At 63.6% G+C, this 111,877-nt stretch carries 105 protein-coding genes (2 of these 105 cut by a window edge); 51 read left to right on the top strand and 54 right to left on the bottom strand.

What is annotated here, in order from left to right:
• From LSO07_RS12615 to LSO07_RS12625, 3 genes are all read left to right on the top strand, one after another.
• A protein-coding gene (locus LSO07_RS12615; protein WP_151094568.1) for an AGE family epimerase/isomerase crosses the window boundary here: on the top strand, positions 1-471 show its final stretch. Its footprint begins 744 nt before the window's first position; the window shows 471 of its 1,215 coding nt (coding positions 745-1,215); its start codon lies beyond the left edge, outside the window; the stop codon is at positions 469-471.
• Positions 468-1,400 (top strand): carbohydrate kinase family protein, encoded by a 933-nt coding sequence (locus LSO07_RS12620; protein ID WP_151094571.1) that lies wholly within the window; start codon positions 468-470, stop codon positions 1,398-1,400. The genes LSO07_RS12615 and LSO07_RS12620 overlap by 4 nt, the downstream gene beginning before the upstream one ends.
• A 232-nt stretch (positions 1,401-1,632) precedes the next feature.
• A complete protein-coding gene (locus LSO07_RS12625) occupies positions 1,633-3,273 on the top strand; it encodes a sensor domain-containing diguanylate cyclase (RefSeq protein ID WP_191909660.1) in 1,641 nt (546 codons plus the stop codon).
• A 51-nt stretch (positions 3,274-3,324) separates the two neighbouring features.
• Here LSO07_RS12625 and LSO07_RS12630 read toward each other — a convergent pair whose 3' ends face one another.
• Together LSO07_RS12630 and LSO07_RS12635 are read right to left on the bottom strand one after the other, a co-directional pair.
• Positions 3,325-4,413 (bottom strand): LacI family DNA-binding transcriptional regulator, encoded by a 1,089-nt coding sequence (locus tag LSO07_RS12630; protein ID WP_151094578.1) that lies wholly within the window; start codon positions 4,411-4,413, stop codon positions 3,325-3,327.
• Positions 4,397-6,310 carry a glucokinase gene (locus tag LSO07_RS12635; protein WP_151094581.1) on the bottom strand — a complete coding sequence of 638 codons (1,914 nt, stop codon included), beginning with the start codon at positions 6,308-6,310 and terminating at the stop codon, positions 4,397-4,399. Before LSO07_RS12635 ends, LSO07_RS12630 begins: the two co-directional genes overlap by 17 nt.
• Before the next feature lie 346 nt (positions 6,311-6,656).
• Here LSO07_RS12635 and LSO07_RS12640 point away from each other — a divergent pair, with 346 nt between their 5' ends.
• The 5 genes from LSO07_RS12640 (at position 6,657) to LSO07_RS12660 (ending at position 12,439) form a co-directional block, all read left to right on the top strand.
• Complete coding sequence (locus LSO07_RS12640) at positions 6,657-7,955, top strand: maltoporin (protein WP_081345412.1); 1,299 nt, start codon at positions 6,657-6,659, stop codon at positions 7,953-7,955.
• A gap of 245 nt (positions 7,956-8,200) precedes the next feature.
• Complete coding sequence (locus LSO07_RS12645) at positions 8,201-9,454, top strand: ABC transporter substrate-binding protein (protein ID WP_034777937.1); 1,254 nt, start codon at positions 8,201-8,203, stop codon at positions 9,452-9,454.
• Between the two features lie 115 nt (positions 9,455-9,569).
• Positions 9,570-10,454: a carbohydrate ABC transporter permease gene (locus LSO07_RS12650; RefSeq protein WP_034777935.1), complete on the top strand. Its 885-nt coding sequence runs from the start codon at positions 9,570-9,572 to the stop codon at positions 10,452-10,454.
• The gene (locus LSO07_RS12655; protein WP_034777933.1) at positions 10,451-11,320 is read left to right on the top strand and encodes a carbohydrate ABC transporter permease; all 870 of its coding nucleotides are present in this window, start codon (positions 10,451-10,453) and stop codon (positions 11,318-11,320) included. Before LSO07_RS12650 ends, LSO07_RS12655 begins: the two co-directional genes overlap by 4 nt.
• Positions 11,321-11,329: 9 nt before the next feature.
• Positions 11,330-12,439, top strand: a complete 1,110-nt coding sequence (locus LSO07_RS12660; RefSeq protein WP_070253664.1) for an ABC transporter ATP-binding protein — start codon at positions 11,330-11,332, stop codon at positions 12,437-12,439.
• 70 nt (positions 12,440-12,509) lie between these two features.
• Here LSO07_RS12660 and LSO07_RS12665 read toward each other — a convergent pair whose 3' ends face one another.
• From LSO07_RS12665 to LSO07_RS12695, 7 genes are all read right to left on the bottom strand, one after another.
• Positions 12,510-14,177: a ParB-like protein gene (locus LSO07_RS12665; RefSeq protein WP_151094584.1), complete on the bottom strand. Its 1,668-nt coding sequence runs from the start codon at positions 14,175-14,177 to the stop codon at positions 12,510-12,512.
• A 77-nt stretch (positions 14,178-14,254) separates the two neighbouring features.
• Complete coding sequence (locus tag LSO07_RS12670; RefSeq protein ID WP_151094587.1) at positions 14,255-15,286, bottom strand: ParB/Srx family N-terminal domain-containing protein; 1,032 nt, start codon at positions 15,284-15,286, stop codon at positions 14,255-14,257.
• 112 nt (positions 15,287-15,398) lie between these two features.
• Complete coding sequence (locus LSO07_RS12675; protein ID WP_034777930.1) at positions 15,399-16,634, bottom strand: maltoporin; 1,236 nt, start codon at positions 16,632-16,634, stop codon at positions 15,399-15,401.
• A gap of 90 nt (positions 16,635-16,724) precedes the next feature.
• Positions 16,725-17,858: an ABC transporter ATP-binding protein gene (locus LSO07_RS12680; RefSeq protein ID WP_034777928.1), complete on the bottom strand. Its 1,134-nt coding sequence runs from the start codon at positions 17,856-17,858 to the stop codon at positions 16,725-16,727.
• A 10-nt stretch (positions 17,859-17,868) separates the two neighbouring features.
• On the bottom strand, positions 17,869-18,708 hold the full coding sequence (locus LSO07_RS12685; RefSeq protein ID WP_034777925.1) for a carbohydrate ABC transporter permease: 840 nt from the start codon (positions 18,706-18,708) through the stop codon (positions 17,869-17,871).
• An 8-nt stretch (positions 18,709-18,716) separates the two neighbouring features.
• Positions 18,717-19,631: a carbohydrate ABC transporter permease gene (locus LSO07_RS12690; protein ID WP_034758088.1), complete on the bottom strand. Its 915-nt coding sequence runs from the start codon at positions 19,629-19,631 to the stop codon at positions 18,717-18,719.
• 111 nt (positions 19,632-19,742) lie between these two features.
• On the bottom strand, positions 19,743-21,008 hold the full coding sequence (locus LSO07_RS12695; protein ID WP_034777923.1) for an ABC transporter substrate-binding protein: 1,266 nt from the start codon (positions 21,006-21,008) through the stop codon (positions 19,743-19,745).
• Between the two features lie 355 nt (positions 21,009-21,363).
• Between LSO07_RS12695 and LSO07_RS12700 the strand changes: the two genes are divergently transcribed.
• Genes LSO07_RS12700 through LSO07_RS12710 form a run of 3 tightly spaced genes read left to right on the top strand, consistent with a single transcriptional unit; the run spans position 21,364 to position 24,836 of the window.
• Complete coding sequence (locus tag LSO07_RS12700) at positions 21,364-22,692, top strand: ABC transporter substrate-binding protein (protein ID WP_225317288.1); 1,329 nt, start codon at positions 21,364-21,366, stop codon at positions 22,690-22,692.
• The gene (locus LSO07_RS12705; RefSeq protein WP_034777921.1) at positions 22,667-23,380 is read left to right on the top strand and encodes a response regulator; all 714 of its coding nucleotides are present in this window, start codon (positions 22,667-22,669) and stop codon (positions 23,378-23,380) included. The genes LSO07_RS12700 and LSO07_RS12705 overlap by 26 nt, the downstream gene beginning before the upstream one ends.
• Positions 23,373-24,836 (top strand): ATP-binding protein, encoded by a 1,464-nt coding sequence (locus LSO07_RS12710; RefSeq protein ID WP_034777919.1) that lies wholly within the window; start codon positions 23,373-23,375, stop codon positions 24,834-24,836. The genes LSO07_RS12705 and LSO07_RS12710 overlap by 8 nt, the downstream gene beginning before the upstream one ends.
• Positions 24,837-24,857: 21 nt before the next feature.
• Here the strand turns inward: LSO07_RS12710 and LSO07_RS12715 are convergent, their stop codons facing one another.
• Positions 24,858-25,508: a TetR/AcrR family transcriptional regulator gene (locus tag LSO07_RS12715; RefSeq protein ID WP_225317289.1), complete on the bottom strand. Its 651-nt coding sequence runs from the start codon at positions 25,506-25,508 to the stop codon at positions 24,858-24,860.
• A gap of 122 nt (positions 25,509-25,630) precedes the next feature.
• Here LSO07_RS12715 and LSO07_RS12720 point away from each other — a divergent pair, with 122 nt between their 5' ends.
• The gene (locus LSO07_RS12720) at positions 25,631-27,010 is read left to right on the top strand and encodes an MFS transporter (RefSeq protein WP_151094593.1); all 1,380 of its coding nucleotides are present in this window, start codon (positions 25,631-25,633) and stop codon (positions 27,008-27,010) included.
• 3 nt (positions 27,011-27,013) lie between these two features.
• Here the strand turns inward: LSO07_RS12720 and LSO07_RS12725 are convergent, their stop codons facing one another.
• Positions 27,014-28,231, bottom strand: coding sequence for a hypothetical protein (locus tag LSO07_RS12725; protein ID WP_191909661.1), 1,218 nt, complete (start codon positions 28,229-28,231; stop codon positions 27,014-27,016).
• Between the two features lie 237 nt (positions 28,232-28,468).
• Here LSO07_RS12725 and LSO07_RS12730 point away from each other — a divergent pair, with 237 nt between their 5' ends.
• The gene (locus LSO07_RS12730) at positions 28,469-28,807 is read left to right on the top strand and encodes a type II toxin-antitoxin system RelE/ParE family toxin (RefSeq protein ID WP_442905273.1); all 339 of its coding nucleotides are present in this window, start codon (positions 28,469-28,471) and stop codon (positions 28,805-28,807) included.
• A gap of 20 nt (positions 28,808-28,827) precedes the next feature.
• The gene (locus tag LSO07_RS12735; RefSeq protein WP_092610759.1) at positions 28,828-29,163 is read left to right on the top strand and encodes a helix-turn-helix domain-containing transcriptional regulator; all 336 of its coding nucleotides are present in this window, start codon (positions 28,828-28,830) and stop codon (positions 29,161-29,163) included.
• Positions 29,164-29,178: 15 nt separating this feature from the next.
• Here LSO07_RS12735 and LSO07_RS12740 read toward each other — a convergent pair whose 3' ends face one another.
• The 3 genes from LSO07_RS12740 to LSO07_RS12750 are packed head-to-tail and all read right to left on the bottom strand — an operon-like array spanning position 29,179 to position 32,075.
• Positions 29,179-30,201: a Gfo/Idh/MocA family oxidoreductase gene (locus LSO07_RS12740; RefSeq protein ID WP_151094596.1), complete on the bottom strand. Its 1,023-nt coding sequence runs from the start codon at positions 30,199-30,201 to the stop codon at positions 29,179-29,181.
• Between the two features lie 28 nt (positions 30,202-30,229).
• On the bottom strand, positions 30,230-31,216 hold the full coding sequence (gene iolG, locus LSO07_RS12745) for an inositol 2-dehydrogenase (RefSeq protein ID WP_151097562.1): 987 nt from the start codon (positions 31,214-31,216) through the stop codon (positions 30,230-30,232).
• On the bottom strand, positions 31,209-32,075 hold the full coding sequence (locus LSO07_RS12750) for a MurR/RpiR family transcriptional regulator (RefSeq protein ID WP_034757651.1): 867 nt from the start codon (positions 32,073-32,075) through the stop codon (positions 31,209-31,211). The genes iolG and LSO07_RS12750 overlap by 8 nt, the downstream gene beginning before the upstream one ends.
• Positions 32,076-32,323: 248 nt before the next feature.
• Here LSO07_RS12750 and LSO07_RS12755 point away from each other — a divergent pair, with 248 nt between their 5' ends.
• The 11 genes from LSO07_RS12755 (at position 32,324) to cobA (ending at position 45,321) form a co-directional block, all read left to right on the top strand.
• A complete protein-coding gene (locus tag LSO07_RS12755) occupies positions 32,324-33,373 on the top strand; it encodes a sugar ABC transporter substrate-binding protein (protein ID WP_034757655.1) in 1,050 nt (349 codons plus the stop codon).
• Positions 33,374-33,512: 139 nt separating this feature from the next.
• Positions 33,513-34,682 carry an ABC transporter permease gene (locus LSO07_RS12760; protein WP_034777904.1) on the top strand — a complete coding sequence of 390 codons (1,170 nt, stop codon included), beginning with the start codon at positions 33,513-33,515 and terminating at the stop codon, positions 34,680-34,682.
• A 3-nt stretch (positions 34,683-34,685) separates the two neighbouring features.
• On the top strand, positions 34,686-35,471 hold the full coding sequence (locus LSO07_RS12765) for an ATP-binding cassette domain-containing protein (protein ID WP_034777901.1): 786 nt from the start codon (positions 34,686-34,688) through the stop codon (positions 35,469-35,471).
• Positions 35,472-35,479: 8 nt separating this feature from the next.
• Positions 35,480-37,426 carry a bifunctional 5-dehydro-2-deoxygluconokinase/5-dehydro-2-deoxyphosphogluconate aldolase gene (locus LSO07_RS12770; RefSeq protein WP_151094599.1) on the top strand — a complete coding sequence of 649 codons (1,947 nt, stop codon included), beginning with the start codon at positions 35,480-35,482 and terminating at the stop codon, positions 37,424-37,426.
• Complete coding sequence (gene iolD / locus LSO07_RS12775) at positions 37,423-39,252, top strand: 3D-(3,5/4)-trihydroxycyclohexane-1,2-dione acylhydrolase (decyclizing) (protein ID WP_151094602.1); 1,830 nt, start codon at positions 37,423-37,425, stop codon at positions 39,250-39,252. Before LSO07_RS12770 ends, iolD begins: the two co-directional genes overlap by 4 nt.
• Positions 39,249-40,169 (top strand): myo-inosose-2 dehydratase, encoded by a 921-nt coding sequence (iolE, locus tag LSO07_RS12780; RefSeq protein WP_151094604.1) that lies wholly within the window; start codon positions 39,249-39,251, stop codon positions 40,167-40,169. The genes iolD and iolE overlap by 4 nt, the downstream gene beginning before the upstream one ends.
• Positions 40,166-40,963, top strand: a complete 798-nt coding sequence (gene iolB, locus LSO07_RS12785; protein WP_231773008.1) for a 5-deoxy-glucuronate isomerase — start codon at positions 40,166-40,168, stop codon at positions 40,961-40,963. The genes iolE and iolB overlap by 4 nt, the downstream gene beginning before the upstream one ends.
• Before the next feature lie 13 nt (positions 40,964-40,976).
• Complete coding sequence (locus tag LSO07_RS12790) at positions 40,977-42,476, top strand: CoA-acylating methylmalonate-semialdehyde dehydrogenase (protein ID WP_034777890.1); 1,500 nt, start codon at positions 40,977-40,979, stop codon at positions 42,474-42,476.
• A gap of 73 nt (positions 42,477-42,549) precedes the next feature.
• Positions 42,550-43,188 carry an ANTAR domain-containing response regulator gene (locus LSO07_RS12795; RefSeq protein ID WP_099380218.1) on the top strand — a complete coding sequence of 213 codons (639 nt, stop codon included), beginning with the start codon at positions 42,550-42,552 and terminating at the stop codon, positions 43,186-43,188.
• Positions 43,189-43,345: 157 nt separating this feature from the next.
• On the top strand, positions 43,346-44,536 hold the full coding sequence (locus LSO07_RS12800; protein WP_151094606.1) for a CmpA/NrtA family ABC transporter substrate-binding protein: 1,191 nt from the start codon (positions 43,346-43,348) through the stop codon (positions 44,534-44,536).
• 14 nt (positions 44,537-44,550) lie between these two features.
• Positions 44,551-45,321: a uroporphyrinogen-III C-methyltransferase gene (gene cobA, locus LSO07_RS12805; protein WP_151094608.1), complete on the top strand. Its 771-nt coding sequence runs from the start codon at positions 44,551-44,553 to the stop codon at positions 45,319-45,321.
• Between the two features lie 11 nt (positions 45,322-45,332).
• On the opposite strand, the gene LSO07_RS12810 is transcribed toward cobA, so the two are convergent.
• On the bottom strand, positions 45,333-46,295 hold the full coding sequence (locus LSO07_RS12810) for a cyclase family protein (protein WP_225317452.1): 963 nt from the start codon (positions 46,293-46,295) through the stop codon (positions 45,333-45,335).
• A gap of 138 nt (positions 46,296-46,433) precedes the next feature.
• Here LSO07_RS12810 and LSO07_RS12815 point away from each other — a divergent pair, with 138 nt between their 5' ends.
• The 6 genes from LSO07_RS12815 to LSO07_RS12840 all read left to right on the top strand — a co-directional run bounded on the left by LSO07_RS12815 (position 46,434) and on the right by LSO07_RS12840 (position 61,696).
• Complete coding sequence (locus LSO07_RS12815; protein WP_092610783.1) at positions 46,434-47,324, top strand: LysR family transcriptional regulator; 891 nt, start codon at positions 46,434-46,436, stop codon at positions 47,322-47,324.
• 143 nt (positions 47,325-47,467) lie between these two features.
• Positions 47,468-50,506, top strand: coding sequence for a CHASE domain-containing protein (locus LSO07_RS12820; RefSeq protein WP_151094612.1), 3,039 nt, complete (start codon positions 47,468-47,470; stop codon positions 50,504-50,506).
• A 75-nt stretch (positions 50,507-50,581) separates the two neighbouring features.
• Complete coding sequence (gene recC, locus LSO07_RS12825) at positions 50,582-54,001, top strand: exodeoxyribonuclease V subunit gamma (protein ID WP_151094614.1); 3,420 nt, start codon at positions 50,582-50,584, stop codon at positions 53,999-54,001.
• The gene (recB, locus tag LSO07_RS12830) at positions 53,998-57,657 is read left to right on the top strand and encodes an exodeoxyribonuclease V subunit beta (RefSeq protein WP_151094619.1); all 3,660 of its coding nucleotides are present in this window, start codon (positions 53,998-54,000) and stop codon (positions 57,655-57,657) included. The genes recC and recB overlap by 4 nt, the downstream gene beginning before the upstream one ends.
• Positions 57,647-59,608, top strand: a complete 1,962-nt coding sequence (recD, locus tag LSO07_RS12835) for an exodeoxyribonuclease V subunit alpha (RefSeq protein ID WP_151094621.1) — start codon at positions 57,647-57,649, stop codon at positions 59,606-59,608. Before recB ends, recD begins: the two co-directional genes overlap by 11 nt.
• A 156-nt stretch (positions 59,609-59,764) precedes the next feature.
• The gene (locus LSO07_RS12840) at positions 59,765-61,696 is read left to right on the top strand and encodes a methyl-accepting chemotaxis protein (protein WP_151094623.1); all 1,932 of its coding nucleotides are present in this window, start codon (positions 59,765-59,767) and stop codon (positions 61,694-61,696) included.
• On the opposite strand, the gene LSO07_RS12845 is transcribed toward LSO07_RS12840, so the two are convergent.
• The gene (locus LSO07_RS12845; RefSeq protein ID WP_151094625.1) at positions 61,693-62,592 is read right to left on the bottom strand and encodes a LysR family transcriptional regulator; all 900 of its coding nucleotides are present in this window, start codon (positions 62,590-62,592) and stop codon (positions 61,693-61,695) included. The genes LSO07_RS12840 and LSO07_RS12845 overlap by 4 nt on opposite strands.
• A 109-nt stretch (positions 62,593-62,701) precedes the next feature.
• On the opposite strand from LSO07_RS12845, the gene LSO07_RS12850 reads away from it, so the two are divergent.
• A complete protein-coding gene (locus tag LSO07_RS12850; protein ID WP_151094627.1) occupies positions 62,702-63,634 on the top strand; it encodes a DMT family transporter in 933 nt (310 codons plus the stop codon).
• Here the strand turns inward: LSO07_RS12850 and LSO07_RS12855 are convergent, their stop codons facing one another.
• Complete coding sequence (locus LSO07_RS12855; RefSeq protein WP_034778183.1) at positions 63,635-64,513, bottom strand: serine hydrolase; 879 nt, start codon at positions 64,511-64,513, stop codon at positions 63,635-63,637.
• A gap of 416 nt (positions 64,514-64,929) precedes the next feature.
• Between LSO07_RS12855 and LSO07_RS12860 the strand changes: the two genes are divergently transcribed.
• The 3 genes from LSO07_RS12860 to LSO07_RS12870 are packed head-to-tail and all read left to right on the top strand — an operon-like array spanning position 64,930 to position 67,407.
• Complete coding sequence (locus tag LSO07_RS12860) at positions 64,930-66,189, top strand: sensor histidine kinase (RefSeq protein WP_151094629.1); 1,260 nt, start codon at positions 64,930-64,932, stop codon at positions 66,187-66,189.
• Complete coding sequence (locus tag LSO07_RS12865; protein WP_151094631.1) at positions 66,186-66,935, top strand: LytR/AlgR family response regulator transcription factor; 750 nt, start codon at positions 66,186-66,188, stop codon at positions 66,933-66,935. The genes LSO07_RS12860 and LSO07_RS12865 overlap by 4 nt, the downstream gene beginning before the upstream one ends.
• A 43-nt stretch (positions 66,936-66,978) precedes the next feature.
• Positions 66,979-67,407, top strand: a complete 429-nt coding sequence (locus tag LSO07_RS12870; RefSeq protein WP_151094633.1) for a DsrE family protein — start codon at positions 66,979-66,981, stop codon at positions 67,405-67,407.
• 54 nt (positions 67,408-67,461) lie between these two features.
• Here LSO07_RS12870 and LSO07_RS12875 read toward each other — a convergent pair whose 3' ends face one another.
• Positions 67,462-67,680, bottom strand: coding sequence for a TOBE domain-containing protein (locus tag LSO07_RS12875; protein ID WP_034757699.1), 219 nt, complete (start codon positions 67,678-67,680; stop codon positions 67,462-67,464).
• Positions 67,681-67,850: 170 nt separating this feature from the next.
• On the opposite strand from LSO07_RS12875, the gene LSO07_RS12880 reads away from it, so the two are divergent.
• A complete protein-coding gene (locus LSO07_RS12880; RefSeq protein ID WP_151094635.1) occupies positions 67,851-68,351 on the top strand; it encodes a hypothetical protein in 501 nt (166 codons plus the stop codon).
• Between the two features lie 56 nt (positions 68,352-68,407).
• Here LSO07_RS12880 and LSO07_RS12885 read toward each other — a convergent pair whose 3' ends face one another.
• Positions 68,408-69,364 (bottom strand): sulfate ABC transporter substrate-binding protein, encoded by a 957-nt coding sequence (locus tag LSO07_RS12885; RefSeq protein ID WP_046685513.1) that lies wholly within the window; start codon positions 69,362-69,364, stop codon positions 68,408-68,410.
• 400 nt (positions 69,365-69,764) lie between these two features.
• Here LSO07_RS12885 and LSO07_RS12890 point away from each other — a divergent pair, with 400 nt between their 5' ends.
• On the top strand, positions 69,765-70,295 hold the full coding sequence (locus LSO07_RS12890; RefSeq protein ID WP_070253641.1) for a GNAT family N-acetyltransferase: 531 nt from the start codon (positions 69,765-69,767) through the stop codon (positions 70,293-70,295).
• A gap of 65 nt (positions 70,296-70,360) precedes the next feature.
• On the opposite strand, the gene LSO07_RS12895 is transcribed toward LSO07_RS12890, so the two are convergent.
• Positions 70,361-71,173 (bottom strand): class II glutamine amidotransferase, encoded by an 813-nt coding sequence (locus tag LSO07_RS12895; protein WP_071653305.1) that lies wholly within the window; start codon positions 71,171-71,173, stop codon positions 70,361-70,363.
• A gap of 234 nt (positions 71,174-71,407) precedes the next feature.
• Here LSO07_RS12895 and LSO07_RS12900 point away from each other — a divergent pair, with 234 nt between their 5' ends.
• Together LSO07_RS12900 and LSO07_RS12905 are read left to right on the top strand one after the other, a co-directional pair.
• Complete coding sequence (locus LSO07_RS12900; RefSeq protein ID WP_092610824.1) at positions 71,408-72,244, top strand: EAL domain-containing protein; 837 nt, start codon at positions 71,408-71,410, stop codon at positions 72,242-72,244.
• 99 nt (positions 72,245-72,343) lie between these two features.
• Positions 72,344-73,093 carry a YcbK family protein gene (locus tag LSO07_RS12905; protein ID WP_371933510.1) on the top strand — a complete coding sequence of 250 codons (750 nt, stop codon included), beginning with the start codon at positions 72,344-72,346 and terminating at the stop codon, positions 73,091-73,093.
• A 6-nt stretch (positions 73,094-73,099) separates the two neighbouring features.
• Here the strand turns inward: LSO07_RS12905 and LSO07_RS12910 are convergent, their stop codons facing one another.
• The gene (locus tag LSO07_RS12910) at positions 73,100-73,303 is read right to left on the bottom strand and encodes a DUF3460 family protein (protein WP_034787227.1); all 204 of its coding nucleotides are present in this window, start codon (positions 73,301-73,303) and stop codon (positions 73,100-73,102) included.
• 77 nt (positions 73,304-73,380) lie between these two features.
• Here LSO07_RS12910 and LSO07_RS12915 point away from each other — a divergent pair, with 77 nt between their 5' ends.
• Complete coding sequence (locus tag LSO07_RS12915) at positions 73,381-74,262, top strand: LysR family transcriptional regulator (protein ID WP_092610827.1); 882 nt, start codon at positions 73,381-73,383, stop codon at positions 74,260-74,262.
• On the opposite strand, the gene LSO07_RS12920 is transcribed toward LSO07_RS12915, so the two are convergent.
• A complete protein-coding gene (locus LSO07_RS12920) occupies positions 74,238-74,705 on the bottom strand; it encodes a PACE efflux transporter (protein ID WP_151094637.1) in 468 nt (155 codons plus the stop codon). The genes LSO07_RS12915 and LSO07_RS12920 overlap by 25 nt on opposite strands.
• A 182-nt stretch (positions 74,706-74,887) precedes the next feature.
• Here LSO07_RS12920 and LSO07_RS12925 point away from each other — a divergent pair, with 182 nt between their 5' ends.
• Complete coding sequence (locus LSO07_RS12925; RefSeq protein ID WP_034787797.1) at positions 74,888-75,340, top strand: hypothetical protein; 453 nt, start codon at positions 74,888-74,890, stop codon at positions 75,338-75,340.
• A 117-nt stretch (positions 75,341-75,457) separates the two neighbouring features.
• Positions 75,458-77,623, top strand: coding sequence for a putative bifunctional diguanylate cyclase/phosphodiesterase (locus LSO07_RS12930; protein WP_191909662.1), 2,166 nt, complete (start codon positions 75,458-75,460; stop codon positions 77,621-77,623).
• Here LSO07_RS12930 and LSO07_RS12935 read toward each other — a convergent pair.
• From LSO07_RS12935 to flgB, 13 genes are all read right to left on the bottom strand, one after another.
• Entirely contained in the window at positions 77,608-78,708 is a 1,101-nt protein-coding gene (locus LSO07_RS12935) for a glycosyltransferase family 9 protein (RefSeq protein WP_180276926.1), read from the bottom strand. The two genes, LSO07_RS12930 and LSO07_RS12935, sit on opposite strands and share 16 nt — an antisense overlap.
• 147 nt (positions 78,709-78,855) lie before the next feature.
• Positions 78,856-79,902 carry a hypothetical protein gene (locus tag LSO07_RS12940; protein ID WP_034787803.1) on the bottom strand — a complete coding sequence of 349 codons (1,047 nt, stop codon included), beginning with the start codon at positions 79,900-79,902 and terminating at the stop codon, positions 78,856-78,858.
• A gap of 5 nt (positions 79,903-79,907) precedes the next feature.
• Positions 79,908-80,819, bottom strand: a complete 912-nt coding sequence (gene flgL, locus LSO07_RS12945) for a flagellar hook-associated protein FlgL (RefSeq protein ID WP_034787818.1) — start codon at positions 80,817-80,819, stop codon at positions 79,908-79,910.
• A gap of 10 nt (positions 80,820-80,829) precedes the next feature.
• Complete coding sequence (gene flgK / locus LSO07_RS12950; RefSeq protein WP_151094639.1) at positions 80,830-82,191, bottom strand: flagellar hook-associated protein FlgK; 1,362 nt, start codon at positions 82,189-82,191, stop codon at positions 80,830-80,832.
• Positions 82,192-82,272: 81 nt separating this feature from the next.
• Positions 82,273-82,668 carry a flagellar biosynthesis protein FlgJ gene (locus tag LSO07_RS12955; protein WP_370385382.1) on the bottom strand — a complete coding sequence of 132 codons (396 nt, stop codon included), beginning with the start codon at positions 82,666-82,668 and terminating at the stop codon, positions 82,273-82,275.
• A 108-nt stretch (positions 82,669-82,776) separates the two neighbouring features.
• Positions 82,777-83,889 carry a flagellar basal body P-ring protein FlgI gene (locus LSO07_RS12960; protein ID WP_151094641.1) on the bottom strand — a complete coding sequence of 371 codons (1,113 nt, stop codon included), beginning with the start codon at positions 83,887-83,889 and terminating at the stop codon, positions 82,777-82,779.
• 9 nt (positions 83,890-83,898) lie between these two features.
• Positions 83,899-84,573 (bottom strand): flagellar basal body L-ring protein FlgH, encoded by a 675-nt coding sequence (flgH, locus tag LSO07_RS12965; RefSeq protein ID WP_034787828.1) that lies wholly within the window; start codon positions 84,571-84,573, stop codon positions 83,899-83,901.
• A complete protein-coding gene (gene flgG / locus LSO07_RS12970; protein WP_170846442.1) occupies positions 84,573-85,361 on the bottom strand; it encodes a flagellar basal-body rod protein FlgG in 789 nt (262 codons plus the stop codon). Before flgG ends, flgH begins: the two co-directional genes overlap by 1 nt.
• Before the next feature lie 32 nt (positions 85,362-85,393).
• Complete coding sequence (locus LSO07_RS12975; RefSeq protein ID WP_034787834.1) at positions 85,394-86,122, bottom strand: flagellar basal body rod protein FlgF; 729 nt, start codon at positions 86,120-86,122, stop codon at positions 85,394-85,396.
• A gap of 26 nt (positions 86,123-86,148) precedes the next feature.
• Complete coding sequence (locus LSO07_RS12980; RefSeq protein WP_034787837.1) at positions 86,149-87,327, bottom strand: flagellar hook protein FlgE; 1,179 nt, start codon at positions 87,325-87,327, stop codon at positions 86,149-86,151.
• A 58-nt stretch (positions 87,328-87,385) separates the two neighbouring features.
• The gene (locus LSO07_RS12985; protein WP_034787839.1) at positions 87,386-88,039 is read right to left on the bottom strand and encodes a flagellar hook capping FlgD N-terminal domain-containing protein; all 654 of its coding nucleotides are present in this window, start codon (positions 88,037-88,039) and stop codon (positions 87,386-87,388) included.
• Positions 88,040-88,042: 3 nt separating this feature from the next.
• A complete protein-coding gene (flgC, locus tag LSO07_RS12990; protein ID WP_034757795.1) occupies positions 88,043-88,459 on the bottom strand; it encodes a flagellar basal body rod protein FlgC in 417 nt (138 codons plus the stop codon).
• An 8-nt stretch (positions 88,460-88,467) separates the two neighbouring features.
• Positions 88,468-88,830, bottom strand: a complete 363-nt coding sequence (flgB, locus tag LSO07_RS12995; RefSeq protein ID WP_034758109.1) for a flagellar basal body rod protein FlgB — start codon at positions 88,828-88,830, stop codon at positions 88,468-88,470.
• A gap of 254 nt (positions 88,831-89,084) precedes the next feature.
• Between flgB and flgA the strand changes: the two genes are divergently transcribed.
• On the top strand, positions 89,085-89,732 hold the full coding sequence (gene flgA / locus LSO07_RS13000) for a flagellar basal body P-ring formation chaperone FlgA (protein ID WP_052140608.1): 648 nt from the start codon (positions 89,085-89,087) through the stop codon (positions 89,730-89,732).
• 6 nt (positions 89,733-89,738) lie between these two features.
• On the opposite strand, the gene LSO07_RS13005 is transcribed toward flgA, so the two are convergent.
• The 17 genes from LSO07_RS13005 to LSO07_RS13085 all read right to left on the bottom strand — a co-directional run bounded on the left by LSO07_RS13005 (position 89,739) and on the right by LSO07_RS13085 (position 103,414).
• Positions 89,739-90,491, bottom strand: a complete 753-nt coding sequence (locus LSO07_RS13005; protein WP_070253630.1) for a glycoside hydrolase family 73 protein — start codon at positions 90,489-90,491, stop codon at positions 89,739-89,741.
• Positions 90,478-90,918 (bottom strand): flagellar export chaperone FlgN, encoded by a 441-nt coding sequence (gene flgN, locus LSO07_RS13010; RefSeq protein ID WP_052140609.1) that lies wholly within the window; start codon positions 90,916-90,918, stop codon positions 90,478-90,480. The genes LSO07_RS13005 and flgN overlap by 14 nt, the downstream gene beginning before the upstream one ends.
• Positions 90,915-91,205, bottom strand: coding sequence for a flagellar biosynthesis anti-sigma factor FlgM (gene flgM / locus LSO07_RS13015; RefSeq protein WP_034757812.1), 291 nt, complete (start codon positions 91,203-91,205; stop codon positions 90,915-90,917). Before flgM ends, flgN begins: the two co-directional genes overlap by 4 nt.
• A gap of 16 nt (positions 91,206-91,221) precedes the next feature.
• A complete protein-coding gene (locus tag LSO07_RS13020; RefSeq protein ID WP_034787914.1) occupies positions 91,222-92,226 on the bottom strand; it encodes a flagellar motor protein MotB in 1,005 nt (334 codons plus the stop codon).
• Positions 92,210-93,067, bottom strand: coding sequence for a flagellar motor stator protein MotA (motA, locus tag LSO07_RS13025; RefSeq protein ID WP_269450144.1), 858 nt, complete (start codon positions 93,065-93,067; stop codon positions 92,210-92,212). Before motA ends, LSO07_RS13020 begins: the two co-directional genes overlap by 17 nt.
• A 113-nt stretch (positions 93,068-93,180) precedes the next feature.
• On the bottom strand, positions 93,181-93,924 hold the full coding sequence (locus tag LSO07_RS13030) for a FliA/WhiG family RNA polymerase sigma factor (RefSeq protein WP_151094643.1): 744 nt from the start codon (positions 93,922-93,924) through the stop codon (positions 93,181-93,183).
• 33 nt (positions 93,925-93,957) lie between these two features.
• Positions 93,958-94,434, bottom strand: a complete 477-nt coding sequence (locus tag LSO07_RS13035) for a flagellar basal body-associated FliL family protein (RefSeq protein WP_081345405.1) — start codon at positions 94,432-94,434, stop codon at positions 93,958-93,960.
• Positions 94,434-95,579, bottom strand: a complete 1,146-nt coding sequence (locus tag LSO07_RS13040) for a flagellar hook-length control protein FliK (RefSeq protein WP_151094645.1) — start codon at positions 95,577-95,579, stop codon at positions 94,434-94,436. The genes LSO07_RS13035 and LSO07_RS13040 overlap by 1 nt, the downstream gene beginning before the upstream one ends.
• Entirely contained in the window at positions 95,576-95,818 is a 243-nt protein-coding gene (locus LSO07_RS13045) for a hypothetical protein (protein ID WP_225317290.1), read from the bottom strand. The genes LSO07_RS13040 and LSO07_RS13045 overlap by 4 nt, the downstream gene beginning before the upstream one ends.
• Before the next feature lie 67 nt (positions 95,819-95,885).
• Entirely contained in the window at positions 95,886-96,275 is a 390-nt protein-coding gene (fliS, locus tag LSO07_RS13050; protein ID WP_034757830.1) for a flagellar export chaperone FliS, read from the bottom strand.
• Positions 96,276-96,325: 50 nt separating this feature from the next.
• Positions 96,326-97,738: a flagellar filament capping protein FliD gene (gene fliD, locus LSO07_RS13055; RefSeq protein ID WP_034787851.1), complete on the bottom strand. Its 1,413-nt coding sequence runs from the start codon at positions 97,736-97,738 to the stop codon at positions 96,326-96,328.
• 89 nt (positions 97,739-97,827) lie between these two features.
• Positions 97,828-98,265, bottom strand: coding sequence for a flagellar export protein FliJ (locus LSO07_RS13060; protein WP_046684908.1), 438 nt, complete (start codon positions 98,263-98,265; stop codon positions 97,828-97,830).
• Between the two features lie 8 nt (positions 98,266-98,273).
• Positions 98,274-99,584, bottom strand: coding sequence for a flagellar protein export ATPase FliI (gene fliI / locus LSO07_RS13065; RefSeq protein WP_151094649.1), 1,311 nt, complete (start codon positions 99,582-99,584; stop codon positions 98,274-98,276).
• A complete protein-coding gene (fliH, locus tag LSO07_RS13070) occupies positions 99,581-100,270 on the bottom strand; it encodes a flagellar assembly protein FliH (protein WP_034787861.1) in 690 nt (229 codons plus the stop codon). Before fliH ends, fliI begins: the two co-directional genes overlap by 4 nt.
• On the bottom strand, positions 100,267-101,307 hold the full coding sequence (locus tag LSO07_RS13075) for a flagellar motor switch protein FliG (RefSeq protein ID WP_034787864.1): 1,041 nt from the start codon (positions 101,305-101,307) through the stop codon (positions 100,267-100,269). Before LSO07_RS13075 ends, fliH begins: the two co-directional genes overlap by 4 nt.
• A complete protein-coding gene (gene fliF, locus LSO07_RS13080; protein WP_151094651.1) occupies positions 101,285-103,015 on the bottom strand; it encodes a flagellar basal-body MS-ring/collar protein FliF in 1,731 nt (576 codons plus the stop codon). The genes LSO07_RS13075 and fliF overlap by 23 nt, the downstream gene beginning before the upstream one ends.
• Positions 103,016-103,075: 60 nt before the next feature.
• Positions 103,076-103,414: a flagellar hook-basal body complex protein FliE gene (locus LSO07_RS13085; RefSeq protein WP_034787870.1), complete on the bottom strand. Its 339-nt coding sequence runs from the start codon at positions 103,412-103,414 to the stop codon at positions 103,076-103,078.
• A gap of 24 nt (positions 103,415-103,438) precedes the next feature.
• Here LSO07_RS13085 and LSO07_RS13090 point away from each other — a divergent pair, with 24 nt between their 5' ends.
• From LSO07_RS13090 to LSO07_RS13125, 8 genes are all read left to right on the top strand, one after another.
• Complete coding sequence (locus LSO07_RS13090) at positions 103,439-103,678, top strand: hypothetical protein (RefSeq protein ID WP_139144441.1); 240 nt, start codon at positions 103,439-103,441, stop codon at positions 103,676-103,678.
• Positions 103,679-104,037: 359 nt separating this feature from the next.
• Complete coding sequence (locus tag LSO07_RS13095; protein ID WP_034787875.1) at positions 104,038-104,838, top strand: FliM/FliN family flagellar motor switch protein; 801 nt, start codon at positions 104,038-104,040, stop codon at positions 104,836-104,838.
• A 1-nt stretch (position 104,839) separates the two neighbouring features.
• A complete protein-coding gene (locus LSO07_RS13100; protein ID WP_070253622.1) occupies positions 104,840-105,205 on the top strand; it encodes a FliM/FliN family flagellar motor switch protein in 366 nt (121 codons plus the stop codon).
• Positions 105,202-105,972: a flagellar type III secretion system pore protein FliP gene (gene fliP / locus LSO07_RS13105; protein ID WP_034787879.1), complete on the top strand. Its 771-nt coding sequence runs from the start codon at positions 105,202-105,204 to the stop codon at positions 105,970-105,972. Before LSO07_RS13100 ends, fliP begins: the two co-directional genes overlap by 4 nt.
• A gap of 3 nt (positions 105,973-105,975) precedes the next feature.
• Positions 105,976-106,248, top strand: coding sequence for a flagellar biosynthetic protein FliQ (locus LSO07_RS13110; RefSeq protein ID WP_034757874.1), 273 nt, complete (start codon positions 105,976-105,978; stop codon positions 106,246-106,248).
• 11 nt (positions 106,249-106,259) lie between these two features.
• On the top strand, positions 106,260-107,060 hold the full coding sequence (locus LSO07_RS13115) for a flagellar biosynthetic protein FliR (RefSeq protein ID WP_070253621.1): 801 nt from the start codon (positions 106,260-106,262) through the stop codon (positions 107,058-107,060).
• Entirely contained in the window at positions 107,050-108,189 is a 1,140-nt protein-coding gene (locus LSO07_RS13120; RefSeq protein ID WP_151094653.1) for an EscU/YscU/HrcU family type III secretion system export apparatus switch protein, read from the top strand. The genes LSO07_RS13115 and LSO07_RS13120 overlap by 11 nt, the downstream gene beginning before the upstream one ends.
• Complete coding sequence (locus LSO07_RS13125) at positions 108,186-110,273, top strand: flagellar biosynthesis protein FlhA (protein ID WP_070253620.1); 2,088 nt, start codon at positions 108,186-108,188, stop codon at positions 110,271-110,273. The genes LSO07_RS13120 and LSO07_RS13125 overlap by 4 nt, the downstream gene beginning before the upstream one ends.
• A 65-nt stretch (positions 110,274-110,338) precedes the next feature.
• Here LSO07_RS13125 and LSO07_RS13130 read toward each other — a convergent pair whose 3' ends face one another.
• Together LSO07_RS13130 and LSO07_RS13135 are read right to left on the bottom strand one after the other, a co-directional pair.
• On the bottom strand, positions 110,339-111,445 hold the full coding sequence (locus LSO07_RS13130) for a hypothetical protein (RefSeq protein WP_191909663.1): 1,107 nt from the start codon (positions 111,443-111,445) through the stop codon (positions 110,339-110,341).
• Positions 111,446-111,502: 57 nt separating this feature from the next.
• Positions 111,503-111,877: the end of a flagellin N-terminal helical domain-containing protein gene (locus tag LSO07_RS13135; RefSeq protein WP_034787895.1), read on the bottom strand. It continues 501 nt past the right edge of the window; only the last 375 of its 876 coding nucleotides appear in the window; its start codon lies off the right edge, out of view — the gene reads right to left on this strand; the stop codon is at positions 111,503-111,505.

Here is a 111,877-nt window from a genome sequence, read left to right on the forward strand (position 1 = left end):
GGTTACCAGCCTGGCCACTTCACGGAATGGGCCAAGCTGCTGCTGATCATGGAGCGCCACAGCCGGTTCATGGCCGGTTCGTCCGACTGGCTGCTGCCGCGCGCGCGCGCGCTGTACGACATGGCCCTGGCCAAGGCATGGGATGGCGCGCATGGCGGCATCCACTACGGTTTCGGCCCGCAGGACGAGATCTGCGATGGCGACAAATACTTCTGGGTGCAGGCGGAAAGCTTCGCCGCCGCCGCCGTGCTGGCCGCCCGCACCGGGGACGAGGCCTACTGGCAAAGCTATGACAAGATCTGGGACTACAGCTGGACGCATTTCGTCGACCATGAACACGGCGCCTGGTACCGCATTCTGACGCCGGAAAACGGCAAGATCAGCAACGAGAAAAGCCCGGCCGGCAAGACCGATTACCACACCATGGGCGCCTGCTATGAAGTGCTGAACGTGATCGGCGGTGCCGCATGAGCGCCACCGCTTTTCCCTCTTTCCCCGCTTTTGTGTCGGCCGGCGAAGCGCTGACGGACATGCTGCGCACGGGCGCGGACTCCTGGAACAGCCAGGTGGGCGGCTCGACCTGGAACGTGGCGCGCGTGATGGCGCGCCTGGGCGTGCCCAGCGCCTTTGCGGGCGGCGTCAGCCTCGACGTCTTCGGCGACGCTCTGGCGCAGGCGACCGACGTGGCGGGCCTGGACATGCGGTTTTTGCAGCGCCATGCGAAGTCGCCGCTGCTGGCCATCGTGCATGAACTGCATCCGCCTACCTATTACTTCATCGGCGACGACAGCGCCGACCTGCATTTCGACGCGTCGCTCTTGCCGGCCGGCTGGATGCAGGGGGCGCAATGGGTGCATTTCGGCGGCATCAGCCTGGCGCGCGAACCGCTGGCGGGCAAGCTGGTGGCGCTGGCGCAGGAGCTCAAGGCGGCTGGCGTGAAGATCAGCTACGACCCGAACTTCCGCATCATGATGGATGAACGCTATGACGCCACCCTGCGCCGCATGACGCAGCTGGCCGATGTGATCAAGGTGTCCGATGAAGACCTGGCGGGCCTGTTCCGCCATGACGACATCGATGGCGCGTTTGCCATGCTGCGCAGCTGGAATCCGCAAGCCACGTATTTGTATACGCGCGGCGCGCAGGGTGCGGCGCTGTACCAGGGCGAACAGACATGGCAGGCGGCACCGCCCGTCATCGAGGTGGTCGATTCGGTGGGGGCGGGCGACGCCAGCATCGGCGGCTTGCTGTACAGCCTGATGTACCGGCCCGATGCCAACGGCGGCCAGCATTTGCGCTTTGCCGTCGCGGCGGGTGCGGGCGCCTGCCTGGCCGCCGGCGGCGCACCGCCGTCGGTGCAACTGGTGGAATCGTTGCTGGAGAGCACTATATTGGGATGATGTGGGTATGCAGTGTGTATTAAGGGGCGCCAGGGCGCCCTTTTTGCCAGAATAGGCGTAAGCTTTGCTCTCTTGCCATGCCAAGAGCCTGTCCTGGGAACTGTATTCATCTGCGGGACCAGGCTCCACGGCATTCGCTGAAAAATATGCCGTTCCGCCCGGTGCCATGCATGGCGCTGCCTGGCCGGATCTGTGCGCTTTACAGAGCATGGGCGCTGAGAAGGAAGTCCGCATGCATAAGATCTGGAAATTTTTCAATCCCAGGAGCTTCAAATTCAAGATGGCTGTGCTCGTGGGCGTGCTGGTGCTGTGCGCGACGGGCTCTGTTGCGCTCACATCGCTGTCTGTCGCGCAGGGGCAGATGGCATCCGTCATCGGCAACCAGCAATATGCCTTGCTGGCCAGCGCGGCGGCATATATCGACGACGACTTGAATGCGAAGAAAGCACTGCTCAGGGTGCTGGGGGAAGGGCTACCTGCGGACGTGTATGCACATCCGCAGCGGATGCAGGCATATATTGAAGATCATCCAACCCTGCGCGAGGAATTTTTTAATCTCGTCGCCTTTGATGCTACGGGAACATTGATTGCCAGCATGAATGACCGGCGCGTGGTCGGCACACTCAATTTCGCCACGCGGGAATATTTTATCGATACCGTCAAAGCCAGGGAGGGCGTGATATCGCGTCCATTCAAGAGCCTGCTGTCGGGCAAGCCCATTGTGCTGGTAACCGAACCGATCTATGACGAAGCCGGTACATTGCGGTATATGATCGCTGGCGGTATCAATTTGCAAAGCCCGACATTTTTCGGCCAGTGGGAGCAGCTCAAGCCGGGCAAGAGCGGTTATCTGTTCATGTTGACCCACGACGGCACGATTCTCCACCATCCTGACCCGGAGCGCGTCCTGAAACGGGTGAGCGAAGAAAAGGGTGGGGTTACGCCTTCCACCTTGGCCGCATTGCGTGGATTCGATGGTTGGACGCAGGGTAAAACCAAGCTGGGCGTGCAGGCAATTATCACGTATAAGCATTTGCGCGCTGCCGATTGGATCATCGGCGCCGTTTACCCCGAAAGCGAGGCATTCACACCGATCACCGATATTTATGCCAAAGTCATCATTGCTTCGTCAGGCGTCGCCTTGTTGGCCAGTTGCGCCGGCTGGCTCGCGGTGCTGCTGCTCTTGCGCCCCTTGGGCGATCTGGGCCGGCATGTGGCGAGCATACGCTCAGGCAATGCCGATATTGCGGTTTTCGATATCGCCCGCAAAGACGAGTTCGGAAAGCTGAGCCGTGCATTCTATGCGCTGTCGCTGCAGAGGGAAGCTGCGGAGAGCAACCTCGCTGCTCTGGCGCGCACTGACATGCTGACCGGCCTGCACAACAGGCGCATGTTTGACGAGGCGCTGGCCGCGGCATTGACGCGCGCCTGCCGCGCTGATACGGGTCTGGCGCTGGCCTATCTGGATATCGATTATTTTAAAAAAATAAATGATACATATGGGCATGGTATCGGCGACCTGGTATTGATTGAATTTGCCAAACGGCTCAAAGCTTGCGTGCGGGCCTCGGACACGGTGGCGCGCCTTGCCGGCGACGAGTTCGTCATCATTTTTGAACAACTGACGGATCAGTCCGAGCTTGCGATACTGGGCAAGAAAATCGTGCAGGAGATGGTCGTGCACTTTGATTGCGGCGGCATCGCTCTGCATGTCGCCACCAGTGTCGGCTTGGCGTTCTGCGCCCGGGGCGATACGACGGCAGGGGCAATGTTGACGGCGGCCGATACGGCGCTCTACAAGGCAAAAAGCGCTGGCCGCAACGGTTATGCCGTCACTTCCATCGGCAGCCCCGCCTTGATCGAGGCGGTGTAGGGCCGGGCGCGTCGACAAGGCGCGTGGCGGCCATCGCCTGCTCTGGCAGCGTCAAGGTTTGCGCTGCCCCTTTGCGGCCGTCGGCGCATGCCTGCCCGACGATGCCCGCTCTATCAGGGTAAATTCCATCAAGTGATGCGTGGTTGGCACGGTTTCCCCTGCGCGGCGCTGGCGTATCTCGTCGATGACAAGATTGACGGCGGCGCGCGCCATGTCGGCGATGGGTTGGTGGATGGTGGTCAGCTCGGGCCAGACGGTGCTGGCGACAGGCGTATCGTCGAAGCCGCACACGCTCAATTCCGCTGGCACCTGCAAGCCCATGCCGTGCGCCACGGCCAGGGTGGCGGCGGCCATGTCGTCGTTGCTGGCGAAGATGGCGCTCGGGTGCGGTTTCTGCGCCAGCAGCCGGCGCGCCGCGTCGAGACCCGAACGATACGTAAAGTAACCTTGCGCCACCCTGTGCGGCGCTACCCGCAAACCCGCTTCCCGCATGGCGTCCTCGAAAGCCTGGCGGCGCAGCAGGGCGGGCGTGTGCGCGGGATCGCCTTCGATGAAGCCGATGTCGCGGTGGCCCAGTGCGAGCAGGTGGCGCGTCATGGCCAGGGCGCCTTCGTAGTCGTCGATGCGCACGGCCGAGACGCCGGGCGAGGGGCGCGCCGTGGCCACGGCGATGGCCGGGATACCCATCCGGTTCAGTTGCGCCAGCACTTCCGGCGAATCGCACAGGGGCGGCGGCACGAGGATGCCGTCCACGCCGGCCGCCACCAGACAATCGATGCCGGCGCGCTGGCTGTCCAGGTCTTCGCAGCGTTCCAGCAGCAGCTGGCCGCCGCCCTGGCGGCATTGATCCATGGCGCCAACTAAAAATTCGCTGAGGAAGGCTGCGCTCGGATTGCTGTACAACAGGCCGATGCGCAGGGTGCCCGTGCGGGCCGCCCTGGCCGCCAGGTTGGGCTGATAGCGCAGGCTGGCGATCGCCGCCTCGACCTTGTCGCGCGTGGCCGCGCTGACGCTGCTGCGTCCATTGATCACGCGCGATACCGTCATGGCCGATACGCCGGCCACGCGCGCCACGTCGTGCACGGTGGCGCCGCTGGCGGTATCGGGGGCGGCGTGCGCCGCCTTATTCGAGGTGGCCACCGAACTTCAGCTTGCCGCTGATGCGCATGCCGTGCAATTGGCCTTCTTCCAGTTCGGCGGCGCTGGTGCGCTGCGCCGTGTCGCGCCGCGCCAGTCCCACGGACAGGATATCGAGCATCATCAGCTGCAGCAGGCGCACGATCATGGGCACGAAATTGAGATTGCCTTCCGGGTGGTTCAAGGTCAGCAGCACGTCGGCCAGCTTGGCCAGCGGCGAACCGCTGGCCGTGATCGCCAGCACGCGCGCGCCGCAGCCCTGCGCCACCTTGACGGTGCGCAGCAGGTCGGGCAGGGCGCCCGAACGGGAAATGACCAGCGCCACGTCGCCCGGTTTCAGCATGGCGGCGCTCATTTCCTGCGCCTGCGGATCGGCAAAGAAGCTGCTGACGATGCCCAGGTTGAGCAGCTTGTGCTGCATGTCGTCGGCCACCACGCGGGCGCTGCCCACGGCCAGCAGCTCCACGCGCTGCGCGCCGCGCAGCAGCTCGATGGCCGCCGTCAGCGCCTTCACGTCGAGCATGTCGCGCATGGCCAGCGCGGCCGAGGCGTTATTGCCCAGCACCTTGCGCGCCAGTTCGGCGTCGGAGTCCGAGATCTCCACGTGGCAGTGGGCTACCGTGATGGCGCCGCCCGTCAGGCCGGACGCCAGCTTCAATTTGAAGTCGGCCAGGCCCTGCACGCCGATCGAGCGGCAAAAGCGCATCACGGTCGGCTGGCTCACGCCGACCCTCTGGGCGATTTCCGCGATCGGCAGGGTCAGCATGGCGTTCGGCTCCTTCAGCACCCAGTCGGCCACCTTGCATTCCGAGGGGCTCATGCGCCCGCGCGCCTGGCGCACGGATTCGAGCACGGGCGCGCCGGAATGGGCGCGCTTGAGCTTTTGCGCCAGGATGGCGGCGATACCGAGGAACGTCGGCAGTTCGGCCGTGATCAGAAAGGTGGGGATCTGCGCCAGGTAGTCGTTCAGGCGGCCCTTTTGCTCGAAGCGGGCGCGGAACCGCGACTGTTCGAACAGAGGACCCAGGCGCGGCACAATGCCCCCGCCTATATAGATGCCGCCCAGCGCGCCCAGGGTCATGGCCACGTTGCCGGCGATGGAGCCGAGGATGGCGCAGAAACAGTCCACCGCTTCGAGGCACACTTCGCATTCATTGTTCAGGGCGCGGCTGGTGATTTCGGCTGCCAGGAGCGGCAGCGCGTCGGGCTTGCCGGCGCGTTCGGACAGGGCGCGGTAGATCAGTTCCAGGCCGCGCCCGGAGGCGAGGCGTTCGGCCGAGACGTGCGACAGTTCGCGCCAGGCGAAGGACAGCACGTCCATCTCGCGCTGGTCGCAGGGCGCGAAGCTGACGTGGCCCCCTTCGCTGCCCAGCGCGATCCAGCGGTCTTCCGCGGGGATCATGCCCGACACGCCCAGGCCCGTGCCCGAACCGAGCAGGCCGATGACGCTGTCGGCGCGCGCCATGCCGCCGCCGATCTGCAGGCGCTGGTCGGGCCGCAGATAGGGCAGGGCCATGGCCAGCGCCGTGAAGTCATTCACCACCAGCAGGGTGTCGAGGCCCAGCGTGGCGCGCATGGCCTCGATCGAGAAGAACCAGTGATGGTTCATCATGCGGATAGTGTCGTCGTCGATGGGATTGGCGATGGCGATGGCCGCATGGCGCACGCGGGCCGAACCGGCGGCGCGCGCCTCGCTGCTATCCATATACGCGGTGATGGCGTCGAGCAGCGAAGCGTAGTCGTCGCAGGGCAGCACGGCCACCGCTTCCAGGTGGCCCTGGCGCGTCTCGAGCACGAAACGGGCATTGGTGCCGCCGATGTCGGCCAGCAGGCGTGGCCCTTCACTGAATCGCTCCGCCGGATCGCTGCCTGCTACTTCCATTTTTTCATCAATTTTCATGGCGGTGCCTAGTCTCGTTTGCGTGCGCTGTCATGGCGGCGCACTGTCGTTATGGCAAAAACCAAGGATTTTAATTCGTATACGTGCCGCGTGCCGAAAAATGCGGGGCACCCGCGCAAATGCTTGTCCGCAGCGCCGGAAACGGGTGGCGCCAGATTAAAAATCAGGGCCGTCAACTGGCAAATTCCTGAGTAAATAAAGTGTCGCAGAGTAGTCGTAGGATTACAACATAATATGTTGATATTTGTTCGTAGTATAGTTACTATGTCTCTGCTGGAAAGAATTCTGGCCAGTACATTCGGCCACGAATGACTAGATAAAAAATAAATTACTGAGGAGACTTACCATGCTGCATCGCACCATGTTGAAGGCCGTGTTGAAGACACTGCCAGCTGCCATCGTCTTGGCCATCGCCAGCGGTTCCGCTGCCGCCGACCCAATGTACCCATCCGACTCCGAAGGCTTCCACGGCTACCTGCGCGCTGGCGCCGGCAGCAATACGTCGAGCGACGGCGGTTCGCAAGGCTGCTTCGGCCTGGGTGGCAATACCATGAAATATCGTCTGGGCAATGAGTGCGACGCCTACACGGAATTCGGCTACACCAAGTCTGTTGCCAAGTCCGGCGGCGTGAACTACCTGGCCACCATCTGGGTCAACGCCTACGCGCCAAACTCGGATTTCGGCGACAACAAACTGGGCATCGTCAAGGCCTATGTCGAAGCGCAGGGACTCGATTTCCTGAACGGCGGCACGGCCTGGGTCGGCAAGCGTTTCTACTACCGTCCTGACATCCACATGCTGGATCTGCAATACATCAACATGAACGGCACGGGCGCCGGCCTGGACCGCATTCCTGTTGGCCCGGGTAAATTCTCGTATGCCTTCTTCAAGGACAACGACATCAATGCCCGCGACAAGAACACTGGCGCCATCACCGGCACCCGTTCCGCCGTGCGCCAGAACTTCATCTACGGCGAAATTCCCGTCAATGAAAATGGCACCCTGGACCTGGCCGCGACCATCATCACGGCTGAAGGCAAGGACAACGACATCTACGGCCCGAAACATAACGGCTGGCAACTGTCGGCATTCCACCGTCAAGGCAAAGTCTTCGGCGGCGGCAACACCTTCGGCGTGCAGTACGGCGTCGGCCCTGGTGTTGGCGGTGACGGCAACGGACAGTTCGGCGCCTCGGGCAGCACTTCCTACGGTTCTGACCGCAAGCGCACGCGCGTCTTCAATGACATGGCGATCCAGCCGATGGAAAACTTCGGCATGGAATTCGTCGCCCTGTGGCAAAAAGACGAATCGACGGCCGCCGGTTCCTCGACCTGGACCTCGGTCGGCGTGCGTCCTGTGTACGCATTCACCAACAACTTCAAGCTGGTGGGCGAACTGGGCACGGACCGCGTGACGCAATCGGGCGGCCAGCCAGCCAAGCGCCTGACCAAGCTGACCATCGCACCGACGATCTCGGCCGGTCCTGGCCTGTGGTCGCGTCCTGAACTGCGCGCTTTCGTGACCTACGGCAAATGGAACGATGCGGCCACCGCCTCGGTCAACGCGTCGAACAACGGCGGCCCGATCTACAACAACAATACCAGCGGCACTTCCTACGGTTTCCAAGTGGAAACCTGGTTCTAAGTTAGCAGGCGTTGTAAGTCTAAATCAACCTGGCGCATCCTTCGCGGATGCGTTTTTGGCGCCGTCCCGTGATATAAATGCAATGTAGTCGTTTCATGGATCACGGCGCCGTCTTTTCACTGAAGATGATGCCCGTTTGCAAGCGGGTCTGAGTACAAGAGCGCCGGTACAGGCGCAGATTTCACCTTTTTCGGCCCCCGTATGCCGAAGCCCCCTAAAAGCTTGATCAAAAAAGGAATGTGGAGATGAAACTGAAATTCAAGATTACCCAACTGGCCGCATTGACCACCCTGGCATTCGCTGGCAGCGCCTTTGCGACCGACGTGGAAGTGTTGCACTACTGGACCTCCGGCGGCGAAGCGAAGTCCGTGGGCCAGTTGCAGCAAATCGTGAAAGAAAGCGGCTTTGGCTGGAAAGACTTCGCCGTGGCCGGTGGCGCTGGCGAAAACGCCGCGACCGCGCTGAAAACCCGCGTCATTTCCGGCAACCCGCCGACGGCCGCCCAGCTCAAGGGCCCATCGATCCAGGAATGGGGCGCGGAAGGCGTGCTGGCGAATATCGATGATGCCGCCATTCCAGGCAAATGGGATGCCGTGCTGCCGAAAGTCGTCGCCGACATCATGAAATACAAGGGCCACTACGTCGCCGCTCCCGTCAACGTCCACCGCGTCAACTGGATGTGGGTCAATCCGGAAGTGCTGAAAAAAGCCGGCGTGGCCACCACTCCGACCACTTGGGATGCGTTCTTCGACGCGGCCGAGAAAATCAAGAAATCGGGCGGCATCGCGATCGCCCACGGCGGCCAGCCTTGGCAGGACGCCACCGTGTTTGAATCCGTCGCGCTGGGCGTAGGCGGCACGGAATTCTACAAAAAGGCCATCCTCAAGCTGGACCAGAAGGAATTGACCGGCCCGACCATGCTCAAGGTGTTCGACACCCTGGGCAAGGTGAAGACCTACATCGACAAGGATGCGGCAGGCCGCGACTGGAACCTGGCCACCGCCATGGTCATCAACAACAAGGCCGGCTTCCAGTTCATGGGCGACTGGGCCAAGGGCGAGTTCACGGCCGCAGGCAAGGTGCCGGGCAAGGACTACCTGTGCGTGGCAGCTCCTGGAACGGACAAGGCCTACACCTTCAATATCGATTCGTTTGCCATGTTCACGCAAAAGGATGCGAATGCGAAGAAGGGGCAGATCGCCCTGGCCAACGCCATCATGAATCCGAAGTTCCAGTCGATCTTCAACCTGAACAAGGGTTCCATCCCTGTGCGTTCCGGCGTTTCCAAGGACAAGTTTGACGCTTGCGCCCTGAAATCGATGGAAGACATGGACGCCACCAACAAGACCGGCGGCCTGGTGCCATCGTTCGCCCACGGCATGGCGCTGCCATCGGCCACGCAAGGCGCCGTGACCGACGTCATCGCCAAGTTCATGAACACCAACATGAGCTCGAAAGACGCGGTTGCAGCATTGGCCAAGGCGGCAAAAGTGAAGTAATCACGACGGCGCCGGCACTCCCGCCGGCGCCCGCTGCATCGCATGCATCGCAGGCGTCCGCCCTGGCGCTCGACCAGGCCGGCGCCACACGCAGTTCTACTTCTACGGCTGTCCTATGTCCATACGCAAGCAATTCGACCGATGGATACCGCAGATGGTGTTGGGCCCCACGCTCATCGCCAGCTTGGTATTCGTCTACGGTTTTATCTTTTTGACCGGTTGGCTGTCGCTGACCGAATCGCGGCTGATGCCGAACTACGAGTTCGCCGGCCTGGTGCAATACTACGAGCTGTTCGATAATGAGCGCTGGTGGACCTCGCTCAAGAACCTCGGCATCTTTGGTGTCCTGTTCATCGGTTGCAGCATCGCCATCGGCCTGTTCCTGGCCATCCTGCTGGACCAGAAAATCCGCGCCGAAGGCGCGCTGCGCGCCATCTACCTGTATCCGATGGCGCTGTCCTTCATCGTCACCGGCACGGCCTGGAAATGGATGCTCAATCCCAGCCTGGGCCTGGAAAAGGTCATGCACGACTGGGGCTGGACCTCGTTTACCTTCGACTGGCTGGTGAACTCCGACATGGCCATCTACACGGTGGTGATCGCCGGCGTGTGGCAATCGTCGGGCTTTGTCATGGCCCTGTTCCTGGCCGGCCTGCGCGGCATCGATGATGAAATCATCAAGGCGGCGCAAGTCGATGGCGCGTCCTTGCCGACGATCTACTGGCGCATCGTGATTCCCGCCATGCGACCCGTGTTCTTCAGCGTGCTGCTGATCCTCGCACATATCGCGATCAAGAGCTTCGACCTGGTCATCGCATTGACGGCTGGCGGACCTGGCAATTCGTCGTCCGTACCGGCCATCTTCATGTACCAGTTTTCCTTCACCCGCGGCCAGCTGGGCCTGGGCTCGGCATCGGCAATGATGATGCTGGCCACCATCGTGGCCGTGCTCGTGCCGCTGATGTACCTGGAAACGCGCAGCGCAAAGGCGATGAGATGACACCTACCCGCAATAATCGCCTCACCCTCGGACGGGTGGTGGTATACCTGCTGCTGATTCTGTTTGCGGTGTACTACATCGTGCCCCTGTACGTGACCCTGTCGACGTCGTTCAAGTCGCTCGACGAGATCCGCAGCGGCAACCTGCTGGCCTTGCCGCACGTGTGGCAGTTCGATTCCTGGTCCAAGGCCTGGTCCTCGGCCTGCACGGGCGTCACCTGTGACGGCATGCAGCCGTTCTTCTGGAACTCGATCAAGATGGTGATTCCCGCCGTGCTGATCTCGACCTTCCTGGGCGCCTTCAACGGCTATGTGTTCGCGCACTGGCGCTTCCGCGGTTCGGAAATCCTGTTTGCCGCCTTGCTGGTGGGCTGCTTCATTCCGTTCCAGGTGGTGATCCTGCCGATGGCGCGCCTGCTGGGCGAATTCGGCCTGGCCAATACGACTACCGGCCTGGTCTTCGTCCACGTGGTGTATGGCACGGCATTCACGACCCTGTTCTTCCGTAACTACTATATCGGCGTGCCGGAAGAATTGATCAAGGCGGCGCGCATCGACGGCGCCGGCTTCTTCCTGATCTTCCGCAAGATCGTGCTGCCGATTTCGGGTCCGATTTTCGTCGTCTGCATCATCTGGCAATTCACGCAGATCTGGAACGACTTCCTGTTCGGCATCGTCTTCGCCAGCGGCGATTCGCAGCCGATCACGGTGGGCTTGAACAACCTGGTCAACACGTCCACGGGCGTGAAGGAATACAACGTCAACATGGCGGCCGCGGTGATTGCCGCGCTGCCGACCCTGCTGGTCTATCTGGTCGCAGGCCGTTATTTTGTGCGCGGTCTGACCGCAGGCGCAGTCAAAGGTTAAGGAAAGAATATGTCCAGTTTATCGATACGCAGCATCCGCAAGGTGTACACGAATGGCGTCGAAGTCCTCAAGGGCATCGACATCGAGATCAAGGATGGCCAGTTCCTGATCCTCGTCGGCGGCTCCGGCTCCGGCAAGTCGACCTTGCTCAACATGGTGGCCGGCCTGGAAAGCGTCACGTCGGGCGAAATCCTCATCGACGGCAAGGTCGTCAACGACCTGCCGCCGAAGGACCGCGACATCGCCATGGTGTTCCAGTCCTACGCGCTGTACCCGTCGATGACGGTGCGCGAAAACATCGCGTTTGGCTTGAACGTGAAAAAAGTGCCGAAGGCGGAGCAGGAAGAAATCGTCGCCCGCGTCGCCGAAACCCTGCAGATCACGCATTTGCTCGACCGTCGTCCGGCGCAGCTGTCGGGCGGACAGCGCCAGAGGGTCGCCATGGGCCGCGCCATTTCGCGCAAGCCGTCGCTGTTCCTGTTCGACGAACCGCTGTCGAATCTGGACGCCAAGCTGCGCGTGGAAATGCGCGCCGAGATCAAGCTGCTGCACCAGCGCCTGAAGGCCACCATCGTCTACGTCACGCATGACCAGATCGAAGCGATGACCATGGGCGACCTGATCGCCGTCATGAAGGATGGGGTGGTGCAGCAACTGGGCACGCCGCAGGAAATCTACGACAACCCGGCCAACCTGTTCGTGGCCGGCTTCATCGGTTCGCCATCGATGAACTTCATCACCGTCAAGCCTGTCATCGAAGGCAACGAGGTGTTTGTCGCCATCGAGAACGCGGGCAAGAGCATGCGCCTGGCCTTGCCGTTCGCGGCCGACAAGCTGCGCAGCTATGCGGGCCGCGACGTGATCCTGGGCGTGCGCCCGGAGCAGATCACGGACATGAGCAGCGCGCACGGCGACGTGGGCCAGGAACTCGGTTGCCTGATCGACCTGGTCGAGCCGACCGGCCCGGATACCTTGCTGACGACGCGCCTGAACGGCGCCGCAGTGACTTGCCGCACGCACCCGCGCGAAGCCGTGCTGCCGGGGCAGACCATGCAGCTGTCGTTCAACCTGTCGAAAGCCGCCCTGTTCGATCCGGCCAACGGTGAACGCATCGCGTAAGCGTCGTTACCCATGAAAACGGCCCGCCTGTCAGCTGACAGGCGGGCCGTTGTTGTTTACGCCGGTGTGCTTACTTTGCCAGCGATTTTTTGTAGGCGATGGAGTAGGTCAATTTGCCCGTTGGCGTGACCAGGTCGTCCAGCGCCGCCTGGCTGAAGACGCCCGTCCAGCCCAGGGTTTGCGCCGTCACGCCGCGGCTGACGATATCGTTCGCCTTCAGGCCGGCCATCGCCGTCGATGCGCTCTTGATGGTGGCCATGTAGCTGGCGGCGTCGCGCGTATCCGTCTTTGCCAGGTCGATGCCGGCCTGTGTGCGCAGCCAGTCGGCCCAGTAGAATTCGAGGAATTCCGTGGCTGTCGACGGCACCACGTAGCCGGCGTCGCGCGTGAAGTAGACGAGCGAGCGGTACGGGTCGTTGCCCAGCGACTTCAGGCCGATGGACGCGGGCAGCTGGCTGGTGGCGATGGCCTTGTTGCCGCCATCCTTCAGCCAGACCTTGTTGACCTTTTTCATCTGCGCCCAGAAATCGTATTCATTGAGCTTGCTGAAATTGTCGGTCACCTTGACCCATACCTTCAGCTGATGGTTCTGGCCATTGTCGGCGTCGCGGAAGGCGGAAAACGTGTGGTGGCCGTCCGTCAGGTACAGGGTGCCGTTCGGGCCGATGACGACGGTCTTCATGTCGCCCGGCTTGGTGCCCACGGCGGCCTTGCACTGGAACGTCGACGGTGGATTGGTCAGGGTGGCGCCGGCCACGTTGGCCGTCTTGCTTACCACGTCGTCCTGGCCGTTGGCTTCGCACAGTTCGGCGAATTTCTTCGGCTTGTTGGTCTTGGCCATGACCAGGTCTTCCGCGCCATAGCGGCCCAGCTTGTAGTACACCTGGTCGTAGCCGATGGCCGGTTGCGTGGGGTGCAGTTCGTCGAGCGACACTTGCAGGAAGACGGGCGCCGCATCGGTGCCGGCAGCCGTGGCTGCCAGGACTTGCTGGCGCGCGCTGAGCACGGGCGGCGTTTCCAGCACGCTCTTGCCGGTGGCCAGCGGCGCGCCGCCATCGGTGATCTGCGCGACGATGCTGCCGCTGGCGTTGACGATATCGATATCCGTACCGTTCTGTTTTACCTGCAGGTTGTCGAGCAGGACGTCTGCCGGGTCCTTGCTGTTCGGCGTCAGGGGGCCATTGACGAAATCATAGCTGGCCGCCATGCCCAGGGTTTGCAGGGGCGCCGCCAGGGCCGTGCCCAGCTGCGTCTGCGCCGTTTGCAGGCGTGCCGCATCGATGGCGGCCAGGCTGGCGGGGGATGCGCTCGACGGGATGCTGCCCAGCAGCTGCATGGCGATGACGGAGGTGAGCGGCGTCAGGTTGACGGCGCTTTCCTTCAGCGACAGTGCGTACAGCGTGGTGCCGCCTGCCGGCGTGACGGAGACGAGGAAGGGCGCCTTCGCCGTGGCGGCCAGGGTGATGGCCGCTTTGCCGTTCGCGTCCGTGGTGCCGCTGCCGACGGCATTCTTGCCGGCGTCGAGCACGGTAACGGAGGCATTCGCCACGGCCTTGCCGGTGGCCGCTACCACGTTCAGGATGCGTGCGGGGGCGACGGGCTCCACCGGGGCGACGGGCGCCGTGCTGGTGTCGCGGTAGTCCTTACCGCCGCAGGCGGCCAGGCTGGCGCCCAGTGCGAAGGCGATGGCAATGGATAAGGTGCTGCGGGTGCTGCGACGGATATTGTGCTTGTACATGGTGTCCCGTGATGTCGGCCTGAAAAGTGCCGACATGCTAGCGGGCGCAGATGTCAGGATGATGACACGCCGGGAGGTTACTGGCGCGGCAGCGACTTGCGGTAGCCGATGGCGTAGCCCAGCTTGCCCTTGTCTTCGGTCAGTTCGTCGAATGCTGCGTGGTCGATTTCGCGCAGCGCGCCCAGGTCCGCCGCGCGCTTGCCGCCGCTGACGATCTCCGCCGGTTGCAGCGCCACCATCGCCTGCGCGGCCAGCAGGATGGCGCTGGCATACGCGGCGGGATCAAGCAGATTGGCACGTTCCAGGTTGAGCGCCGGTTTGCGGCGCAGCCAGTCGGCCCAGTAGAATTCGAGGAATTCCGTGGCCTTGTCGGGCGGCTTGTAGCCGATCCCGCGCGTAAAGTAGACGAGCGAGCGGTACGGATCGTCGCCCAGGGCCTTCAGGCCGATGGCGGACGGCAGCTGCTGCGGCGTGATGGCCTGGTTCTGGCCGTTTTTCAGCCACACCTTGTTCTCTTCGCGCATGCGCGTCCAGAAGGCCGCTTCGCCCAGCGCGCTGAAATTGTCGCTGACCTTGACCCAGACCTTCAATCGATGATTGCGCCCGCCATCGGCATCCCGGAAAGTGGAAAACGTGTGGTGGCCATCGGTCAGGTACACGGTGCCGCGCGGGCCGATGACGACAGTCTTCATGTCGTCGGGACGGCTGCCCACGGCCGCCTTGCAGCGGTAGCCGGCCGGTGGCGCGGCCAGGGTGGCGCCTGCCACATTGGCCGTGCCGGGCAAGACGTCTCCCTGGCCATTGGCCTCGCACAGGTCGGCGAATTTCTTTGGCTTGGCGATGTCGGCGATGTGTTTTTCCTCGGCCGCATAGCGTCCCAGCTTGTAGTACACCTGGTCGTAGCCGATGGCCGGCTGGGTCGGATGCAGTTCATCGAGGCTTACCTGCAGGATGCGCGGCTGGGCGGCGCTGCCCACGACGGTGGCCATCAGCGCCTGCTGGCGCGCGCTCAGGACGGGGGCTGGCGCGATGGCGGCATCGCGGGCCCAGGCCATGCTGGCGAAAGACAGGGCCAGCGCGGCGGCGGCCCGGGGAAATGCGGTGTGCATGCGACCTCCGAAGTGAGCGGTATGGCGTGCAGCATAGCGCGGCACGCGATTTCGCGCAGTCCGACAGGCGCATGCACTGCGCCATATCAAGATGGGTAATTAAAACCAGCGCTTAGAACCACGTCTCCACCTGCAGGCCGAACGAGGTGCCGCTGGTGGCGTTGCCGTACACGGGGCCCGATTCATTGGCCTTGTTGACGGCGGCCGTGGCGGCGTCGTTCCATTTGCCGTAGGTGACAAAGGCGCGCAGCTCGGGACGCGACCAGTAACCTTTGCCCGCTGTCAGGGTGGGCGCGAAGGTCAGCTTGGTCAGGCGCTGCGCGGCGCCGCCCGTGGGCGAGGTCACGCGGTCCGTGCCCAGCTCGAATTGCAGCTTGAAGTTGTCGTTGACGGCATACACGGGGCGCACGCCCAGGGTGGTCCAGGTCGAACTGCCGCCCGTGGCGTCGGACTTGTCGCGCTGCACGATGGCGATCATTTCCGCGCTCCATTCCGGCGTCGGCTGTATCCACAGCGAATTGAAGATGCGCAGGCGCGTGACGTCGCTGCCATTGCGGATCGAACCCGTCGTGCCCATGCGGTCGCAGCACTGGCCGCCGGCGCCCGTGCCCGGCCCCACGCCGTACTGGATGCCGAAGGTGTTGGCGCCGCCCCACACTTTATCCTGCTTGTGCAGCACGGTGGCCTGCCAGCCGCTGTGCGAGGTGCTGTCCTTCTTGTCGGGCGTGATGAGGGTGGTCAGCACTTCCAGCGTGCCATCCTGGTTGATGGGGATGCCCTGGTAGACGAGATTTTGCCGGATGGCCGAGTTGCCGGGCTTGTCGTTATCCTTGAAGAAGCCATAGCTGATGCGGCCCGGTCCCAGCTTGTACTGGTCGATGCCGCCGCCCGTGCCGTTCATATTGATGTATTGCAAGTCCAGCATGTGGATGTCGGGACGCATGTAGTAGCGCTTGCCGATCCAGGCCGTGCCGCCGTTGAGCATGGCGATGTTTTTCGCTTCCACGTACATCTTCGACATGCTCAGTTCCGAATCGCTGACGGCGGAGCTGGGCGTGTAGGCGGCCACCATGATATGGCCGACGAAGCTGACGCCATTGGGCGACTTGGCCATTTCCTTCTGGTATTCGAACTCGCCATAGGTGTCGCATTCGTTGCCGAGCCGGTAGCGCATGGTGTTGCCGCCCAGGCCGTAGCAGCTTTGCGGGCCGCGGCTGTCCGAGCTCGAGCCGAGGCCGGCGCGGAAGTAGCCGTGGTATTCGCCTTCGGCATCGCTGGCGTGGGCGGCGCCGCAGGCCAGCAGCATAGTGCAGGCCAGGGCCAGCGAGGTCTTGATCGGGTGTTGCATGGAATCTCCTTGTCGTTATCAAAATGCGTGCTTGGGCACGTCGTACCGGATCGCTGCCGATCCAATCGGGGGACTGCCTGGGCGGAAAGCTCAGGCGGCCAAAATCTGTTTCGATGAAATCAGGTTGCCGGGTTCGCGCCGCGTGCGCGCCACGCCTTGCGCGTCGAACAGATGGAAGGCGCTGCTGGCGGCCGAGACCGTGAATGGCTGGCCCAGCGGCACGCGGTTGTTGCCGTCGCCGCGTATCACCAGTTCCTGGCCGTTGTCCAGTGCCAGGTAGATGAAGTTGGCTTCGCCCAGGTGTTCCACCAGGCTGACGACGCCCTGGAACTGGGCGCTGCCATCGCCGTTTTCCAGGATATGTTCGGCGCGCAGGCCGACCGTGACGGCATCGCCCGGCAGCAAGCCGGCCGGATCGACGAGGGCCGTGATTTCCTGGCCGCTGGCCAGCGCCACGCGCACGCCATCGTCCTGCGCGGCGATGACCTTGCCCTCGAAGAAATTCATCATCGGCGCGCCGATGAAGCCGGCCACGAAGCGGTTGGCCGGCTGCTGGTACAGCTCGAGCGGCGTGCCGGCCTGCTGGATATGGCCGCCATGCATGACGACGATCTTGTCGCCCAGGGTCATGGCCTCGACCTGGTCGTGCGTCACATACACGATGGTGGCGTTCAACTGGCGATGCAGCTTGGCAATTTCCAGCCGCGTCTGCACGCGCAGGGCCGCGTCGAGGTTGGACAGCGGCTCGTCGAACAGGAACAGCTGCGGTTCGCGCACGATGGCGCGGCCGATGGCCACGCGCTGGCGCTGGCCGCCCGACAGTTCGCGCGGCAGCCGTTCCAGCAGGTGGTCGATCTTCAGGATGGCGGCCGCGTGGCGCACGCGCTGCGCGATGGCTTCCTTGCTGGCGCCGGCGATCTTCAGGCCGAACGCCATGTTGCGGTACACGCTCATGTGCGGATACAGGGCATAGCTCTGGAAGACCATGGCGATGCCCCGTTCGGCCGGCGGCAAGTCGTTGACAACCTTGCCGCCGATGGACAAGGTGCCCTGCGAAATGCTTTCCAGGCCGCACAGCATGCGCAGCAAGGTCGACTTTCCGCAGCCGGAAGGGCCCACCAGCACGACGAATTCACCGTCGCGGATGTCGAGGTCGATGCCGGCCAGCACATTGTGGCGGCCGTCGTAGGATTTGGTCAGTTGTTGCAGGCTTACATGGGCCATGGCGCACCTATTATTTGACCGCGCCGGACGTCAGGCCGCGGATCAGTTGACGAGAGAAAATGACGTACATGACGAGCACGGGAATGACGGCCAGCGACAGCGCCGCCAGCACGGAGTTCCAGTCCGTCACGTATTGGCCGATGAATTGCTGCACGCCCAGGGTGACGGTCTTGGTGCGGTCCGATGGCGCCAGGATCAGCGGGAACCACAGGTCGTTCCAGGCGGGAATCATGGTGAACACGGCCACCGTGGCGATGGCGGGGCGGATCAGGGGCAGGATCACCTGGAAGAAGATGGCGAATTCGCCCACCCCGTCGCAGCGCGCCGCATCCTTCAGTTCGCGCGGCACCTGGCGCACGAATTCGGACAGAATCATCACGGCCAGCGGCAAGCCCTGCGCCGTGTACACGAGCACCAGCGCGCTCAGGGTGTTGATCAGATCGAGCCGCACCACCAGTTCCAGGATGGACACCGTGCCGAGGCGGATGGGGATCATGATGCCCAGCGCCAAGTACAGGGTCAGCAGGCGGTTGCCCGTAAACGTGTATTCCGACAAGGCCCAGGCCGCCATGGCGCCGAACAGCACGATCAGCAGCAGCGACAGCAGAGTGACGAACAGGCTGTTGCCGAAGTACAGCAGGAAGTCGGAATTGGCCAGTACCTTGTGAAAGCCCACGAGCGAAAAGGTGGAGGGCGTGGGCAGGGCCAGCGGATTGTCGAAGATCGCGGCCCGCGTCTTGACCGAGTTGATCAGGATCAAGACGATGGGGAACAGGGCGATGATCGTGTAGCCGGCCAGGATCGCATGCACGGCGGCGCGGCCCAGGGGGCGGGTGGAAACGTTGCGCATGGCGGCCCTTACAGTTCGTAGCGTGTCAGCTTGCGCTGCACGAAAAAGAAATACACGCCCACGCCCACGAGGATCACGAGGAACATCATGGTGGCCACGGCGGCGCCCATGGTGGGGCTGCCCAGCTGGGCCTGGTAGCCGAAGAAGGTGCGGTAAAAGAAGGTGCCGAGGATGTCGGTGGCGTAGTTCGGTCCCGCCAGCGCGCCTTTCACGGAATACACGAGGTCGAAGGCGTTGAAATTGGCGACAAAGGTGAGGATGGTCACCAGTCCCAGGGTGGGCCAGATCAGCGGCAGCTTGATTTGCCAGAAGATGCGCATGGCGCTGGCCCCTTCCGCGTGGGCCGCTTCGATGATTTCCTCGGGCACGGCCAGCAGGGCCGCATAGATCAGCATCATGGGGATGCCGATATATTGCCAAACCGAAATGAGGGCGATGGTCAACAGGGCCGTCGATTCCTGGCCCAGCCACGGCGCGAAGTAACTGCCGATGCCGACGCCATCCATCAGCGACTGGCCCACGCCCCACAGCGGCGACAAGATCAGCTGCCAGATGAAGCCGATGATGACGACGGAGAGCAGGGTCGGCAGGAAGATCAGGGTGCGGTAGCTGCGCTCGCCCTTCAACCCCTTGAGGCTGAAGAGGGTGGCCAGCAGCAGGCCGATGGGATTTTGCAGCAGCATGTGAATGAGGAAGAACTTGCAGTTGTTCCACATCGCATTCCAGAAACTTTGCGACCATTGCGGGTCGAACAGGATGGTGGCGTAGTTGGCCAGGCCGGCAAAATGGTGCTGGCCGCTCTCATCGGTCGTGTACAGGCCGAGACGCAGGGTATCGGCCAGGGGCAGGGCGCTGAACAGCGAATAAATGACCAGCGCCGGGGCCAGGAACACGAGCACGTGCCATGGGAAAGCTTTTTTCACGGCGAAACTCCAGACGAAGAAAAGCACCGGCGGCGGGGCCGCCGGCAAAACCGTGCCACCGGCTGCCGCATCGCTTTGCTCAGGCCGGTTGCGCGGGGAGGAGGGAGGGATTTATTGCTGCTGCGGCTTGTACCACTTGGCAAAGCCGGACTGGATCTGGCGTGCCGCGTCCTTCGGCGCCAGCTTGCCGTTCAAAACCTGGGCGTTGACGTTCCACAGCTCGTTTTCCATGCTCGGTTCGCCACGGTTGAGGATTTGCGCGTTCAGGCGGATGGTCGAGGCGCAACTGGCGCGCCAGCCGTTCATCTGCTTGGCCAGCGGGTCCTTGATGGAGATCAAATGGTTCGACAGCGAGAAGAAGCCCGTCACCTTGTTGGTGTAGATGTCGGCGAATTCCTGCGAACCGAGCCAGGCGAGGAATTTGTAGGCGTCTTCCTTGTTCTTCGACTTTTTGTTGACGCTCATGCCGATGTCCGTGTGGTCCGAGATATAGCACTTGTCGCCGGCCTTGCGCACGGGCGGGTTGAAGGCGCCCAGTTCCAGTTCCGGGTCTTGCTTGAAGTAGGCGATGTCCCAGGAGCCGGACGGGTAGATGGCGGCCTTGCCCAGCGCAAACTGGTTCTGGCTGTCGCCATAGGTTTGCGCGCTGGCCCCCTTGGACAGGTAGCTGCCCAGGCGGGCCTCGTATTCCCAGGCGGCGACGAATTGCGGGTCGGTAAATTTGGCCTTGCCGGCGATCAGCGCCTTGCGGCCTTCTTCACCCTTCCAGTAATTGGCGCCGATGCTGGTGAAGACCACCTGGTTCGCTTCCCACTGGTCGGCCGTGCCCAGCGCCAAGGGCGCATATTTGCCGCTTTTCTTGACCGTTTCCAGTACCTTGAAGAATTCCTCTTCCGTTGCGGGTGGCTGCAGTTTCAGTTCGCGGAAGATTTTTTTGTTGTACAGGAAACCATGCATGACGGAGGCGATCGGCATGCAGAAGGTGTCCTTGCCATCGTCCGTCTGCCACGCCACCTTGGCCGAGGCGGGGAAGTTATCCATGCCGGCCTTGCCGTCGAGCTTTTCCAGCTGGCCCCGCTTGTACAGGGCCAGCGAGACGTCGAACGGGCGGCAGGCCAGCAAGTCGCCTGCCGTGCCGCCGCTCAGGCGCGCGTTCAGGGTGGAATCGTATTCGGTGGGGGCCGTGGGCGAGAATTTGATCTCGATGCCAGGGTGCTTTTTCTGGAAGGCGGGAATGAGCACCGTTTCCCACAGGGTCTTGTCATCCACGCGCCAGCTTTCGATGGTGAGCGTGCCAGCTTGTGCCGTGCCGCTGGCCAGCAGCAGGGCCAGTAATGTGTTGCGCGCGGCCACGCCGCCTTTTGCATGCAGTTGCATGTCGTCTCCTTGTTGGTGTTGGTCTTGTTTTACTGCCGGTTACGCTGCAGTTGGCGGACAGTAGCATCGGAGAAAATGTGACGCCAGCGCCCGGCATTGGACCGATGTACTTTTCTTATCCTGTTGATTCAAAAGGATAATTTTCAAATGTGCAGGTGCGCTTGCTTACCTTTCCTTACCGTCATCCGATGCCGTGGCGCGCCGCGCGGGGCGTCGGGTGGCTGGCCCGGTTTATCCTCCGCGCAAGATAGGGCAACAAAAGCTCACATTTCTTTACAAATCAAGGTACTAAATTACCAACATGCTGTTTTGTAGTTGGGCTATAGTTTGTCGCGACAAGAAAAAGGGGACAGGATTGAAGACGCCACCGCGCAGCACCGCCGACCGCCATGCCGGGGCCGCCCGCCGTCGCGGCGTGGCGGCGCTGGCGCTGCTGGCCGCCCTGTTCTGCAGCGTGCCCGTGCGGGCCGAGCCGCTGCAAGTGCTGCACTGGTGGACGTCAACCGGCGAACGCCGCGCCGCCGACGTGCTGGTGGCACGCCTGGCACAGGAAGGCGTCGAATGGCGCGACGCGGGCATTGCGGGCGGCGCCGGGGTCGGCGCGGGCAAGGTCTTGAAGAGCCGCGTGCTGGCCGGCAATTCGCCGGAAGTCATGCAGCTGATCGGCTATACCCTGGGCGAGTGGAGCGACCTGGGCTTGCTGCTGCAGCTCGACAGCGTCGCCGCCAGCAACAACTGGCGCGCGACCATGTATCCCACCGTGTGGGGATTGCTGCAAAACCGGGGCCATACGATGGGCGTGCCGGCCGGCATCCACCGCATCAATACCCTGTTTTACAACCGCAAGATCTTTCAGCGCCTGGGCCTGGCCGTGCCGCGCAGCTGGAGCGACTTCGAGCGCGTGGCCGGCAAGCTGCGCCAGGCCGGCATCACGCCGCTGGCGCAAAGCAGCGAAGCGTGGCAGGTGGCGACCTTGTTTGAAACGCTGGTGCTGGCCGAATCGGGGCCCGCGTATTACCGCGCCCTGTTTGTCGACAAGAAAGCCGAGGCGTATGCCGACCCGCGCCTGCGCCACGCCTTGCAGCGGCTGAGGTCGCTGAAGCAGTGGATGGGCACGCCGCTGCGCGAACAGGGCTGGCCCGAAATGGCGCGCCAGGTGGGCGTTGGCGAGGCGGCCATGTACATCATGGGCGACTGGGCGAAAGGCGAGCTGAACGCCTGGGGCCGCGCCACGGACGAGGTGTTCGGCTGCGCCGCCGCACCGGACACGGGCGACTACCACCTGTACAGCATCGATACGCTGGCCATGTTCGCGTCCGACTACACGCACCAGGGCGCGCAGGAAAAGCTGGCGCAGGTGGTCGCTTCGCTGCCCGTGCAGCTCGAATACAGCCAGGTGAAGGGCTCGATTCCCGCCTTGCGCCAGGCCGACCTGTCGCGTTTGGACAGCTGTGCACGCGCCTCGGCGCAGGCATTCGCGCGCGGCGCCGCGTTCCAGGCGCCCAGCCTCGTGCACCGCATGGCCACCGATGAAACCAGCAAGGACGCCATCATCGCCGAAGTGCACCGCTATTTCCTGGACGAGACGATCAGCGCGGCCGACGCCCAGCGCCGTATCGGCAGCATGTTGCAGGCGCTGAATAAAAAAGGACGAGACCATGTCACGCAAAATCCTGGTCGTTGACGACGATCAAAAGACCCGCATGCTGTTGAAGGCCTACCTGGAAAAGAACCAGTACGAGGTGGGCCTGGCGCACGATGGCGCCACTTTCCTGGCCGAATTCCACCGCCACGTCGACAGCCTGTCGCTGGTGATCCTCGACGTGATGCTGCCCGACACGGATGGCTTTGCCCTGTGCAAGGTGGTGCGCGCCCGCTCGAACGTGCCCATCATCATGCTGACGGCCAGCTCCGACGAGACGGACCGGGTGGTGGGGCTGGAACTGGGCGCCGACGACTACATCGCCAAGCCCTACAGCCCACGCGAATTGCTGGCGCGCATCAAGGCCATCCACCGCCGCACGGGCATCGACGCGGCCGCGCCGCCCCGCTATTACCGCTTCGTCGGTTTCACCCTCGACACGCTGGAGCGCACGGTGACGGATGCCGATGGCGAAGCGCTGCAGCTGACGGGCCTCGATTTCCAGCTGCTGCGCTACTTTGTCGAGCATCCGGGCGATATCCTCGACCGCAGCGTGCTATGCGAGCAGACGCGGGGGCGCGACGCGGGGCCGCTCGACCGCTCGCTCGACGTGCAGGTCAGCCGGCTGCGCCTGCGCCTGAAGGACGATGGCAAGCAGCCCATGCTGATCAAGACGGTGCGCGGCGCCGGCTATGTCTTTTCTGCTGACGTGAGCAGTGCGCATGCCTGAGCGGGGCGCGCGCCGGCTGCTCGAGCGCCTGTTGCCGCCATCGCTGCTGGGGCGCTTGTCCGTGGTGATGGTCGCCGGCGTGCTGGCCACGCAACTGGTGGGCAACCTGATCTGGGCCACGCAGCTGCGCCGCGACTCGGCGGTGGAGGCGCGCATGGCTTCGCAGCACCTGGCCCGCAGCGCCGCCAGCACCATCCGTTTCTTCCTCAGCCTGCCGGCCAACTACCGCCCCATCCTGATCCAGCAATTTCGCGAGATGGGCGGCACGCGCTTCTTTGTCAACGTCAACCAGGGGCCGCTGGCCATCCGCGAAATCGCCCCGCACGCGCTGGCCGATACGGTGGTGGCCACAGTGGGCGCGGCGCTGAAGAACGACTTGCCGCAGCTGGCCGGCTACCGCGTGGGCTTCGCCTGGCCGGGCGACCTGGTGGTGGCCGACAGCGGCGCGCACATCGGTGACTTGCCGGAAAACTGGGTGCAGCACATCTTGCTGCTGAAACCGAATCCCGCGCCCGTCCTCGTGATCCAGGCCGAGCTGGAGCCTGGCAACTGGCTGTACCTGGCGGCACTGATGCCCAACCCGTATTTCTTGCAAAGCAGTAATCCGTGGACACTGGACCGGGTATTGCTGCAAGCGTTGTCGCTGGCGGCCGTGCTGCTGCTGTCGATCCTCGTCGTACGCTGGACAACACGGCCGCTGGCCGCCTTGTCGGACGCGGCCGAAGCGTTTGGCCGTGGCGAGACGCCGCCGCCCCTGCCGCAGACGGGCAGCCGCGAGTTCGTGCAGACGGCGCGCGCCTTCAGCGGCATGCGCGAACGCATCCAGCGCTACCTGGAAGACCGCGAACGGCTGTTCGTCTCGATTTCGCACGACTTGCGCACGCCCATCACGCGTCTGAAATTGCGCACGGAATTGCTCGACGACGATGTGCAGCGCAACGAATTCCACGATGACCTCGATGAATTGGACATGATGGTCAAGGGCGCGCTGCAATGCGTGAAGGATAGCGATATCCATGAAAACGCCACCGAGGTGCGCCTGGACCCCTTGCTGCAGCGCATGGTGCGCGGGACCCAGCTGGCTGGTCATGAAGTGCATTACGCGGAGACGGGCCTGAGCGTGAAGGCCAAGCCTCTGGCCCTGAAGCGCGCCATCGGTAATCTGCTCGACAATGCCCTGTTTTATGGCAAGACGGCCCACCTGTCGGCGTGCCGCGAAGGCGTCAACGTGGTGATCCGCATCCGCGATGACGGCCCCGGCGTGGCCGAAGAGGCGTTCGCCAGCCTGTTCCAGCCCTATGTGCGCCTGGAGCATGGCCGCGAGCAAAACGCGCATGGCATGGGATTGGGGCTCGGTATCGCGCGCAGCATCATCCAGGCCCATGGCGGCGAGCTGACCCTGGCCAACCATCGCGACGGCGGCCTGGAAGCGACCATCCGCCTGCCGGCACACTGAAGTGCCGCCATGCCTGCCGCGTCAGTGCGGCGTGCCCAGCATGCGCAGGCAGGCGTCGGCCACGTCGGCGGCGAAGGCGCTGCTGTCCTGCAGTTGGGCGGCGATGGCGTCGTCCGTCACGCCGTGCACGGCCGAGTAAATCATCAGGGCCGCCAGGCGCGGCTGGGGCAGGGGCCATGCGCCCGCCGCCGCGCCGCCCGCCAGGATGGCGCCGAGCTGGGCCAGGATGGCGTTCTTGTCGGGATTGTCCGCAGGGTCGATGCCGATGCTGCGCCGGTGGCTCGTGTAGACGATGTCGTGCAATTGCCAGGTGCCCAGGTAAGTGGCGATATTCGCTTGCACCCACGCGCGCAGCCGGCCTTCCCAGTCGTTGGGCATGCACAGGTCGATGGCCGCTTCCAGGCTTGCCAGGAAATGCTGCGTATAGCGTTCGGCCAGCGCCGCCAGCATCTCGTGCTTGGACGCAAAATAATGGTAGAACGTGCCTTTCGCCACGCCGGCCAGGGTGGTGATGTCGCTGACGGTGGTCGCGTCAACACCCTTGTCGAGGAACAGGCGCTCGGCGGCGGTCATCAATTCATCGAGGCGCACTTCGGCTGGTTTGGTGCGGGGGCGTGCGGGCGTGTCCGTGGCAGGGGCGGCGTCGTGCATGGCGCGGAGGAAAGTAGTCATGCGTCTAGTATAAGTGAAGCGCTGGCGCTGCCAAAGCTCACCGGTGCACACGATTGGTTTTTAATTGACTGACGGTCAGTCGATAGTTATGATGAAGGCAAACTCATACATCGGAACCACTCATGCAACGTTATCGCCGGGCGGCTCTGGTAGCCGCCGCCTACCTTGGCACCTTTCTTGCCTCGCTCGATATCAGCATCGTCAACGTGGCCTTGCCCACCTTGCAAACGGCGCTGGCGACGGATATGGCGGGCTTGCAGTGGGTGGTCAACGCCTATGCGCTGTGCCTGTCGGCCTGCATGCTGTCCGCCGGTCCGCTGGGCGACCGGCATGGGCACAAGCGCATCTGGCTGCTGGGCGTGGCCCTGTTTACGGCGGGTTCGCTGCTGTGCGCGCTGGCCGCCAGCCTGCCGCTGCTGCTGGCGGGCCGTGCCGTGCAGGGCATCGCGGGGGCCTTGCTGATCCCCGGCGCGATGCCGATATTGAGCCACGCGTTTCCCGACCCGCGCGAACGGGCGCACGTGATCGGCGGCTGGTCGGCTTTCAGCGCGCTGGCGCTGATCCTGGGGCCGCTGCTGGGCGGCATGCTGCTGGAGGCCACGGGCTGGCAAAGCATCTTTCTGATCAACCTGCCGCTGGGAGTGCTGGCCATGCTGCTGGGCGCCTGGGGCATCACGGAGCGCCATTACCGTGAACAGGCGGCGCTGGACCGGACGGGGCAGATACTCAGCATCGTCTGGCTCGGCGCGCTCACCTACGGCTTGATCGCGCTGGGCGAGGCGGACGGACGGGGCGGTGCGGCTGCCTGGCCATCGCTGGGCGGGGCGCTGCTGGCCTTCATCGCCTTCCTGGCCGTCGAAGCGCGCGCGCCGCGCCCCCTGTTGCCGCTGCGGCTGTTTCGCGACCGGACCTTTGCGGTGATCAACCTGGCCTCGCTGGTGCTGGGTTTTGCCTGCTACAGCAGCCTGTTCTTTTTCTCGCTGTACCTGCAGCAAATCCAGGGCTGGCCGGCGGGCGCCAGCGGCTGGCGCATGTTGCCGCAGTTTGCGGCCATGGGCATCGTTTCCCTGTGCTTCGGCCGCCTCAGCCGTCACGTGTCCCTGCGGCGAGTGATGCTGGCGGGCTATGTGCTGGCGGGGCTGGTGCTGCTGGCGACGGCGACCCTGGCGCCGCAGACGCCCTACGCCATCGTCGGCAGCCTGTTCGGCCTGCTGGGCCTGGCCATGGGATTGGCCGTGCCAGCCACGGGCTTGCTGGCGATGGCAGCCGTGGAAGGCGAGCGGGCCGCCATGGCATCGGCCATCATGAATGCCTTGCGCCAGGCGGGCATGACCATGGGCGTGGCCGTGCTGGGCAGCGTGATGAGCTTGCACGCCGCCACCCTGCTGGAGCGGGCGGGGCAGGTTGCCGCCCTGGCCGCCGGCTTTCAGCTGGCGATGCTGCTGGCAGGGCTGGCGTGCCTGGCCGTGGCCTTGCCGCTGTACTGCTTGCCGCCGAAGTAAGGCTCAGGCACGCAAGGCGCTGGGCACGCGTGGCGACGACATCAGGTCGCGGAATGCGGCCCAGTGTTCCGCGCGCGTCGCGCCCTGACGCTCGACATAGGCTTTCGCCATGTCCTGGCCCAGGTTGTAATTGATGACGTACGCGCCCATGGCGTCGTAGAACTGCAGGCGCTGCGCGGATTTCTCGGCCGGGTACAGGCGCACGTTGACCAGCCATTCCAGTGCCTCTTCGCGGCTCAGGCTGCCTTCGAGGTACTGGCGCGCGATATCGTTGTCGGCATAGCTCAGTTTGGCCAGCAGCCCATTGAGTTGCGCATAGCGGGGCGCCAGCGCCGGATCGAGGCCGGCCAGCGGGTACAGCACCTGCTGTTCGAAAACCAGCCGCTCTGCATCCGTGAAACTCAGTTCGATGCCGTAATTGGCCGTGCCTTCGGCAATCAGGGATTGCGGAGAATATAGCGGATAGATGCAGTATTCCATCCAGCCCTTGCCGCGCACCAGGTCGCGCTCGAGCAGCACGTTGTAGACGTGGTGGCCCGGATACGCTTCGTGGCAGCCGAGGTCGACGGCGCGGTCTATGTACACGGGCAAGTCCGTATTGATCTGGATCACGCTCTGGTAGTTGCCCTTGTACCAGTTGTAGCCGCTCCACGGCTTGTCGGTGACGAATTCCAGCACGAAATCTTCGCCTTCGGGCAGGGCGATGTACTGCAGGGTGCGTTCGCGGCCCGCGCGGATGGCCGCATCCATGACGGCGCGTAGTTTGTCGGCGGGAATGACAAGTTGCGCGCGCAAGGCATTGACCCGGTCGCTGACCGTGCCGTCGCCAGGCAGCAGGGCATCGATCTGCGCCACCAGTTCTGCATAGTACGCGCGGTTGTGATGGGGCGAGACGGCGTCGTACAGGCGCGCGCTTTCCGTATCGAAATCCAGGCGCGATCCCTGCAGCATGTCCGCCTTGGCCAGCACGGCCTGCAACTGCTTGCGCAGGTTGAGGGCGCGCAGGCAGTCGGCGTCGGTCAGCAGGGCCAGCGCCGCGTTTGCACCATCCTTGATGCCGCTCAAACTCAGTTGCTGTTCTACCGCTTCTTGTTGCCATGCGGGCGGGCCGTAATACGCGTCGACATACGAGGCATCGTGCTGGCCCATGGCCAGGACCAGTTTGACGTAGCGTTCGGCCACGTTGGTGAGGAGGGGAGAGTGGCTGTCGTGCTGCGTCATGGCGGCATGCTTCCTGGCGGTTGAACAGGTGCTTATTGTATAGCGCATCTGCATGCAGATGCGATGTACACACGCGACATCATTTCCCTATAACAATTAGAAAAACGCATCTTGATGTAGCTCAGTGAACCCGGCATTCGCGGCCTGTGCGCGCGGGTTTGGTAGCAAGATGGGCGGCCTACTTTTTTACATGTACACGTGATTTTCCCCTTGATCTTTCTTCGTTTATGGACGAATATGATGCACGAGATACGGCACTACCTGACATCATCGGGCAGGGATTTGTATACGGAATGGCTGAAGCGCCAGCGCGACAATACGGCCAGGGTAGCCATCGTGCGCCGGGTACTGCGTATGATTCCCGGCAATTTTGGCGACCACAAGTTTTGCCGCGACGGTGTGTGGGAGTTGCGCATCGATGTGGGGCCTGGCTACCGCGTGTATTACGCCATCGCTGACGGGCAGATCATTTTATTATTGTGTGGCGGCGCAAGCGCGTGGAGACAAGCGCACGCAGTCGAAAGATATCGAATACGCCTGTGCCTGTTGGCACGACTGGAAGGAGAGGGAAGATGAAAGAGGATGTGAAAGAGGTCATGAGCAAACCACCAAGAGACCGCTCGCATGACGAGGCGATGGCCGAACTGTACCGCGACGATCCCGCTTTCGCCCTTGCATTGATCAACGAGATCCTCGTCGATGGCGACCACGGCGAACTGCTGGCCGTGCTGCGCCAGCTGACGCGCGCCTTTGGCGGCGTGCCCGCCGTGGCGCAGGCGGCCAAGCTCAATCCTACCCAGCTGTACCGCACCCTGTCGCCCGATGGCAATCCCTCCTTGAGCACCTTGACGGCCATCCTCGATGCCATGGGCTTGCGCCTGGCCGTGGAACCCAGGCAGCCCGAGCGTCCATTTCCCGCGCCGGCTGCCTGAGTCCCTGCCTCTGGCTTAAAACTCCACGGGCCGTGCCTCGCGCATCGCTTGCGTCATGGCCAGGCCGATGCGCGTCGCTTCCGTCGCGTCGTGCAAGGTCAGCGACAAGGTGCGCCGGCCCAGTGCCGCATCCGTAAACTCCTGCGCCTCGATCAAAAAGGCGTCGGCGAAGCGGGCATAGAAGTCCGGCGTGCATTCATTGCGCACGCCATGCGCATCCGAAATTTCCACCCTGTTCAGGCGCGGATTGCTGCCCACGGCCAGGCGGCCGCCCGTGCCGAACACTTCCGTCAGGGTTTCGTGGCCGTGCGCCATGGTGCGCGAGGCCATGAAGCTGGCCATGCTGCCATCGGAAAATTCGACCGTCGCCAGGCCATTGTCCACGTCGCCGAACGCCTGCAAGCCCGTGTGGATGGCGTTGGTGCCGCTCGCATACACGCGTTTGGGCACGGGATTGCCCAGCAGCCAGCGCGCCAGGTCGATATCGTGCACGCTGCAATCGAGGAAGATGCCGCCGCTGGTGGGGGCGAAGCGCATGAAGGCGCCGCTGGGGTCGTTCTGGTCGCAGGTTTGCGAACGCACCAGGTAGGGCTTGCCGATCAAGCCTTGGGCAATCTTTTGCTGCGCATCATGGTAGCTGGCGTCGAAGCGGCGCACGAAGCCGATCATGATGGTCAGCTGCGGGTGGCGCGCCGCTTCCGCTTCCACCTTCAGGCAGTCGGCCAGGTCCAGCGACAGCGGTTTTTCGCAAAACACATGCTTGCCGGCGCGCAGGGCAGCGATGATCTGGTCCGCATGCAGCGAGGTGGGCGTGACGAGGAAGACGGCATCCAGGCCCGGGTGGGCCAGCAGGGCGTCGTAGTCCGCATAAGCGGTGGTGATGCCGAGCGTGCTGGCTGCCCAGTCCAGTTCGGCTGGTACGGGGCTGCAGGCGGCCACGACTTCGGCATTCGGCACGCGCTGCGCCAGGTTGATGGCGTGGCGCTGGCCCAGCCGGCCCAGGCCGACGATGCCGACTTTTAATGTTGGGGATGACATGGTGTCTCCAGGTATTTTTATTATTGGTTTATAAAGTGACCACGCGCTGTTCACGCCACGACAAGGTGGCCGCCTCGGCCAGTTCCAGTGCCTTCAAACCATCGTGAACGGTGGTGCGCAGCGGCGTGCCGTGGGTGAGGGCGTCAAAGAAATGTGCCATTTCCTGCGCGTAGGCCACGCGATAACGTTCCAGGAAGAAGTCTTCCGGTTTGTCCACGCTGACATTCACGGCGCCATAGGCCGTCACTTCCGTCGGCTTGTGGTTGCCCGCTTGCAGCATGCCGGCGCTGCCCAGCACTTCGAAGCGCTGGTCGTAGCCGTAGGCGGCGCGGCGCGAGGCATTGATCTGGCACAAGCGTCCCTTGGCCGTGCGGATGGTGACGACGGCCGTGTCCAGGTCGCCCGCCTCGCCGATGGCGGGATCGACGAGGCAGCTGCCCGTGGCGTGCACGCTGACGGCTTCATCGTCGAGTATCCAGCGGAAGATGTCGAAATCGTGGATCAGCATATCCTTGAAGATGCCGCCCGACACCTTGATGTAGCTGACGGGCGGAGGACCAGGGTCGCGGCTGGTGACGACCAGCAATTCGGGCGTGCCGATTTCGCCCGCTTCGATGCGTGTCTTGACGGCATTGAAAGTCGGGTCGTAGCGGCGCTGGAAACCCAGCATGCACAGCACCTTGGCTTCCTTGACGGCGGCGGCGCAGGCGCGCGCCCGGGCTATGGTCAGGTCGACGGGTTTTTCGCAAAAGATGGCCTTGCCGGCGGCGGCCGAGCGCAGGATCAGGTCCGCATGCGTGTCCGTGCTGGAAGCGATGACGACGGCCTTGATGGCGGGGTCGGCCAGCGCCGTTTCCACCGAGGCACTGCTGCCGCCATGCAGGCCGGCCAGCGCTGCGGCCGCCTCCTGGTTGACGTCGACAACGTACTTGAACTGCACGCCGGGTTGGGCAGCCAGGTTGGCCGCGTGGATTTTGCCGATGCGTCCGGCGCCGAACAACGCTACTTCAATCATCATGTTCTCCTGGGGTGTGGATTTCTTCGATGTCGAGCTCTAATTTGTATGCCAGCGCGATGAACAGCGCCTGGCACAGGCAGATGGTGCTGGTCAGCGAACGGAAGGCGAAGGCGCTGCCCTCGGTGACGGTGAGCAGCGCGTCGGCGGCCCGCGCGAGCGGGGCCAGTTTGCTGTCGGTAATCACGAGGACCTTGGCGCCCTTGTCTTGCGCCGCCTTGATGCACTGCTGGGTTTCCTTGCCGTAAGGCGAGAAACTGATGGCGATCGCCACATCGCGTTCGCGCACGCTGCGCATCTGTTCGCGGTGCATGCCGCCCAGTCCGCTGATCAGGTGGACGCGCTTGTCCGTGTGTTCCAGCGCGTAGGCGATGTAGGAGGCGATCGGAAAGGACCGGCGCACGCCGATCACATAGATATTTTCCGCTTTCAGCAGCAGGTTGACGGCCGCTTCCAGCTGCGCGTCGTCGAGGCCGGCCGCCAGGTCGTCGAGGCCGGCGCGGCTGGCGCCGACGAATTCGCGCGTCAGGTCGCCTGCGCTGAGAGCGGCGTCGCGCGTGGAAATGAGCTTGCGGATGCGCTGCTGATAGTCGGGTGTGGCGCCGGCCTGGTCCGTGTAAGCCTGGCGGAACACATCCTGCATTTCCGAAAAGCCCGTATAGCCGAAGCGCTGCGCGAAACGCACGATGGCGGATGGCTGCACGTCGCAGGCGGCAGCGATATCGCTGATGCGCTCGAGCATCAGGCTGGCCCGGTGCTTTTCAATGTATTGGGCGATGACTTTCAGCTGGCGCGACAGGTTGTCGTACTCGGCGGCAATGTGCTGCATCAACTGTTCGATGGGGGCGGTGGCTGCCATGGTGTTTTCCTCTGTGTGCTTGCTGGGCCGTAGGATTGCTGCGGCTGGTTCTGGCGAGAATTATAGGAGGGAAATCCAAAAATAGAAATGAATTTCTATTTAAATTTATTTTGAAAATTTTATTGCATTTGTCTTTTTTGTGGCCTAAGCTGTGCGCAGTGCATCGGTTCGTGTGCCGCAAGGCCAGGCCGGTGACACCCTTCATAAAAGCTCGCAACTATAAAAATTAATCCGTCTAGGAGACATTCATGCATAGCAATAAAAGCAAGGGTTTGATGAAGTGCCTGGCCATCGCCAGCCTGGGCCTGAGCCTGGGTTTGAGCACGGGCGCCAGCCATGCTGCCGGCGAGAAATTCGTCATGGTCAGCCACGCGCCGGACTCCGATTCCTGGTGGAACACCATCAAGAACGCCATCAAGCAAGCCGGTGAAGACTTCAACGTATCCGTCGACTACCGCAATCCGCCGAATGGCGACCTGGCCGACATGGCGCGCCTGATCGAGCAGTCGGCCGCGCGCAACTATGACGGCTTGATCGCCGATATCGCCGACTTCAGCGTGCTGCAAAAACCGCTGGGTACGGTAGTGGCCAAGAAAATCATGCTCGTGACCATCAATTCGGGCACCATCGCGCAAAGCGAGCAGTTGAAAGCCATCATGCACGTGGGCCAGCCCGAATATGACGCGGGCCTGGGCGCCGGCAAGCGCGCCAAGGAAGCGGGCATCAAGTCCTTCGTGTGCGTGAATCACTATGCGATGAATGCCTCGTCGTTCGAGCGCTGCCGCGGTTTTGCCGATGCGCTCGGCGTCGACTTCAAATCGTCCACGCTCGACACCAATGGCGTCGACCCTGGCGTGATCGAAAGCAAGGTCAGCGCCTATCTGCGCAGCAATCCGAAGACCCAGGCCGTGCTGGCGCTGGGACCGGATTCGGCGCCGGCCGCCATGCGCGCCGTCGAGAAGCTGGGCCTGAAAGGCAAGATGTATTTCGCCAGCTTCGACTTGTCGGAAGAAATCGCCAAGGGCATCAAGGATGGCAGCATCCAGTTCGCCATCGACCAGCAGCCCTACCTGCAAGGTTACATTCCTGTCGCCGTGATGGCCATCATGAAGCAGCAAAAGATCACTGACCTGGCCAAGGTCAAGGAAATCCTGATCGCCAATCCGAAATACCAGGCGCGCTTGGCGGAATACGGCCTGACGCCCATCTACGGCCCACGCCACATCAGCTCAGGCCCCGGTTTCGTGACCAAGGAAAATATCTCCAAGGTCGAAAAATACGCCGGCCAATACCGCTAATCCACACAGTCGCCACCGGGAGTTGCCCAGCGCCGCACCGCCTCCCGCGGGCGGCGCATGGGAGGAACACGCCTGGCGCCAGCGATGCTGGCAGGAAAGTAATTGGAATTGGTAACAAGTATCACTGAAAGGACATCGTATGACTGCGCTCAAATCCAGCCTGGCTAGCCCCGGCAAGTATCCTCCTCCGCCTCCCGGCGCCTCCAGCAAGCCAGTTGCCGCCGCCGACGAGCGCGTGGGCACGACCAGCTGGGTCAAACGGTTTTTTGGCCGCCCCGAATTCGCCTCGATTTCCGGTGCGGTGCTCGTGTTTGCCTTCTTCGTCATCACGGCCGGCGATTCCGGCATGTTCAATCTCGATGGCGTCGTCAACTGGATGCAAGTGGCTTCCTACCTGGGCATCATCGCCATCGGCGCCTGCCTGTTGATGATCGCCGGTGAATTCGACCTGTCGATCGGTTCCATGATCGGCTTTGCCGGCATGATGATCGCCATTCCGACGATCTATTTCCACTGGCCATTGTGGGCCGCCATCCTGTTCGCTTTCGCCGGTTCCATGGCGCTGGGCTGGCTTAACGGCTACATCGTCATCAAGACGCGCTTGCCATCGTTCATCGTTACCCTGGCGTTCCTGTTCATCCTGCGCGGCCTGACGCTGGCCCTGTCGATCATGTTCGCCAACCGCACCATCGTCAGCGGCGTGGGCGACCTGGCGGCGCAGGACTGGCTGGCCAGCCTGCTGTTCCACGGCAATGTGGCGACGGGCCTGTTCCAATGGATGGGCGCGCATGGCTGGATCGCCGTGCTCGACGACGGCTCGCCGCTGGTGAAGGGCATTCCGAAAGTCATCGCCTGGTGGCTGGTGCTGGCCGCCGGCGCGGCATTCGTGTTGTCGCGTACCCGCTTCGGCAACTGGATGTTTGCCGTGGGCGGCGACGCCAACGCGGCCAAGAACGTGGGCGTGCCGGTGCGCAAGGTCAAGATCTCGCTGTTCGTCTTCACGGCCTTCTGTGCCTGCCTGTTTGCCACCTTGCAAGTATGCGATGTGGGTTCGGCCGCCGCCGACCGCGGCATGCAAAAGGAATTTGAAGCCATCATCGCGGCCGTGATCGGTGGCGCCTTGCTGACGGGCGGCTACGGTTCCGTCGTCGGCGCCTGCTTCGGCGCGCTGATCTTCGGCGTGGTGCAGATCGGCATCACTTATACCAACATCAATTCGGACTGGTTCCGCGTGTTCCTCGGCGTGATGCTGCTGATCGCGGTGCTGTTCAATAACTTTGTACGCTCACGCGTCACGGAAGCGAGATAAATCATGAGCGAGCATATTCTTGCCCTGGAAAATGTCAGCAAGCGTTTCGGCTCCGTGCTGGCCCTGCAAAACATCACCATGCGCTTGCGCGAGGGGGAGGTTCATTGTTTGCTGGGCGACAACGGCGCCGGCAAGTCGACTTTGATCAAGACCCTGGCCGGCGTGCACAAGCCGACCGATGGCCAATACTTGGTCGATGGCAAGCCCGTCGTCTTCAATTCGCCCAGCGAAGCGCTGGACATGGGCGTGGCCACCGTCTACCAGGACCTGGCGCTGGTGCCGCTGCTGTCCGTAGCGCGCAATTTCTTCATGGGCCGCGAGCCGATGAAAAAGCTGCTGGGCCTGGTGCCCGTGATGGATATCGACTATGCGGCCGATACGGCGCGCGACAAGCTGGCCGAGATGGGCATCATGGTGCGCGACCCGCACCAGGCCATCGGCACCATGTCGGGCGGCGAAAAGCAGTGCCTGGCCATCGCCCGCGCCATCCACTTCGGCGCCCGCGTGCTGATCCTCGACGAGCCGACGGCGGCCCTGGGCGTCAAGCAATCGTTTAATGTATTGAAACTGATTTACAAGGCGCGCGAGCGGGGCATTTCCGTGATCTTTATTACGCATAATGTGCACCATGCGTATCCGGTCGGCGACTCGTTCACTTTATTGAACCGGGGCAAGTCGCTGGGCACCTTCACCAAGGATACGGTGACCAAGGATGCCTTGCTGGACATGATGGCGGGCGGTGCGGAAATGCAAACGCTGATGAGTGAACTCGACGGTGTCACGATTTAAGGATAGCCATGAATAATTCCACACAATTTGCCCAGGGCCGCGCGCTGGACGTGATCTGCCTGGGCCGCCTGGCGGTGGACCTGTACGCGCAGCAGATCGGCAGCACCCTGGAAGACGCGACCAGCTTTGCCAAATACCTGGGCGGCTCGTCGGCGAACATCGCCTTCGGCACGGCGCGCCTGGGCTTGAAGTCAGCCATGCTGTCGAAGGTGGGCGACGATCACATGGGGCGTTTCCTCACCGACACCTTGTCGAAAGAGGGTTGCGACGTCAGCCATGTGGGCATCGACCACGACCGCCTGACGGCCCTGGTGATGCTGGGCATCAAGGATAAAAACACGTTTCCATTGATTTTTTACCGTGAAAATTGCGCCGACATGGCCATCGAAGCATCTTCGGTGGATGCGGCCTTCATTGGATCGAGCAAGGCGCTGTTGATCACTGGCACGCATTTCTCCACGGCCGCCATGCACGCCGTCAGCACGCAGGCCCTTACATTGGCCCGCGCCAGCAACGTGCGCACCGTGCTCGACATCGATTACCGGCCCGTGCTGTGGGGCTTGTCGGGCAAGGCGGACGGCGAAACGCGTTTCGTCTCGAACGAAGGCGTCACCAAACATCTGCAAAGCATGCTGCCGCAGTTCGACTTGATCGTCGGCACGGAAGAGGAATTCATGATCGCCGGTGGCGGCGCCGACATCATGGCGTCCCTGCGCGCCGTGCGGTCCTCCACCCTGGCGACCCTCGTCGTCAAGCGCGGGCCGCTGGGCAGCGCCGTCATCGACAATGTGGTGCCGCATAGCCTGGATGACGCGTATAACTTCCGTGGCGTGCGCGTGGAAGTGCTGAACGTGCTGGGCGCGGGCGACGCGTTTCTCTCGGGCTTTCTGAAAGGCTGGCTGCGCGGCGAGGATTACGAAGCGTGCTGCCGCTACGCGAACGGTTGCGGCGCCCTGGTCGTGTCGCGCCACGGCTGCGCGCCGGCCATGCCTTCGCCCGTCGAGCTAGACTATTTCCTGGCCAACGCGGCCAAACTGACGCAGCCGGACCAGGACGCGACCTTGTCCCGTCTGCACCGCACGACGGTAGCGCGCAAGGAGTGGAATGAGCTGTGCGTGTTTGCCTTTGACCACCGCACGCAATTCTTTGAGCTGGCGCAACAGACGGGCGCACCCGAGTCCGCCATTGCGGCCCTGAAACAATTGATGGTGCAAGCCGTGGCGCAGACGGAAACGGCCTTGCAGCTGGCCGGCAAGACTGGCGTGCTGATCGATGGCCGCTATGGCGTCGATGCCCTCAATGATGCGACGGGACGTGGCTGGTGGATCGGCCGTCCCGTGGAATTGCCGGGATCAAACCCGCTGCAATTCGACTGGGGCCGTTCCATCGGCTCGCACCTGCTCAGCTGGCCCAAGGAACATGTGATCAAATGCCTGGTGCAGCTGCACCCGGACGACGCCGTGGAAAACCGCCTGGAACAGGAAGCGCAGATCAAGGCCCTGTACGACGCGGCGCAAGTGAGCGGTCACGAACTGTTGCTGGAAGTGATACCGTCGGAAGCCTTGCCGCACGGCGACGACACGGTCTTGCGTGCCGTCAAGCGCCTGTACAACCTGGGCATTTACCCGGAATGGTGGAAGCTGGAAAGCATGTCTGCCCAACAATGGCAAGCCATCGATGCCCTCGTGCATGAGCGCGATCCGTATTGCCGTGGCGTCGTCCTGCTGGGTTTGAACGCGCCGATTGCCGCCCTGGCCGACAGTTTTGAGCAAGCCAGTGCCAGCACGACGTGCCGCGGCTTCATGGTGGGCCGCACCATCTTCCAGGAACCGAGCCGCCGCTGGCTGGCGGGCGAACTCGACGATGCGGGCCTGATCGCCGCAGTGCGCGCCAACTTCGAGCAGCTCATCGCCCTGTGGCAGCGTACGCGCAACCGCCTGGAGCGTGCAGCATGAGCGCCACGATCAGATTGACCATGGCGCAGGCGCTGGTGCGCTATCTGGCCGCCTTGCGGGTGGAAGGGGGCGAACCTTTGTTCGGCGGCGCCTTCGCCATCTTTGGCCACGGCAACGTGGCGGGACTGGGCGAGGCGCTGTACCAGTACCGTGACAGTTTCCCGACTTACCGCGCCCACAACGAGCAGGCGATGGCGCACGCGGCCATCGCTTACGCAAAAGCGCACATGCGCCGGCGCATGATGGCGGTGACCAGTTCCATCGGTCCCGGCGCCACCAACTTGCTGACGGCCGCCGCCCTGGCGCACGTGAACCGCTTGCCCGTGCTCTTGCTGCCCGGCGATGTGTTCGTCTCGCGCGCACCCGATCCCGTGCTGCAGCAGCTGGAAGACGGCACGGATGGCAGCGTTTCCGTCAACGATGCGTTCAAACCTTTATCGCGTTATTTCGACCGTATCGTCTATCCGGAGCAATTGCTCACCGCCTTGCCGCGTGCCATCGCCGCCTTGACGGACCCGGCCGCCTGCGGCCCCGTCACTTTATCTTTGCCGCAAGACGTGCAAACGATGGCGTATGACTATCCTGCCAGCTTTTTCGAACCGAGAGTCGTGCGTTTCCGTGCCTTGCCGCCTGTCGAGCAGGAGCTGGAAGAAGCGGTGTCGCTGTTGAAAAACGCCAGGCAGCCGCTGATCGTGGCTGGCGGCGGCGTGCTGTACGGCAAGGCCAGCGCCGCCTTGCAGGCGTTTGCCGAGCGCCACGGCATTCCCGTGGCGGAAACCCAGGCGGGCAAGAGTGCCTTGCCATGGGACCATCCGCTGCAGCTGGGCGCCATCGGCGTGACGGGCTCGCCTGCCGCGAACGCGCTGGCGGCGGATGCGGACGTGGTGCTGGCCATCGGCACGCGCTTGCAGGATTTCACCACCGGCTCGAATTCCCTGTTTGCGCAGGCGCAGCTGGTCAGCTTGAACGTCAACAGTTTTGACGTACTGAAACGTCGTGGCCTGGGCTTGCAGGCGGACGCGACGCTGGGTTTGCAAGGCCTGTCGCGGCTGCTTGGCAGCTGGAACAGCGCAGGGCAATGGATGGACCGCGCGCAGCAGGCGGGCAACGCCTGGCGCGCGACGGTGGCCGCCATCACCGGCAAGCGCGAGGTGGCCGGCTTGCCGTACGACGGCGAAGTCATCGGCGCCGTACAGCGTTCTTCACCGGACTCTGCCAGCCGCGACATCGTCGTTTGCGCGGCGGGGACTCTGCCGGCCGAACTGCACAAGCTGTGGCGCACGTCGACGCCAGGCGGCTACCACATGGAATACGGCTATTCGTGCATGGGCTATGAAATCGCCGGCGGCCTCGGCGTCAAGATGGCGAAACCGGAAGCGGAGGTCGTCGTCATGGTGGGCGACGGCAGCTATCTGATGATGAATTCGGAAATCGCCACTTCCGTCATGCTCGATAAAAAACTCATCATCGTCGTGCTCGACAACCGGGGCTATGGCTGCATCAACCGCCTGCAGCAGGCGTGCGGCAATGCTTCGTTCAACAATATGTTGCCCGATAGCGCGCCGCATATCGACTTTGCCCTGCATGCGCAATCGCTGGGCGCGCTGTCCGAACATGTGGGCTCGATTGCCGAACTGGAACAGGCGATGCTGCGCGCCCGCGCCGCTACGCGTACCTATCTGATCTGCATCGATACGGACGACACGCGCACGACCGAAGAGGGTGGTTGCTGGTGGGAAGTGGCCGTGCCCGAGGTCTCCACCCAGCCCGGCGTGCAGCTTGCGCGCGCCCGTTATGAACTTGACCGCCAAGGACAACAAAAATGAACGCACCGACATGGAATGTGAAGATCGGCATCAACCCGATCTCGTGGATGAACGACGATTTGCCGTCGCTGGGTGGAGAAACCCCGCTGGAAACGGCCCTCAAGGAAGGCGCCGAGATCGGCTACGTGGGCTTTGAACTGGGCAACAAGTTTCCGAAAGACGCCCCGTCCCTGAACGCCGTGCTGGGCAAGTATGGCCTGGCGTGCGTCTCCGGCTGGTATTCGGGCCGCCTGGCGCACCGCTCTGTCGAGGAAGAGATCGCCGCCGTGGCATCGCATCTGCGTTTGCTGGCGGACAGCGGCGCCACCGTGATGGTCTACGGCGAAGTGGCTGACGCCATCCAGGGCGAAGCGCGCGCCCTGTATAAGCGCCCCCGTTTCCAGTCGCAGCAGCAATGGCAGGAATATGCAAACAAATTGACGGCCTTTGCCGCCCACCTGCTGGCGCATGGAGTACGCCTGGCCTATCACCATCACATGGGCGCTTACGTGGAAACGCCGGCCGATGTGGACCAATTGATGGCCTTGACGGGACCCGAGGTCGGCTTGCTGTTCGACACCGGTCACATCACCTTTGCCGGCGGCGATGCGCTGGCAGTGCTGAATAAACATATAGATCGCATCTGCCACGTGCATTGCAAGGACGTGCGCCCGAATGTGGTGAAACTGGCCCGCAATGGCCACTGGAGTTTCCTGCAGGCCGTCATCAATGGCGCCTTCAGCGTGCCGGGCGACGGCAGCATCGACTTCCCGGCCATCCTCACGCGGCTGTATCTGCACGGCTACGCGGGCTGGCTGGTGGTTGAGGCGGAGCAGGATCCGGCCGTCGCGCCCAGCTATCAGTATGCGAAGATGGGCCACGATTACCTGGCGCATCTGGTCGAGGCCATTCCCCGCCTGGGCAGGGAGGCGGCATGAGCCCGCTGCTGGTCAAAGCGGCCAAGACCGGCGGCAAGATCGTCGAGGTCACGCCCGCGTCGGCCGGCTGGACGCACGTGGGCTTCGCCGCGCATCGGTTGCAAGCAGGCGAGAGCCTCAGCCTGGACACGGGCCGCCGCGAACTGTGCATCGTCGTGCTGACGGGCATGGTGACGGTGCGGGCCGGTGAACAGATGTGGGAAGCCATCGGCAATCGCCAGAGCGTGTTTGACGATGTATCGCCGTATGCCGTGTATGTGCCGCTGGAAACCACGGTCGGCATCACGGCCGTGAGCAATGCGGAAGTGGCCCTGTGCAGCGCGCCGGCCACGACCCAGCGTCCGGCGCGCCTGATCGAGCCGTCTGCGATGACGCGCTCGGTGCGCGGCAAGGGGGCGAACACCCGCTATGTGTGCGACATCCTGCCGCAGACGGCCGAGGCCGATGGTTTGCTGGTGGTCGAGGTGGTGACGCCGTCCGGCCATTCCTCGAGTTATCCGCCGCACAAGCACGACAGCGACAATATTCCACTGGAAAGTTCACTGGAAGAAACGTATTACCACCGCTTGAACCCGGAGCAGGGCTTTGTCTTTCAACGGGTCTACACGGACGACCGTTCCATCGACGAGGCCATGGCCGTGGAAAACCACGACGTGGTGATGGTGCCCAGGGGTTACCACCCCGTCACCGTGCCGTATGGCTACGATGGCTATTACCTGAACGTGATGGCCGGCCCGCGACGCGTGTGGCATTTTAAAAACGACCCGGCCCATGACTGGCTGATGACGAAATAAGCAAGGATAAACAATGACAACGCAACAGATCGGCCACTTTATTGGTGGCAACCCGATGGCTTCGCGCTCCGAGCGCATGAGCGACGTTTTTAACCCCGCCACGGGCGCCGTGACGGCGAAGGTGGCGCTGGCGACGCCTTCCGAACTGAACGCGGCCGTGGCCGCCGCCCATGCGGCGTTTCCCGCCTGGTCGCAAACCTCGCCCCTGCGCCGCGCCCGCGTGATGTTCAAGTTCAAGGAATTGCTGGAAGAGCATTCGGATCAATTGGCCGCCCTGATCACGGCAGAGCACGGCAAAGTGTTCACGGATGCCAAAGGGGAAGTGACGCGCGGCATCGAAGTAGTGGAATTTGCCTGCGGCATCCCGCAAATGATGAAGGGGGAGTATTCGGAGCAGGTGGCCGGCGGCATCGACGCCTGGTCCATCCGCCAGGCGCTCGGCGTCTGCGTCGGCATCACGCCCTTCAATTTTCCCGTCATGGTGCCGATGTGGATGTTCCCGATGGCAATTGCCTGCGGCAATACCTTCGTATTAAAGCCGTCGGAACGCGACCCGTCGGCCAGCCTGCTGCTGGCGCAGCTGTTGACGGATGCGGGTTTGCCCGATGGCGTCTTCAACGTGGTGCAGGGCGACAAGGAAGCCGTCGATGGCTTGTTGCATCACCCGGACGTGCGCGCCGTCAGCTTTGTCGGTTCCACGCCGATCGCCGAATATATCTACGCCACCGGCTGCGCGCAGGGCAAGCGCGTGCAGGCGCTGGGCGGCGCGAAAAACCACATGGTCGTTATGCCGGACGCGGATATTCCGCAAACCGTCGATGCCCTGATGGGCGCCGCCTTCGGTTCGGCGGGCGAGCGCTGCATGGCCATTTCCGTGGTGGTGGCGGTGGGCAATGTGGCGGACCAGCTGGTCGAGGCGCTGGTGCCGCGCATCGCCGCCCTCAAGATTACGCAGGGCATGGATTTAACAGCGGAAATGGGTCCTGTGGTGACGCAAGTGCACAAGGAAAAGATTGCCGGCTATATCGCCACGGGCGTCAAGGAAGGCGCCAAGCTGGTCAGTGACGGGCGCGGTTTCGTGTTGCCAGGCCACGAAAACGGCTTTTTCCTCGGCGGCAGCCTGTTCGACCATGTCACGCCCGAGATGACGATCTACAAGGAGGAAATCTTCGGCCCCGTGCTGTGCATCGTGCGCGTGCCCGATTTTGCCACGGCGCTGGACCTCGTCAATGCGCACGAGTACGGCAACGGCACGGCGATCTACACGCGCGATGGGAATACGGCGCGCGAATACACGCACCGGGTGCAGGTGGGGATGGTGGGCGTCAATGTGCCGATCCCCGTGCCGATGGCTTTCCACAGCTTCGGCGGCTGGAAGCGCAGCCTGTTCGGCGACCACCACGCGCATGGTCCGGAATCCGTGCGTTTCTACACGAAGCAGAAGGCGGTGACGCAGCGCTGGCCGGCATCGACGGCGGCCGGCGCCGAATTTGCCATGCCGACCCTGAAGTAAGGGGCCCTAGCGTTATCTGGTTCGCTTCTTGCTTACTGCAATGGTTGTGTTTAGCCATTGCAGATAGCCCTCCATGACGTCCAGCCGTACCCAGCCATTGCGCATTGTTGTCGTCAACACTATTGTCGAGCACGGCGTGCACGAGAATGCGGCATTGGCGGCCCAGGTGCAGCGCGGCAACGCCTTGCGCATCGGTTTGCTTGAATCGGGGTATGACATCGTCGCCTCCCTACCAGCCGACCTCTACCTTCCCGAACGTATCGCCCAGCTGCAGCCCGACCTCATCATCATTGACGCCGAATCGGATGCGCGCGACGTACTCGAACACATCGTCATTGCCACGCGTGATGAGCGCCGCCCCATCGTACTCTTTACCGAAGACGGCGCCACGGCCAGCATTGACGCGGCCATGGCGGCCGGCGTGTCCGCCTATATCGTGGCCGGCTTGCAGGCCGAGCGCATTCAACCCGTGCTGAACGTGGCTCTGGCGCGCTTTCGCCAGGAAGAAAAATTGCGCGCCGAATTGCTCGACACGCGGCACAAGCTGCTCGAGCGCAAGGTGATCGAGCGGGCCAAAGGCTTGTTGATGACGCATCACGGCTTGACGGAAGACCAGGCTTACCAGCGCTTGCGCAGCATGGCCATGAACAAGAAACTCAAACTGGCGGAAATTGCCCAGCGTATCCTCGACGTGGAGGACTTGCTGGGATGAATCGTCCATTTCCTGATACATGCTGGTGCAGTGCACCATTTAGGTGCGTTTCCAGCCTCCCTGGAAGGGACGTGCACAGGCACGGTCCTTGCTGCGGAAAGGGGAGAGCCTTGCCCACGGTGGCGCGGAAAAACAGTACTTATCAGCAAGGAATGGTATGACAGAGCAAGCGGGCAAAGAGGCGGGACATGGTGCCCAGGTGATGCGGTCCCTGCAGCCGGAAAAACAGACGATACGCATCGGCTACCTGCCGCTGGCCGATTGCGCCTCGCTGGTGATGGCGTCAAAGCTGGGCCTGGATGAAAAATACGGCATCAAGATCGAACTGAGCCGCGAGATGTCGTGGGCCGGCGTGCGCGATAAATTGAATAGCGGTGAACTCGACGTTGCCCACGTGTTGTATGGCCTCGTGTATGGCGTGCAGATGGGCATCGGCGGACAACAGCACGACATGGCCGTGCTGATGAACCTCAATCACAGCGGCCAGGCCGTCACCCTGTCGGCGGCGCTGGCGCGCGAGGGCGCCCACGATGGCGCCACACTGGCGCGGCACATGCGCGGCGCGGCGCGGCCATTTGCGTTTGCGCATACTTTCCCGACCGGCAACCACGCGATGCTGCTGCAATACTGGCTGGCTGCGCATGGCATCGACCCGCTGCGCGACGCGCGCGTGATGACGGTGCCGCCGTCGCAGATGGTGGCCGCCTTGCGCGCGGGCCAGATGGATGGCTTTTGCGCCGGGGAACCATGGGGCTACAAGGCCATCGTCGATGGCGTCGGCGTGACAGCCACCACCAGCGGCGCCATCTGGCCCGACCATCCGGGCAAGGTGCTGGGCACCAGCGCCGCGTTTGCGCAGCAGCATCCGAACAGCTGCCGCGCCCTGATCGCCGCCGTGCTCGAGGCGGGGCGCTGGATCGACGCCACCGATGCCAACCGGCTGGCCATGGCGGCCATTCTGGCCGAGCCCGCTTACTTGAATACGCCGCAGGAAACGCTGGCGCCGCGCATTCTCGGCCACTATCAGGATGGCCTGGGCAAGACCTGGGACGAGGCGCACGGCTTGAAGTTTTATGGCGCCGGCGCCGTCAATTTTCCCTATCTGTCCGACGGCATGTGGTTCATGACCCAGCACCGGCGCTGGGGCTTGCTGCGCGACGAACCCGATTACCTGGCCGTGGCAAGGCAAGTCAACCGCATCGACCTGTACCGCCAGGCGGCGGAAATGACGGCCACGCCCTTGCCCGCTTCACCGCTGCGCAGCTCGACCCTGTGCGACGGCGTCGTGTGGGACGGCAGCGCGCCGGAAGCGTACGCGGCATCGTTTGCCATCGGCCACTTTTTTTAATGGGAGATTTCATCATGGCACAACAAGGAAGCGTGACTTTGGTCGGCGCCGGCCCCGGCGACCCGGACCTGTTGACCATCAAGGCGGTGAAGGCCATCGCGCGGGCCGACGTGGTGCTGATCGACGACCTCGTCAACCCCGCCATGCTCGCGCATGCGGCACCCGGCGTGCGCGTGGTCGAGGTGGGCAAGCGAGGCGGCTGCGCTTCCACGCCGCAAGCCTTCATCGAACGCCTGATGCTGGCCGAAGCCCGCGCCGGCCTGCACGTGGTGCGCTTGAAAGGGGGCGACCCCTACCTGTTCGGGCGCGGCGGCGAAGAGCGCGCCTACCTGCGCAGCCACGGCGTGGCCGTCGAAGTGATCCCTGGCATCAGCAGCGGCCTGGCCGCGCCGTCCAGCATCGGCGTGCCGCTGACGCACCGCGGCTGGAGCCAGGGCGCCATCTTCGTCACGGGCCATGGCAAGGATAGCGCGTCCGAGCCGAACTGGGCGGCACTGGCGCAGAGCAAGCTCACCCTCGTCATCTACATGGGCGTGGCCAGGGTGGCCGCCATCCAGGCGGGCTTGCTGGCCGGCGGCATGGCGCCAGGCACGCCCGTGGCCGTGGTGCAGTCGGCCAGCTTGCCGGCGCAGCGCCAGTTGCTGAGTACCGTGCAAGCCTTGCCTGCCGACTTGCTGGCCAGCGGCCTGGGCAGCCCCAGCATCATCGTCGTGGGCGAGGTGGTGCGCTGCGCCGATGCCTGGGATGACCATGGCGCACAGGGCTTGCTGGCCGCGACCGTGTGATCCAGCGGAATTTAGCGGATCGGCAGCGCCACGGGACGGATGGGCGCCGCGTCGCCGCCACGGAATTTCAATGAAGCGCCGATGAAGGCAAACTGGTAGACCCTGTCGCGCGACAGCGCTTCCAGGTCGACCAGTTCCAGGATGGGCGTGCCCTGCTGCGCCAGCAGATAGGTGTGCACGGGCAGGTAATTGCCTGCCACTTCGGACGGAAACGCTTCGAAACTGAGGTTGTCCGCACCGACCACCATGGCGCCGCCATCTTCCACGAGGAATTTTGCCGCGTCCAGCGACAGGCCGGGGGGATTGGCCATGTACGCTTGCGCCTGCTCATAGTGCTGCATGCGGCCCGTGCGTATCAGCACCACGTCGCCTTTTTCCAGCGCGATCTTCTGTTTTGCCAGCGCCGCGCGCAAGTCTTGCCGCGTGACCCGGTAATTGTCGGGCAGCTGTTGTAATCCCTTGGCCACGGCCACGTCGATCAGCACGCCGCGCGCGACGATGGGCGGCAGTTTTTCGGCGCCCGTCACGGTCCAGCCCCGGTCGCCCAGGTATTGCTCTTCCGTAAAACCATTCCAGATCTTGCCGTTCAAGCCAAAGTGATTGAGGGCGTCGATATGCGTGCCCATGTGCGCATACATGGACACGGCCGAGCCCGTATAGCTGACGTGGCGGTTCATCTGTTCGCCCACGTTCATCGAGTCGGCCACCACGTTGCCCTTCGGCGTGTGCGTCATCCACATCTGGTAGGGCGGATCGCCGGCCGCCTGCCAGCTGGGCATGCCGACATAGAAATCGACGGCCAGGTCGTAGCTCTTGCCGCCGTCGATGCGCGCCAGGATGGCGGCGCGCGAGGCCGGTGTCATCAGGTTCAGGCGGCCGATCTCGTCTTTCGGCCCCCAGGGGCTGATGCCCACTTCCGGCAGGGCGGCGGCCGGGGCGGCCTGCACTGTGCCGGCCAGCAGCGCCAGCAGCATGGTGGTCAGGGTGGCGGATGGTTTGAACATGGGGTACTCCTTGCGTGACATGAATGAAGAAGCCTTCATCATATTATTTTCTAATTCATTGATAATCAGCGATAAAATAATAAGATATTCAACTGAAGGGAAAGAATCATGGATGTCCTGGCGCACATGCGCGTGTTTCGCAAGGTGGTCGAGCGCGACAGCTTCAGCAAGGCGGCGCTGGACCTGAACCAGTCGGCGGCAGCCATCAGCAAGCAGGTGCGCCAGCTGGAGGCGCATCTGGCGACCGTGCTGCTGGTGCGCACGACGCGGCGCATGAGTTTGTCGGACGGCGGGCGCGCCTATTATCTGGAATGCTGCCGCCTGCTCGATGAAATCGATGCGCTGGAACTGGCCACGCGCGGCTGCGCCGGCAAGGTGGCGGGGCGGCTGCGCGTGAATGCACCGCTGTCGTTTGGCCTGAAGGTGCTGTCGCCGCTGCTGCCGGTGTTCATGGCCCGCTATCCGGAAGTCAAAATCGAAATGACCCTGGACGACCGCCTGCGTGACGTGGTGGGCGAGGGCTATGACGTGTCGCTGCGCATCCGCGCCGCGCTGGCCGATTCGACCCTGGTGGCGCGCCGCCTGGGCGACGTCGAGCAGATGATTTGCGCGGCGCCCGCCTACCTGGCGCGGCGTGGCACACCCCGTCAGGCGCAGGATTTGCACGGCCACGATTGCCTGGCTTACCGCCTGGCCGACAGCCCCGGCATCTGGCAGCTGGCCGGCCCGGAAGGGAGCAGCAGCATCGTCCTGCCTGTGCGCTTTTCCGCCGACAGCAGCCTGCTGCTGGCCGACATGCTGGTGGCGGGCATCGGCGTGGGCGCGCTGCCGTCGTTCGTCGCCGCACCGCTGCTGGCCAGCGGCGCCCTGGTGCGCGTGCTGCCGTCGCACGGCATGGCCAGGCGCGGCGTGTATGCCTTGATGCCCGACGGGCGCCATGTGCAGGAAAAGGTGCGCGCCTTTTGCGACTTCCTGGCCGGTGAGCTGCGGGAGGCTTAAGCGCGCGTTGTTTTCCAGTGCAACCATCATGCGCGCTTTTTTTCTTGCACAAGCGCGTCTGGCAGGAGCTTTGATAGTATCCTCGTACTTGCTGGGTGGCCGGAGCGCCGCACATTCGAGGAAACCGGAATAAGCGATTGACAATGCACACTTTGAGCAAGGGCGGGGCGGGATCAGGCATCAGAATCTGGGCGGGTGGCTTGCTGCTGGCATTGGCGGTGGGCGGCGCCCTGTATGCGGGTGCGGCGCGCACGGTCAATGACGACGCCGAACAGCGTTTCGACAATCTCACGCATGGCGCCCAGCATAGCCTGGCCACGCGCGTAAAAAGCTATTCCGACCTGCTGCGCGGCCTCGAAGCCCTGTTCCGCACCAGCGAGCACCTGACGCGCCGCCAGTTCCACGATTACGTGGCCGGCCTCGATATCGCGCGCCAGTTCCCTGCCATCGAATCGGTCAATTACGCGGTGGCCGTCCCGTCGGCGCAGCGCGCCGCCTTCATCGAGGCCGTGCGCAAGGACACCAGCCTGGCGCCGCGCGGCTATCCCGCATTCACCATTCGACCGCCCGGCGAGCGGCCGGAATACGCGGTGCTCACTTACCTGGAACCCGACTCCCTGCTGGCCGAGCGCATGGGCGTCGATATCGGCGCCAACCCGCTGGTGGCGCAGGCCCTGGCGCAGGCGCGCGACAGCGGCGAGGTCGGCGCGTCGGGCCAGGTGATCATGATCAAGGGACCGCCCGCGCACGTGGGCCTGGGCATGCGCCTGCCCGTGTACCGCAATGGCATGCCGCAAGGCAGCGTGGCCGAGCGCCGCGCCGCCTATCAGGGATCCGTCGGCATCGGCTTTGGCGTGGCGCAGCTGGTGCACAGCGCACTCGAACGCAGCGCCCTGGAACCGCTGCACCTGACCCTGTACAGCGCCGCCGAGGCGCCGCCTGCCGACGGCGTCTGGCGCATCACGCCGCAGGACCGCCTGCTGTTCAACGACGGTGGCGACCTGACGGCCCTGCCGCCGCAGCCGGGCAGCGATGCCGACTATTTTGACCAGGTGCTGCCGGTGGCGTACCAGGGCGGCCTGTGGAAAGCCCATTTCCGCGTGCGCAAGGCGGAGCTGTACAGCCCCTTCGACCGCTATTTTCCATGGCTGGCGCTGGCCGTCGGCGTGGCCGGCACCCTGCTCATTTATGGCTATATCTTTACCTTGTACCGCTCGCGCCGCAACGCGGTGGCGCAGCGCACCTTGCTCGATACGGTGCTCGACAGCGTCGACGCCTACGTCTACATGAAGGATGCCGACCTGCGCTACCGCTACGTGAATGCGCGCACGGCGAAGATACTGGGCCGTTCGGCGGAGCAGCTGATCGGCCGCCAGGATGGCGAATTGATGCTCGGCGATGCGGCGGCATCCGCGCAGCGCACGGAGCGCCAGGTGTTCGACAGCGGCGCCAAGTTCGTCGGCGAGGAGCGCTTCGTCGATGCGCAAGGGCAGGTGCACCACCTGTGGAGCGTGAAGGTGCCGCTGGGCTTGCCCGGTCCCGTCACGGGCCTGATCGGCCTGTCCACCGACGTGACGGAACTGCACCGGCTGAAGGAGCAGGCCGACGCGGCCAGCCAGGCCAAGAGCGACTTCCTGTCGAACATGAGCCATGAAATCCGCACGCCGATGAACAGCATCATCGGCATGGCGCACCTGGCGCTGAAATCCGTGGCCGACGCGCGCCAGCGCGACTATCTGCAGAAAATCTTCCATTCGGGCCAGCATTTGCTGGGCCTGATCAACGACATCCTCGATTTTTCCAAGATCGAGGCGGGCAAGCTGGAACTGGAAGTGCTGGATTTCCGTCTCGACACCCTGCTGGCGAACATCGCCAGCCAGCTTGGCGATGCGGCCGCCGTCAAGGGCCTGGCACTGCAGTTCGATATCGCGCCGGAACTGACGCAGCGCTGGCGTGGCGACCCGCTGCGCCTGGAGCAGGTGTTGCTGAACCTGGCCAGCAACGCCATCAAGTTTTCCGACAATGGCAGCATCTTCGTGCGCGTGCGCCAGTCCGAGGAGCGGGGCAGCCACAGCATGCTGCGCTTCGAAGTGCAGGACCGGGGCATCGGCATGAACCAGGAAGAGGTGGCGCAGCTGTTCCGCTCCTTCCACCAGGCGGACCCGTCGACCACGCGCAAGTATGGCGGCAGCGGCCTGGGACTGGTGATCAGCAAGCAGCTGGTGGAGCTCATGGGCGGCAAGGTGGGCGTGTACAGCCAGCCTGGCCTGGGCAGCACCTTCTGGTTCACGGCGCGCCTGGAGAAGAGCACGCAGGCCAGCGACGAGCGCATCGCCGAAGTGGAGCCGGAAGTGCTGGGAGTGATACGCGGCGCGTCCATCCTGCTGGTGGAAGATAACGTCTTCAGCCAGCAGGTGGGCTGCGAATTGCTGGAAGACGCCGGCGCCACCGTCTGCGTCGCCTGCAATGGCCGCGAGGCGCTGGAATTGCTTGCCCACCAGCGCTATGACTGCGTGCTGATGGACGTGCAGATGCCGGAAATGGACGGCTTCGAGGCGACGCGCCGCATCCGCGCCGATCCGCAGCTTGCCGGCCTGCTGGTGATCGCCATGACGGCCAATGCGGGCAGCGAAGACCGCGCCCGCTGCCTGGCGGCGGGCATGGACGAATTCGTGACCAAGCCGATCGCCCCGAATCTGCTGTTTCACCTGCTGGCGAAATGGTTCCGCCTGCGTGGAGGGATTGGCGGCATCGGCCATGCGCGCGCGGGCGAGAGGCCGGCGGCAGCGCCGAAAGCGCCGCCAGCGGCCGCTTCGCCGGAATTGCGCGACACGGCCATCCTCGACCTGGCCACGCTGGCGCTCACGTTCAGCAATGACGCCGTGAAGATGCGCAAGTACACCCAGCTGTTTCTTGACACGGCGCGCGACGGCATCGCCGAAATGGAGCAGGCCATGGCGCTGGAAGACCTGGGGCGCCTGGCCGACCTGGGCCACCGCAGCAAATCGTCGGCGCTGGCCGTGGGCGCGCATGCGTTTGCGGGCCTGTGCACGTCGATCGAAGGCTTGCGCCTGGGCGGTGACCTGCAGCAGGCGCGCGCCTTGCTGACGGCGCTCGGGCCGGCGCTGGCGCAGGTGGCAGAACAAATTTCAGTGGAATTTGCCGCCAGCGACGCCCCCTGACCCAAGCAGCGGCGATAATATGCCTTTGACGTCTCTGGCCACCCGGCCGGAGGCGCGGCAACCCATCGGATCAGCATGCATACTCCCGTCACGCCCGGCCTCCTCATCCTGCATGGCAACCAGCTGGAACAGCTGCGCGCCGCTGTCTTCCAGTGGCTGCGCCAGCATCCGCTGGCGCCCCTGGAAACGGATATCTTCCTGGTGCAGTCAAATGGCGTGGCCGAGTGGCTGAAGATCGCCCTGGCCGAGGAGATGGGCGTGTGCGCCGCCACGCGCATCGCGCTGCCGGCGCGCCTGCTGTGGGAAAGCTACCGGGGCATGCTGGGGCGCGAGCGCGTCCCGCGCGTGTCGCCGTTCGACAAGTCCCCGCTGACGTGGCGTTTGATGCGCCTGTTGCCGTCCTTGCTGGCCGACCCGGTCTTCGCGCCGCTGCGCTACTTCCTTGCCGATGGCGATAGCGAGCGCCGGCTGCAGCTGGCCGAGCGGCTGGCCGATTTGTTCGACCAGTACCAGGTCTACCGCGCCGACTGGCTGGCCGATTGGGCGGCGGGTAGCGACCAGTTGCGCACGGCGCGCGGTGTATCCATCGCATTGAAGGAAGACCAGCGCTGGCAGGCGCAGTTGTGGCGCGCCGTGGCGGCCGACGTCGAGGCGTTCGAGCGCGACACGGGCCGCGCCGACATCCACGAGGCCTTCCTGGCAGCCATCGCCGCCGGCGATGCGCCTGCCGGCAAGCTGCCGCGCCGTGTCGTGCTGTTTGGCGTGTCGGCCTTGCCGTACCAGACCTTGCAGGCGCTGGCCGCGCTGGCGCGCCACACGCAGGTGGTGCTGGCCGTGCCCAATCCGTGCCAGTTTTACTGGGGCGACATCATCGACGGGCGCGACTTGCTGCGCGCGCAAAACAAGCGTCAGCGGCAGCGCAACGGCACCGACCTGGCGCAAATTCCGCTGGAAGAACTGCATGCGCACAGCCACCCGTTGCTGGCCAGCTGGGGCAGGCAAGGGCGCGATTTCATCCGCATGCTCGACGAATTCGACGAACACGCGCAAGCCGAGGGGCGCGACGACAGCCTGCGCATCGACCTGTTTGGCGAGGAAACGGGCGAGACCCTGCTGCAGCAGGTGCAGGTGGCCATCCGCGAACTGCGCCCGCTGGCCGAGCATGAGCAGGTGCCGCCCGAGCCAGGCGACCGCTCGATCGAATTCCACGTGGCGCACAGCGTGCAGCGCGAAGTGGAAGTGCTGCACGACCAGCTGCTGGCCATGTTCGCGCACAGCGCCCAGACGGGCTTGCGCCCGCGCGACGTGGTGGTGATGGTGCCCGACATCGACACCTTCACGGCTGCCATCCACGCCGTCTTCGGCCAGTACCGGCGCAATGACGAGCGCTTCATCCCGTTCGAGATCGGCGACGTGAAGGACCGCAGCGTCAATCCGCTGCTCGTCGCGCTCGAGTGGCTGCTGCAGTTGCCGCAGCAGCGCTGCCGCCAGAGCGAGGTGCGCGATTTGCTCGACGTGCCGGCGCTTGCCGCCCGCTTTGGCCTGCAGCCGGACGACCTGGCCACCCTGGGCGCGTGGATCGAAGGGGCCGGCGTGCGCTGGGGCCTGGACCAGGAACACCGCGCCGGCCTGGGACTGGGTGCGGCCGGCGAGCAGAATGCGTGGATCTTCGGCGTGCGGCGCATGCTGCTCGGCTATGCCAGCGGCAGTGGCGCCAGCTTTGGCGGCATCGAGCCGTATGCGGAAGTGGGCGGCCTCGATGCGGCGCTGGCGGGGTCCTTGGCGCAGCTGGTCGAGGCGCTGCTGCACTGGCGCACCGTGCTGGCGGGCGCCTGCACGCCAGCCGAGTGGGGCGTGCAGGCGCGTGCGCTGCTGGCCGCCTTTTTCGACGCCGACGACGAGGGCGACCGTTTGACCCTGGCGCAGCTGGAAGGCGCCTTGCAGGGCTGGCTGGAAACCTGCGAGCACGCGGGCTTTGTCGAGCAGGTACCGCTGTCCGTGCTGCGCGTGGCGTGGCTGGGCGCGCTGGACGAGCCGACCCTGAACCATCAATTCGTCTCCGGCGGCGTCACGTTTTGCACCCTGATGCCGATGCGCGCCGTGCCGTTCCGCGTCGTCTGCCTGCTGGGCATGAACGATGGCGATTTCCCGCGCCGCGCGCAGAAGGCCGATTTCGACTTGCTGGCGCTGCCCGGCATGGCGCGCCCGGGCGACCGCTCGCGCCGCGACGATGACCGCTATCTGATGCTCGAAGCCTTGCTGGCCGCGCGCGACAAGCTGTACGTGAGCTGGGTGGGGCGCAATGTGCGCGACAATTCCGAGCAGCCGCCGTCCGTGCTGGTGTCGCAGCTGCGCGATTACCTGGCCGCCGGCTGGTCGCTGGACCGGCACCTTGTATCGCTGACCACCGAGCATGCGCTGCAGCCGTTCAGCCGCCGCTATTTCGAGGCCGATGGCTTGCTGACCTACGCGCGCGAATGGCGCGTGGCGCATGCGGATGCGGATGCGCAGGCCGAGGAACTGGCGCTTGGCCCTTACGAGCTCGATCCCGGAATGCGTTTGAAACTGAGCGAGCTTGCCAGCTTTTTGCGCCAGCCCGTCAAATACTTTTTCCGCCGCCGCTTGAGCGTGTATTTCGCCGATGCGGCCATGCTGGGCGAGGATGAAGAGCCGTTCGGCCTGAATGCGCTCGAGCGCTATCTGCTGGAAGACACCATGCTGGACGACGGCGGCGCCGTCGAAGCGCTCGATGACGTGCGCGCCAGCCTGGAAGCGCGCGCGGAAAAGCTGGCGCGCGAAGGCGTGCTGCCCATCGGTCTGATCGGCCGGCAAGTGCAGGCGCAATTGGTCGAGGCGCTGGTGCCCGTGCGCAGCGCGTGGCTGTCCCTGCGCGCCTCGTTCCCGTACGCGGCCGAGAAGCGCGCCATCAACTTGCCGTTTGGCGAGCTGCAGATCGACGACTGGCTCGACAAATTGTGCAGCAACGGCCAGGACACTGCCTGGCTGATGCAGATTTCCTCGAAGGTGACGGACAAGGGCGGCCTGGCGCGCGGCGACAAGCTGATGCTGATGTGGCTGCGCCAGCTGGCCGCCGCCGCCCTCGGTTTCCCCGTCACCGGCTACCTGGTGGCGCGCGACGCCATCGTCAGCATGGCGCCGCTCGATCCGGCTACGTCGCGCGATGCGCTGGGCACCTTGCTGGCGCTGTGGCGCGAAGGCATGAACCATCCGCTGCCGACGGCGTGCAAGACGGGCCTCGCGCTGGTGCAGCAGGGCGACCCGCGCGCCGTCTACGACGGCGGCTTTGAAGTCTCCGGCGAGCGCGAAGAACTGTGCCTGGCGCGCCTGTGGCCCGAGTTTTCCGCATTGGCTGCGGAAGAAGCCTGGGAAGACTGCACGCGCGAGCTGTATGGCCCGCTGGCCGACTGGCTGCAGGAACACATCACGATCGACCCTATCAGCGCGCCCGCAGACGGCGCGGGAGAAGAACCATGACGAGCCATCTGCTCAACCCCCTGGCGTTCCCGCTGCACGGCTCGCGCCTGATCGAAGCGTCGGCCGGCACGGGCAAGACCTGGACCATCGCCGCGCTGTACGTGCGGCTCGTGCTGGGGCATGGCGACGACGACAGCCGTTTTACGCGTCCCCTGCTGCCGGCCGACATCCTCGTGATGACGTTTACCCGTGCCGCCACGCGCGAATTGTCGAACCGCGTGCGCGAGCGCCTGATCGAGGCGGCCGCCTATTTCCGCCACGAGTCCGGCGGCAGCGACCCCTTTCTCGACGCCTTGCTCGAATCCTATCCGGACGAGAGCGAACGGCAAAAGGCCGCGCACCGGCTGATGCTGGCCGCCGAGACGATGGATGAAGCGGCCATTTTCACCATCGACGCCTGGTGCCAGCGCATGCTGCGCGAGCACGCGTTCGACAGCGGCAGCCTGTTCGACGAAGAACTGGTCAGCGACGAGCAAGCCCTGTTCGAGGATGCGTCCCACGATTACTGGCGCCAGCAAGTCTATCCCTTGCCGCCGCAGGCGCTCGACGTGCTGCTGGCCTGCTGGCCCGACGTGGGGGCGCTGAAGAAGGGCGCGCGCGAGCTGGCGCGCCGCGCGGACATCATGGGCATGGCGGACGAGGAACCGTTGTCCGCGCTGATCGCGCGCGAACAGCGGGCGCTGGCCGCGCAGCTGGCCACCCTGAAGGCGGGATGGGTCGAGCGCGTGGACCAGATGGCCGCCTGGATCAACGACCACCGCGCCGCCAATCCCAAGTGTTTTAACGGCGTCAAGATGAAGCCGGAGAACCTGGCGAAGTGGTTCGATGGCTTGCGCCGCTGGGCGCAAGACCCGCTGCTGCTGCAGCCGGCCATCACGGCCAAGGCGTGGGAGAGATTGACGCCGTTCGGCATCGAGGATGCGTTTGCCAAGAATTTCACGGCGCAGGTGCCCGAGTGCTTCGAGCATACGGAAGGGCTGGGCATCGCCCTGGCCGGCCTCACGCCGCTGGCGCACAAGCTGCACCTGCATGCGGCGGCGGCCATCGCGCGGCGCATGGACCAGTTAAAACGCCAGTCGCGCCAGTTCGGCTTTGCCGACATGCTGCAGCGCCTGCACGACGCGCTGGCCGGCGAAAATGGCACGGCCCTGCGCCAGCGCATCATCGACCAGTATCCGCTGGCCATGGTCGATGAATTCCAGGATACGGCGCCCGCCCAGTACCAGATTTTCAATCTGCTGTACCGCATTGCCGACAACGATCCGGCCCTGGGCCTGTTCCTGATCGGCGACCCGAAACAGTCGATCTACGGCTTTCGCGGCGCCGACATCCAGAGCTACCTGGCGGCGCGGCGCGCGACGACGGGACGCCATTACCAGCTGGGCACCAACTACCGTTCGACGGCGCCGCTGGTCGCGGCCGTCAACCAGCTGTTCCTGCACGCCGAGCGCGCCGAAGTGCCGCTTGGTGCCTTCCGCTACCGGAAAAATGGCGAGAACCCGCTGCCGTTCGAAGCCGTCGATGCCAAGGGCCGCGCCGAATACCTGGTGAACGCCAGCGGCCCGCTGCCGGCCCTGCTGGCCGCCTGCGCCAGCGATGAAGGGCTGCGCGGCGACAGCTACCGCGAGTATTTCGCGCAGCACTGCGCCGAACACATCGTCGCCATGCTGGGCGACCCGCAGGCGGGCTTCGATGGCCCCGACGGTTTTACGCGCCTGCAGCCGGCCGATATCGCCATCCTCGTGCGCGACCGCAAGGAAGCGGCGGCCATCCGCCGCGCGCTGGCGCGCCGCCGGGTCGCCAGCGTGTACCTGTCCGACAAGGATTCCGTCGTCGACAGCGAGGAAGCGCAAGATGTGCTGCGCTGGCTGGCGGCGCTGGCCAATCCCCTCGACGGGGGACTGGCGCGCGCCGCCTTTGCCACGCGCACCATCGGCCTGTCGCTGGGCGAGCTGGCGCGCCTGTCCAGCGATGAACTGGAATGGGAACGCAGGGTCGAGCAGTTGAAGGCCTTGCACCTGATCTGGCAGCGCCAGGGAGTGCTGGCCATGCTGCGCCGCTTCATCCACGAGCTGCAATTGCCCGCCATGCTGCTGCAGCAGACGGGCGGGGAGCGGCGGCTGACGAATCTGCTGCACCTGGCTGAACTGCTGCAATCGGCCAGCCGCCAGCTCGATGGCGAGCAGGCGCTGATACGCTGGCTGGCCGAGCAGATCGCCGGCGAAGGCGAGGGCGGCGACGAGCGCGTGCTGCGCCTGGAAAGCGATGCGGAGCTGGTCAAGGTCATCACCGTGCACAAATCCAAGGGACTCGAATACCCGCTGGTCTATTTACCGTTTGCCGTGACGGCGCGCAAGGTGGATAAACGCAACCGCAGCTTCTTCGATTATGCGGGCGAGGATGGCGAACGTCGCCTCGACCTGTCCTTGTCCGACGAGGCCATGGCGGCGGTCGAAGAGGCGCGCATCGAGGAAGACTTGCGCCTGCTGTACGTGGCGCTGACGCGCGCGCGCCACTTCCTGTGGCTGGGCGTGGCCGCCCAGGCGGCGCGCAAGGCGGGCGAGAACACCTTGCACGAATCGGCGCTCGGCTACCTGCTGACGGGCGGCGACAAGCTGCCGGCGGAGCAATTGCTGTTGCGCTGGCAGCAGGTGGCGGGTGACTGCGACGCCATCTACGTGGCTTCTTTGGCGCAGCCCGATGCCTGCACGGTGCTGGACCGGGTCGAGCGGCGCCCCGAGCTGCGTCCCGCGCCCGTGTTCGTGGGCGAGTTCGAGCGCGACTGGTCGGTGGGCAGCTTTACGTCGCTGACGCGCCAGATCGGCGCCGTGGCGGCCGCACACGTGCCGCAACGGGCGCTGGAGGAAACCCTGCTGGAAGATGGCACGGCTGTCGCCGTGACTTCGCCGATGCACATGGGCGACGCGCCATGGCACCGCTTCCCACGTGGCTCCGTGCCCGGCAATTTCCTGCACGAGCAGCTCGAGTGGATGGGCAGCGAAGGTTTTGACAGCGTCCACGAGGCGCACTTCGACACGCGCCTGGCCGCGCGCTGCGAGCGGGCCGGCTGGGGCCATCGCCAGGAAGACGCCATCGCCTGGCTCAGGGAAATCGCCCTCACGCCGTTGCCGCTGCTCGATGCGTCGCTGTCGCAGCTCGATAGCACCCTGTCCGAGATGGAGTTCTGGTTCCCCAGCGAGCATTTGTCCACGGGGGCGCTCGATCAGCTGTGCACGCGCTTGCTGCTCGATGGTGCGCCGCGTCCCGTGCTGCCGCGGCGCCAGCTGCATGGCATGCTGAAAGGCTTTGCCGACCTGGTCATCGAACGGGATGGTCGCTACTGGGTGCTTGACTACAAGTCGAATGCGCTGGGCGCCAACGACGGTGCCTACCACACGCAGGCGCTGGCGGCCGGCATGGCGCAGCACCGCTACGATATCCAGGGCGCCATCTACATGCTGGCCCTGCACCGCCTGCTGAAAAGCCGGCTCGGTGATGCCTATGATGCGGCTGAGCACCTGGGCGGCGCCATCTTCCTGTTCTTGCGCGGCATAGCGAATGCGGATACACATGGCTGCTACTGGCTGGCGCCGCAACTGGAATTGCTGGACGGCCTCGATCAACTGTTAGAAGAAACGGAACACCATGCAGCATGACGCACAGATGAACGCCTTGTTTGCCCATGTCGACGGCGTCGCCGAGGATGGCCATCTGCGCCGCCTGAGCGCCGCCTTTGCCCGCTTCATCGCCAGCCTGGACGAGAATGCGCCGCATGCGCCCGCCGTGGCCGTGGCGTGCGTGGTGCTGTCCGAGTTGGAAGGACGGGGGCACAGTTGTTTGATGCTGTTTGAGCTGGCCAGCGAACCGTCGCAGTTGCTGGGCTGGAGCGAGGAGCTGTGGCATGCCGTGCTGGCCGTCTCCGGTCCGCTGCCGGACAGCGTCGATGGCTGGCGCGCGCTGCTGGCCGGCGCGCCGCAAGTGTGGCAGGTCGGTGCGGCCGATGCGCGCCAGCCGCTGGTGCTCGATGGCGACCGTTTGTATCTGCGCCGCTACTGGCGCGACGAAAGCCTGGTGGGCGAGAAAATCGCCCTCCGCGCGCAGGATTTGACTAATCCCCCGCTGGCACAGGTGCGGCAATGGCTCGACATCCTGTTCGACCAGCCCGCGCAGGATGGTGGCCCGGACTGGCAAAAAGTGGCGTGCGCGATCGCCCTGCGCGGCAAGGTGGCCATCATCACGGGCGGGCCGGGGACGGGCAAGACGTACACGGTGGCGAGCCTTTTGACCTTGCTGTTTGCCGTCTCGCCGCAGCCGGAGCAGCTGCGCATCGCACTGGCCGCGCCCACGGGCAAGGCGGCCGCTCGCCTGAAACAGTCGATCGACAAGGCGCTGGAAGGCTTGGCGGCGAAGGCGGGCGATGCCTTGCCCCTGCAGGAACTGGCGCGGCGCATGGGGGCGGCCCGCACCCTGCATAGTTTGCTGGGGGCGCGGCCCGAGACGCGCGCCTTTGCGCATCACGCGGGCAATCCGCTCGACGTCGATGTGCTGATCGTCGATGAAGCGTCGATGGTGCACTTGGAGATGATGGCCAGCGTGCTCGATGCCTTGCCGTCCAAGGCGATCCTGATACTGCTCGGCGACAAGGACCAACTGGCGTCCGTGGAAGCGGGCGCCGTGCTGGGCGACTTGTGCCACGATGCGCAGGCGGGCGGCTACACGGACGCCACCATCGCGTATGCGCAGGCGGCCAGCGGCGTGGCCATACCCGCTGATTTTGCCGGTGCCGCCGGCGCGCTGGCGCAGCAGACGGTGATGCTGCGCCACAGCCACCGCTTCAGCGGTCCGATCGGCGAGCTGGCGCTGGCCGTGAATGGCGGCAGGCCCGATCTGGCCAAAGCGTGCTTCGCCGGCGACAGCGGCGGCCAGCTGGCGTGGAGCGTGCCGGCGCAGCAGGAAGACGTGCTGCGCCTGGCCTTGCGCGGACGCGCCGACGCACCGGGCGGCTATCAGCCTTACCTGGCGCTGGTGAATGCCGGCGGCGAAGGCTACGCGCAGCATGACGACTGGGTGCGCGCCGTGCTGCACAGTTTTGAATCGTTCCGCATCCTGTGCGCCGTGCGCGAAGGCGAGTGGGGTGTGGCGGGCCTGAACACGGCCATCGAACTGCGGCTGGAAAAGGATGGCTTGATACGCCGCACCGAATGGTATGTGGGCCGTCCCGTGATGGTCACGCGCAACGACTACGGCACCGGCGTGTTCAATGGCGATATCGGCTTGACCTTGCGCGATCCTGCGCGGCCCGGCTCCCTGCGCGTGTATTTTTTGGAGGGCGAGAACGTGCGCAGCGTGCTGGCCACGCGCCTGCGCCACGTGGAGACGGCGTTCGCCATGACGGTGCACAAATCGCAGGGCTCGGAATTTCGCCACACGGTGCTGGTGCTGCCGCAGGAAGGCGGCGCCATGCTGGCACGCGAACTGGTCTACACGGGCATCACGCGCGCACGCGACTTCTTTACCCTCGTCTCGCCCACGCAGGCCGTGCTGTTCGACGCGATCCTGCGCCGCACGCAGCGGGCCAGCGGCTTGAGGGGGCTGATCCGCGGGTAGGTTGACAGGGTTCGATAGGTTTCCGTACGGAAATATATGTGTTGTATTCCGAATATTGATGAAAATTGTTCCGATTTTTGTGTGAAAATGCTTGCGTAGAGAAAGCGGTGCAACAGCACTGTTTCACGCCATTAAAATCGAAACGAGGAGTCCATCATGTTGTCTTCCCTTCGCACGCGGCTGGTGCTCATTTGCGTGGCCATTGTCGTACTGTCCATGCTGGCCTTGTCGGTTGCCAATTACGTGACGACGCGCAGCAGCATGCTGGCGTCGTCGGATCAGCAGATGCAGCAACTGCTGCAAAGCCAGTCGGCCGTGCTGGCGCAATGGGTCGATGGCAAGAAAAAGGTCATGGCATCCGTTGTCATGTCCGCCGAGACGCCCGATCCGCTGCGCGCCTTCCAGATCGCGGAAAAGGCCGGCGATTTTGCGGAAGTGTTCATCGGCTATGCGGACAAGCGTTCCGTGTTTACCCATCCGGGCCGCCCGGCCGATTTCGATCCCACGGCGCGCGCCTGGTACACGGACACCGTCAAGGCGGGCGTGCCGATGCTGACGCCGCCATACGTGGACGCGGCCAGCCACAAGCTGGTGGTGTCGTTTACGGCGCCCGTCGGCCCGAAAGAGGCGCTGCTGGGCGTGGCGGGCGCGGACGTGCTGCTCGATACGGTGATCGCCAACGTGGTGGCGATCAAGCCGACCCCGCACAGTTTTGCCTTCCTTGTCGACCAGAGCGGCACCATCATCGCCCATGCGAACAAGGACCTGAGCCTGCAGCCGGTGGCAAAACTCGATGCGGCGCTGTCGGCCGCGCAGGTCAACCGCCTGGAAAGCACGCGCACGAGCGAGGCCGTGCGCCTCGATGAGCGCGACGGCATGCTGTACGTCACGCGCGTGGCGGGTACCGACTGGCTGCTGGCCGTGGTGCTCGACCAGCAGGAAGCCATGCAAGCCTTGCAGACGATGCTGACGACGGCCACCGTCACTGCCGCGCTGCTGACCGGGCTGGCGGCGCTGCTGCTGTCGCTGCTGGTCTTCAAAATGCTCAAGCGCCTGGAGCTGGTGCGCGACGCGCTCGACGACATCGCTTCGGGCGAAGGCGATTTGACGCGCCGCCTCGACGCTTCCGGCGTGGATGAACTGGCGCAGATCGCCGGCGCCTTCAACCGCTTCATCGACAAGATCGCCGCCGTTCTCGTGAAAATCCGCACGGCCAGCGAATCTGTCAAGGTTTCCTCGTCGGAAATCGCCGCCGGCAACCAGGACCTGTCGTCGCGCACGGAACAGCAAGCCAGTTCGCTGGAAGAAACGGCCGCCTCGATGGAAGAGCTGACCAGCACCGTGAAACAGAATGCGGACAATGCGCGCCAGGCCAACCAGATGGCGCAATCGGCGTCCGGCGTGGCCAGCAAGGGCGGGCAAGTGGTGGCGCAGGTGGTCGATACCATGGCCTCGATCAACGATTCGTCGAAGAAGATCGTCGACATCATCAGCGTCATCGACGGCATCGCCTTCCAGACGAATATCCTCGCGCTCAACGCGGCCGTGGAGGCGGCGCGCGCGGGAGAGCAGGGACGCGGTTTTGCCGTGGTGGCGACGGAGGTGCGCAGCCTGGCGCAACGCTCCGCCGGCGCGGCGAAGGAAATCAAGCTGCTGATCGACGATTCGGTGGGCAAGGTCGATTCGGGCGCGCGCCTCGTCGACGAGGCTGGCGCGACGATGCAGGAAATCGTCGACAGCGTGCGCCGCGTAACCGACATCATGGGCGAGATCACGGCCGCCAGCGCCGAGCAGAGTTCGGGCATCGAGCAGGTCAACCAGGCCATCGCGCAGATGGACCAGGTGACGCAGCAGAACGCGGCGCTGGTGGAAGAGGCTGCGGCTGCGGCGGAAAGCCTGCAAGACCAGGCCAGCACGCTGGCGCAGGTGGTGGGCGTGTTCAAGCTCGATGAGGGGCAGGCGCCGCCGCAGCAGCGGCAACCCGTTCGGCCCGTGGTGCGCGCAGCGATGGCGCCGCGCCTCGCCAGCACTCCGGCAAAGGCGGCGGCCGTCAGGCCGGAGCGCAGCGAGGAGTGGGAGACGTTCTAGGCGCGCCGGGGCGCCAGGGTCGGCGCCATCTGCCTGGCCACCTCAAAAAAGGCGTTGGTGGCGGGCGTGTTCTGGCGCCGGTCGCGCACGGCCAGGCCCACCTTGCGGCTGACGGGCGGATTGAGCGGCAGGGCGACCAGTTCCGGATATTGCTCCCGCAGGCGCTGCGGCAGGGCCAGTTCGGCCACGATGGACAGGCCGTCGCCGCGGCTGACCATGTCGAGGATGGTGATCACCTGGCTGATGCGGTAGGGCACGTTCGGCTGCAAGCCCGTGTTGGCGAACAGCGGTTCGATCAGGCAGGCGCAGCCCGCCTCGGACATGATGAACGGCCCTTCGCACAATTGGGCCAGGGTGATGGCGGTTTCGCCGGCCAGCGCATGGCTGCGCGGCACCAGCGCCATCATCTGGTCTTCCACCAGCGGTGCCGTATCGAAGCGCTCGTCGGGCAGCACGACGAAGCCGACATCGACCCTGCGTTCGCGTATCCACTGCACCACTTCATGGTCTGCACCCTCGTCGATGCGCAAGTCGATGCCCGGATAGCGCAGGCGGAACTGGGCCGTGATGGCCGGCAGCAGGTTCAGCGATGACGTGGGACCGAAGGAGCCGATGCGCAAGGTGCCCTGGCGCTGGCCCAGCACGTCGGCCGCTTCCTGGCGCATGGCCTCCGACAAGCCGAGGATTTCGCGCGCGCGCACGAGCAGCTGGCGGCCCACGTCCGTCAGTTCGGCCGACGCCTGGTGGCGCACGATCAGATCCACGCCCATCTCCTTTTCCAGCGCCTTCAAGGCGTGCGAGACGGCCGACTGGCTGATGCCCAGCTGCGCGGCGGCGGCGGAAAAGCCGTGCAATTCGGCCACCAGGGTAAAAATTTCCAGTTGCGTGAAGGTCATGGTGTGGTTTTGTTGAGTTATGAGTATTTACTCATTATTTCATGAGTTAATATTAGTATTAATATATATGGACACCACCCGCCGCGCAAGCGGCCATACAGGATATTTCATGTCTTCTTCCGCCATACCATCAGCCGCCTTGCCTTCCGTGCAATCGCCGCTCGTCTACATCAAACTGATCTTTGTCGCCCTGTTCTGGGGCGGCACCTTCATCGCGGGGCGCGTGCTGGCGCAGCAGATGCCGCCCATGACGGCCGCCAGCGGGCGCTTCGGCGTGGCCGTGCTGTTGCTGGTCATGCTGGCATGGAAACTGGAAGGGGGCTTGCCGCGCCTGGACCGCAAGCAGCTGGCAACGACGGCCGCGCTGGGCCTGACGGGCATCTTTTTATACAACCTGTGCTTCCTGGCGGCCCTGTCGCGCATGCCGGCGGGGCGCACGGCCCTGTTCGTGGCCCTGAATCCCATCGTCACGGCGCTGGCCTCGGCCATGCTGTTCCGCGAACGGCTCGGTTCCTTCAAGTGGCTGGGCATCATGCTGGCGTTTTGCGGCACGGCCATCGTCATCACGCGCGGCGATCTCGCCGGCGTGCTGCACGGCACGGGCGGCGGCATCGGCATGGGCGAGGTGTTCATGTTCTGCGGCATTTCCAGCTGGGCCGCCTATACCCTGATCGGCCGGGTCGCGCTGAAGGGCTTGAGCCCGATTGCCGCCACCACGTATGCGTCGATGTGGGGCCTGGCCTTTTTGCTGGTGGGGGCGGCCGTGGAATTTCCGAGCGTGCCATGGCACAGCTTTGGCTGGCAAGTGTGGGCCGCCATCGGCTACCTGGGCGTGTTCGGCACGGTGATCGGCTTTGTCTGGTATTACGAGGGCGTGAAGGCGCTGGGCCCGTCGCGCACGGCCGTCTTCAACAACCTCGTGCCCGTGTTCGGCATCGTGCTGGCGGCGGTGCTGCTGGGCGAGCCCGTGCTCGTCTCGATGCTGGTGGGCGGCGCGGTGACGATTGCCGGCGTGGTAATGACCAACCGGCAAGCGAAGTAATTAGCGGGCGCGGCGGCGTTTACTTGGCTTCGCCGGCGCCTTCTTGTGCCGGCTGACCGAGGCGCGCATCACTTTCGGTTCTTCGATGCCGTTTTCGGCCGCCAGCATGCGGCGGATGTTGACGGCGTCCATGGCGCGCACGGAATTGGCGCGCGCGTTGAGCAGGATCATGGTGGCGAACTTGCCGGCCGACTTGATGCGCATGATCAGGCAACGGCCCGCTTCATTCGTGTAGCCCGTTTTCGACAGGCCGATATCCCAGCCCTTGGCACCCACCAGGCGGTTCGTGTTGTGGTATTCCACGTCGCGGCCCTTGATCTGGATCACGTCCTTCGAATCCGTCGTGATGCGGCTGATTTCCGGGTAGCGCGAGGCGGCCACGGCCATCTTGACGAGGTCTGCTGCCGTCGACTGGTTGTTCGGCGACAAGCCCGTCGGTTCTTCGATCACGGTCTGGCGCATGCCTAGGGCCTTGATCTTGGCGTTGACGGCCACGGCAAATGCGGTGGGGCCGCCGGGGAAAGTGCGCGCCAGCGAGGCGGCGGCGCGGTTGTCGGACGACATCAGCGCCAGTTGCAGCACGTCATGACGGCTTAGTGTGGCGCCCACGGGCACGCGCGAGGTGCTGTGTTTCAAGGTATCGACATCCTCACGGTCGATGCTGATCTCTTCCTGCATATTCGCTTTGGAGTCGAGCACGACCATGGCCGTCATGAGTTTGGTCAGCGAGGCGATGGGCACCACCACGTTGGAATTTTTTTCAAGCAAGACTTTGCCTGTGCCGTCTTCGACCACCAGTATCGACTGGGAACCGAAGGGCACGGCGATGGCCGCTGTCGAAAGCGTCATCAGCACCGCGGCGAACATTTTTTTGAGCATGGGATTGTATGTGGGAAAGCAGTTTTGGGGCGCCATCGTGGGCGCTGCGCGCAAATCCGGAAACGGGCCGCGCGGGGACGCGGCGTGTATCTCGGAGGCAATATTTGCCAAGCTTAAACAATACCATTAAAGATCAAGCGATGTCTACGGTACAGGCCCGCGACAAGCGGTGTTGCGGCCAATTTGGCAAATAAATGGGGCTAATCTTGCCGTAGTGAAAATTGTTACGCAATTATTGATTTCGCCTTGGAAACTTCGTATTATTTCAGCAATATTGGCAGCGAGGGTCTGGTAGGCGCCATGTACCTCGTCGTTGATGCCTGTCCCTTCGTGCTTCGTCGCCCCGCGCTATGCCCTGCCACGGGGGCGCCGTAGACTGCGTTCATGCCTGATTGACACGACAAGGAGAACGCAGCATGTGGAAAAAATTTGCCGGATGGTATCGCTGCTACGACGATGAAACCCTCAGGGTGCTCGCGCATCCGGACACGGCGGCCCAGTTGCCCAATGGCTGGCGGCGCTGGGTGGCGTTGCGGCTGATCACCCTGACGCCGATCGAGCGCCAGCAGTTTCATGACTTCATGCTGAAATATCGCGGCGCCGGCTTTTATATCGCGGCGGCCAGGCTGATGCTGTTGTTCAGTCTTATCGGCGTCGCGCTGCATTTGCTGCTGCCCGACAAGGTGGGCTGGACCAAGGCCGTGGTGCTCAGCAATGTTCTGGGCCTGGCGATGGCCTGGGGTGTACTGGGGGTGTGGTTCAATTACCGCAAGCTGGCGCAGAGGAAGCTCAAGACGCTGTTGCTGCTGCTGGTGCCGGCCCTGGCAGGCGTGGCGATAGGCGTGCTGCGCGCCATGTTGGAAGGTGATAGTTCCATCGGTACGGCGCTCGGGCGCGGCGTGCGCGTTGGTGGCTGGGCCGCGCTGACGGCCGGACTGGTCTACATGGTACCGATGACCATCGTCGCGATCTGGCGCAACCGCCAGTACGAAGCGCTGGCCCTGCAGTTGCAGCAGGATGCCGAGCGCGACCGCCTGGCGCGCGAACTGAGCGAATCGCAGCTGCGGCTGCTGCGCGCGCAGATCGAGCCGCATTTTCTGTTCAATACCCTGGGCGCCGTGCAGCAGCTGGCCGAGCAGGGAGTGCAAGGCGCCGGCCGGGCCGCGGCATTGACTGCCGACCTGATCGCCTTTTTGCGCGCCAGCATGGCGGAGATGCGCAGCGAGCAAGTGCCGCTGCAAAGCGAGTTCGACATGGTGGCCGCGTATTTGCGCGTGATGCAGGCACGCATGGGCTCCCGCCTGCGCTATGCGCTGGACTTGCCGGCCGAATTTGCACACGCGACGATTCCCAGCATGATCTTGCTGACCCTGGCGGAAAATGCCATCAAGCACGGTATTGAACCGTCCTTGCGCGGCGGCGAGATCAGCCTGTCGGCGCTGCGGGTGGACGGCATGCTGCGCTTGCGCGTGCAGGACACGGGCATGGGCTTGCCGGCAAGCGCTGCGGGCAGCGCGCCGGAAGGCGGCCTGGGCCTGGAAAACGTGCGCAGCCGGCTGTCGCTGTCCGATCCGTCCGCCAGCCTGACCCTGCGCGACGGCGAAGAGGGCGGCGTGATCGCCGAGATATTGCTTCCCATTAAAATTGCATCCAGCCTGAAAGAACTTGCCGCATGAATGCCACCATCCTGATCGCCGAAGACGAACCCCTGATGCGCGAACGCCTGCAAACGATGCTGGCGCTGGCCTGGCCCGAGGCGCGCATCGTGCTGGTGGCGGAAAACGGCAACGATGCCTGGGACGGTTTCCTCGAGCATGAGCCGGACGTGGTCTTCCTCGATATCCGCATGCCTGGTCTGTCGGGCCTGGAAGTGGCCGAGCGCATCGGCACGCGGGCGCACGTGGTGTTTGTCACCGCGTATGACCAGTATGCCGTCGATGCCTTCGACGCGGGCGCCGTCGATTATCTGTTGAAGCCCGTGCAGGCCGAGCGCCTGCAGCGCGCGCTGTCCCGGCTGAGCGACAAGCTGGGCGCGCAGCCGGCGGACATGGCCCACTTGCTGCAATCGCTGCGCGCGGCGCTGCCGGCGGCGCCGCGCGAAAAACTGAAATGGATCAGGGCCAGCGTGGGCAAGCAGATCCGCCTGATCGACATTGACGACGTGCTGTTCTTCCAGGCCGACACCAAGTACACGCGCGTGGTGCTGGCCGGCTCGGAAGCGCTGGTGCGCACGCCGCTGAAGGATTTATTGGGCGGCCTCGATCCGGAACAGTTCTGGCAAATCCACCGCGGCACCATGGTCAACGTGAAAGCCATCGAGGCGGCCGAACGCATCGACGCCGAGCGCATGCAGGTGCTGCTGCGGGGCAGCACGGAAAAGCTGCCCGTCAGCCGCACGTTTACGTATTTGTTCAGAGATTGATATGATGGCAATGTTTTTAATCTGCCACTGAAATGGACATCTCATGACAATCTTGCGCCGCTGGTTCTCCGCCATCCTTCTTTCCTTGTTCGCTTGCACTGCCGCCACGGCAGCGCAGAAGGAGGAAAAGGTGGTGTATCACGTCAATGACGCCAGCAATGCCACGGCTGCGCTGAAAAATATCCGCAATCACCTGGACGCCAGTCCCCAAGCCACCATCGTGCTCGTCGCGCATGGTCCCGGCATCGATTTCCTGCTCGATGGCGCCGTCGACAAGAATGGCACTCCGTATGACGCAGTGGTGCGCGAGCTGACCAGGCGCGGCGTGAGCTTTCGTGTCTGCAATAACACCTTGCAAGGACGCAACATCGACCGCCAGCGCGTGCTGCCCGACGCCGTCATCGTGCCCTCGGGCGTGGCCGAGCTGAGCCGCTTGCAGTGGCAGGAAGGGTATGCGTATATCAAGCCCTGACGCACGCGCCGCTGCCGGATGGCAAGGGGCGCGGCGTTAGCGGGTGGGTAACCCTTACTGGATCTTGGCGATCGACACTTCCGTCGATTTCACCAGCGCGATGACTTCGCTGCCCACTTTCAAGTCCAGGTCCTTGATCGAGCGCGAGGTGATCACCGAGGTGACGATGCCGTGCGGCGTTTCCACGTCCACTTCCGAGACCACGGGCCCAAAGATGATTTCCTTGATCTTGCCGCGAAACTGGTTGCGTACATTCACTTCCGAGATAGCCATGATATTTCCTTTGAGCCCGTAATACGCCATGCGGCGCGACAAGGCCAGAGTACGGCGCGCGCACGCTTTTGACCACGAATCGATGCGCATATCGATATGCGCAAAGTGTGCGCCAGCGCTGCTGCAAGCATATTATTCGCCTATACTCAAGCATCTACCGGAGGTGTGCCATGCGTCCATTCCTGCTGTCGCTCTTGCTGCTGCCCCTGCTGTTGTCCACCTCGGCCGTGCTGGCGCAACCCATTGCCGCCCTGCAACCGATGGCTTTCCTGGCCGGGCATTGCTGGAAGGGCGAGTTCCCTGGCGGGAAGCAAACGGATGAGCACTGTTTCCAGTGGCTGTATGGCGGCCAGATGCTGCGCGACGTGCACACGGTGCGCAGCCCCGGCAAGCCCGACTACGTGGGCGAAACCACGTATTACCACGATCCCGCCGCAGGCAAGGTAGCCTTCCTGTATGTGGAGAATAGCGGCGGCCATAGCCGCGGCACGATGCTGCCGGCGGACGGCGGCCTCGACTTTCCCGCCACGCAATACGTGGGCGCGAATGGCAAGACGCTGACCTATCGCGTGCGCTGGACGCCGTCGGGTGATGCCTATGAGGCGGCCAGCGAGATGCTGGTGGACGGGCGCTGGGCGCCGCAATTCAAGCTGCTGCTGAAGAAGCAGTGATGTGTGGCTGCATAAAAAAACCGGGACATGTCCCGGTTTTTTTTATGCGGCGAAGATTACTTCTGATAAATCTTGTCGAACTCGCCACCATCGTCAAAGTGTTTCTTTTGTGCCTGTTTCCAGCCGCCAAAGACGTCGTCGATGGTGAACAGGGTGATCGGCTTGAAGCTGGCCGCGTATTTCTTGGCGACGGCCGCCGAACGGGGGCGCAGGTAGTGCTTGGCAACCAGTTCCTGGCCTGGTTCCGAGTACAGGTACTGCAGGTAGGCCGTGGCTTCCTTGCGGATGCCGCGGCGGTCGACGACCTTGTCAACGACGGCCACCGGCGACTCGGCCAGGATGGAGATGCTTGGATACACGACTTCGAAGTTGTCGCCGAATTCGGCGCGCACCAGTTGCACTTCATTTTCAAACGTTACCAGCACATCGCCGATTTCACGCTGCGTGAAGGTGGTGGTGGCGCCGCGGCCGCCGCCGTCCAGCACGGGCACGTTCTTGAACAGTTTGGTGACGAGGTCGCGCGCCTGCGCTTCGCTGCCGCCTTTTTTCACGGCATAGCCCCAGGCCGCCAGGTAGGTGTAGCGGCCATTGCCCGAGGTTTTCGGATTCGGCACGATGACCTTGATGCCGGGCTTGGCCAGGTCGTCCCAATCCTTGATGTGTTTCGGGTTGCCTTTGCGCACCAGGTACACCATGGTCGAGTAAAACGGCGCCGCATTGTTCGGGAATTTCTTGGCCCAGTCGGCCACCACGAGGCCGCGGTCGACGAGGATGTCGATGTCATTGGCCTGGTTCATGGTCACGACGGATGCTTCCAGGCCATCGGCGACGGAGCGCGCCTGCTTGCTGGAGCCGCCGTGCGATTGCTTGATGGTGATGGTTTCGCCCGTTTTGGCTTTCCAATCAGCAATAAATGCGGGATTCACGTCCTTGAACAATTCGCGCATCACGTCGTAGGACGCGTTCAGCAAGACCACCGGTTCGGCGGCGCTGGCGGCCATCGGCAGGCTCATGGCGGCGGCGGAAGCGGCCAGGGCGCTGGCCAGGAACCAGCGGCGCGAGCGTTGGGTGAGCGTTGCTGCGGCAGTCGTTACGGCGTTGGAATGGGTCATGTTGAACTCTTGTTGTGAGAATAGATAGACATAGTCTAAAATTCCGGCCGGAAAAGAAACGAATTTTTCGTAATATGCTTAGACTTGATTCCCGTTTGCGCTAAAAAACATATATCGATTTCTGGAAACATTCGTGGGCAAGATGCGCATCAGCACTTAGTCTGCAGGCATAGCGCCATAGGCAAAACCGGCCCGTGGCGTGCGGCAAAAAACCCGAAAGCGCCGCTTGGTGTATAGTCGAATCGCACGATACAGGGGGAAAACCGTCTGCATCGGCAACTGGAATATTTTGTGAGCGTACATGAGTCTTGAAATTCGTATTGCAACATCGACCGACGCTTTCGAGGCGTGCAACGTATTACGACGCTCCATCGTCGAATGCTGCAGCCTCGATCACCGGGACGATCCGGCCATCCTGGAAGCCTGGCTGGGCAATAAAACACCGCAGATGGTGGCGTGCTGGTTTGCGTCGCCGACTAATTTTTCGCTGGTCGCAGTCGAGGCGGGCGCCGTTGTCGGCGTCGGCTTGCTGACGCGCGCCGGCAAGCTGGCCCTGTGCTACCTGCTGCCCGAGGCGCAAGGCCGCGGCGCCGGCAAGGCGCTGGTGGAGCAGCTGGAAGCGCAGGCGCGCGAGTGGGGCATCAAGGCCCTGCAGCTGCACAGCACGGCCAGCAGCCAGGCCTTTTTCGTCAAGCAGGGTTATGTCGAGGCGGGCAATGTGCGTTCGCCATATGGCGTGGAAACGATTTTTTGCTGGAAACAGATTGATCCCACGGGCATCGCAAGCGGCGACCCCAAGCGCAAGCGCTTTTGCAACTGCAATTCGGCCTGACGCCCCGCCAGTCCCTCAGCCCGCCCATCCGGCGGCGGGCCATTTCTTCCCGTTCAATAATTCCCTCAGTAACTGATCTGGATATACACGCCTTGTGGCGCGGCATCATCCGCCGGCAGCAAGGTGCCGCCCGTAAACAGTTTCAGTTCGCCGGGCGCGAATGCCAGCCAATCCTCGTTTTGCGTCAGCGGATGCGTGGCGATGACGGCGATCCTGTCGTCCAGGTGGTTGTGCTGGCGAAAGTCGATGCTGCGTTCGCAGTCGATCAGTTGCGCCACGGAAAACGGGTATTCGCGTATCACATAGTGCAAGTGCGTGGAACAGTGGGCAAACAGCAGTTCGCCGTTCGACAGGATGAAATTGAAGGTGCCGTGCGCCGCAATGTCCTTGGCGACCTCGGCGATGGCGGCGCGCAAGTCGGCGCGCGTGGGTTCACCGAGGGGAAACTGCGTGCGCAAGGTGGCCAGCAGGTGGCAGAAGGCTTGTTCGCTGTCCGTGTCGCCGCTGGCGCGGTAGTGCGCATTGGCGGGCGCACGCCACGTTTTCAAGTCCCCATTGTGGGCGAAGGACCAGGTCTTGCCCCAGAGGTCGCGGGCGAACGGGTGGGTATTTTCCTGGGCGATGCGGCCTTGCGTGGCCTTGCGGATGTGCGCGACGATGTTTTTCGCCTTCACGGGATGCTGCTGCACCTGGGCCGCCAGCGGCGAATCGATGGCCGCCAGGTGATCCGTCAGCAGGGTGCAGCCGCTGCTGGAATGATAGGCAATGCCCCAGCCGTCGCGGTGCTCGTCCGTGCGTCCGCCCCGTTCGGCAAAGCCGGCAAAGGAAAATCCCAGCGCCGCAGGCTTGCTGCTGTTCATTGCGAGTAACTGGCACATGGCGGCCCTTCCTGATGGTATCGGTACATGCCCACAGTAAAGGCTGGACCAGGGGGCGGGAAGGAATGTTTCTGACTATCGTTATGCGCTGTCCGTTGTTGCGTCCATATTTGCTGGGTGCATATCAAATGGCGAAACCATTCGTTCTCCTTTGGTTTACGCTGCCTTACTCTGCACACTTTGGCGCCGTCTTCCCCATGAGGGCAGCTGGCGCAGCCTTACGAAGGAGTACGTATGCCATTTCCCGTCCTGAAAAATTACCTGGCCCGCCTGTCGCATCAAACCCAGGCCGGCACCAGCGTCTGGCTCGACGGGGAGGGCCGGGCGCTGGGGCGCTTTTTCAATTGCACCATGACCAGCGCCTTCCAGCCGCTGCGCGAACTGGAAAGCGGCAAGCTGGTGGCGTTCGAAGGACTGGCGCGCAGTGTGTCGAAGGCGGACGAGGGCTTGTCGCTGTGGCGCTTGCTCGATCACGCGGCCAGCGACGATGAATCCGTGGAACTGGACCGGTTGTGCCGCATGCTGCATGCCATTAATTTTTTCCGGCAGGCGGAAGCGGAGCAGGCCGACCTGTACCTGAATGTGCATGACCGCCTGCTGAGCGCCGTCAGCAGCAATCACGGCCACGCTTTCCAGCGCATCCTCGACGCGCTGGGCTTGCCCATCGAGCGCATCGTGCTGCAATTGCCGACGGTCACGCCGAACCAGGGCTGGCTGCTCAATTACGTGGCTGACAATTACCGCCGCAACGGTTTCCGCCTGGCCATCAACGTGGCCAACGTGCATGAGGCAACGGGCATGCTGGAGCGCTTGCACCCGCATGCGTTCAAGCTCGACGCGGGCAACCTCAGCGACGAGCAAGCCGTCGCCAGCTTCGTCACTGTGTGCCATGCGGCGAAAATCCGCGTCATTTTCAAGCGCCTCGACACGCCGGCCGCGCTGGCCGCGCTGCAGCGCGTCGCCGCCATCACGGGCTTGCCCATCGTGGCCCAGGGTTATCTGCTCGACAAGCCATTGACGGCGCTGGCGCAGGCGAAAGGCGCCGGCGTCTCCGTCGCGGCTGCCGCCTGACGCAAAATGCCTTGAAATGAGGGTGACACGATAGGAATTGAGGGTTTTTCTTCGCGGCACAATACGCTATAGTATTCCCATCGTTAAATTGGACTGACTATGGCATCGCGCAGAAATTTTCTACACCACGGTATGGGCTTGGCCGCGCTGGGCCTGGTTGCCACTCCTCTCATCGGCTGCGCCTCGCGCACGGCCGCTCCCGCCTCGGCTTCGGCCAGCGCCAAGCCACGCGCACCGCGCACGGCCGTGCCGCCGCAGCCGACGCAACTGGCCAGCATCGACCGCTCGATCACGTCGCAATCGCGCCAGGCCATCACCGAGATGGAACCGCCACCCGACATTTTCGATGCGCAGGCGCTGGACCTGGAATTCTGGCTCAAGCCCCGCACCCTGGAAGTGGTGCGCCCGGCCAGCAATGAAAAGGCCAAGCTGCTGTACTGGAAAGATGGCGAAGTCATCGATTCGGCCTACCAGGAACTGTGTCACTTGCTGCGCGACGTGAACGGCAAGAAGACGGCGCCCATCGATCCGAAACTGCTGGAAACCCTGTGGGGCACGCAAGCGTTCGTGGCCCGCTACGGCATCGAGCAGCCGCTGGAGATTTTGTCGGGCTACCGCACGGCCGAGTCGAACAGCAGGCTGCGCGAAGCGGGCGTGCCGGCCGCGCGCCAGTCGCTGCACATCTCGGGCCGCGCCGCCGACATCCGCGTGGCGAATCTGAACGCGGAAGTGCTCGGTTCGCTGGTGCGCAGCTTCAAGCAGGGCGGCGTGGGCTTCTATTACCGCAACGGCCCGCGTGGTGGCTGGATCCATGCGGACACCGGATTGCAGCGCGTCTGGAAAGGCTAAGAGTTTTTAGTCGTAATGGTAGGGTGGTTCCGGTACGCTGTCCGCGTGAGCCAGTTCCAGTTCGCGCATGCTGGCCGGGCGCTCCCAGAAAATGCGCCAGCCCTGGCGCTGGCTGGCTTGCACTTCCGGGTGCGCCTGCAGGTAGCCGTCGATAAAGCGGGTAAAGTCGGAAATGTAGCCGCTGCGGCGGTAAGTTAATCGATGGCGCATGTGTACTCCCGAGTGTTGCTGTCGTTCCCCGTTTTGACCGCCCGCGCGCCCGAAAGTGCCGCACTTTCCACTTTTTCATGAAACTGTCCAGCCATAACATCGAACTGTTCCTGGCCGTCGTCGATGGCGGCTCGTTCTCGGCTGCCGCGCGCGCCTTGCGGCGGGCGCCGTCGGCCGTCAGCATGGCGATGGCCAATATCGAGGCGGAACTGGGCATCACCCTGTTCGACCGCGGCGCGCGCGAAGCGGTGCCCACGCCGGCCGCGCTGGCCCTGATACCGCACGCGCGCCTGATCGCCGAGCAGTTGAAACAGTTGCACTTGCACGTGCAGGAATTGTCGCAGGGACTGGAAAGCCGCATTTCGCTGGGCATCGCGGCCGAGCTCGACCATACTCCCTTCCTGGCCGCCGTGCGCGCGCTGTCGCAGCGCCATCCCTTGCTCGATATCGAGGTGCTGACGGCGCCGCAGGACGATGTGCTCGACATGCTGCACCGGGGCCGCATCAGCGCCTGCATGGCTTTCGCAGGCGGACGCATCAATCACGAAGAACAGTTCCAGCTGGTCGGCAGCGATGCCTTGCTGGCGATTATTTCCACCCAGCATCCGCCCAGCGCGGCGGGCCAGCCCTTGTATATCGAGGAATTGGTGAACTTGCGCCAGATCATCGTGGCCAGCCGCGAACTCGACCTGGCCGATGCGCGCCCCGTGGTGGGGCTGTCCTATTGGCGCACGGACAGCTTGCCGATGGCGCTGGCCATGGTGGAAGCGGGCTTGGGATGGGGCAACTTTGCCGCCTCGGCCATCGCCCATTCTCTGGCGGCGGGGCGGGTGCGCTGCGTGGCGTTCAAGAATACGGGCAATGGCCTGGTCGTGCCCATCCACCTGGTGTGGATGAAGGACCGGCCGCTGGGCATGGCGGCGCGGTCCTTTCTTCAGTTGCTCAGCGAAGCAGCCTGAACGTCAGTGGCTTCTTCCTTCGGCTGCTGCGCCGACAGGGGCCCGCCAAACAGGCCGTCGAAGAAATAGTTAAAAATGAAGCTGTAGCACGGGATGATCAGCATCAGCGCGAAATCGAGCACGAAGGCTTGCCACAGGCTGATGTTCAGCCACCAGGCGATCAGCGGGATCAGGTAGATGACCAGCGTGATCTGGAAGCCGATCGCATGCAGGATGCGGCGCCAGACCGTGCGCGTGCGCGACACTTGCCGGATTTCCCAGTATTCGAACGCGGTGTTGTAGAGCAGGTTCCAGATCACGGCGATGGTGGTGATCATGATGGCCAGCGGCCCCGTGCTGGTGGGCGATTCGCCCGAAAGCAGAGTCAGCCAGAGCGTGGAAATGGCCATGCCGATGATTTCAAAAGCGGTGACGTAGACGATTTTGCGTTTAATGCCTTGCATGTAAAGCCTGTAAAGAAGAGATGGCGCATATTTTAAGTCAGGCATGCTGATCTTTAAAGTCGATAGCTGTCAGTTTTTCTGATTGATTCGGCGTAGGAATACCATGCTTGCCCTGAACGGTGGATAATGGCGGCTGGCAGGCAACCGGTCCCGCCGCATCACCGCAGAAAAGGTCAACGAGCATGCAAGGCGCAGCAGACAGCAACATCCCCGAGGTTCCCGACACCCCCGCCAGTGCGGACGAACGTCCCCGTTTTCGCCCCCGTCCGTGGGAGCACCTGGAAACGCCATACGACGTGGAAGTGTGGATCGAAGAACATAACCGCAGCATGCAGGACAATATTCGCGCCACGGAAACGGGCGTGGGCATCTGCTTTACCCTGGCCGAAGGCGGCGATATCTATATGCAGACCAGCGCCGACGGCGCCGTCGTGCTCGACGTGACGCCGGACGCGGCCTGGGTGTCTCCCCTGATCAGCGCGGCCACGGGCTGCGAGACGCCGGACTCGTCGCTATGGATCTTGCCTGATGACAAATTGATCCAGCTGATCGTGGGGCTATCGAGCCTGGTAGCGAGCACCTTGCTGGTGGTGGGCCATGATTTCGGCTTGCGCCGCAGCCGCATGGGGCGCTGAACGGCCTTGTTGCAGAAGTGGCATCCATGGCAGGCTTGGCTCGACACTGCGCGTGGCGCATGCTAGTCTTGCAACTGCACCCACCTGGTTGCCAGGGCGGCGGTGCAAAGGATAGCCATGGACATACCACCGCTCGCGGTACCTGATCCGGATTCCTCCCAGCACAGCCATGACGGCGTGTTGGGGCATGCCGCGCCCCTGCTTGACGATGGCGTCTTCAGTCCGGAACGGGTGAAGGCCGAACGCGAGCAAGCCTATTTCAACGATTTATACCTGTTGGCGCCTGTCGCCTATTTCGTGCTCGGTCTCGATGGCGCGATCGTGCAGGTCAACCTGGTGGCGGCCGAATTGTTCGGCCTGGTGCGCGAGCGCCTTGGCCACGTGCTGTTCCGTTCGTATGTGCACGAGGCGTTCCGCCACGATTTCGAGCAGTTCGTGCAGCGCGTGCTCAATAGCAGCGAGCCCGAGCGCATCCAGCTGCAGGTACGGCTGCGCCCTGGCGCGCGCGAGGCGGGCTTGCCCGTCAGCCTGCTGGGCAGCGCAGATCCGAACGGCCAGGCGCTGCGCCTGGTGCTGGAGCAGGCCGAGGGCAAGCTGGCTGCGCTCGAACGCAGCGAAGAGCGCTTCCGGCGCATCGTGCACGGCGCCGAGGAGGGCATCTGGGAAATCGATGCGCAGGCGCTGACCAGCTTTGTCAATCCGAAGATGGCGCACATGCTCGGTTGCCAGATCGAGGACATGCTGGGCCAGCCGCTGGCCGCCTTCATGGATGACGAGGGGCGCGCCATCCTGGAGCGCAACATTGCGCGGCGCCAGGATGGCATCGCCGAGCGCCACGAATTCAAGTTCCTGCGGCGTGATGGCAGCACCTTGTGGGCCACCCTGGCCACCAATCCCATCTTCGATTCCAGCGGCACCTACCTGGGCGCGCTGGCGCTCGTCAGCGACATCACGGCCCAGCGTGCCGCATCCGAGCGCATCTGGCGGCAAGCCAATTTCGATCCCTTGACGGGCTTGCCGAACCGCCACATGTTTCTCGACCGCTTGCAGCACGAGGCGCGCCACGCCAGCCGCGAAGGCGGTTGCCTGGCCCTGCTGTTCATCGACCTCGACCATTTCAAGCAGGTGAATGACCGTCTCGGCCACGAGAAGGGCGACATGCTGCTGCGCCAGGCGGCGCTGCGCATCAGCGAGCGCGTGCGCGTGACCGACACGGTGGCGCGCCTGGGCGGCGACGAGTTCACCGTCATCCTGGCCGGCGTGGGGCACCTGGGCGGCATCGAACGCGTGCTGCAGGAATTGACGACGGCGCTGGCCCTGCCTTTCGTGCTCGACGGCGACACGGCGCAAGTGTCGGCCAGCGTGGGCGTGGCGCTGTATCCGGCCGACGCCGAGGCAACGGAAACCTTGCTGCGGCACGCCGACCAGGCCATGTATGCCGCCAAGAGCGCGGGGCGCAACGGCTACAGCTATTTCACGCCGGCCTTGCAGCAGGCGGCCGACCTGCGCCGCACCACGGTGCGCGAGATGCGCCTGGCGCTGGCGCAGGAGCAGTTCGAAGTGCATTACCAGCCCATCATCCGCCTGTGCGATGGCACGATTGAGCGGGCCGAGGCGCTGCTGCGCTGGCGCCATCCGCTGCGCGGCTTGCTCGTGCCCGCCGATTTCATCGCCTTTGCCGAGGCAAACGGCTTGATCATCGATATCGGCGAATGGGTGTTTCAGCAGGTCGTGCGCCAGGCGCGCCAGTGGCAGGGCGAGCATGGCGCCCCGTTCCCGATCTGTATCAACAAGTCGCCCGTGGAATTCCGCTGCGACGCCGCGCTGTACCAGGACTGGGGCAATGCCCTGGCGCGGGCGGGCCTGGCGCCGGGTGCCATCGTCATCGAAACAACGGAAGCCGTGCTGCTCGACAAGGCGCGCCAGGTGGGCGACCGCCTGCGCCAGTTCCGCGCCATGGGCCTGGCGCTGGCGCTCGACGATTTCGGCAGCGGCCAGGTATCGCTCGGATGCATCAAGAAGGCCGATATCGACTTTCTCAAGATCGACCGTTCGCTGGTCGGCGAACTGGGACGCGACGATGCCGGACTGGGCCTGTGCGAGGCGATCATTGCACTGGCGCAGCGGCTGGGAGTGAAAGTCGTGGCCGAAGGCGTGGAGACGGCGTCGCAGCGCGATTTGCTGCGCGCCGCCGGCTGCGACTATGCGCAAGGATATTTCTTTTCCCGCGCGCTGCTGGCAGGGCAGATGGATGGCCTGCTGGCGGCTCAGCCGGCGGCTTGAAGCGTCGCTTGCGCCTGCCCATCGTCCTGCATCAGCTGTTCCACGGCAGCCAGGGTCTCGGCGGCGCTGACCGTGGCCAGGGTCAGGCCGGGCGCCAGGATCACGCGGTAATGGCGGCTGGCCGGATAGAACCAGCGGTAGTTGTCGGTGCGGATGTAGTAGCCGACGATCTTCTTGTCATACGCCGAGGCGATGTGGATCACCGACGTGTCGGGCGACAGCACCAGTTCGCAGCGGCGGATCAGGGCCGCCAGCTCCAGGATGTGGCCGGTGGGCGGCCATGCCATCACGTTGGCATGGCCGGCGCCGCGCACGATCTCGGCGGCGCGCGCTTCGGTGCCCGGCGCGGCGATCACCAGCAGCGCATGGCGCGGATAGCGTGCCGCCAGGGCGGCGCAGCAGCGCTGGGCATCGGCCACGCTGACCGTGCGTTGCGCATTGCTGCCCTGGAAATTCAGGCAAAACAGGCCTTCATGCGTGCGCAGCAGGGTGTCGCAGGCGGCATCGACCCGTGCCGCGTGCGCATCCACGCCGAACAGCTCATAGCGCATATCGATGTCGCGCAGCTCAAATTGCCCGAACGTGGCGAAATAGCTGTGCAGGATGTGGCGGCTGCGGTCGCAGGGCACCGTATGGTCGAACATGCCCAGATTCGCCGTCGAAGTGCCGTACTTGGGAATGGCAAAGCCCGTCAAATAGCGCGCACCCAGCCATTTGATGCGCAGCAGCAAGGGAATCGAAAAGCGGTTGTAGGGGTTGAAGATGACGTCATAGCGGCGTCGGCGCAGCTCGGCGATGGTGGTGCGCAAGTCGCGCAGCAGCGGCTGCTTGTCCCAGATGAGGATTTCGCCGACATGCGGATTATCGGCGAGCACGGCCCGGTTGGCGCTGCTGGCGGCCACGTCGATCTGCCAGTGCGGATAGTTTTTCTTCAGTTCGCGCAGCAGGGCCGTGGTGACGATCATGTCGCCGATCTTGTCGTTGCGCAAAATTAAGACCTTGCGCACCTTGGCGATATCGAGGGGGTGCTTGCCGGATTTGCCCAGCAGGGCGTAGCTGATCAGCCGGGCGGCGGTCTTTATCAAGGGAACTCCGGAGGTGGATGACGGGATGCGCTGGCGTATGGGACAAAGCGCCAGCGACAGCAGCATCTTACGGATTTCCACCGTCCTGAGCTAGGGGGGGCGCCCCATTATTGCCGCGTGCGCCAAGTCAGCGCACGCGGAAGGAGGTTACTCCAGGCCCAGCAGCGCGACGACGCGCTCGCGGCTGATGCCGACCAGCGCCGAGCTGATCGCCAGCAGTGATTCATAGCCGGGCTGGCTGGCTTTTTCCGTGAAGTTTTCCGCCAAGGTATCCATGCTGACGTTGACTTGCTGCACCGGTTGCGCGCGGGCGACCCGCCCCGTCGCTTGCGCAAGGGCCAGGCTGACGGAGCTGCGCGCCGCCTGCAACTGCGCCAGCGCCTGCACCACTTGCTGCAAGGTGGCGCGCAGGGCTTCCACGTCGCCGGTACTCCATTCTTCCGGGGCGATGGCGGCCGGTTCCGCATCCGTGCGCACGCGGCTCATCTGGCCGGTCGGGTAGCGGATGCCGCTGCCGCGCACGGACAGGCTGTCGCGCACGCTGGCCCAGGCCGCTTCCGACGTGCTGAACACCAGTTCGCCATTCTCGCCCAGCTTGACGCCTATGCCTGACGGCATCAGTGCGCGGTCGAAGCGGGAAACGATTTCGTTCTCGCTCAGGCCAGGTTCGATATTCACCGAGCGCAAGGCCTGGCTCGCGCCGCCGACGGAAAAGGCCAGCACTTCCTGCGGGCCTTCCTGCAGGCTGGCCATGGTCAGGCCACGGATGCTGAAGTTCTGCTGTGCCGCCTGCGGGCTGGTATAGCCGAGCTGTGCATCGAGCGTGCCGCCCGAGGCGCTGGCGCGCTGGCGCCAGGTATTGCTGAACTGGCGTACTCTGGCTTCGACTTGCCCTTCGCGTCCCTGGCGCGCGGCCAGCTTGGCCGCCAGTTCGCTTTTCAGCGCTTGCAACTGGCTGCTGCTGCGTTCCAGGTAGTCGAGGGTTTGTTGTGCGTTAGAAATTTCCCCCTGCAGCTGGTGATCCCAGTTGCTCAGGCCACGCTGCAGGCTCGCCGTCGAACTCCTCGCTGCCGGCGCCTCGCTGCGCGCGCTGGCACTGCTTTTGACCGCGGCGGACGCGTCATCGACGACGCGGGCTGTGCCGGCGCCTTTGGCATTGACGCCGGAAGAGGAGGAAGTCTGAACGATTTGCATGATGGTCAGAGAAGATCAAACAGGGAAATAGTGCCAACCTTGGTGTAGGCTTTATAGGTTGCCTGCAGGGCCGTCTGGTAGCCGGTCAGTTCAATCGCCGCCGCGCCCATATCGGTCTTTTTCAGGTCCAGCAGGGCCGAATTGTTCGACAGCGACACATTGGCCAGGTTGCCGGACAGCGTGGTGAGGATGTTTTGCGCGCCGCCGAAGATGGCGATCTTGCCAGAGAGCAAATCCATGCCATCATCGGTGCCACCCAGGCCGTCGTTGACGATGGCGCGCACCGCCGGGTCGTTGGGGTTGACGCCCGGCGTGCCGAGCGTGGTGATGACCTGGTCGATCTTGTTGAGCCACACTTCCAGGTTCTTCACGTCGACGTTGGCCGCCTGCGTCACGCCATTGCCCACTACCACGGTTTGCGTGTCGGTGTTGCCGATGTAGCTGTAGCGCGAGCCGGCGGCTGCCGTCGGGTCGTATTTGATTGCGGGCTGGTCGGTCGCTGTGCCGGAAAACATGTAGCGGCCTTCCTGGTCTTTCAGGTTGGCCGTGTACAGCACGCTGTCGCGCATGGCCGTCAGCGATTGCGTCATCGCATTCAGGTCGCCCGGCGTATTGCTGCCGTCGGCGGCCCATACCAGCAAGTCGCGCGCCTGGCCCATGTCGGTGACCATGCTCGACAGGTAGTTTTCATTCTTCAGCAGGCGCACTTTCACCGTGGCGATATTGTCCTGGTACTGCGTGACCATGGCTTGCTCGCGCGTCAGGCGCGAAATGCGCACGTTGCCGATCGGATCGTCCGATGGCAGCTGGATGCGCAAGCCGGAAGACATTTGCTGCGTCAGGAAGTTGATGCGTTCCTGATTTTGCTGAAGCGAAATATTGATCAGCGATTGGTACTGGCTACTGGCGACACGCATGATCTTCTCCTTAACCCATCATTTGCAAAGTGGCGTCAAACAAGCTATTCGCCACGGAAATGACTTTCATGTTTGCTTGATACATATTCTGGAATTCGACCAGGCTCATCGCTTCTTCATCCTTGTTCACGCCGCTGGTGGACTTCCAGTCGTCGATCGCTTGCGCGCGCACCGTGTTGGCCGTCTTCAGCAAGGCCTGGTTCTGCTGGCTGTAGATGCCCAGTTTGCCGACCAGTTGCGTATCCGCGTCGCTCATCAGGACAGAACCGACCCAGCTGACGGTGATCGGCTGATTCTTGATCTCGATCAATTTTTGCAAGTTGCCGCTGTCGCCGGCCTGGCCCGTCAGCGACAGGGCCAGGTCCTTGGCGTTGAAGCCTGGCGTAATGCTCAGCTTGCCATTTGCGTAGGCCAGCAGGGGGCCACCTGGGGTTCCGGCCATGGTCTTGCCCAGTGCCAGCTGTGCGTTGACCTTGCTGGTCAACTGGGTGGCCATGTCTTGCAGCGACTGCTGCAGCGGTTTCAGGGTATTTTGCTCGAACTCGCCCAGGCCGCCCATCTGCCCGCCGATGGCGACCGGGTCGAGCTTGTACGAGGACTTGGCGAAATCAAGGCTCAGCGTCTGTTCGCCGGTGTTCGTCATGTTGCTGCTCATGGTGCCGGCCAGGCTGCCGATCACCAGCGGCTGGCCCGACTTCAGCGCGATATTGCGCGAACCGTCCGGCTGGTCGAGGACCTCGATGCCCATTTGCGAGGCTAGGCCGTCGATCAGCTGGTCGCGCGCATCCATCAGCGACGACACATTCGTGCCGGCGGCGGTGGAGGTGCTGATGCGCTGGTTCAGCGCGGCGATATTGGCCAGGGTGGTATTGACTTGCGGCACGATCGCTGCGCGTTGCTGCTGCACCGACAGCAACTGGTTGCCCATGACGGTGCTGATGCTGTTGAAGCGCTGCGCCATGGCGTCGGCGGAGGTGACGATCTGCTGGCGCAGGGGCGTCGAGGTCGGGTCGACGGCCGAGGCGTTGAGGGCGGCGAAAAAGCCGTCGATGCCGTTGCTGATGCTGGAAGCATCGTCGCCCATCACACGCTCGAGCTGCGTCAGATAAGGCTGGGTCTGCGAACGGGCGCCCTGGTCGGACGCGGCGCGCCACATTTGCTGGCTTTTATAAGCATCGGCAAAGCGCAGCAGGGCGGACACTTCCACCCCATTGCCCGCCGAGCGCACGCCCACGCCGGCACCAAGCGAGGACAACAGCACGCCCTGGCGCGTATAGCCCGCCGTTTGCAGGTTGGCGATGTTCTGGCTGGCCGCATTGAGTGCGGCCTGGGCGGCGATGCTGCCTGACAATGCATTGCTGATGATGCTCATTGGGCAAGTTTCTTTCGTGAAGAGAGTGGCGCGTGCTGGTGGGCAGGCATTGAATCGTTGTTACCTTGTACAGGCGACGCTTCAGACGGATTTATTAAGCGGCGCTGCAATATTGTCGGTCTTGACAGTGCTTTTGGCTGCCACGGGGGCGCTGGCCGCCGGCAGCAGCTGGCGCAGGATGGCGTCGGCGATGCCGAAGGCGCGCTGGCCGGCCATCTTGTCGGCCACCAGGTTGTCGGCCATTTCCAGCATGTCGTTGTTGATGGGATCCTTGAAGACGCTGTCTTCGCCCGCCATCTCGCGCGTGCCCGAACGCATCTGGCGCAGCATGTGCGAGATGAAGAACGCTTCGAACTTGACGGCCGCCTCGGTGGCCTTGGCCGCGTAGCGCGGATCGGCCGGCGTGGCGGCGGCAGGGGAGCGGTCGTCGAGCGCCGAGGGCAGGGCGCTGCTGCTGTCGTTTACATTCATTTCCATTCAGCTTTCAGTGTTCGTCAAAATGTTCAGGGCAAGGCGCATTGCCGAAGGCAGTACGAATGTACGACGAGGCAGTGCAACGCAGTCCTGGGCTTTTTGACGGGCACGTTAGATCACCACCAGTTCGCCTTCGATGGCTCCCGCCTGGTCGAGGGCTTGCAAAATTGCCATGATGTCATCGGGCGAGGCGCCCAGGCTGTTGACCACGTCGATGATCGATTGCAGCTTGGCGCCGGCAGGCCATTTGAACATATTGCCGTTGCCCTGGTCGACGGATACTTTGGATTGCGGCGTGACGGTGGTCTGGCCGCGGCCGAACGGCGCCGGCTGGCTGACGGCCGAGCTTTCGGAAATGACGACCTTGAGCGAGCCATGCGTGACGGCGGCCGCTTTCACGCGCAAGCCTTCGGCGATGACCACGGTGCCCGTGCGCGAATTGAAGACCACTTTCGGCGTATCGACGCCGACATCGACGCTCAAGGCTTCGAGCTTGGCCATGAAGGCCACGCGCTGGGTCGGGTTTTCCGGCGCCAGCACTTCCACGCTGGTGGCGTCGCTGGTGGTGGCGACGGCGCCAAAGCGGCGGTTGACGGCTTCGACGATATTGATGGCCGTTTCGAAATGCGGGTGGCGTAGATTCAGGGTGACGGTCGGCTTGGTCGAGAAATCGCTGAGGATTTCGCGCTCGATGTTGCCGCCGTTGGGAATGCGGCCCGAGGTGGGCGTGTTGACGGTGACGGACGAGCCGCTCTTGCCGGTGGCGTTCAAGCCGCCGACGACGACGTTGCCTTGCGCCAGCGCATACGTTTCATTGTCGGCCGCGCGCAATTGCGTCAGCAGCAAAGTGCCGCCGCGCAAGCTTTTCGCATCGCCCAAGGACGATACGGTCACGTCGATGGCCTGGCCACGGCGGTATCCCGGAGGAAACACGGCGCTGACCATGACGGTGGCGACGTTCTTGCTTTTCGATTCGGCGCCGTCCGGCATTTTCACGCCGAACTGCTTGAGCATGTTGACCACGGACTGGCTGGAAAACTTCACCTGCGTGGTGTCGCCGCTGCCGTTCAGGCCGACGACGAGGCCGTAGCCGACCAGCGGGTTGTCGCGCACGCCCTCGATGCTGACCAGGTTGCGCAGCACTTGCGCGGCGCTGGCGGGCAGGGCAAAGCCGGACAGCGCAGCGAGCATGGCTGCCAGGGGCAGGGTGGAACGAAATTTCATGAGGTCACCTTAAAACGGCATCCATGGGCCGACGAAGAAACGCGTCAGCCAGCCTGGTTTGTTGGCTTCGGCCAGGGTGCCCTGGCCGGAATAGGCGATCTGCGCATTGGCGATGCGCAACGAGGACACCTGGTTGTTGGAATCGATATCGGCCGCGCGCAGGTAGCCGCGCAGGCGCACGAATTCCTCGCCCTGGTTCAGGGTCAAGGTTTTTTCACCCTGCACGCGCAGCAAGCCGTTCGGCAGCACTTCCTGCACGATCACCGTGATGGCGCCGGACAGCGCGTTTTGCTGCGTGCTGGTCGAGTCGCCGGCGAAGTTGCGGTCGGCGGACAGGTCGATGCCCGTCTTGGGGAAGGTCTTGCCGAGGATATTGGCCGCCTGCACGCCGACGGACGAACCCTTGTTGAACGAGGTGCCCGCCTTCTTGCTCGCCTGCGTGGTTTCCTGCAGGGCCACCGTGACGACGTCACCGACGCGGAAAGCGCGGCTGTCGGAAGTCAGGGCCAGGCCCGCATCGGGATTGAAGACGCCGCCGGCCACGCCGCCGCGCGCAGCGCTGCGCGGCGCCACGGGCAGCGGCGTATCGGAAAAGCTGGGCGCCAGAGGGGCCACCGGCTGGCTGGCGCAACCGGCCGCCAGGACCAGCAGCAGGGCCGCTCCGGCTTTCAGTGCGGCCTTCATCAACGTGCCGCTTGCGCCAGGTATTGCAGCATATTGTCGGCGGCCGACAGCACCTTGGTATTCATTTCATAGGTGCGCTGGGCAGCGATCATGTCGACCATCTCTTCGACCACTTGCACGTTCGAGCCTTCCAGCGCGAACTGCTTCAATTTGCCCAGGGCGCCCTCGCCGGGACGGCCTTCCGTCGGCGTGCCGCTCGATGCCGTTTCCTGGAACAGGTTTTCACCGAGTGCCAGCAGGCCGGTCGGGTTGACGAAGCTGGAGAGGTTCAGCTGGCCCAGTTCGGTACCGGCGACATTGCCCGGCACGGTGGCCGTGACCATGCCGTTTTCACCGATGGTGATGGCCGTGGCGTTGTTTGGCACGGTGATCTGCGGCACCAGGGGCAAGCCCTGGGCATTGACCATCACGCCGTTTTCGTTCAGGCTCAACTGGCCGGCGCGCGTGTAGGCCGCTTCGCCGTTCGGGCGCAGCACTTGCAGGAAGCCGTTGCCGGTGATGGCGACGTCGAATTCGCGGCTGGTCGTTTGCAGGCTGCCGGTGGTAAACACCTTTTGCGTGCCGACCATGTGCGTACCGTTACCCAGCTGCACGCCCGATGGCGAGAGGGTGTTGTCGGCGCGCTGCGTGCCCGGCTGCTGCTCGACCTGGTAAAACAGGTCTTCGAAGACGACGCGGTCGCGCTTGAAGCCAACCGTATTGACGTTGGCCAGGTTATTCGCGATGGCTTGCAGTTTGGCATCTTGTGCCTGCACGCCGGTCTTGCTGATCCACATTGCTGGATTCATGTATTGCTCCTAATAATAGATTGGCGTTGGGCTTAAGCGCCCAGCAGGCGGTTGCCGGACTCGGTCATGGAATCGCTGGCCTTGAAAACTTTCATCTGCATCTCGAAACTGCGGTTCAGGCTCATGGTGGCGACCATTTCCTCGACGGCCGAGACGTTGCTGCCTTCCAGGTGGCGGTCGCGGATGCGTACCGTCGGATCAGCTTGCAGGTCTTCGCCGCCGCGCGCCACGATCAGGCCCGCTTCGTTCTTGGTCAGCTCGCCCGCTTCGGCGTTGACCAGCTTGAGCTTGTCGACCGTCTGCATTTGCGCAGTGCCCGGCACCTGGATGGAAATCGTGCCATCGCCGCCGATCGACAGGCTGGTGTGCTCGGGAATCGTGATCGGACCGCCTTCGCCCAGCACGGGCCGACCGTTGATGGTCAGCGCGCCCGTTTCATCGAGGTCCATGGCGCCGGCGCGCGTGTAGGCTTCGCCGTTTTGCCACTGTACCGCGAGAAAGCCGGGGCCCGTGACGGCCACGTCGAGTTCGCGTCCCGTTTCCTTGATGGCGCCCGTGCGCGTGCCGATGGCGCTCGACTGTGTCTGCGTCATGTGGCGGTCGTCGTAGCCATAGCCATTTTGCAACGGCTGGGCAGTGGACACTTCCAGGTTGGCGCGGAAGCCGCCCGTTTCGATGTTGGCCAGGTTGTTGGCGTGTACCTGCTGTGCCCGCAGGGCACGGTCGGCCCCGCTCATGGCGGTATAAATCAGCGCATCCATTGCTCTTTACCTTTGCGTATCGTGGATTACAGCGCTTGCATCAGCGATTGCAGCATGGCGTTCTCGGTCGAGATGACCTTCGAGTTGGCCTGGTAGTTACGCTGCGACGTCATCAGGCCCACCAGTTCGGAGGTGATGTCGACGTTCGACTGTTCCAGCGAGCTCGTCACCAGTTTGCCGGCCATGCCGACGCCCGGACGGTCATACATGGCGGTGCCGGAAGTGGTCGAGGCGACCCAGCTGGTATCGTTGACGGCCGTCAATGCGCCTTCGTCAGGGAAGGTGGCCAGGGCGATCACGCCGATGCTCTGCTTTTGGCCGTTCGTGTATTTCGCCACGACGGAGCCGTCATCGGCCAGTTCCACGCCCGTGTAGGTGCCCGAGGCATAGCCGTCGGCGCGGTCGGTCGAGGTGGTGGCTTCGCCGGCGAACTGGGTGGTGCCCGTGTAGTCGATGACGACCGACAGCGCCGCCGCGCCAGGCGGCGTCGGCAGCACTGGCGTGGCGCCCGTGCCGGTCACCAGCTTGCCGTTCGTGTCGAAGGTCATGCTCGTCACCGGCGTCACATCGGCGTTGTCGAAGGTGTAGTGCACGTCCACGCCCGTTGCCGTCTTGACGAAATACTGGCCCAGCGAGTGCTTGGCGCCCAGCGAATCGTAGACGATCGAGGACTTGGCGCTGTTGTAGCTCAGTTCGTTGGTCTTGTTGAACGGCGGCGTTTTCACGGTCCATTCGGACGACATGTTGGCGGCATACGCCAGCTTGGTCGAGGCCACGGCGGGAATCTGGCCCGTTGGAATGAGCATGTCGCCCATGGTGCCCAGCGTGGTGCTGCCCTTGACGGCGGCATAGCCCTGCACCAGGCGGCCATTCGCATCAATCAGCTTGCCTTCATTGCTGGCCGAAAAGATGCCGACGCGGCTGTAGGTCATCGTGTTCTGCGCATCGCGCGTGACGAAATAGCCGCGGCCATCGATGGCCGCGTCAAGCGCGCGGCCCGTGTTCAGCACGCCGCCATTGAGCGACATGCTTTGCGTCAGCGAGCCGATTTCCGTGCCCGTGGCGCGCGAACCGGCGTACATGGCCGAAAAGTTGGCGCGGCTGCTCTTGAAGCCGTAGGTGCCGGCGTTGGCGATATTGTTACTGGTGCTGTTCAACTGTTGGTTGATGGACTGGATACCGGACAGGGCGATGTCGAAACTCATGTTGACTTCCTTTAGTGAAGGACGAGATTAGTGTTCAGGAAACGAAGGGAAGGGCGGATCAGGCCGTCTTACCGTTAAAGCCGGTGATCGCGCCAGGGTTGACTTCACCCAGGTTCGACACGCTCAGAATCATGCTGCCGCCGGCCGACAGGCGCACGCTATTGAGCTTGCCTGCGATGTCGACCGTCGGTTTTTCGGTGCCACTGGTCGTCACGGCCATGGTATAGGTGCCAGCAGGCAAGCCCAGGGCCACGGGATCGATGGTAAACGGTACCGTGCCGGCACCTTTTGCGCCCAGTTCGATCTTGTATTCCTTGTCGTCGATGCCTTTCAGGGTCACCGTGGTCTTGGTGGTGCCGGCCGCGAGCGCGATGCTGCCGCTGACCTTGCTCTTGTCGAGCTGGACCGTTTCGCTGTTGACCATCACTTCGGAGCCCACTTGCGCGCCCAGGGCCAGCACTTGCATCGATTGCAGCACGCTGGCATTGGCGCTGGTCAGCGCCGACAGATTTTGCATCGCTTCCGTCTGCGCCTGCTGCGTCAATTGATTGACGAACTGGCTCGGATCGGTCGGTGCGAGGGGATCCTGGTTCTTGATCTGGGCCACCAGCAATTTGGTGAACATATCCTGGGTGGCATTGCTTTGCGACTTGACGGCATTGCTGCCGCTGTTGCTGCCGCTGGAGTTGTTTGTAAAGAGATTGGTTTCCATGGATTATGCTTCACCTAATTTGAGGAGCGATTGCTGCATCGACTTGATGCGGCCCAGAACTTCGACATTGGTTTCAAACGCGCGCGACGCCGACATCATGTCGGTCATTTCGGCCACCTGATTGACGTTGGGGTAGAACACCATGCCATCGGCATTGGCCATCGGGTGGCCCGGTTCATACACCTTGCGCAGCGGCTCGTCGCTTTGCACCACGTCGAGCACCTGCACTCTTCCACCGGCGCCGCTGGCACCGGGGCCATCCATCACGGCCGCAAATACGGGCTTGCGCGCGCGGTAGGTTTCGCCTTCGGAACCGGCCACGGAATCGGCATTGGCCAGGTTGCTGGCGATGGTATTGAGGCGCACGGTTTGCGCCGCCATCGCCGAACCGGCGATCTTGGAAATATCCTGGAAGCTCATGCTGATCCTTATTGTCCGGAAATGGCCTTGGACAGACCCTTCAGTTTCATGTTGACGAAAGTCAGGCTGGTCTGGAAGTCGGTGGCATTCTGCGAGAACGCCGCCTGCTCGACGCCGATTTCGACGGTATTGCCGTCGCGGCTGGGGTGATAGGGGACGCGGTACAGGGCGCTGGCATCGTCATCGGTCGACAGCAGGCCGGCTTCGTTGTCCTGCAGCTGCTGCAGGGCGCTGCCGAAATCCATGTCCATGGCCTGGAAGCCGGGCGTGTTTTCATTGGCGATGTTGGCGGCCAGTACGCGTGTACGGTCGGCACGCAGCGCGAGCGCATCGGCGTGCACGCCCAGCGCATCCTTGAAATTAATCCCCATGGTCATCCTTTGTGTTGAATTCGTTCGTGCTTTTTGCGGTTCGAGCTAGAAAATAGGTGGTGCAGAGGTAAAATCCCAGCCTGGTCATGTTGACGCATGGTAAGGTCATGCCGCTTCAGTATCTTTGATTAAGGTTAGCAATGATTTACTTTGAGAACTATTCCGTGATGTGGAACAAGGCGCAATGTCGTCACATACTGCTTCCGGGCCTCTTTTTACTGACCAGCCTATATAGTAGTGCAGGACGCGCAGAATTGCCAGCCGACAATATATTTTCGCGTGTGGAACAATTGGCGCGCGAGCAATTGGCGCAGCAGGCAGCCTCGGCCGGATTGCTGGAACCGCAGTTTCAAGTCACCGTGGTAAAAAGCACGCGCCCCGTGCCGGCGTGCGCGGCGCCCGTTGCGCTGGAAACGGCGGACAGCCGCTCGGCGCAGCGCATGCGCTTTGTCGCAGTGTGTCCTGGGAGCAACGGTTGGCGTTATGAAATGCTGGCGCGCGGCAGCATCACGGCCCAGGTGGCCGTCACCAGCGTCCCCGTCACGGCCAATACGCCGTTGCAGGCGGGCGACGTGACCCTGGCGCGGCGCGACGTGACGATGGTGCCCGACAGTATTGCCTCCTTGCCCGGCGCCGTTGGCCTGTCGAGCCGGCGCAGTTTGCGTGCCGGCGAAGTGTTGCGTCAGGGACAACTGGCATCGCCCGTGCTGATCAAGCGGGGCAGTGCGGTGAATATCGTGGCGCGCAAGGAGCAGGTGGAAGTGAGCATGGCCGGCGAAGCGATGGATCCGGGCGCGCTGGGCGAGGTGATTCGCGTGCGCAACGCCACCAGCGGCACGGTGATACGTGCCAGGGTGGTCGATGCGGGCGTGGTGGAACCGGCCGAACTTCCCGGCCGTTAAGGAAAATCAGTCTGCGGCGGCCGTGCGCTGCAGACGCGTCGCCAGCTGCGTCAGCTTGGCGGCGTAATTCGGATCGGTGGCATAGCCGCCGCGCGCCAGGCCTTGCGCGAAGGCGCCCGCGTCGGCACCCGTGTTCAGGGCGGCGCGGTAGCGCGGATTGTCGAGCAAGACTTGCGCATAGTCGCGGAAGGCGCTGGCCTGGTCCGGATAGCTGCGGAAACGTTCCGTTTTCTTCAGGGCCGTGCCGCTGCCCGCCTCGTATTCGGTGGTGACATTGCTGGCCACGTCGCCCTGCCATTTGCCGCCGGCCTTGATGCCGAACAGATTATTCGTGTCCGCCCCCGTGCCCTGGCGCAGCGGACGCTGGCCCCAGCCCGATTCCAGTGCCGCGTGGGCGGCGACGATTTCCGGCGCGACGCCCAGGCGCGCGCCTGTTTCTTGCGTCCACGGCTTGATCGAGGCGAGAAATTGCTGCTGTACTTCGCCGATTTCTCCGCCCTGGTTGATGCTGCCCAGCACATTGACGGGCTGGCTCTGTTCCAGGTAGGCGCGGCCTTGCGGGTTCAGGCTGGTGGCATTGCCGCCGCCCTGTTCGATGAAGCGGGCCACTTCGCCCTGTACTTGCCGGAACACGCTGCTGAAGTTGCCGCTGGAACTGGTGGCGTCGGTGGCGCGCATATTGCTCTGCACGGCGGACGTGGCTGCCGTCGACGGCGTTGCCGCCGTGGCGCGGGTGGTCAGGAAATCAGCCTGGCGCATACGTATCTTCCTCGCCATGCAGCACGCGCTGCATGATGCTGTACTGCTCTGTTAATAAATCACTGTTGCGGGCGTTCAGGCGTTTGCATTCAAGCACCATCTGCTCGAGCGCGGCCCAGTCGCGTTCGGCGCTCGTACGCGCGTCTTCTTGCAACAGCGCAAACAATTGGGACATGTCGCCTTGCGGGCCCAGCAGGGCTGTGACGAGGCTGACCCGCTGGCGGCGGCGCGCATCGAGCGGTTCGACGGCGGCGATGACCTGGTCGGCCAGCGCCGTCAGCTGCGCGCTGCGGTGGTGGAGGGTGGCCTGGAATTGCTCTTCCAATAAGGTTTGCAGCGCGGCATAGCCGATACTGTCGTCTTTCATGCCTTGCAGCACGCGGCGCACGGCTTCCTGGCGCGTGATGCCCTTGCGCGCTGCGGTCACGATTCACCGCCGTGGAAACGCTGGATCAAGCCTGCCAGTTTTGACGGATCGAACGGCAATTCGCCCTTCGCCAGCGCATCGCGCAGCATGGCCACGCGCTCGTGGTCGATCTCGGGCATGGCGCGCAGGGCGGCCATGGCCGGTTGCAGCACGGCCGATTGCAATTCCGCCCCGGCCGACGAGCCGCCCATGGCGCCGGCGGCGCCCGCGTTCTCGGCGATCGCCTCGGCCGGCGCGACGGCGCTGCTGCGCACGGCAGCACCGGTATTGCCGGAGGAGATTTTCATACGTTGTCCCTTGCCCTTAATTTGCATGCTCATCCCGCTCCTTCTTTGCGGGCAGGCCCAGTTTTTCGCGCAGGCGCTGCAAGGTGCCCGCATCCGGTTCACCCACCTGCAGTTCGTCGCCTTGCGGCTTTTGCCCGGCCATGCCGAACATGGCGGCGATGCTGTCTGCCTGGCCACGCGTCAATATTAACAGTTCGATGCGGCGGTTGATGCCGGCGCTGGCGTTTTTCACGTCCAGCGGCGCGCGGTCGGCCATGCCCACCACTTGCAGCACGCTGTCCGGACTCATGCTGCCGATCAGCAATTGCGCTCGCGCCGACATGGCGCGGTTGGCCGACAGGGTCCAGTTCGAATAGCCTTCATAGCCGTTATTGGCGTATTGCAAGGAATCCGTGTGGCCGACGATCAGCATCTGGTTTTCCATTTGCGCAAACACGGGGCCCATCTGGCGCAGCAGCTTGCGGAAGCGGTCGGTCGGCACGGCGCTGCCACGCACGAACATGCCTTGCTTGTCCGTATCGTGCAGCATGACGCGCAAGCCGTACGGCGTGATCACGGATTGCAGGTTGCTCTTGAGTCCCGCTTCGTCGCTGAGCTTGTCGAGCGCGCGCGACAAGGCCATCAAGTCTTCCGGCGACTGGTAGCTGACCTTGGTCTGGTTTTGCGGCGCGGAGCCGGCTTTGCCGTCCTGCATCTGCTTGCCTTCCGTGCGCGTGTCGCCCGAGCCCTTGCGGGGCATGGGGAAGCGCTCGATCAGGCTGCCGCGCGGACCGCCACTCTGTTCCGGCATGACGCCCTGGCCTTCGCCCTGGCGGCTGCTGGCCGACGCATCCATCATGATTTCCTTCATTGCCTGCTGCTCGCGCGCGGCCATCAGCCACAGCACGAGGAACAGCGACAGCAGGGCCAGGCAAAAGTCGGCGAACGCTACTTTCCAGGCGCCGCCATGGCCATCGTCGTCATGCTTGCGGCCAGCACGCTTGATGATGGCCTGTTCATGTTTCTCATGCGGCTTTAGCACGGCGGCCTCCCCGGCCTTGGCCCTGCTCTTGTTCCGCGCCGCCATCTTCCAGCGCATTGATCCAGCTTTCCAGCTGGGCGAAGCTCGGCTTGATGTTCAGCTGCACCAGGCGGCGGCCCGCATCGATCGCCAGCAGGGGCGGCTTGCCCGCCACGTGCGTGACCAGCACGACCTTCACGCATTCCATGGTCGAGCCTTCTTCGCCCACCAGTTGCTTCATCATGTTGCACATCGGATCGAGCACGCCGTAGCAAAAGAAGATGCCGATGAAGGTGCCGACCATGGCGGCACCCACTTTTTCCGAAATCTCCGCCGCATCGGCGCCGTCGGCCACGGAATTCATGGCCATCACGATGCCCAGAACGGCAGCCAGGATACCGAAACCTGGCATGGCTTCGGCGATCTTGTGCAGGGACTTCGACGGTTGCAGCAATTCGTCGTGGATGGCTTCCAGTTCCTGCTCCAGCACGCCTTCGAGCTCATGCGCATTGATCTTGCCCATCGCCATCAAACGGAAGTTGTCGACGATGAAGGCCAGCAGCTTCGGCTCTTCCAGCACCAGCGGATAGCGCTGGAACAGGGCGCTTTCGCGCGGTGCCTCGACGTGGGCGTCGAGCGCCTTCAGGCCGCCGGCGGCCGTTTGCAGCAGCTCGTACATCAGCAGCAGCAACTGGCGCTGGAATTCCGAACCTTGCTTCTTGTGCGTGACGATCTTGCGCATCTGGTGCAGCATTTCACCGAGTACATGCTTGGGGTTGCCCAGCACCAGGGCGCCAACGGCGGCGCCGATGATGATGATCAACTCGACCGGTTGCCAGATCGCGTGGACGGTGCCGCCCATCAGGGCGAAGCCTCCGAATACACACCCCATCACGATTAAGATACCGATAATTACCATGTCAACTGCCTTTCTGCGTCATTGTGCTGCGTCAATTTGATGGATCTTGCTTACTCTTATGCGTCTTGCAGCATGGCTTTCATCTTGCCCAGCGCCGTCTTGTTGAGCTGGCAGACGCGGGCGTCGCTCAGGTCCAGCACGGCGGCAATTTCTTTATAGCTCAGTTCGAATTCGTAATACATCTGCACCACGCGCTGTTCCCGTTCGTCCAGCGTGCGCAGCGCCTGTTCCAGGCTGCGCCGCACCATCAATTGCTCTTCCGGGCTCGGTGCGCTGTCGGCTTGCCCCAGGCTTTCCTGCAGCACTTCGTCGAAACTGGCGATCAGCTCGGCGTTTTCCGCCAATTGATATTCCTGGAACGCTTCCGGCGTCAGTTTCAGGGCCGCCATGACTTCCGCTTCCAGCGGCTCGCGCCCCAGGCGCCGGGTCAGGGCGCGCACGCTGTCGCGCAGGCGGTGGCTTTCCTGGCGCACGGCGCGCGGGCGCCAGTCCTGGCGCCGCAGTTCATCGAGGATGGCGCCACGGATGCGCAGGCTGGCATAGCTGCCGAAAGACTGATCCGGCACGCCGTAGCGGCGCAGGGCTTCCAGCAGGCCCATCAGGCCAATCTGTTCCATGTCGTCGCGGTCGATGGCGCCCGACACCTGCGAATTGAGCTGGCGCACGATGCGTTTCACCAAAGGGGAGTACGCGACCAGATGTTGTTGCTCTTCAGCAACGCTGAGCACGGCCGCGCAAGCGCTGGCGGCCGCATATTCGCCGGCGCCATACGCTTCCTGGTATTGCTCTACATAGGCCAAGGGATCTCCCACTAGGTCGGCTGGCGTGTTGGCTTATTCAATGATCAGCTTGCCGACCATGACTTCGGTGAAGGGTTTTTCCATCTGCTCGCGTTCATAGCTGACATTGAAGGCCTTGTTGATCTGTTCGGCATACTGCTCCACCGTCATGGTCTGTGCCTTTTCCATCGGAAAGCTCGACAGGGTGCTGACGGCGATCGAGCGCATCAACGGCAAGTGGTCCTTGGTCAGCTTTTCCTTTTCCTCGGTGGTGGCGATCACCAGGTCGGCCGACAGGTAATGCGTTTCACCGTCGCCGGGGCCGCGGCGCAGCATCACGATGACCTTGTCCAGGGTAATGAACTTGCGTGCCTTCTTGCCCGTGGCGGGCGGTGGCGGGGCTTTCGCTTCGGTGGCATCGGCATGGCCGGCAACCGGTTTGGCTAGGTACCACATGGCGCCGCCAGCCGCGCCGGCGGCCAGCACTGCCACGGCGACAAAGCCGCCGATCAGTTTCATTTTCATATTCATCAGGCGCTCTCTCGCTCGTGCATGGCGTAAGTGGTACTGGCAGTGCTGCCGTCGGACAGGGCGCGGCCCGGTTCGGCATCATCCTGCTGGCGGCCCGGTTGACGCTGGCCGCGTGCATCGCCTTCGGCAAACGCCTGGGCGGCCGGGCTGCGCGGGGTGGCGCTGATATTCACGGCCACCTCGGTGTACTGGCGCTGTGCCAGGTCGCTGCGCATGTTTTCGCCGATGCCTTGCAGCTGGCGTAACACTTCCGAGTTCGACGCCGTGACGTTTACCTGCAGCGCGCCGGCCGTGTGGCGGATGGAAATTTCAATGCGTCCCAGCATGGGCGGGTCGAGGCGGATCGTCGCGTGTTCGCTGTTGCGGCCGATCTGCGTCTGCAGGCGTTCGCCCAGCGCTTCGCGCAGCGGTTCCTGCCATTGCTGGGCAGGGCCGTTGAGCTTGATGGTATCGCCGGCCGGGGCCGCCGTAGCCGTATTGCCGATGGCGCCCGTCAAGCCCAGGTTGGGCGCGGCTGGCGCGGGCGTCGCGGCGCTGCGTTCGCCATCGCGCGCGGCAGGGGCAACGACGGCGCTTGCGGGAGCGGCTTGCTGCAGCAGCGATTCGAACGGCTGTGCGGGCGCGCTGCCCTTGGCGGCGCTCGCCGGGATGGCTGCTGCCAGCGGTTCGCGCGTATCGCGGCCTGCCGGCTGCGCCGTTCCCTGTGCGGTGAGGGTGATTGCCGCCGGATGCAGGCTGATGTTGAGTGCCGGGTTGGCTTGCGCCACATTCGCCTGGGCTGGTGTCTGTGCCTGCGCGGCGGCGCGCGCCTCGGCTGCGGCCGGGTCCGTTGGCGGCAGCATCGCCACCGGCAGGCCGATGACGGGCGCTGCCATGGCAGGCAAGCCGCTGTCGACCTGGCTGTCGCTGTCGCCATCCTTGACGGGGGCGGGCGCGGGCGTGGCGGCATCGGCCGACTCCCCGCCTGTCACATCGAGCACCTGCGCAAACAGGGGCAGGGCGGAGGGCGCGGCGCCGTTGCTGCCATAGCCTGGCGTGCCAGGCAAGGTGGCCGTCTGTGCCGGCGCTGGCGCCGACGCTGGTGTCGGTGCCGCATTGGCCGCCGCTGCCGGAGCGGCCGGCGCCTTGTTGAAGTTCATGATCATGCTTGATTCCCGTCCGAGTCGTATTCGCCGAGCGCGGCGTAGGCGACCCAACCTTCCTTATTTGCCTGTAATGCACCCAGGTGTTGACCCAGGCGTTCTTTTTCCGCAGAGCAAATTTTAACCGCTTGCGCGTGAATTTTGCGCAATTGCAACAATTCTGTTTGTTCCAGCGCATTCCATGCGCCACGTTCGGCCAGCAGCGGAATGTTTTTCGCCAGGCTGGCCGAGAGTTTTTCCATCGCCTCCCAGTCCTCCTGGGCGACAGCCGCGCTCAAATGCCGGCTCAGCTGCTGCAGCGCAGCGCGCCTAGGCATTATTCGCCTGGACGCCCACCCAGCCACGCTTAATGGTGGTCATCAAGGTAGTCACTTCATCGATCAGCGTCGGGTCGAGCTTGATGCCGGCCGTGTACAGGCGCGCCACGCAATAGTCGTACAGGCGCGCCAGGTTGACCACCACTTCGCCGCCATTGTCGAAATCGAGCGAGCTCGACAGACCGTTGATGATCTGCGTGCATTTATCCAGGCTGATCGCCTTTTGCTCGTAGCGCTTGCCCACGATGTGCCCGCGCGCGCGCGCCAGTTCTTCCAGCAGGCCGTCCGTCAGCACCAGTACCAGTTCGACCGGTGTGGCGCGGGCGGTCTGGGAATCCAGGTTGACGGCATGGTAGCTGCCGTAAGCTTCATTGTTCAACATTATTCTCTTCTCGCTATGTTAACTGTGGCGGCGCGGCAGGCACGTCCGCCTTAGGATTTATCGTTGCTAAACATGGCATCGAACATGTCCGAATTCCGGGTCATTTGCTCCTGCAATACCTGCAGGCGCGAATATTGGTCCAGGAAACGGGTGTAAGCAGTGTTGTACTGGTTGGTCAGGCGCTCGGCGCTCTTGGCCAGGCTTTTCTGCAACTTGTCCGTCGCTGCCATGCGCTGGGTGATCTGGCCTTTGGTGACATTGCTCCACTGTCCCAGCACCTTGTCCAGGCCGCCGAGCACGCCGGCTGGGGCCGACAGGCTGTTATTGCCGAACAGTTTGTCCAGGCCGCCAGGATTGTCCGCCAGCTTGGCCGTCAGCTTGGCCGTATTCAGGCTGATCGTGCCGTCGCGCTGGGCCGTAATGCCATACGCTACCAGCGATACGCCATCGACGTTCAGGCGCAGGGCATCGCCCATGCTGGTGCGCAGGGCGTTCAGGCCGGAGTCGTGGGCAAAGATGCCTGCAGCGATATTTTTTTCCGGATTGCCTGGGCTGGCCAGGCCATCCATCACGCTTTTCAGCTTGTTGTAGGCATCGACGAAAGCTTGCACATTGGCAATGGTACCGGCACTGTCGGTGCCGACGGTCACGGTCACGGGGCTCTCGCCTGCCGTCATGGCCTTGGTGAACGTCATTTTGACGTCAGGCACGTTGGTGAAGGTATTCGATGCCTGGGTGATCTTGGTGCCGGAACCCTGCGCGCCCAGCCAGACGATGGCGTCCTTCGGCGCCGCGATGGCTTTTATGTCGCTCTGCAGCGCTGACTTCAGGCCCGCATCCGTCACGCTGTTGGTATCGATCGAGACCGCATTGGCGACGCCGGTGAGATTCGACGTCAGCACCAGTTGCGCCTGGTTGCCGATATTGATGACGGAAGCGGTGACACGCGCATTATTCTTGCTGTTGCCATTGATGGCGGCGGCGATTTCCTGCGGCGTCAGGTAGGCGTCGCCATCCTTGTTGGCGGCGGCCAGGTCGATGTCGAAGGCGTTGTCGGCGGTGACGGCAGCCAGAGGATCGCCGAGGCGGATGGTCATGTTGCCGCCGTTGGCAGGCGTGGTGCTGCTCAAGCCGCCATACGAAGTCTGGCTGGCCGTGGCCAGTTGTTCGACAAAGAACGCGTAGCTGCCAGGCGCCGCCTTGATGCCGGCCGTGCCCGTGCCATACGCGGTATTGCTGAAGGTGGCGGACTGGCTCAGCACCGATTTGCTGGACGTCATGGTCGTCATCGCCAGCTGGAATGCCGAGATGGCCGATTTCAGGTTGCCCAGCGCGCTGCTGGTGTTGTTGGCCAGCGTGGTCTGATTCGCCAGGGCTGCCTTTTGCGCCGCCACCGATTTGGTAGCCAATTGTTCTGCTGTGACGATCGGATCGTATCGTGGTGCGGTAATTACGTTTGCCATGCCAGACTCCTGAATAAAGGGATATACCGGTACAAGGCGACCCCCATTCCCGTTTCGTGAAGTTTTCCTGAAAGAAACTTACACAAACCTCATTTTACCTGCCCGCGGAACCAGAATTGCGTCGCCAGCTCGTCTTGCCGCTTGGCATCAACTCGGTGTTGCTCATTTGCAACATGCTTTTGCTTTTGCGTCAGCACCTGGTCCAGCACTTCGCGCTTGGCCCAGGCCGTATTCAGCGCGCGTTGCGAAACGGCCATGTTGGCTTCGTGTAGGTGCAGATCGGTACGGTGCTGGTCGGCCATCTGCATCACGGCTTGCTTGAAGTTGCCGCAGTTGACGGACAGGGCCAGGGGCAGGGCGCCGCTGGGGCCGCTATCCGTGTACAGGCCCGTCAGGCGCTCCAGGTTTTTCTGGTAGCGCTCGCGCACGGCCGTCTGCGCCGCCATTTCGCCTTGCAGGCGTTCCACTTCGGTGCTGCGCAGGCCGACCAGGGTGGTCAGGTTGCGGATGGTATGCGCGTCGCTCACGTATGCTCCTAGGCCATGATCTGTTCAAGTTGTTCGATGCACGGTCCCATCGGCGCCTCTTCCTTGGTGCCCTGGCACAGGAAGGCTTCGATGGGCGCGTGCAGCTGGACGGCGCGGTCGGTGATCGGGTCGGCGCCGGGCACGTAGGCGCCCAGCGGGATCAGGTCGCGCACGCGCGCATGGCGCGCCATCGACGCTTTCAGCGCGCGCGACGCCTGCATGTGGCTGGGCGTGATCACCTGCGCCATGCAGCGGCTGATCGAGGCGGCGATGTCGATGGCGGGGTAGTGGCCCCGCTCGGCCAGTTCGCGCGTGAGCACGATGTGGCCGTCGAGAATCGCGCGCGCCGTGTCGACCACGGGATCCTGCTGGTCGTCGCCTTCGGCCAGCACCGTGTAGATGGCGCTCATGCTGCCTTCCGGGTGGGCGCCATTGCCGGCGCTTTCCACCAGTTGCGGCAAGTTCGAGAAGACGGACGGCGGGTAGCCGCGCGTGGCCGGCGGCTCGCCCAAGGCCAGCGCCACTTCGCGCAAGGCCATGGCATAGCGCGTCAGCGAATCGACCAGCAGTAGCACTTGCTTGCCCTGGTCGCGGTAATGGGCGGCGATCGAATGGCACAGCTCGGTGGCCATGATGCGCATCAGGGGTGACTCATCGGCCGGTGCGATCACCAGCACGGCCTTTTTCAAGCCTTCGGCGCCGAGCGACTTTTCCACGAATTCGCGCACTTCGCGGCCCCGTTCGCCGATCAGGCCGACGACGACGACATCGGCCACCGTCTGGCGCGTGATCAGGCCCAGCAGCACGCTCTTGCCCACGCCGGAACCGGCCATCAGGCCCACGCGCTGCCCCTTGCCCAGGGTCAGCATGCTGTTGATCGCCCGCACACCGACGTCCAGCGGTTCGACCACCGGTTGTTTCTTCAGGGGATTGATCTTCGGTGGCGTGACTTCCAGGATGTGTTCGCCACCGAGGCGGCCCAGGTCATCGATCGGCTCGCCTAAGCCATTTACCATGCGGCCCAGCCACGAGGGGCCGATCTGCAGGCTGGCCTTGTCGGGCAACGGGAGAACTCTGGCGCCCGTGGTCAGTCCTGTCGCCTTCTTGAACGGCATCAGGTAAGACAGTTTTTCGCGAAAACCGACGACTTGCGCATCGAGCCACTCGCCGCTCACAGTTTCAATTTGACAACGCTGGCCCGTGTGCAGGCGGCAGCCGGCGCTTTCCAGCAGCAGGCCGGACGCGCCGACCAGGCGGCCGGTCGGTGTCGCGACCGGAATATCGCCGATCTCGAAGCTGCGCAGCGTGTCGGCGATCATGCAGGCGCGCCCTGGTCCGCGTGTTCGGCGGCCAGCGCCAGGTGGCTGCTGACCTGTTCCATGCAGGCCGACAGGCGCTGATGGCAGCCCGCGTCGACTTCATTGTCGCCCGCCTTGATGCGGCATTCGCCCGCGTCGAGGCGCGCGTCGGCGATCAGGTTCCAGCGCTTGGCGCGCTTCGGATCGAGTTCGCTGATGCGTTTCAATTCTTCCGGATTGAGGAAGACGTCGATTTCCTCGCGCGTGGGCGGCATCGAGGCCAGGGTCTCGTCGACCAGGGCCAGCAATTGCACCGGCTGCAGCGCCAGTTCCGCGCGGATCACCTGGCGCGCCACCTTGGCCACCAGGTCGACCACTTCCTTGCGCTGCGCTTCGCGGTAATCGGCGCGCACTTTTTTCAGGTCGCGCAGGATGGCGTCGACAGGGCGGGCCAGGCGGTCCAGGGCCACCAGGGTTTCATTGCGGCCTTCTTCGCGGCCCTGCGCCATGCCATCGTTGCGTCCGGTGTCGTAGCCGTCCTGCTGGCCTTGCACCAGGCCCACTTCGTAGCCGTCGCGCTGGCCCTGCTCGAAGCCTTCCGAGACGGATGCCTGCCACTGGCCATCCGTGTCCTCGTTGGAGGCGCGCTGGCCGGCGGCGATGAATTGCGACAGGGGCGGGAAACGATACGAGCGGAAGTGTTTCATTCGATCACCGCTTCGGCAAACAGTTGCACTTCGATCTCGCCCGCATCGGCGAGGCCCTTGACGGTGGCCATGATTTCCTGGCGCGTCTGTTCGATGCGCGACAGCGGCACGGGGCCGGAACGGCGCATCATGTCTTCGAAGCTCTGCGCCTGGCGGCGTGGCATGGTTTTCAGCACGGCGTCGCGGATCGACGGTTCCGCGCCCTTGAGGGCGATGGCCCACTGTTCCATCGGCACGTCTTCCAGGATGCGCGTGAGCGTGACATCGCTCTGCGTGGCCAGGATGAGGAAGTCGTACATGCTCAGTTCGATTTCCGACACCACTTCCGGGTCGTGCGCGCGCAGCAGTTCGACCAGCGCGGCGCGGTTGCCCGGCATGCGGTTGAGAATCTCGGCCGCCTGGCGGATGCCTTCCACGCTGGTGCTTTGCGTGTCGAGCGTGCCCAGGCAGCGGCCCACCAGTTCGTCGAGCTCGACCAGCAGGTCGCGGTCGATCTCGTCCAGGCGTGCCAGGTTCAGCAAGACCAGGTCGCGTCCTTCGACGGGCAGGGCATCGAGGATCTGGCCGGCCAGCGCGGGCGGCAGGAAGGCCAGGAATACGGCTTGCATCTGCACGTGCTCGTTGACGATGTATTCGGCCAGCCATTTCGGCGAAGCCCACTGCAGGCGCGCCATCTTGGGGCGGATCGCGTCGCCGTAAATATTGTTCAGCACGCTATTTGCGATATCGCTGCCCAGCGCCATGTCCAGCGAGCGCTTCAGGTAGCTGCGCGAGGCGCCGTGCACGCCGCTTTGCTGGCGGTAGTCGTCGAAGAAGGTCTGCATGGCCGTTTTCACGGATTCGACCTTGATGCCGCTCATGCGCGACATCACTTGCGTGACTTCCAGCAATTCTTCACGCGACAGGCAGCGCAGCACATTGGCGGCCTGTTCTTCGCCGATGCTCAGCAGCACGATGGCCGCCTGTTCCACGGGGTTCAGGCTGACGCTTTCGTATTCTGCGCCGTCGGAGGGATTATTGTTGTTGAGTTCGGCCATTTTTCTGCATCCATTGTTTGACGACTTCGGCGACACGCTCGGGTTCTTTTTCAGCCAGCACTTTCAAGTGGTCGACCATCACGTCGACCGCCGAGCCAGGTGGCGGCAAGTCATAGTTTTCCAGCAGCGGCACGACCGGCATGTTGCCGGCGGCGGCCTCGCCTTCGAGCGCCAGCGGGCTGCCATTCACACCCAGGGCAGGCGCGCCGGCGGCGGCCACGCCATTCGCGCCGGCGGCGCTGGCGCCGCCCAGTGCCAGGGCGGGATCGAGCTGTTTCAGTGGCGGCGGCGCCAGGCGCGTGGTCAGCAGGCGCAGCAGCGGACGCAGGATCAGGAAGTAGCCGAGGATGGCGCCCAGGGCGTACAGCAGCCAGCTGCTGAAATCGACGACGGTATCGCGCTCTTCCCACCACTGCGCCACGGGCGGCTTGGCCGGGAAGGCCAGCGCCGTCAGGCTCAGGCTGTCGCCGCGCTGGGTGTTGATGCCCAGGCCGCTGCTCAGCATTTTTTCAATATTGCCCAGTTCGGCAGGGGTCCAGCCGGTTTTCGGATTCGGTGCGGCGGCGCTGTTGAGGACGACGGCGACGCTGAGTTTTTCCAGGCGGCCACGGCTGCGCTTGATCTGCGTGATGCTGCGGTCGTAGGCGTACTGGCGCGTGGTGGCGTTCTTGCGGGCCGTGCCATCGTCGGATGGCTTCGGCACGCCATCGGCGGGGGCGGCGCCGGCGGCGTCGGCCGGTGCCGGCACGGCGGCCGCTGGCGGACGGTTCGACAGGCTGCCGGGAATGCCGGCCACGGTGCGGTTGCGTTCCTGCTCTTCGCGCATCGCTTCGCTCGTCACTTTCGGGGCTTCGCCGTATTTTTCCAGCGTTTCGTCCACGCGGTCGTTGTTCACGGCGGCCGTCACGCTGAGCTTGAAGTTGTCTTCGCCGATGACCGGGCCCAGCAAGCCCGTGACGTTGCGGCGGATTTCATCCTGGAAGCGTTTCGCGCCTTCGTTGCCGGCGGCCGAGGCATCGAAGCCATCCGTCAGGTCGATGTGCGAGGACAGCAGGTTGCCGCTCTGGTCGACCAGGCTCACGCGCGTGGGCGCCAGGCTGGCGACACTGCCGGCCACCATGTTGATGACGGCGGCGATCTGTTCCTGCGCCAGGGTGCGGCCCGGTTTCAGCGCCACCACGACGGAAGCGGACGATTTGTCGCCGTCGCTGGCGACAAACGAAGTCGATTTGGCAATCGACAGATGGACGCGCGCCGAAGCGATCGCGTCCATCGTCATGATGCTTTGCGCCAGTTCGCCTTCCAGGCCGCGGCGGAAGCGCACGTCCTGCACGAATTGGGAGACGCCCAGCGGGTCGTTCTTGTCCATCAGCTCCAGGCCGGCCGGCAGCTGCGCCGTCACGCCTTTCGAGGCGAGCAGCATGCGCACCTTGCCCAGCATGGCGTCGGGCACCAGCACCTGGCCGCTGTCCGGATGCAGGCGGTAGGGGATGTGTTCCGCGTCCAGGGTGGCCATCATGTCCGTCACGGCCACTTTTTCGCGCGCGCCAAACACCGGCTTGTAGTTGGCCTGGTCGCGCCAGGCATACATGGTCACCATGGCGGTGATGCCGATGGCCAGCACGACGATGGGAACCAGGTTTTTCAGCAGGGCGGGCGGAATGGCGGGCTGGGCGCCAAGGCGCCAGCGCGCAAATGCGGACTTCATGGGGGTAATCACTTGGGGTAACTTTCGCTGGGAGGCTGGGCGTGGATCAGGACGTGAAGATTACAGAGGCAGTTTGATGAGTTCGTCGACGGCGCCCATGACCTTGTTGCGCACTTGCATCAACATGGAGAAGGACAGGCTCGCTTCCTGGCTGGCCAGCATGGCGCCGACCATGTCGTCGCTCTTGCCGCTGTCGACGTCGCTCATTTTTTGCGCGGCCATGCGGTCATCGCCGTTGACCTTGCCGATGGCGTCTTTCATGCTTTGCGCAAAGGAGAAGCCGGATTGTTCCGGCGCGCCGAACTGGGCGGCAGGCGCGATGCTGGCGCCCAGGGCGCGCGCGTCATTGCTCAGTGCTGCCAGATCGGCCTTGATCAGACCTGCGAGTTCGTTGCTCATCTTGCCCTCTACTTTCAATATGCGGTGACGTATCAATCAGAAATTACTGGTGTTGCCATTCCGGCAGGCATTACATCCAATGCCATCTTGCCCGGCCCGATTTCAGGACCCATCAGTTTTATCAGTTGCCACACCATCCGCTCAAGCAGACTCAAACAAACCCAGCAAACCCACGCCAACATGATTTACATGGCCATGATAACTAATATTTATCTGATAAAAGTTTCTGCTGGTGGCAATAAGAAGGACTGGAAACTGCCATAAAAACCGGAATCAGGTAAGCGGAATGGCGCACTGCAAATCACTATTTTGTCGCTATAAGCTTACCTCGGGGCAACTATAAAGTAAAGAGAGGATTGCCTCAAGGAATATTGATACATGGCAATATTTAGCATTTTCATGTATTGTTCAGCACCGTAGTCATCTAGCATGCGATACGATGCGCAATCGTTTGCTTGCGGATCGGTTTGCAAGGTCAAGATGATGCTGTATTTAATTTCGGGTGATCCGTATAATTTGTTCTGCCACCGCAATACGACATGACCCTCATGATAACCACTAAGACAGATCAAACTGTGCGCCATCAAGTCCTCGATTCTTGTCTGCTTGGACGTCCTGTCCATTTGCTGCATGTATTCGGCGCCCAGCTGCGCGACGACCTGGCCGTGGCCCTGCGCCAGCCGATGAGCCGTCGCTACTGGGGCAACTTCCAGATCGATGGCGTGAGCTTGTCGCGCGTGGAAAACGAGGACAGCGTGAACCGCTGGCTGAGTTTTTCCACGGCGGCCAGCCAGACGGGCTTTGCCCTTGAACGGCAGATACTCTTGAGCGTGCTGAACTATCGCTATGGTAGTGCCGGCGCCAAGGGGGCGCTGCCCGATCCGGCGCAGGTGCGCGTGACGGCCACGGAGGAGCGCCTCGCTGTGGTGCTGGGACAACAGTTGGTGAACAGCTTGTTTTCCCGCGTCCACAAGAACCTGCAAACCCTGGGCAAGAGCAGCGACATCGACACCAGTGCCGAGGTCGCCGTGCAGTCTGGCGTGCATCCGGCGCGCGGCAGCTGGATCGTCACCGTGGCGCTCAGCGACGTCGAGGCGGGGCAGAGCGGCCAGTTCTGGTTCTCGCTGGACAAGCGCCTGATGGCCGACGTGCTGCGCGGCCTGCTGCCCGAGCGCGCGCAAGCGAAGAAAGCCTTGCGTGGCAGCGTGCGCCCGCTCGCTTCGCGCCTGCAAGTGACCCTGGAAGGCCGGCTCGTCAGCAAACAGGTGCAGCTGGGCGCCTTGTTCGACCTGCGCGTGGGCGACGTGATTCCCGTCAGCCTGAGCCGTACCGACGTCATGCTCGACGACTCCCGTTTATTTACAGCTGCTGTTTCCGAACACAAGGGCAAGCTCTGTTTAACCTCATTTGAAGATGTCGAATAATATGAATCTGAACGATACCAACCAGAGCGAAACCCTGCTGGAAGACCTGGGCGATGACATGATCATCGACCAGGGCGATGTGTCCGACGTGGCCAGCGGCCGTGCGCGGCGCGACATTCCGCAGATGATGCGCAAGATTCCCGTGACCCTGACCCTGGAAGTGGGCTCGGCCCGCATCTCGCTCGAAGAGCTGATGGCCATCGGCCCTGAAAGCGTGATCGAACTCGACATGCTGGCCGGCGAACCGCTGGTGATCAAGGTCAATGGCACGCCGATCGGCCGCGCCGAAGTGGTGGTGGCCGGCGAGAACTATGGCCTGAAAGTCATCGACCTCGACGGCCTCAATCTCGACCTGATGACAGCATGAAGCTGGCGGTACCCGGTTTGAGCCGGCGCCGCGGCGCGCTGGCTGCCGCGCTGGCTGTTCCCGTTCTGATGCTGTGCTGCGCCGCCGCCGGGGCGCAGGATTTATTGTCCGGCGTGGTGCCGGGTGCAAAGACCGACCTGTCGGTCAAGATGCAGATACTGGTCGTCATGACCCTGCTCGGGCTGCTGCCCGTGATGGTCATGATGATGACCAGCTTTACCCGTTTCGTCATCGTGCTGTCCCTGCTGCGCCAGGCCCTTGGCCTGCAGCAGGGCTTGCCCAACCGCATCGTCACCGGCATCGCCCTGATTCTCACCTTGCTGGTCATGCGCCCCATCGGCGACCAGGTGTGGAAGGAAGCGTTCGTGCCGTACGACCGCGACCAGATCGGCATGCAGGAAGCCCTGAAGATCGCCGAAGTGCCGATTTCGCGCTTCATGCTGGCGCAGACGAGCAAGGCCGCGCTGGCGCAGATCGCGCACCTGGCCGGCGAACCGTCGAGCATGCGCCCGCAAGACCACAGTTTCACGGTCAAGCTGGCCGCGTTTGTGTTGTCCGAACTCAAGACGGCGTTCCAGATCGGCTGCATGCTGTTCATCCCGTTCCTCATCATCGATCTGGTGGTGGCGTCCGTGCTGATGGCGATGGGCATGATGATGCTGTCGCCGCTGGTCATTTCGCTGCCGTTCAAGCTGCTGTTGTTCGTCCTGGTCGATGGCTGGACCCTGACCGTCAACACCTTAGTTACCAGCATACAGGGCTATTGATCCATGTTTACCCCTGAAGTCGCCGTCGACCTGATCATCGAAGCGTTGCATGTCGTCATGCTGCTGGTGGTGATCCTGGTCGTGCCGGGTTTGCTCATGGGCTTGCTGGTCGCGCTGGTGCAGGCGGCCACCTCGATCAATGAACAGACCATGAGTTTCCTGCCGCGCCTGCTGGTCACCTTGCTGGCCCTGATCCTGGCCGGACGCTGGATGGCCGGTTACCTGATGGATTATTGCGTGTCCATTTTTCAGCGCGCCGCCACCCTGGTCGGATAGCGCCGCGCGCCATGGATCAGATTTTCAATCAGGTGCTGCCGTTTCTGCTGGCCGTGTGGTGGCCGTTCTGCCGCATCCTGGCCATGCTCAGCGCCTCGCCCGTGATCGGCGACGCCATGGTGCCCGTCCCCGTGCGGGTGCTGCTGTCGCTGGTGCTGGCGATCCTGATGCTGCCCGTGATGCAGGCGTCGGGCGTGTCGCAGGACTTGCTGAAGATCGATCCGTTTTCCCTGCACGCCCTCGTCGCCACCCTGGAGCAGGCCATCATCGGCTTCGTCCTCGGTCTGGCCTTCCACTTCGCCATGTCCGTCATGTCGGTGCTCGGCTACCTGGTGTCGAGCCAGGTGGGTTTTTCCATGGCCGTGATGAACGATCCGCTTAACGGCACTTCGTCGGACGTGATCACGGGTTTGCTCACCATCATGTGCATGATCGTGTTTTTCGCCATCGACGGCCACCTGGTGCTGACGGGCGTGATCGGCGCCAGTTTCACGGCCTGGCCCGTGGGGCAGGGCTATGGGCCGCTGCTGCTGCAGACGGTGGCGTATAACGTGGCGTGGATCTTCGCCGCCGCCATGCTGCTGGCCTTGCCCATCGTCTTTTCCACCATGGTGGTGCAACTGGGCTTTGGCTTCCTGAACCGGGTGGCGCCGTCGCTGAACCTGTTTTCGCTGGGGTTTTCCATGATCACCATGTTCGGTCTGCTGATGCTGATACAGATCGTGCGCTTTATTCCTGAGCACTACATCGCCATGACCAACCGCGTGCTCGACATGATCCAGGAACAGATGCGGGTGGCCCATGGCGGATAGCAGCACGGGCGACAAGACAGAAAAGGCGTCAGCGCAGAAGCTGAAGAAATCGCGCCAGGAAGGGCAGGTGGTGCGTTCGCGCGACCTGTCGACGGCGCTGGGCATCCTGATCAGCATGAAGGTCTTCATTTATCTGCTGCCGGGCTATCTGCTGAGCTTTCGCGAGCTGTTCGCCATGGCCTTCATGCCGCTCGACAGCAAGGGTGCGCTGGAAAATGCCATGTCGATGGCGTTTACGACATCGGTGGGCTTGCTGATCAAGATGATCGTGCCGCTGTTTTGCGTGCCCCTGTTTGTTGTGCTTGGTTCCTTGATTCCTGGCGGCTGGGTCATCAGCACGAAGAACTGGATGCCGAAGATGGAGCGCCTGAGCCCCGCCAAGAACCTGGGCCGTCTGTTTGCGCCCAAGCATGCTTTCGAATTCGGCTTGTCCATCGCCAAGGCCGTCGTGCTGGGCATGGTGCTGGTGCATGTGAGCCGCTCCAGCCTGACGCAGTACGTGGACTTGCAGCACCGGCCCTTGCAGCAGGCCATGCTCGATGGCTCCGCGCTGATGCTCGATGGCTTGATGGCGCTCATTTCCGTCTTCGTGCTGTTTGCCATCATCGACGTGCCGGCGCAGGCGTTTTTCTTTGCCCGCAACCAGCGCATGAGCAAGCAGGATGTCAAGGAAGAACATAAGAGCAGCGAAGGCCGTCCCGAAGTGCGCCAGCGCATCCGCCAGTTGCAGCAGCAGATCGGCCGGCGCAGCGTGCGCAAGACCGTGCCCGACGCCGACGTGGTGATCGTCAATCCCGAGCATTACGCCGTCGCGCTGAAGTATGACCAGGACCGCGCCGAGGCGCCGTTCGTCGTGGCCAAGGGCGTCGACGAGATGGCGCTGTATATCCGGCAAGTGGCGAAGGAGCACCAAATTGAAACGCTGGAGTTGCCGCCGCTGGCGCGCGCCATCTACAACACCAGCCAGGTGCAGCAGCAGATTCCCGTGCAGCTGTACCAGGCCGTGTCGCAGGTGCTGAACTACATCCTGCAATTGAAAGCATTCCGGTCCGGGCAGCGTGCTGCCCAGCCCGTATTACCCACCGAGATGGCCGTGCCATCTCATCTGAGCGAGGTCGTACCGCCATGAATTTCCTGAACCGAGTGGTTGCTGAAATGCGCCGCCACAAGTTCGCCACGCCGCTGTTCCTGCTGGTGATCCTGGCAATGATCATCTTGCCGCTGCCGCCGGTGCTGCTCGATATCTTGTTCACTTTCAATATCGTGCTGGCACTGATCGTCATCCTCGTCAGCGTGTCGGCCAAGCGGCCGCTCGATTTCTCCGTCTTCCCGACGGTGATCCTGGCCACCACCATGCTCAGGCTGACCTTGAATGTGGCGTCGACGCGCGTGGTGCTGCTGCACGGCCATACGGGCGCGGATGCGGCCGGTAAGGTGATCGAGGCATTTGGTAACGTCGTGATCGGCGGTAACTTCGTCGTCGGTATCGTGGTCTTCGTGATCTTGATGATCATCAACTTCGCCGTCGTCACCAAGGGTGCCGAGCGTATCTCCGAAGTGTCCGCGCGCTTTACCCTCGACGCCTTGCCGGGCAAGCAGATGGCCATCGACGCCGACCTGAACGCCGGCCTGATCAACCAGGAAAAAGCCCAGATCCGCCGCAAGGACGTGGCCGCCGAAGCGGATTTCTATGGCGCCATGGACGGCGCGTCGAAGTTCGTGCGCGGCGATGCCGTCGCCAGTATCCTGATTTTGATCATCAACATGGTGGGCGGCGTGGCGATCGGCTCGCTGATGCACGACCTGTCGTTTGGCGATGCCTTCCGTCAATACGCACTCTTGACCATCGGTGATGGCCTGGTGGCGCAGATTCCGGCGCTGCTGCTGTCGGCCGCGGCCGCCATCCTGGTGACCCGCATCAGCGATTCGGGCGACTTCGAACAGCAAGTGGCGGGCCAGGTGCTGACGTCGCCAACGGTGATCTACAGCGCGGCCGGCATGATGGTGGCGCTGGCATTGATTCCGGGCATGCCATGGTTCATGTTCATGACCTTTGCCGGCGTGCTGGCTTTTGTTGCCTGGCGCCTGACCAAGCGCGTGAAAGGACCCGACGCGGCCGGCATGGCCGCCATCGAGGCAGCCTTGCGCGACGAGCGTCCGGCCGAACTGGAGTGGCAGCAACTGCCTGCCGTGCAGCCCTTGATGGTGATGCTCGGCTACAAGCTGGTTGGCATGGTGGATAAAACGCAAGGCGAACCGCTGAACAAGCGCGTCAAGGGCGTGCGCCAGAGCCTGTCCGAGGCGATGGGCTTGCTGCTGCCGAATATCGGCGTGCGCGACGACCTGGCCCTGAAACCGTCGCAATACGCCATCGTGCTGTCGGGCACCGTGGTGGCGCAGGCGGAAGTGCAGGCCGACCGCCTGATGGCGATCCCGTCGCCGAATGTGTATGGCCAGCTGGACGGCATTCCCGGCATCGAGCCGGCCTACGGCATGCCCGTCACGTGGATCGAACCGGGTGAGAAGGCGCATGCGCTGGGCCTCGGCTACCAGGTCATCGAGGCGCCCAGCGTGATCGCCACGCACTTGTCGAAGATGGTGCGCGAATACCTGCCTGAACTGTTCCGCCACGAAGACGTCTCGAACATGATGGAGCGCCTGACGGCCCTGTCGCCGAAACTGGCTGGCGCGCTGGACAAGGCGCTGACGCACACGCAGCTGCTGCGCGTGTTCCGCGTCTTGCTGGCGGAAAATGTGTCGCTGAAGGATATCGTGCCCATCGCCACCACCTTGCTCGACAGCTCGGAAACGACCAAGGATCCGATCCTGCTGGCGGCCGAAGTGCGCTGCGCGCTGCGGCGCCAGATCGTCAGCGGGCTGTTTGGCCAGAAGATGGAAATGCAGGCGTTTAACCTGGGCGGCGAGCTGGAAAACATGCTGCTTGGCTCCCTGAACCAGGCACGCCAGTCGGGCAAGGTGACCCTGGATAACTATCCGATCGACCCGCATCTGCTGTCGCAGCTGCAAGTGAACATGCCGGTGGCGCGCGAACAGATGAAGCAGCAGGCCACGCCGCCGCTGCTGCTGGTGCTGCCGCAGATCCGTCCGCTGCTGGCCCGCTATGCGCGCCTGTTCGCGCCTGGCCTGCATGTGCTGTCGTACAACGAAATCCCGGAAAACCGCGAAGTGAGCATCATCGGCACGGTGGGGTAATTGTAGGAACGATAGAAAACGGCGCTTCGGGCGCCGTTTTTTTTTGCTGTATCAATTCTGTTGCGTCAATCCTGTTCGTCGATGGGCGGCAGCAGGTCGTGCTCCTGGCCGTCGGCCAGCAGCAGTACGGTGCCGCCTTGCGCCGTCTCTTCGTCGTCGCCATAGTCGTAACCGAGCGGCGCCGCCACTTCCTTCGAGACGGCGATGGTTTCCTCTTCGGCCGCCGCCGCGGCTTCGCTGGCAGCGGGCGCATCGGGATCGGCCGCCGCTTCCGCTTCCGGTTGCGTCAGCAGCAGCGCCACTTCGGCCATGGCGCGGAACAGTGCCAGCGACAGCGAGGCGGCACCCGCCTGCATCGGGTAGTTGCCGTGCACGCGCTGGGCATGCAGCTGGCGGTTCAGGCGGCAGCGCACCACGCGCAGGCCCGCGCGCCGCACGGCGTCGGCGATCTCGGGCAGGGCCAGGCGCAAATGGCGCAATGCGGCTTCCTCGTCGGCGGCCAGTTCCAGCAGCACGCCGTCGCCGGCCGGCTCCATCTGGATCACGACCCGGCCGATGCCGATGATGATCAGTTCGACGCGCAGCGCCACCTTGCCGCGCCGCCTGGGCGTTGCATCTTCGTCTTCGTCGCTGGCCAGCACGCGCAGCAGCAGGCGCTGGCCGCCCCAGCCATATACGGCGAAGCGCCATGCTTCGCTGTCGACGCTCAAGGGCGGGCGGGCGCCTTCTCGCAGCAGGGCCGGTTGCTGCTCGGCCATGAACAGGTTGCCCGGCACGTGCTGGCCGCGCGCCTGCTCCTGCAGGGCCGCATATTGCTCGCCATACGTCTTGACCATCACGCGCCACGAGGCGGCCAGCTGCGCCGCGTCGGGCGGTTGCCAGACCAGCTGGCGCGTGAAGAACAGTTGATTGACCTGCATGGCGCTGCTGTCGCGCGGCATGGCGCCGCCCGTGCCATCGGCATTGGGCTTGATGAGGGACGCCAGGCTATCTTGCCCCTTCTGTTGCAGCTGGGCGGGCAGGGTGCCGGCGTCGGGCGCGGGCGCCATGTAGGGGCCGATGGGCACCAGCGGCTGGACCACGCCCGGCACCATCGGCGTCGCGGGGCTGACGTCGAAGCGCTGGGTAATCAGGGGCACCGGGTTGCCCGATGAGATGCGGTCTATCGCCATGCCATTGCTTCCTGCTGATACATATTCATCCGATCCGCCATCGCGCCCTGCCAGTCACTATTGTAGTAAAGAAAGAATCAGCTTGCTCATGCTCTGGCTTTGCTTGAGCATGGCCGTGCTCGCTTGCAGCAGCATTTGCGCCGAGGTCATGTTGGCGCTTTCGGCCGCGTAGTCGACATCCATGATGCGGCCGATGGCTGCCCTGGTATTGGTGATCATGTTCGACAGGTTGTTGTAGACGTGTCCGAGCCGGTTCGCGGTGGCGCCCAGCGCCGAGCGCACGCTGCCGACCTTGTCGACGGCCGCCGCCAGCATGTCGATCATGCCGTTGGCGCTGCTGTTGCTGGCAAATTCGCTGCCGGCTGTGGCGCCTGGCGCGAAATTGACGGAGATCGCCTGCAGGGCGGCATCCAGGCCGGCCATGTCGCCCGC

Source organism: Janthinobacterium sp. PLB04, from assembly GCF_021165895.1.
In the GTDB taxonomy this organism is placed as follows: domain Bacteria; phylum Pseudomonadota; class Gammaproteobacteria; order Burkholderiales; family Burkholderiaceae_D; genus Janthinobacterium; species Janthinobacterium lividum.

What these genes read in the sequence shown, in the direction of transcription:
- LSO07_RS12620 (WP_151094571.1), top strand. Translation starts at nt 468, where the DNA reads ATGAGCGCCACCGCTTTTCCCTCTTTCCCCGCTTTTGTGTCGGCCGGC.
- LSO07_RS12625 (WP_191909660.1), top strand. Translation starts at nt 1,633, where the DNA reads ATGCATAAGATCTGGAAATTTTTCAATCCCAGGAGCTTCAAATTCAAG.
- LSO07_RS12635 (WP_151094581.1), bottom strand. Translation starts at nt 6,310, where the DNA reads ATGAAAATTGATGAAAAAATGGAAGTAGCAGGCAGCGATCCGGCGGAG.
- LSO07_RS12640 (WP_081345412.1), top strand. Translation starts at nt 6,657, where the DNA reads ATGCTGCATCGCACCATGTTGAAGGCCGTGTTGAAGACACTGCCAGCT.
- LSO07_RS12645 (WP_034777937.1), top strand. Translation starts at nt 8,201, where the DNA reads ATGAAACTGAAATTCAAGATTACCCAACTGGCCGCATTGACCACCCTG.
- LSO07_RS12650 (WP_034777935.1), top strand. Translation starts at nt 9,570, where the DNA reads ATGTCCATACGCAAGCAATTCGACCGATGGATACCGCAGATGGTGTTG.
- LSO07_RS12655 (WP_034777933.1), top strand. Translation starts at nt 10,451, where the DNA reads ATGACACCTACCCGCAATAATCGCCTCACCCTCGGACGGGTGGTGGTA.
- LSO07_RS12660 (WP_070253664.1), top strand. Translation starts at nt 11,330, where the DNA reads ATGTCCAGTTTATCGATACGCAGCATCCGCAAGGTGTACACGAATGGC.
- LSO07_RS12665 (WP_151094584.1), bottom strand. Translation starts at nt 14,177, where the DNA reads ATGTACAAGCACAATATCCGTCGCAGCACCCGCAGCACCTTATCCATT.
- LSO07_RS12670 (WP_151094587.1), bottom strand. Translation starts at nt 15,286, where the DNA reads ATGCACACCGCATTTCCCCGGGCCGCCGCCGCGCTGGCCCTGTCTTTC.
- LSO07_RS12675 (WP_034777930.1), bottom strand. Translation starts at nt 16,634, where the DNA reads ATGCAACACCCGATCAAGACCTCGCTGGCCCTGGCCTGCACTATGCTG.
- LSO07_RS12680 (WP_034777928.1), bottom strand. Translation starts at nt 17,858, where the DNA reads ATGGCCCATGTAAGCCTGCAACAACTGACCAAATCCTACGACGGCCGC.
- LSO07_RS12685 (WP_034777925.1), bottom strand. Translation starts at nt 18,708, where the DNA reads ATGCGCAACGTTTCCACCCGCCCCCTGGGCCGCGCCGCCGTGCATGCG.
- LSO07_RS12695 (WP_034777923.1), bottom strand. Translation starts at nt 21,008, where the DNA reads ATGCAACTGCATGCAAAAGGCGGCGTGGCCGCGCGCAACACATTACTG.
- LSO07_RS12705 (WP_034777921.1), top strand. Translation starts at nt 22,667, where the DNA reads ATGTCACGCAAAATCCTGGTCGTTGACGACGATCAAAAGACCCGCATG.
- LSO07_RS12710 (WP_034777919.1), top strand. Translation starts at nt 23,373, where the DNA reads ATGCCTGAGCGGGGCGCGCGCCGGCTGCTCGAGCGCCTGTTGCCGCCA.
- LSO07_RS12715 (WP_225317289.1), bottom strand. Translation starts at nt 25,508, where the DNA reads ATGACTACTTTCCTCCGCGCCATGCACGACGCCGCCCCTGCCACGGAC.
- LSO07_RS12720 (WP_151094593.1), top strand. Translation starts at nt 25,631, where the DNA reads ATGCAACGTTATCGCCGGGCGGCTCTGGTAGCCGCCGCCTACCTTGGC.
- LSO07_RS12725 (WP_191909661.1), bottom strand. Translation starts at nt 28,231, where the DNA reads ATGACGCAGCACGACAGCCACTCTCCCCTCCTCACCAACGTGGCCGAA.
- LSO07_RS12730 (WP_442905273.1), top strand. Translation starts at nt 28,469, where the DNA reads ATGATGCACGAGATACGGCACTACCTGACATCATCGGGCAGGGATTTG.
- LSO07_RS12735 (WP_092610759.1), top strand. Translation starts at nt 28,828, where the DNA reads ATGAGCAAACCACCAAGAGACCGCTCGCATGACGAGGCGATGGCCGAA.
- LSO07_RS12740 (WP_151094596.1), bottom strand. Translation starts at nt 30,201, where the DNA reads ATGTCATCCCCAACATTAAAAGTCGGCATCGTCGGCCTGGGCCGGCTG.
- iolG (WP_151097562.1), bottom strand. Translation starts at nt 31,216, where the DNA reads ATGATTGAAGTAGCGTTGTTCGGCGCCGGACGCATCGGCAAAATCCAC.
- LSO07_RS12750 (WP_034757651.1), bottom strand. Translation starts at nt 32,075, where the DNA reads ATGGCAGCCACCGCCCCCATCGAACAGTTGATGCAGCACATTGCCGCC.
- LSO07_RS12755 (WP_034757655.1), top strand. Translation starts at nt 32,324, where the DNA reads ATGCATAGCAATAAAAGCAAGGGTTTGATGAAGTGCCTGGCCATCGCC.
- LSO07_RS12760 (WP_034777904.1), top strand. Translation starts at nt 33,513, where the DNA reads ATGACTGCGCTCAAATCCAGCCTGGCTAGCCCCGGCAAGTATCCTCCT.
- LSO07_RS12765 (WP_034777901.1), top strand. Translation starts at nt 34,686, where the DNA reads ATGAGCGAGCATATTCTTGCCCTGGAAAATGTCAGCAAGCGTTTCGGC.
- LSO07_RS12770 (WP_151094599.1), top strand. Translation starts at nt 35,480, where the DNA reads ATGAATAATTCCACACAATTTGCCCAGGGCCGCGCGCTGGACGTGATC.
- iolD (WP_151094602.1), top strand. Translation starts at nt 37,423, where the DNA reads ATGAGCGCCACGATCAGATTGACCATGGCGCAGGCGCTGGTGCGCTAT.
- iolE (WP_151094604.1), top strand. Translation starts at nt 39,249, where the DNA reads ATGAACGCACCGACATGGAATGTGAAGATCGGCATCAACCCGATCTCG.
- iolB (WP_231773008.1), top strand. Translation starts at nt 40,166, where the DNA reads ATGAGCCCGCTGCTGGTCAAAGCGGCCAAGACCGGCGGCAAGATCGTC.
- LSO07_RS12790 (WP_034777890.1), top strand. Translation starts at nt 40,977, where the DNA reads ATGACAACGCAACAGATCGGCCACTTTATTGGTGGCAACCCGATGGCT.
- LSO07_RS12795 (WP_099380218.1), top strand. Translation starts at nt 42,550, where the DNA reads ATGACGTCCAGCCGTACCCAGCCATTGCGCATTGTTGTCGTCAACACT.
- LSO07_RS12800 (WP_151094606.1), top strand. Translation starts at nt 43,346, where the DNA reads ATGACAGAGCAAGCGGGCAAAGAGGCGGGACATGGTGCCCAGGTGATG.
- cobA (WP_151094608.1), top strand. Translation starts at nt 44,551, where the DNA reads ATGGCACAACAAGGAAGCGTGACTTTGGTCGGCGCCGGCCCCGGCGAC.
- LSO07_RS12810 (WP_225317452.1), bottom strand. Translation starts at nt 46,295, where the DNA reads ATGCTGCTGGCGCTGCTGGCCGGCACAGTGCAGGCCGCCCCGGCCGCC.
- LSO07_RS12815 (WP_092610783.1), top strand. Translation starts at nt 46,434, where the DNA reads ATGGATGTCCTGGCGCACATGCGCGTGTTTCGCAAGGTGGTCGAGCGC.
- LSO07_RS12820 (WP_151094612.1), top strand. Translation starts at nt 47,468, where the DNA reads ATGCACACTTTGAGCAAGGGCGGGGCGGGATCAGGCATCAGAATCTGG.
- recC (WP_151094614.1), top strand. Translation starts at nt 50,582, where the DNA reads ATGCATACTCCCGTCACGCCCGGCCTCCTCATCCTGCATGGCAACCAG.
- recB (WP_151094619.1), top strand. Translation starts at nt 53,998, where the DNA reads ATGACGAGCCATCTGCTCAACCCCCTGGCGTTCCCGCTGCACGGCTCG.
- recD (WP_151094621.1), top strand. Translation starts at nt 57,647, where the DNA reads ATGCAGCATGACGCACAGATGAACGCCTTGTTTGCCCATGTCGACGGC.
- LSO07_RS12840 (WP_151094623.1), top strand. Translation starts at nt 59,765, where the DNA reads ATGTTGTCTTCCCTTCGCACGCGGCTGGTGCTCATTTGCGTGGCCATT.
- LSO07_RS12845 (WP_151094625.1), bottom strand. Translation starts at nt 62,592, where the DNA reads ATGACCTTCACGCAACTGGAAATTTTTACCCTGGTGGCCGAATTGCAC.
- LSO07_RS12850 (WP_151094627.1), top strand. Translation starts at nt 62,702, where the DNA reads ATGTCTTCTTCCGCCATACCATCAGCCGCCTTGCCTTCCGTGCAATCG.
- LSO07_RS12855 (WP_034778183.1), bottom strand. Translation starts at nt 64,513, where the DNA reads ATGCTCAAAAAAATGTTCGCCGCGGTGCTGATGACGCTTTCGACAGCG.
- LSO07_RS12860 (WP_151094629.1), top strand. Translation starts at nt 64,930, where the DNA reads ATGTGGAAAAAATTTGCCGGATGGTATCGCTGCTACGACGATGAAACC.
- LSO07_RS12865 (WP_151094631.1), top strand. Translation starts at nt 66,186, where the DNA reads ATGAATGCCACCATCCTGATCGCCGAAGACGAACCCCTGATGCGCGAA.
- LSO07_RS12870 (WP_151094633.1), top strand. Translation starts at nt 66,979, where the DNA reads ATGACAATCTTGCGCCGCTGGTTCTCCGCCATCCTTCTTTCCTTGTTC.
- LSO07_RS12875 (WP_034757699.1), bottom strand. Translation starts at nt 67,680, where the DNA reads ATGGCTATCTCGGAAGTGAATGTACGCAACCAGTTTCGCGGCAAGATC.
- LSO07_RS12880 (WP_151094635.1), top strand. Translation starts at nt 67,851, where the DNA reads ATGCGTCCATTCCTGCTGTCGCTCTTGCTGCTGCCCCTGCTGTTGTCC.
- LSO07_RS12885 (WP_046685513.1), bottom strand. Translation starts at nt 69,364, where the DNA reads ATGAGCCTGCCGATGGCCGCCAGCGCCGCCGAACCGGTGGTCTTGCTG.
- LSO07_RS12890 (WP_070253641.1), top strand. Translation starts at nt 69,765, where the DNA reads ATGAGTCTTGAAATTCGTATTGCAACATCGACCGACGCTTTCGAGGCG.
- LSO07_RS12895 (WP_071653305.1), bottom strand. Translation starts at nt 71,173, where the DNA reads ATGTGCCAGTTACTCGCAATGAACAGCAGCAAGCCTGCGGCGCTGGGA.
- LSO07_RS12900 (WP_092610824.1), top strand. Translation starts at nt 71,408, where the DNA reads ATGCCATTTCCCGTCCTGAAAAATTACCTGGCCCGCCTGTCGCATCAA.
- LSO07_RS12905 (WP_371933510.1), top strand. Translation starts at nt 72,344, where the DNA reads ATGGCATCGCGCAGAAATTTTCTACACCACGGTATGGGCTTGGCCGCG.
- LSO07_RS12910 (WP_034787227.1), bottom strand. Translation starts at nt 73,303, where the DNA reads ATGCGCCATCGATTAACTTACCGCCGCAGCGGCTACATTTCCGACTTT.
- LSO07_RS12915 (WP_092610827.1), top strand. Translation starts at nt 73,381, where the DNA reads ATGAAACTGTCCAGCCATAACATCGAACTGTTCCTGGCCGTCGTCGAT.
- LSO07_RS12920 (WP_151094637.1), bottom strand. Translation starts at nt 74,705, where the DNA reads ATGCAAGGCATTAAACGCAAAATCGTCTACGTCACCGCTTTTGAAATC.
- LSO07_RS12925 (WP_034787797.1), top strand. Translation starts at nt 74,888, where the DNA reads ATGCAAGGCGCAGCAGACAGCAACATCCCCGAGGTTCCCGACACCCCC.
- LSO07_RS12930 (WP_191909662.1), top strand. Translation starts at nt 75,458, where the DNA reads ATGGACATACCACCGCTCGCGGTACCTGATCCGGATTCCTCCCAGCAC.
- LSO07_RS12940 (WP_034787803.1), bottom strand. Translation starts at nt 79,902, where the DNA reads ATGCAAATCGTTCAGACTTCCTCCTCTTCCGGCGTCAATGCCAAAGGC.
- flgL (WP_034787818.1), bottom strand. Translation starts at nt 80,819, where the DNA reads ATGCGTGTCGCCAGTAGCCAGTACCAATCGCTGATCAATATTTCGCTT.
- flgK (WP_151094639.1), bottom strand. Translation starts at nt 82,191, where the DNA reads ATGAGCATCATCAGCAATGCATTGTCAGGCAGCATCGCCGCCCAGGCC.
- LSO07_RS12955 (WP_370385382.1), bottom strand. Translation starts at nt 82,668, where the DNA reads ATGGAAATGAATGTAAACGACAGCAGCAGCGCCCTGCCCTCGGCGCTC.
- LSO07_RS12960 (WP_151094641.1), bottom strand. Translation starts at nt 83,889, where the DNA reads ATGAAATTTCGTTCCACCCTGCCCCTGGCAGCCATGCTCGCTGCGCTG.
- flgH (WP_034787828.1), bottom strand. Translation starts at nt 84,573, where the DNA reads ATGAAGGCCGCACTGAAAGCCGGAGCGGCCCTGCTGCTGGTCCTGGCG.
- flgG (WP_170846442.1), bottom strand. Translation starts at nt 85,361, where the DNA reads ATGAATCCAGCAATGTGGATCAGCAAGACCGGCGTGCAGGCACAAGAT.
- LSO07_RS12975 (WP_034787834.1), bottom strand. Translation starts at nt 86,122, where the DNA reads ATGGATGCGCTGATTTATACCGCCATGAGCGGGGCCGACCGTGCCCTG.
- LSO07_RS12980 (WP_034787837.1), bottom strand. Translation starts at nt 87,327, where the DNA reads ATGAGTTTCGACATCGCCCTGTCCGGTATCCAGTCCATCAACCAACAG.
- LSO07_RS12985 (WP_034787839.1), bottom strand. Translation starts at nt 88,039, where the DNA reads ATGGAAACCAATCTCTTTACAAACAACTCCAGCGGCAGCAACAGCGGC.
- flgC (WP_034757795.1), bottom strand. Translation starts at nt 88,459, where the DNA reads ATGAGCTTCCAGGATATTTCCAAGATCGCCGGTTCGGCGATGGCGGCG.
- flgB (WP_034758109.1), bottom strand. Translation starts at nt 88,830, where the DNA reads ATGGGGATTAATTTCAAGGATGCGCTGGGCGTGCACGCCGATGCGCTC.
- LSO07_RS13005 (WP_070253630.1), bottom strand. Translation starts at nt 90,491, where the DNA reads ATGCGCCAGGCTGATTTCCTGACCACCCGCGCCACGGCGGCAACGCCG.
- flgM (WP_034757812.1), bottom strand. Translation starts at nt 91,205, where the DNA reads ATGAAAATCTCCTCCGGCAATACCGGTGCTGCCGTGCGCAGCAGCGCC.
- motA (WP_269450144.1), bottom strand. Translation starts at nt 93,067, where the DNA reads ATGGGCGGCACCGTCCACGCGATCTGGCAACCGGTCGAGTTGATCATC.
- LSO07_RS13035 (WP_081345405.1), bottom strand. Translation starts at nt 94,434, where the DNA reads ATGAATATGAAAATGAAACTGATCGGCGGCTTTGTCGCCGTGGCAGTG.
- LSO07_RS13040 (WP_151094645.1), bottom strand. Translation starts at nt 95,579, where the DNA reads ATGATCATGAACTTCAACAAGGCGCCGGCCGCTCCGGCAGCGGCGGCC.
- LSO07_RS13045 (WP_225317290.1), bottom strand. Translation starts at nt 95,818, where the DNA reads ATGGAAAAACTCTCGGCCAGCCTGGCGAAAAACATTCCGCTGCTGGCC.
- fliS (WP_034757830.1), bottom strand. Translation starts at nt 96,275, where the DNA reads ATGTTGAACAATGAAGCTTACGGCAGCTACCATGCCGTCAACCTGGAT.
- fliD (WP_034787851.1), bottom strand. Translation starts at nt 97,738, where the DNA reads ATGGCAAACGTAATTACCGCACCACGATACGATCCGATCGTCACAGCA.
- fliI (WP_151094649.1), bottom strand. Translation starts at nt 99,584, where the DNA reads ATGATCGCCGACACGCTGCGCAGCTTCGAGATCGGCGATATTCCGGTC.
- fliH (WP_034787861.1), bottom strand. Translation starts at nt 100,270, where the DNA reads ATGAAACACTTCCGCTCGTATCGTTTCCCGCCCCTGTCGCAATTCATC.
- LSO07_RS13075 (WP_034787864.1), bottom strand. Translation starts at nt 101,307, where the DNA reads ATGGCCGAACTCAACAACAATAATCCCTCCGACGGCGCAGAATACGAA.
- fliF (WP_151094651.1), bottom strand. Translation starts at nt 103,015, where the DNA reads ATGAAGTCCGCATTTGCGCGCTGGCGCCTTGGCGCCCAGCCCGCCATT.
- LSO07_RS13085 (WP_034787870.1), bottom strand. Translation starts at nt 103,414, where the DNA reads ATGAGCAACGAACTCGCAGGTCTGATCAAGGCCGATCTGGCAGCACTG.
- LSO07_RS13100 (WP_070253622.1), top strand. Translation starts at nt 104,840, where the DNA reads ATGAATCTGAACGATACCAACCAGAGCGAAACCCTGCTGGAAGACCTG.
- fliP (WP_034787879.1), top strand. Translation starts at nt 105,202, where the DNA reads ATGAAGCTGGCGGTACCCGGTTTGAGCCGGCGCCGCGGCGCGCTGGCT.
- LSO07_RS13110 (WP_034757874.1), top strand. Translation starts at nt 105,976, where the DNA reads ATGTTTACCCCTGAAGTCGCCGTCGACCTGATCATCGAAGCGTTGCAT.
- LSO07_RS13115 (WP_070253621.1), top strand. Translation starts at nt 106,260, where the DNA reads ATGGATCAGATTTTCAATCAGGTGCTGCCGTTTCTGCTGGCCGTGTGG.
- LSO07_RS13120 (WP_151094653.1), top strand. Translation starts at nt 107,050, where the DNA reads ATGGCGGATAGCAGCACGGGCGACAAGACAGAAAAGGCGTCAGCGCAG.
- LSO07_RS13125 (WP_070253620.1), top strand. Translation starts at nt 108,186, where the DNA reads ATGAATTTCCTGAACCGAGTGGTTGCTGAAATGCGCCGCCACAAGTTC.
- LSO07_RS13130 (WP_191909663.1), bottom strand. Translation starts at nt 111,445, where the DNA reads ATGGCGATAGACCGCATCTCATCGGGCAACCCGGTGCCCCTGATTACC.